We start from the raw sequence: 115,343 nt of genomic DNA on the forward strand, positions 1-115,343 counted from the left end.
GCTGAAGCGCAATGACCAGCTCGCCGTCTGACGCCGCAGGAGCCGCCGCCATGAGCACCACGACCCTCGTCGAGAAGTCCGGGAACAGCACGCCCGCCGCCGTCCCGGCCGCCCGCGCGGTCCGCCGGCGCGGCGAGCGCGGCCCCCTCGGCAGCGCCCTGCTGCACGCCGGCCTGATCCTCGCGAGCCTGATCGCGCTCGCCCCGGTGGCCTGGCTGTTCTTCCTGTCCCTCGGCCCGGACAAGGACGCCTATCTCCACCCCCGCAAGATCCTGAGCACCGCGGACTTCTCCAACTACGCCTACGTGCTCCAGCACAGCGGCTTCTTCGACTGGTTCCGCTCGACGCTCATCGTGGCGCTCGGCACCACCGTCATCGGCGTCTTCGTCGCCGCCACCACCGGCTACGCCGTCTCCCGGATGCGCTTTCCCGGCTACAAGCAGCTGATGTGGGTCCTGCTGCTCACCCAGGCGTTCCCGATCGCCATCCTGATCGTGCCGATGTACGACATCTTCGGCGAGCTGGGCCTCATCGACACCTACTGGGCGCTGATCCTCATCAACTGCACCACCGCGGTGCCGTACAGCGCCTGGCTGCTCAAGGGGTACTTCGACACCATCCCCTTCGAGATCGACGAGGCGGGCCGGGTGGACGGGCTCACCCCGTTCGGCACCTTCTTCCGGCTGATCCTGCCGCTGGCCCGGCCCGGGCTCGCCGTCGCCGCCTTCTACAACTTCATCACGGCGGTCAGCGAGGTCGCCTTCGCGACGACCTTCATGCTGGACGACTCCAAGTACACCTTCGCGGTGGGCCTCCAGACCTTCGTCAGCGAGCACGACGCGCAGTGGAACTACATGGCCGCCACCGCCGTGCTGATCGCGATACCCGTGTCCGTGTTCTTCTACCTCGTGCAGAAGAACCTGGTCACCGGCCTCACCGCGGGCGGCACCAAGGGCTGACGCCCGCCCCCCATGCTCTCGAACCAACTTCGTCACGCACCAAGGACGCCATGAGCCAGCAGCATCTCGCAGCCCCGGCCGACGAAACCGCCGTCGCCACCGTCGCCCAGCACCGCGACTGGTGGCGCGGCGCGGTGATCTACCAGGTCTATCCGCGCAGCTTCGCCGACAGCAACGGCGACGGCATGGGCGACCTGGAAGGCGTACGCTCCCGACTCCCGTATCTGCGCGACCTCGGCGTGGACGCCGTCTGGCTCAGCCCGTTCTACGCCTCCCCGCAGGCCGACGCGGGCTACGACGTGGCCGACTACCGCGCCGTCGACCCGATGTTCGGCAACCTGCTGGACGCCGACGCGCTGATCCGGGACGCGCACGGGCTGGGCCTGCGCATCATCGTGGACCTCGTGCCCAACCACTCCTCCGACCAGCACGAGTGGTTCAAGCGGGCGCTCGCGGAGGGCCCCGGCTCGCCGCTGCGCGAGCGCTACCACTTCCGCCCCGGCAAGGGGAAGGACGGCGAACTCCCGCCCAACGACTGGGAGTCCATCTTCGGCGGCCCCGCCTGGACCCGGGTCACCGAGCCCGACGGCACGCCCGGCGAGTGGTATCTGCACCTCTTCGCGCCCGAGCAGCCCGACTTCAACTGGGAACACCCCGCCGTCGGCGACGAGTTCCGCTCCATCCTGCGCTTCTGGCTGGACATGGGCGTGGACGGCTTCCGTATCGACGTGGCCCACGGCCTGGTGAAGGCGGAGGGCCTGCCGGACCTCGGCGACCACGACCAGCTCAAGCTGCTCGGCAACGACGTGATGCCGTTCTTCGACCAGGACGGCGTGCACGAGGTCTACCGCGAGTGGCGCAGGGTCCTCGACGAATACTCCCCCAAGCACTTCGTGCAGGGGGCGCCCCCAGACCGCATCTTCGTCGCGGAGGCGTGGACCCCGACCGTCGAGCGCACCGCGCACTACGTGCGCCCCGACGAGCTGCACCAGGCGTTCAACTTCCAGTATCTGAGCACCGACTGGGACGCCGACGAGCTGCGCGTGGTCATCGACCGCACCCTGGACGCGATGCGCCCGGTCGGCGCCCCGGCCACCTGGGTGCTCTCCAACCACGACGTGACCCGGCACGCCACCCGCTTCGCCAACGAGCCCGGACTCGGCACCCAGATCCGCACCGAGGGCGACCGCGCCCTGGGCCTGCGCCGCGCCCGCGCCGCCACCCTGCTGATGCTGGCCCTGCCCGGCTCGGCCTACCTCTACCAGGGCGAGGAACTGGGCCTGCCCGACGTGGTGGACCTGCCCGACGAGGTGCGCCAGGACCCGGCCTACTTCCGGGGTGCGGGCCAGGACGGCTTCCGCGACGGCTGCCGGGTGCCGATCCCGTGGACCCGCACGGGCTCCTCGTACGGCTTCGGCAGCGGCGGCAGCTGGCTGCCCCAGCCGGGCACCTGGGGCGCGCTGAGCGTGGAGGCGCAGACCGGCGACCCGGACTCGACGCTGGAGCTGTACCGCGCCGCCCTCGCCGCCCGCCGCGAGCAGCCCTCGCTCGGCGCGGGCGACTCGGTCGACTGGCTGACCGCCCCGGAGGGCGTCCTCGCCTTCCGACGCGGCGAGGTCGTCTGCGTCGCCAACACCACCGCCACCCCGGTCACCGTCCCCTCCCACGGCCGCGTGCTGCTGGCCAGCGGCGAACTCACGGTGAACGGCCCCGAGACCACCCTCCCGGCCGACACGACGGTGTGGTGGACGACCGCCTGACACCCCGCCGACCGAAGCGTCGACCACGAGGGCCCGCCTCCCCCGGTTCGGGGAGGGGGGCCCTCGTTCGTGTGCGGGAAAAGGTTGTACGCCCGGCCGCGTCGGTTGCGTATCCATGCGATGACAAGTCACAAACAGGTCGTAGGAATTCAGCCGAACGGCGCGAAGTGGTCTTGCTCCGCCAGTCGATCTTCATGAAGGGTTCACACGTTTGATAATTCCTTCGAAGTAGACGGGGGGGGATCCCGTGCGTTTCGTCACGGAACATGCGGCGTGCTGCCGTCCAGCGATAACACTCCGTCTCTTATGTGCTGCAAACAGGCATTCACCCGCCCATCAATAAAAAAGGGCGATATCGGCGGTAGGGGCGGCGCATTTGTGTGTGCGGTCTCTGCGGCCTTCTCGGCTCCATTCGATTTCACTCTCAGTAGGGATGCTGCATGGCTGACGAAATGGTGCTCCGGGCACAAAGATTCGTGAATGAGACGTACGGCAGTGTCATCGGCATGACGGTCGAGGAGAATGGACAGACCGGCTGGAACACGATGTATGCCCTCACCCGGGCACTCCAGTACGAGCTGGGGATATCCGCCCTGTCGAACAGCTTCGGGCCGACCACTCTGTCGACGCTCGGGTCGAAGTACCCGTCGATCACCGCCTCGACGGCCCTCTCCGAGAACTTCTGCCGGATCATCCAAGCTGGTCTGTACTGCAAGGGCTACGACGGCGGCGGCATCGACGGTGCCTTCAGTTCCCGGGTCGAGGCTTCCTTGACCCAGCTCAAAGCCGACATGGGCGTGGACCAGGCGTACCCGGGCAGCGCCCTGACGCCGAAGGTGTTCAAGGGCCTGCTCAACATGGACGCCTATGTCACCGTGAACGGCGGCTCCGGCACGGTCCGCGGTGTGCAGCAGTGGCTCAACGGCCGGTTCGTCGACCGGCAGGACTTCTACATCATCCCCTGCGACGGACACCACTCGCGTGATGTCGCGAAGTCCATGCTCTTCGCCATCCAGTACTCGCTGGGCATGGCCGACGGCGTCGCCAACGGCGTCTTCGGCCCCGGTACCCAGTCGGGCCTCAGGGATCACACAGTGTCCACCGGCTCCACCGGCGTATGGGTGCAGCTCTTCTCCGCGGGCATGGTGCTCAACCAGCGCCCGGTCTCCTTCACCAGCACCTTCACCTCGGCGCTCGCGTCGGCCGTCAGCGATTTCCAGTCCTTCGCCAAGCTCCCGGTCACAGGCAGCGGCAACTTCTCCACCTGGGCCTCCCTCCTCGTCTCCTACGGCGACCAGGACCGCAACGGCGAGGCGTGCGACGGCGTCACCAGGATCACCGCCGCCCGCGCACAGTCGCTCAAGGCAGCGGGCATCAAATATGTGGGCCGCTATCTCACCAACCCCAGCACGACGAGCCTGCCCGAGAAGGCGATCCAGCCCGGCGAGCTGCAGACCATCGCCGACAACGGGCTGCGCTGCTTCCCCATCTACCAGACCTATGGACGGGACGCCGACGGCTTCACCTACCCGTCCGGCCGGGCCGCCGGGCAGGCCGCAGTGAACGCGGCACTGGACCACGGCTTCAAGCGGGGCACCCGCATTTTCTTCGCGGTCGACTTCGACGCCCTCGACTACCAGGTCACCGACAACGTCCTCCCGTACTTCAAGGGAATCGTGGACGCGATTGCCAACAACGGGAGCGTCTACGAGGTCGGCGTCTACGGGCCGCGCAACGTGTGCACCCGGGTCGGAGAGGCCGGGCACGCCACCGCCTCGTTCGTGTCCGACATGTCCTCGGGTTTCTCCGGCAACTTCGGCTACCCGCTGCCCGCGAACTGGGCCTACGACCAGATCGTCACCCGGACCATCGGCTCCGGCACCGGTTCCATCAACATCGACGTCAACATCGCCTCGGGCCGCGACACCGGCCAGGGCTCGTTCGACCCGCCGGCTTCGCAGGCCCCGGACGTCCTGTTCGACACGGCCTACTGGCCCGGCCTGCTCGCGGACGTCCAGAACTACATGGAGTCCATCGGCTTCGCCGAGTCCGACGGACGCATCTACACCACCACCCAGTGCCTGGAGACGATCATCGCTTGCGATCTCGCGGTGACCAACACGGCGCGGGCGTACGGCATGCGCAAGGCGCTGATCCAGGCCACGTCGTTCTGGGAATTCCGGCACTACGGCAACGAGGACCTCGGCAAGGACGCCGGGGTGTGGCTCTACCACAACGGCTACATCCCCGACTGGGCCAAGGACCTGCCCGAGGTCGACAAGCTGCGGGACAGCAGCACCGGCGTGGCCCAGATGTTCGGCTTCACCGGCATCTGTGCCTGGAACAACTCGATCCGCAGGGGACTGGTCACCGGCACTCCCAAGGACACGGCCAAGGACGCCGACATCTTCAGCGTCTGGGACAAGCTGCGCACCGACAACGACTTCGCCCTCACCAGCGTCGGGCACGCCCACATGTGGGCGGCCGACGGCAAGCCCGGCGGTGACGAGGAGGAGCCGATGAGCCGTCTCCCGACGCTCGACTACACCGACTCCGAGATCTACGAAGTTCTGCGCCGCTACCAGGGACCGGCTGAGCCGGCTTTCACCGACGCACGCAAGAGGATGCCGCTCTACTACATTTTCGAGAAGTACAACAGGATGATGCGATGACCCACGGCACGCCCATCGTCACCCGGGGATCCACAGCGGGCGTCGGCATCGGGGGGATCGCCTTCCTCTTCGTCCTGATGATCGGGCTGGTGCTCGTCATCTCCCTGATCGGCTACTTGTGTTCCTCCGTCGTACGCCGCGACCAACTGCCGTCCGGCAGGCTGCCGTTCCGGGCCGGGGTGGTCCTGAGCGTCTGCGCGGCCGTCTGCGTGTACCTGTGGGGCCTGTTCTACATGCCGTCCGACGACGTCCACTACCTGCGCCAGTCGTGTGCGGAGGCGGGTGGGGAGGAACGGGCGGCCAGGGTCGTCGGCTATGAGACGAGCTTCGTCCCCCTGCGCTTCGTCTGCCGCGTCGACGGGGGTGGCGGTATCTCCACCATCCCGTCGTGGATCAACCCGACCGTGGGCGTGCTGGTCTTGCTGGCCCTGATCACCGCGGCGGTCGCGCTGCTCACTCGTGACGCGACCGGCCGCCGCACCATGCAGACCACTCCGAAAGGGAACTCGAACCCATGACCGACTCCAATCTGACCCGTCGCGGTCTGCTCGCCCGGTCGGGAGCGGTGGCCGCCGCGGCACTTCTGGCCTCCGTGGCCGGATCGGTGGTGCTCTCCACACCTGCCCGCGCCGACTCCTCCGCGACCACACCCACCGGTGAGGACATCCGCAAGGCGCTGCGCCGCTACGAGCGCAACCGCGATCGGGTGCGCAGTGGCAAGCCCAGCCCCAACGGCTGGGAGATGGAGAAGACGACCGACGGCGGCGGCAGCGTGTGGACCCGGCCGGTCCCGGGCACCCCGCTCGACGGGGTCGCCGTCCGCATCGGTGAGGTGGAAACCGTCCTGGTGCACGTGATCCGGCGCTTCCACTACGAGATCGACCAGCTGCGCAAGGGAGAGGTGACCGGCTGGCGCAGCCCGGGCAAGGTGCGCAAGGGCCTGCCCGAGGGCAATCTGGCGTCCGGCACGGCGGTGCGGATCCGTCCGGAGTTCTACCCCGCGGGAACGACCGGCGGTTTCTTCCCGGCGCAGCTCCTGGTGATCCGTGACATCCTCGCCGAACTCGACGGTGTGGTCCGCTGGGGCGGGGACGACGGCAAGGCGGACGAGTCTCTCTTCTACATCGATGTCAAGCCGGGGGATGCCCGCCTGGCCGCGCTGGTGGAGAAGCTGCGGACCTGGCAGGACACACCGAGCGAGGGTGCCGGGACGCCGGTCGACGTACTGGCCGACGACCGGCGCAGAGCCGCCAAGGCACTTCAGCGCAACCAGAGATCGTAAAAATCTGAAGCAACTTGCCCCGGCCCGCTGCCTTTTCAGGCGGCGGGCCTTTAACATCTGCGTCACCGCAAGTTTGCTGAAATGTTTCAGCAAGCGCCTTCAAGCCTTCAACGACGAAGGAACCCCCACATGGCACGCAGAACCCTCCCCATGGCGTCCGCCCTCGCGGCAGCGGTGTCGCTCGGCATGTCGGTTGGCATGTACCCGACTGCAGCGCAGGCGTCCCCGCCCGGCACCAAGGACGTCACCGCCGTCCTCTTCGAGTGGAACTACGCCTCGGTCGCCCGCGAGTGCACCACCACCCTCGGTCCCGCCGGATACGGCTACGTCCAGGTCTCCCCGCCCGCCGAGCACATACAGGGCGCGCAGTGGTGGACCTCCTACCAGCCCGTCTCCTACAAGATCGCGGGGCGCCTCGGCGACCGCACCGCCTTCAAGAACATGGTCGACACGTGTCACTCGGCCGGCCTCAAGGTCGTCACCGACACCGTCATCAACCACATGTCGGCGGGCAGCGGCACCGGCACCGGCGGCTCGTCGTACACGAAGTACAACTACCCCGGCCTGTACTCGGCGCCGGACTTCGACGACTGCACCTCCGAGGTCAGCAACTACCAGGACCGCTGGAACGTCCAGCACTGCGAACTCGTGGGCCTGGCCGACCTGGACACCGGGGAGGAGTACGTCCGCAAGGCCATCGCCGGGTACATGAACGACCTGCTCTCCCTCGGCGTCGACGGCTTCCGCATCGACGCGGCCAAGCACATCGACGCGGCCGACCTGGCCAACATCAAGTCCCGGCTGACCAACCCCTCCGTGTACTGGAAGCAGGAGGTCATCTACGGCGCGGGCGAGGCCGTCCAGCCCACCGAGTACACCGGCAATGGCGACGTCCAGGAGTTCCGCTACGCCTACGACCTCAAGCGGGTCTTCAACAACGAGAACCTCGCCTATCTGAAGAACTTCGGTGAGGGCTGGGGGTACATGAGCAGCTCGGTCGCCGGTGTCTTCGTCGACAACCACGACACCGAGCGCAACGGCAGCACCCTCAACTACAAGGACGGCGCCAACTACACGCTGGCCAACGTCTTCATGCTGGCCTACCCGTATGGCGCGCCGGACATCAACTCCGGTTACGAGTGGTCCGACGTGGACGCCGGGCCGCCCAACAACGGCAAGGTCAACGCCTGTTGGCAGGACGGCTGGAAGTGCCAGCACGCCTGGCCGGAGATCAAGTCCATGGTCGCCTTCCGCAATGCCACCCGCGGCCAGGCCGTCTCCAACTGGTGGGACAACGGCAACGACGCCATCGCCTTCGGGCGCGGCACCAAGGGGTATGTGGCCATCAACCACGAGACCTCGTCGCTGACCCGCACCTACCAGACCTCGCTCGCGGCGGGCACGTACTGCAACGTGCAGAACAACACGAGCGTGACGGTGAATTCGAGCGGCCAGTTCACGGCCACGCTCGGGGCCAACACCGCGCTCGCGCTGTACGTGGGCAAGTCCAGCTGCTGAACGCGGGCCCTCGCGAAGGCCCGTTGACCGCTTCACCGGTGAACCGCCCGTCGTATACGGGCGGTTCGTCCTTCGTTCAGCGATGAAATTTCTTTCTTCGGGTTTCAAGAGTCTTGCAGCAAGGCTTGCGGCGGCGGTACGGTCGCGCGGCGTCCGGCAACGAAGCCGTGTCCAGGGGCCGGACCCGAACGAGCCGTGAGCGCAAGGAGTCTGTGCCCGTGAGACCGAGTTGGCAGGCGCGCCCATCGCGCCGCACCCCCGTCCGGAGGAGAGCCGCGGCCGTCGTCGCCGTGGCCCTCGCCGCCGCCCTCGTACCGCCGCTGGCGGCGCACGCGGACGCCCCGCCCGCGCCCCCGTCGGACGCGGCCCTGGCCGCCCAGCCGGCCCGGCACGACGACACCCGCGAACAGTTCTACTTCGTCATGCCGGATCGTTTCGCCAACGGCGACAAGGGCAACGACCGCGGTGGCCTGACCGGTTCGCGCATGAGCACCGGCTACGACCCCACTGACAAGGGCTTCTACCAGGGCGGGGACCTCAAGGGTCTGACCCAGCGGCTCGACTACATCAAGGGCCTCGGGACGACGGCCATCTGGCTCGCCCCCATCTTCAAGAACCGCCCCGTGCAGGGCACCGGCGCCGACGCCTCGGCGGGCTACCACGGCTACTGGATCACCGACTTCACCCAGGTCGACCCGCACTTCGGCACCAACGGCGACCTCAAGAGCCTCATATCCAAGGCCCACGCCAAGGGCATGAAGGTCTTCTTCGACGTCATCACCAACCACACCGCCGACGTCGTGGACTACAAGGAGAAGTCCCAGGACTACCTCTCCAAGGGCGCCTTCCCCTATCTGACCAAGGACGGCCGCCCCTTCGACGACTCCGACTACGCGGACGGCCGCAAGAAGTTCCCGGCCGTGGACACCTCCTCCTTCCCGCGCACCCCCGTCGTCACCAGTAAGAGCAAGGTCCCGGCCTGGCTCAACGACCCGACGATGTACCACAACCGGGGCGACTCCACCTTCGCGGGCGAGTCCGCCGAGTACGGCGACTTCGGCGGCCTGGACGACCTGTGGACCGAGCGTCCCGAGGTCGTCACCGGCATGGAGAAGATCTACCAGCGCTGGGTGAAGGACTTCGCCGTCGACGGCTTCCGCATCGACACCGTCAAGCACGTCGACATGCCGTTCTGGACCCAGTGGGCCACCGCGCTCGACCAGTACGCCGCCGCGCACGGCCGGAAGAACTTCTTCATGTTCGGCGAGGTCTACTCCGCCGACACCTCGGTGACCTCCCCGTACGTCACCCAGGGCCGCCTGGACGCCACGCTCGACTTCCCCTTCCAGGACGCGGCCCGCGCCTACGCCTCCCAGGGCGCGAGCGCCAAGAAGCTGGCGGCCGTCTTCGGGGACGACTACAAGTACACGACCGACAAGGCCAACGCCTACGAGCAGGTCACCTTCCTCGGCAACCACGACATGGGCCGCATCGGGTACTTCCTCAAGCAGGACAACCCGAAGGCGTCCGATGCCGAGATCCTGCGCAAGGACCGGCTCGCCAACGAGCTGATGTTCCTCAGCCGGGGCAACCCGGTCGTCTACTACGGCGACGAACAGGGCTTCACCGGCTCGGGCGGCGACAAGGACGCCCGCCAGACCATGTTCGCCTCCAAGGTCGCGGACTACCTGGACGACGACGAGATCGGCACCGCCCGCACCCACGCGAGCGACGCCTACGACACCAAGGCCCCGCTGTACAAGGACATCGCGGCCCTGGCGAAGCTCCGCAAGGCCAACCCGGCCCTCACCGACGGCGTGCAGACCGAGCGCTACGCGGCCGACGGCGCCGGAATCTACGCCTTCACCCGCACGGACGCCCGCACCGGAGCCGAGTACGTCGTCGCCGTCAACAACGCCGGTGAGGCGAAGTCCGCGTCCTTCGCGACCGGTTCGGCCCGTATGACGTACCGGGGCCTCTACGGCGCCCACGGCACGGTGAAGACGGACGCCGACCGCAAGCTGACCGTCACCGTCCCGGCCGAGTCCGCCGTGGTCTACCAGGCCACCGGCCGCCTCGCCGCGCCCGCTGCCAAGCCCACGCTCACCCTGACCGCCCCGGCTGCCGGAGCCACCGGCACGGTCGAGATCGGCGCCGATGTGGACGGGGGACAGCTCAACCGGGTGGTGTTCGCCGCCCAGGTCGGCAACGGCCCCTGGAAGACGCTGGGTTCGGCCGACCACGCGCCGTACAAGGTCACCCAGAACATCGGCAAGGACGTGGCGCCCGGCACCGCCCTGCGCTACAAGGCCGTCGTCGTCGACTCCGCGGGCCGCACCGCGAGCGCTCAGGCCGCCTCCACCACCGGCACCCCGGCCGCGCCCGAGACGCCCTCGGCCTCCTCGCGCGACTATGTGGTCGTCCACTACAAGCGTGCCGACGGCGACTACGCCGACTGGGGTCTCTACGCCTGGGGCGACCTCGCCGACGGCGAGTCCACCACCTGGCCCGCAGGGCACCCCTTCACCGGCCGGGACGCCTACGGCGCCTTCGCCTGGGTCAAGCTGAAGCCGGGCGCCTCGAACGTGGGCTTCCTGGTCGTCGACAAGGACGGCAACAAGGACGTCTCCGCCGACCGGTCCATCGACGTCACCCAGACGGGTGAGGTCTGGCTGGAGCAGGGCAAGTCCGACGTGCTCACCGAGCGCCCCGACTACCCGGCCCAGGACAAGGACAAGGCGGTCCTGCACTACCACCGCGCCGACGGGAACTACGACGGCTGGGGCCTGCACGTCTGGACGGGTGCCGCGAACCCCACCGACTGGTCGAAGCCCCTGCAGCCGGTGAAGACTGACGCCTATGGCGCGGTCTACGAGGTGCCGCTCACCGAGGGTGCCACCAGCCTCAGCTACATCCTCCACAAGGGCGACGACAAGGATCTGCCCACCGACCAGTCCCTGGACCTCACCGCCAACGGCCACGAGGTGTGGCTGGTGAACGGCCAGGAGACCTATCTGCTCCCGCAGCCGAAGGGCAGCGCGGCGGCGCTCGACCTGACCACCTCCAAGGCGGTCTGGATCGACCGGGACACCGTCGCCTGGAACGGCGTGGACGGCGCCGCCTCCACCCAGCTGCTCGCCTCCCACGACGGCACCATAGCCGTCAAGGACGGCGCCCTGACCAGCGACGACGAGCGCTGGCTGCGGCTGACCAAGACGAGCCTCACCGACGCCCAGAAGGCGAAGTTCCCCTACCTCAAGGACTCCACCGCCTGGTCCGTCGACCCGCGCGACCGCGGCCGGGTGCGCGAGGCGCTGACCGGCCAGCTCGTGGCTTCCCAGCGGGCGGCCAACGGTGCCGTGCTCGCCGCGACCGGGGTGCAGATCGCCGGGGCGCTGGACGACCTGTACCCGGGCGCCACCAAGGCGAAGCTCGGCCCGGTCTTCCACGATGGGAAGCCCACCCTCTCCGTGTGGGCGCCGACGGCCCAGAGCGTCGCGCTGGAGCTGGACGGCTCGCTCAAGGCCATGCACCGCGACGCGGCCACCGGCGTGTGGTCCGTCAGCGGCCCGGCGTCCTGGAAGGGCAAGTCCTACCGCTACGTGGTCAAGGTGTGGGCGCCCAGCGTCCGCAAGCTCGTGACCAACAAGGTCACCGACCCCTACTCGGTCGCGCTGACCGCCAACTCCGAGCGCAGCCTCGTCGTCGACCTCGCCGACCGCTCACTCGCCCCCAAGGGCTGGACCGGGCTCCAGAAGCCCAAGGCCGTGCCGCTGCGGGACGCGCAGATCCAGGAGCTGCACATCCGGGACTTCTCGGTGGCCGACAAGACCGTCCCGGCCGGGGACCGGGGCACCTACCTCGCCTTCACCGACAAGAACAGCGACGGCTCCAAGCACCTGCGCGCGCTGGCGGAGGCGGGCACGTCCTACGTGCACCTGCTGCCCGCGTTCGACATCGCCACCATCCCCGAGAAGAAGGCCGACCAGGCCGTCCCCGACTGCGACCTGGCCGCCTACCCGGCCGACTCCGACAAGCAGCAGGAGTGCGTGGCGAAGACGGCCGCCAAGGACGCCTACAACTGGGGCTACGACCCGTACCACTACACGGTCCCCGAGGGCTCGTACGCCACCGACCCCGACGGCACCGGGCGCACCGTGCAGTTCCGCAAGATGGTGCAGGGGCTCAACCAGGACGGTCTGCGCGTCGTCATGGACGTCGTCTACAACCACACCGCCGCCAGCGGCCAGGCCGACACCTCGGTGCTCGACAAGGTCGTGCCCGGCTACTACCAGCGGCTCCTCGCGGACGGCAGCGTGGCCAACTCCACCTGCTGCGCCAACACCGCGACCGAGAACGCCATGATGGGCAAGCTCGTCGTGGACTCGATCGTCACCTGGGCCAAGGAGTACAAGGTCGACGGCTTCCGCTTCGACCTCATGGGCCACCACCCGAAGGCCAACATCCTCGCCGTGCGCAAGGCGCTGGACGGGCTGACCCTCGCCAAGGACGGGGTCGACGGCAAGAAGATCATCCTCTACGGCGAGGGCTGGAACTTCGGGGAGGTCGCGGACGACGCGCGCTTCGTCCAGGCCACGCAGAAGAACATGGCCGGGACCGGTATCGCCACCTTCTCCGACCGTGCCCGTGACGCGGTGCGCGGCGGCGGCCCCTTCGACGACGACCCGGGCGTCCAGGGCTTCGCCTCCGGCCTCTACACCGACCCCAACTCCTCGAAGGAGAACGGGACTCCGGCCGAGCAGAAGGCCCGGCTGCTGCACTACCAGGACCTCATCAAGGTGGGCCTGAGCGGCAACCTCGCCAAGTACCGCTTCACCGACACCGACGGCAAGGCGGTCACCGGCGCCGAGGTCGACTACAACGGCGCTCCCGCCGGGTACGCGGACGCCCCGGGTGACGCCCTCGCCTATGTGGACGCCCACGACAACGAGTCGCTGTTCGACGCCCTCGCCTACAAGCTGCCCGTCGGCACCAGCGCGTCGGACCGGGCCAGGATGCAGGTGCTCGCGATGGCCACGGCCGCCCTCTCGCAGGGCCCGGCGCTCTCGCAGGCGGGCACCGATCTGCTGCGCTCGAAGTCGCTCGACCGCAACTCCTTCGACAGCGGTGACTGGTTCAACGCCATCCACTGGAACTGCGCCGACGGCAACGGCTTCGGGCGGGGGCTGCCCCCGGCCGCCGACAACAAGCCCAAGTGGCCTTACGCCACCCCGCTGTTGACCAAGGTGAAGGTCGGCTGCCCGCAGATCACCGGCACGTCGGCCGCGTACCGCGATCTGCTGCGCATCCGCACCACCGAGCCCGCGTTCTCGCTCGCCACGGCGGACCAGGTGCAGCAGCGGCTCGCCTTCCCGCTCTCCGGCAAGGACGAGACCCCCGGCGTGATCACCATGGAACTCGGTGACCTGGTCGTGGTGTTCAACGCCACGCCCGAGCGCCAGGAGCAGAAGGTGAGCGCCCTCGCGGGCCGGCACTACCGGCTGCACCCGGTGCAGGCGTCCGGGTCGGACCAGGTGGTCAAGTCGGCCGGTTATCAGGCCGGTTCGGGCACCTTCAGCGTCCCGGCCCGGACGGTGGCCGTCTTCACCCGGTAACCGGGCGGGCGTTCAGGACGCCAGGGCGATGAGCCGGCCGGCAAGTTCCGCGAAGGGACCGTCGGCCGGTTCGTCCTTGACCAGGGACCGCACCAGCGCGGCCATCTCCTCGTCCCGCGCCGCGCTCACGGCGGCCAGCGCCCCGAAGTCGTCCACGAGCTGGACCTCCAGCTCGGCGCGCGGCACCCGCCTGCCGTCCAGCCAGATCAGCGCGGTCGACTCGGCCAGCGAGATCCACGAACGCACCACCAGCTCCAGACGCGGAGGAGCCGCCTGGACGTCCTCGATGCCGAGGTGCGTGAGGATCTGCTCGTAGGCGGCCTGCCGCACCGAGTCGATCAGGGCGTTGGTCGCGGAGGAGCCGACCGCCGGGCCGCCGCGCATCAACGCGGAGAAACCGGGGCCGTGTTCGTCCACGAAGTCGAAGAAGCGGCGCATCACCCGCAGCAGCCGCAGCCCCAGCGGGCCTTCGAGGGGCTCCACGAACCGCCCGGCCAGATCCTCCGAAGCCCGCTTCAACGCGGCCTCGTACAGGCTGAGTTTGCCGGGGAAGTAGTGGTAGACCAGCGGGCGGGAGATGCCCGCCGCCGACGCTATCTCGTCGATGGAGACCTCGTCGGGCGAACGGCGGCTGAACAGATCGAGTGCGACCTTGATCAGCTGTTGCCGTCGCTCCTCGACGCCCATCCTGCGGCGAACCCCGGTGCTCATGCACCCACCTTACCGATCGGAACCGGCAGTTGGATGATCCGGTTCCGCATCGGGGTGCGCACTTCCGTCACATGTCGAGCACCAGACGTTCACCCGTGGACCGGGACACACAGATCAGCATCGAGTCCCCGCGCTCCGCGTCGGTCAGCAGCTCGTCGCGGTGGTCCACCTCGCCCTCCAGCACCCGCTGCTGGCAGGTCCCGCAGAACCCCTGCTCGCAGGAGAACACGGTGTCCGGCAGCTCACGCCGTACGGCCGCCAGCACACTGGAGTCGGCCGGGACGGTCACCGTCCGTCCGCTGCGCCGCAGTTCGACCTCGAAGGCGCTGTCGCCCCCGGCCGTCGTACGCGGCGCGAACCGCTCCAGATGCAGCGTGGCACCCTCGGGCAGCCGCTCCGCCACCGCGTCCATCAGCCCCTCAGGGCCACAGCAGTAGACCGCCGTACCGGGCGCCGTGTCCGCGAACAGCGCGGCCAGGTCGGGCCGTCCGTCCTCGTCCTCCGCGACCAGGGTCAGCCGGTCGCCCGCCAGCTTCTCCACCTCCGCGAGGAACGGCATCGACTCCCGCGACCGCCCGCAGTACAGCAGCCGCCACGCGGCGTTCTCCGGCAGCGCCCGCAGCATCGGCAGGACGGGGGTGATGCCGATCCCGCCCGCCACGAAGACGTACGCGGGCGCCTCGACCAGCGGGAAGCGGTTGCGCGGCCCGCGCACCTCGAGTTCCATCCCCTCCGCCAGCTGCTCGTGCACCTCGCGCGAGCCGCCCCGCCCGTCCGCGACCAGCCGCGTGGCCACCGCGTACGAGGCCCGGTCCGCCGGATCGCCGCACAGCGAGTACTGCCGGACCAGGCCCGAGGGCAGCACCAGGTCCAGATGCGCGCCCGGCTCCCACGGCGGCAGCCCGTCCCCCTCCAGACACAGCCGCACCACGCCCTCGGCGACCTCCTCGCGCGCGGTCAGCAGCAGCCGCAGCGCCCCCGTGCGCGGACGGCCCGAGATCGGCGGGTCGAGCGCGGGCAGCGGCCACAGCGGGGAGTTCTTCACCCGGCGGCGCAGCGCCCGCCGGGTCAGCAGGGCGGCGGCACCGCCCGCCAGCAGCAGGAGCGTGCGGGGCCTCGGCGTCACGACGCCTCCTTCTCGTGCTGCTCGGCCGCCAGGGCGGCCGGGGAGGTGGCCAGATAGGCGACCGCCTGCGCGGTCGAGGCTTCCTGGGAGGGGTGGTAGGCGCGGCTGAGATAGCGCGGGATGGACTTCAGCAGGGCGCCCGTCGCGGGCAGCGTGCCCCGGCGTCCGCTGCGGTAGAACTCCGCGAACGACGCCTTGCCGTCCACCAGCGTCGGGTCGTTCTCCATGAAGAACCGCGCCCCGCGCTGCCACAGGAACAGCAGCGCCGAGAACGCCAGCGCCCAGGTCCGCACCCGGCGCCGGTAGTCGCCGTCCACGTGCACGAAGAGGTCGAAGGCGACCGAGCGGTGCTCGACCTCCTCCGCGCCGTGCCAGCGCAGCAGGTCCAGCATGGTCGGATCGGCGCCCCGCCGGTCCAGCTCGGCCGCGTTCAGCACCCAGTCGCCCAGGAACGCGGTGTAGTGCTCGATGGCCGCGATCAGCGCGATCCGCTCCAGGAGCCACCAGCGCCGGGCCCGGCCCGGCGGCAGGGTGCGGTCCCCGAGCAGCTTCTCGAAGAACCAGTCGACCTGCGCGGTGTACGGCGTCGGGTCGAGCCCCTGCTCGCGCAGATGCGGCAGCACCTCGTCATGGGCCTGGGAGTGCATCGCCTCCTGCCCGATGAACCCGATGACGTCCTCGCGCAGTTGGTCGTCCTTGATCAGCGGCAGCGCCTGCTTGTAGACGTGCACGAACCAGCGCTCGCCCGCGGGCAGCAGCAGATGCAGCACATTGATGGTGTGCGTGGTGAACGGGTCGCCGGGCACCCAGTGCAGCGGGGTGTCCGCCCAGGAGAAGGACACGTTGCGGGCCTTGAGCGCGATGCGCTCGGACTCCACCGGCCCGGCCTGCTTGTTAGACATGGCGTCAATGTACTGAGGTGCGGGCCGCGTGAGAACCCCTGGGACAGAGCTTGTTGACTCCTCCGTCAGCAAGCCGCTAGCCCAGTCCGCTGATCTCCCGCCCGCTCGCCAGCGTGCCCTTGAGGTCGGCCTGCGCGCCGCGTTCGGCGGGTGCCGCCAGCAGACGCCCCGTCCCCTCGGCCTTGACGCCTCCGGTCGAGCGGACCGACGCCACGTCCTCGCTGCCCGCCGCGAGCAGATACCAGGAGCCCGTACCGGACTTCCACAGCACCCCGGCCAGCACCCGCGGATCACGCGGACCGCACGCCGTGGTGTCCGTCGCCTTGGCCACGACCGCCCCGGCCGCGCCGCCCGGCGTACGGAACTGGGCCAGCGCCGCGGTGCCGTCACCGCGCCAGGTCTCCGCCCGGGTGCACACCCAGGTGCCGGTGCCGCCCGCGTCCGGCAGCGCCTGCTCGGCGTACGCCCACGCGTTCACCTCGCGGATACCGGCCGAGCGCTCGGCGGCCAGCGAGCAGGCGAACGGGGCCCAGTCACGCAGCCCTTCGGCGCCGGACGCCTCCTGGGGCGAGCCCGGGCGTCCCGCCGTGAGGTGCGCCGGGACCAGTTCACCGAGGTCGGTGGCGAGCCGGGTGCCGGTGCCGTCGGTCAGCTGGAGCACCGCCCACGAGGTGCACTTCCCGGTGCGCAGCGCGGGGCTGGCCAGCGGGGAGGTCACGCCGTCGGTGAGGGTGAGCGCGTGGGGCGCCGACTCCGGCTTGGTCAGGTCGCGTTCGGTGGCCTTCTTCACCCAAGGGGCCGTCAGATAGCGGACGTTGCCGTCCGCGCGGCCGAGCACCAGCGCGCTCGCCTCGGCCCGGCCCGCGCCGTCCACCCGGGCGAAGTCGAGCGCCGCGCCCTCGGTGCCGTCCACGGGCTCGGCGTAGCGGGCGATGCGCAGGCCGTCGTAGAGGATCACCACGCGGGCCGCGTCCACCTGTCCCGCGTACAGCAGTTGGGGCGGTCCTGCGGGGCCGCCGGTCTGGGTGCCGGGGGTCGCCGAGACGCGCACGGTGGCGCCGGGGCGGGCCCAGACCGCAAGGGCGCGGCGCAGCAGGTCCTTGTCGCCGGTGAGCGGGCCGCGCGCGGGCCACACCGAGAAGTCGGTGCGCGCCGAGGTCTTCCAGGCGGCCGGGGTCACCCGCGTGAGCTTGGCCGGGTCCAGGGCGGCCTCGGCGGCCGGGTTGGCCGCGTACGACGGCGCGGCGGCACCCTCGGGGCCCCAGCCGCCGCCGGGCATCGCCACCAGCGCGCAGCACACCAGGAGCGCGGCGCCCGCCGCGAGCGCCGCCTTGGTGTGCTGGCGGCGGCGCATCAGATCGGTGGGCCGCGCCTGGAGCGAGCAGGCGTCGAACTCCGGTGAGGACAGCAGCGCGTACTGCGCGGGGACGCCGGTCGCCTCGGACAGCGCCGACTCCACCCGGGTCACCCCGGCGGACTTGAGGATCTTGCGTACGTCGCCGTCGTCCAGCCCCTCCAGACCGCGCAGCACATAGGCGGCGCGGGCCGGGGCGGACAGCGCCGACAGCCTTTGTTCCAGGGCGAGTTCATGGGCGCCGCCGGAGCGAGGGAAGAGCCTGAGGCCCCACGCCCGGGGCAGCAGCGCGGGCAACTGGGAGCGCTTGGGCAGCCCCTTGCGCGGTCGGCACGCCTCCAGCGCGGAGCGCAGCACCCGGTCCCGGACGAAGCCGTACGCCGGGTCGCCGTCCCGCCCGGTCGCCTGTGCCGGGATGAGGGAGCGCTGTTTGCGCCCGGTGGGCAGGGCCCGCTGGGCCAGCGCGTGGGCGGTCAGTACCCGTCGGCCCCGGCCGAGTTCGGGCGGCAGCACCAGATAGGCGAGCCGGACCAGCCGCGGATAGTGCTCGACGAGCGCGGCCTCGGCCTGCTCGACATCGGCGGCGGGGCCCCGGCCCCCGTGCGTGGCTGCGTGACGCTGGGCTACATCCTGTGACTGCACATCGGGGAGAACGAGCGAAACGCCGGGGGGTTACCGCCGGGCGGGTGACTCGGGCACCAGCGCCCGCGCGTAGTTCGCCATCGACCGCTGGTAGCGCGGCAGATGAGGGGCGAGCGCGCCGAGCACGAGCGAGAGCCCTTCGCGGTCGCGGCCCAGGCTGGACAGGCACAGCGCGAGACAGGCCCGGATGGCGTCGTCCAACTCGTCGGACGGGGCGTCGAGTTCGGGCGTGAGCAGCAGGACGCCCTCCTCCGCGTGCCCGGTGTTGCGCAGCGAGCTGGCGAGCTGGATCGCGGTCCTGCGGGCCCGGTACGGGCTCACCTCGCGCAACCCCCGCTCCAGCGCCTCCCGGTACAGCGGCACGGCCTTGTCGGAGTGCCCGGTGGAGTCCCAGGCGCACGCCTCCTCGAAGGGGGCGAGCGGGCTGCCCTCGGGCAACTCGGCGGTCAGCGCGGCGATCTCGGCACGGAAGGCGGGCGCCTCCTCCTCGGGGCGGTCCGCGAAGCCGGCCCACAGGGTGTTCACGCGCTTTTCCCAGTCCTGGTCCATCGCGCCACACTCGCACAAGTGATCCGCATACGCACCGGGTTTGAGTGGTCGGGCGCCCGCAGCCGTATCCGTCGGTGCGGGCCCCGCGCCGGGGCCCCGTGCGGCATGTGGCCGGACCGGACCGGAGGAGCAGAGCAGATGAAGGTGACGAAGGCGGCGCTCGCCGTGACGGGTGCCGCGGTGGCCGTACTGGCGCTGGCGGGCTGCGGTTCCGGTCAGCAGGAGAAGAAGGTGCCGCCGACGGCGACCGGCAGCCTGGAGAGCCTGGCCGCCGAGGTCAAGTGCACCCCGGACATGCAGACCGACGCCGACGAGATCCGCCAGGCGCTGTGCAAGAACAAGGACGGCAAGTTCGTCCTCGCCACCTTCGCGACCGACCGCGGCCAGCGCGAGTGGATCAACGACGCGAAGGACTACGGCGGTTACTACCTCGTCGGCCGCAAGTGGGTGGCCGTGGGCGAGAACGGCACGGTCAAGGCGCTGCGCGGGACGCTCGGCGGCGACGTCGAGGTGGGCACCGACCACCACGCGCACACCGGCTGAGACGGCCGCCGCAGTCGGCGGACACGGCGAAGGCCGGTGACGGGGTGGGGCCCGTCACCGGCCTCTACTCGCGTTCCCCGGTGGGGGGATCAGGGGATCACGAGCAGTTCTGACCGCGGTTGACGCAGTTGGCGATCTTGTTGGCGAGATTGCCCTGGGTGATGCTGATGAAGTCGTCGTGGTCCGTCGCGGCCTTGTGCAGCTGCTCCGGGAAACCGTCGACCGCGTACGCGTTCTTCACCTGGCCGTTCTCCAGGGTGGGCGGCGTGATGTTGTACACGAGCCGCATCGTCAGCTGCGGGATCGCCTTGAAGCCGTTCTGGCAGTTGCCGTTGGCGTCGGCGAAGGCCACGTGGGTGCGGTGGTTGGCGCTGTCGGTGTTCTGGCCGTCCCAGCAGCTCTGGAAGGCGAACGTGCGCACGACCTTGCTGCCCTGCGGGCAGATCGGGTACTGCTCGGTGAGCTGGACCTTGTTCTCGAACCCGGTGCAGCTCCAGTGGGCGTTGGCGTTGGCCAGACCGTTGGTGGTGGTCTTGGCGTCACCGGTGATGATCCGCAGGAACTGCGGCATCGCGACGACCTTGCCGGTGGGGCTGCCGACGTACTTGATCTGCGCCTGGACGGGCGTCAGGATCTTGCCGACGTTGCCCTCCTTGCCGCCGCCGTCGTTGTTCTGGTCGAAGTCCTGGGAACCGTCCTGGACCCGGACGACCGGCCAGTAGTACGACGACAGGTCGTTCTTGTTCTGGCAGCTGCTGCCGCCCTGCAGGAACGTGTCGTTGCTGGCGAAGGCGTCGATCTTCTGGTTGCCGACGTAGTCGTGCAGGTGGTGCGCGCCGTTCTTCACGCCGGGCGCCACGATGACGTTGTCGGTGTTGTGGTTCTTGTTGGCGTTGACACCGCAGCGCGTGGTGAAGGTGCCCCGCGAGGCGTTGCGGTTGTTGCGCGGCTTGGCCTTGACGTTCGGCTGGACCTTGGTGATGTCCACGAAGTCGGCCGCGACGGGGCCGTTGCCGGCCTGGCCGCCGATGTTGCCCTGCTGGCCGTCGCCGCCCTGCTGCTGGCCGCCGTTCTGGTCCTGGCCGCCCTGCTGATCGCCCTGCTGGCCGTTCTGGTCCTGGCCGCCGCCCTGCTGCTGGCCGCCGTTGTCCTGGCCGCCCTGCTGGCCGTCGCCCTGCTGACCGCCCGGGGTGGTCTGGCTGGCGGGCGTGCCGGTGCAGTTGGCGAGCGTGTCCAGGTCACCGGGGGCGGTGCCGCCCACACGGGTGATCTCCAGCTTGATCCGGTCCAGGATGTTCTGGCGGCGCTCCTTGAGCGGCTGCAGGATCGTGTTCTGGACGAAGCTCGCGTCGCGGGTCTGGGCGTCGCGGGTGGTCGCCAGGCGCTGGTACGCCTCGGTGATCTGGCGGTCCAGGTTGGCCAGTTCGCCGTCCACGTCCTTGCGGGCCTGGTTCGGCACGTTGGTCAGCTTCTGGCCGACATCGGGGCAGGAGATGGTCGCCACCTGGGCGGCGGCGGCCTTGGTCGAGTTGCCTCCCCACTTGCCCCCGTTGTTCGCCTCGTGTGCGGAGGCGTAGAAGTTCGCCCAGATCAGCCCGCCCCCACCGAGCGCTAGGGCCGCCGATGCTGCGGTGACCTTCACAGCCAGCGGCGTACGGCGTTTACGTGTGTTGCTTCCCATGGAACTCCTCTGACTTCCTTGCGGGGCAGCATCGAGGCGCCCGACAGGAGTGAAGCGGCGCCCATCCATACGGGCGCCGCCTCAGAGGTGTTCAGCCTTCTCACAAATAATTCAGAGGACTACCCGGACCGGGGTGGTGAAATGCCCTCTGAGCAGCGGGAGTTGATTTTTTCTCCGCTCAGCTCCCGGTCGGCTGCCGCTCAGCTCCCGGTCGGCGGAATGTACTTGTAGCCGACGCGGCGCACCGTCTGGATGGTGTGCCGGTGAATGCCCAGCTTGCGGCGGACCCGGGCGATGTGCACGTCGACGGTGCGGCCGTCGCCGACATGGCCGTACCCCCACACGGTGGTGACCAGCTGGTCGCGGGTGTGCACCCGGTGCGGGTGTGCCACCAGATGGGCCAGCAGCTCGAACTCCAGGTAGGTCAGGTCGAGTTCGCGGCCCTCCACGGAGGCGGTACGGCGCCCGGAGTCGATCCGCACCAGCGGGCCGCCCTCGGCGGGGGCGGGCCGGTCGGGGACGGTGACCGGGGCGAACGGCGGGCGCTGGTCGGCCGGTACGAGGACCAGGTAGCCGATCATCGGCGGGCGGCCGGGGAGGTCGGGCAGGGTGTGCGGCGGCGCGGGCAGCCAGGTGGCCCCCGGCGGCAGCAGGTCCGCGACGGTGGTCCCGGGGTGCTCGGCGTCGGCCGGCCGGGCCGGGGCCCACGCCTCGTCCCGGTCGACGGCCCGCAGCCGGTGCCGGGCGCCGCTCGCGGGGAGCGGGGCGGAACGGGGCGTCGTCGGGGCGGGGGCGAGGGGAGTGGCGGTGGACTGAGGACGGTGGGTCGCCATGAGAGGTCAGCTCTTTCGCGCGAGGAATGCGTCGGACAGGGCGACGGCCGCGATTCGTGGTCGGGCGCGCCTCGGGACGTTCGTCGTATCGCGCGGGTGCCTGGAGGCCGGGGTTACGGCTTCAGAAGGCCCGCGCGCTGCTCGCGCGGCAACACACCCGGTCGAAGTCGTCATGCTGACGGGACGGCCAGAACGGCTCCAGGTCATGGCGACCCGTCGCGGTGTTCTGCTGGAAGCTGGCCATGACCCCATTGAAGCAGAATCGGACGCCGGGCAGGAGGCGTCTCTCACTGGTCGGACGGCTTGGCGGCCGGTTGTCGGCCGGAATCGGCCACCGTTCACCTGGGGCGGGGTGGTGGTGCGCGGGGTGGGGCGTACGGGCGCACCCCGGAGCGCGTCTCAGTCCGTGGACGGTGGGGCGGCGCATGGTGGGGCGGGGCTCTGGGTGCCCCGGAACGCGCGAACGGGCGCCCGCCGTGACAGCGGGCGCCCGTCCGGGACGGTGATGCGGTCGGATCAGACCTGGCCGGCCTTCTCCAGGGCGGAGCAGCAGGTGTCGACCAGGAGGCGGGTCACCACGTACGGGTCGACGTTGGCGTTGGGGCGGCGGTCCTCGATGTAGCCCTTGCCGTCCTTCTCGACCTGCCAGGGGATGCGGACCGAGGCGCCGCGGTCGGAGACGCCGTAGCTGTACTCGTTCCACGGGGCGGTCTCGTGCAGGCCGGTCAGGCGGTCGTCGATGCCCGCGCCGTAGTTCTTGACGTGGTCCAGCGGCTTGGAGCCCTCGCCGAGCGACTCGCACGCGGTGATGATCGCGTCGTAGCCCTCGCGCATGGCCTTGGTGGAGAAGTTGGTGTGCGCGCCCGCGCCGTTCCAGTCGCCCTTGACCGGCTTGGGGTCCAGGGTGGCGGAGACGCCGAAGTCCTCGGCGGTGCGGTAGAGCAGCCAGCGGGCGACCCACAGCTGGTCGGAGACCTCCAGCGGGGCGAGCGGGCCGACCTGGAACTCCCACTGGCCGGGCATGACCTCCGCGTTGATGCCGGAGATGCCGAGACCGGCCTTCAGGCAGTTCTCCAGGTGGGCCTCGACGATCTCGCGGCCGAAGATCTCGTCGGCGCCGACACCGCAGTAGTAGCCGCCCTGGGGGGCCGGGAAGCCGTTCTCCGGGAAGCCGAGCGGACGGGCGCCGTCGAAGAAGGTGTACTCCTGCTCGATGCCGAAGATCGGCTCCTGGGCACCGAAGCGCGCCTCGGTCTCGGCCAGCGCGGCACGGGTGTTGGACACGTGCGGCGTCATGTCGATGTCCAGGACCTCGCACAGCACCAGGATGTCGTCGCCGCCGCGGATCGGGTCCGGGCAGGTGAAGACCGGCTTGAGCACGCGGTCGGAGGCGTGGCCCTCGGCCTGGTTGGTGGAGGAGCCGTCGAAGCCCCAGATCGGCAGCGCGTCGAGACCGGCCGGAGCACCCGCGATGATCTTCGTCTTGGAACGCAGCTTGGCCGTCGGCTCGGTGCCGTCGATCCAGATGTACTCAGCCTTGAAGGTCACGGGGCCACTTCCTCCGGGGGTGGGTCGGTCTGCGGGCAGACTGTCAACAGGCGATTTCCCGTCCGTTGCCCTTGTGTGAACCCCGTGTTACCTGGCGCCTTTTGTGGCGTGGCTCACCTTGTGGGGGGAGTTGGGTGGGATGGACGGGCCCGGTAGGTCACGTCCGCTCTGCGGCTGCCGTGTCCCGGACCCGTGCGAGGAAGCCCCGGCTCGCGTCCCGCTGCCCCTCGTCGCACCCGCGCGGCGGACGCGTGCGTACGACGGTGACGGCCACGCCCCGCGCGGTCCGGAGCGGGTGCGCCGCCTGTTCCTCCTGGACCCGACGGGGTGTTTCGCCGGGTACAAGGCGGCGTACCTGCTCGATGCCCCGCCGATGCTGCTGCGGCCCACGTGGCCCACGCCGCGCCGGGACCGCGCCCGACGGCGGCCGAACCGCGACCCCTGGACAAGCCGGTCCTGCCGCTCGTGGCCGCGAACAGCAGGACCCATGACGCGGAGGCGGTGGCCGCGCGGGAAGACGGCCGTACTGGCGGACGTCTCGCACCACGCGCTGCCGCACACGGGACCGGCCGGGACGACGACCCGCCGCCTCACCGCGTTTCTGCCGGTCGGGTGAGGGCCGCTATCCCACCTTCTCGATCACGGCGCGGCGGATGAGGAACTTGCCCGGCTCCCGCACCTGTTCGAACGCCTCGTTGTTGAGCAGCACGCAACTTCCGGACACCGAGGTGACCTTGACGGTCGTCGACTTGTTGTTGTCCAGGTTGGTGACCTTCAGGGTCGTACCCGCCGGGAACTGGTTGCTGGACGCGGCCGGGGCGCCGCCCTCGCCCGAGAGCGTGACGGTGGAGCCGTTGCAGACCTGCTGGCCGGAGGCCGCGGCGCCGCCGGCGTTGCCGCCGCCGTTCTGCGCGGGCGGGGTGCTCTGCTGCGCCCCGCCGCCCGCCTGCTGACCGCCACCGGCCTGCTCGTTGCCCTGCTGAGCATTGCCCTGCTGGTCACCCTGCGCCGCCTGGGAGCCCTGAGCCGACTCCCCAACGGTGCATCCGGCAGCCTTCTGCTGGACCTTGATCTGCTCGATGACCGCCTCACGGTTGGCGATCCGGGCGTCGGACTGCGCGTCCGGGTTCGCCTTCTGGTCGGCGATGAACTTCTGGTTGTTGCCGAGCGCCGTGGCGAAGCCCTGGCAGGCGGTCGAATCCGCCGCCGACGACAGCGTCTTGGCGTCCTTGGGGGTCTGCGCGGCGTTGGAGGTGGTGGCCAGCGCGAAGGCACCACCACCCGCCACCGCCGCCGCGCCGACGAGCAGCGCGATCTTCTTCTTGGTGTCGAGTCTCCTGCGCGACATCCGCGCCTCCTGCGAGGTAGGGGAGCGTACGCCGCTATGTACGGGCCCCCGGGCGCCGTTACTCAGCGGTTACCGAGGCATCCCAAGTAACGTACGTCACACGGAAGTTGAGGATGCTCTCGCGGAGGTCACCCCCGACTCCGCCGTACGGCCTCCCGCACGGCCTCCTCAGTCCGCCCCACCACCGCCGTCCCGTCGTCCGCGGTGATGATCGGCCGCTGAATCAGCCGGGGATGCGCCGCGAGCGCCGCCACCCACCGCTCCCGCGCCCCCGCGTCCCGCGCCCACCCCCCGACCCCGAGTTCCTTCGCCTCCGCCTCCTGAGTCCGCGTGATGTCCCACGGCTCCAGCCCCAACCGCCCCAACACCTCCCGAATCTCCTCCTCACCGGGCGCATCCTCGAGATACCGCCGCACGGTGTACCCGGCCTCCTCGGCATCCAACAGATCGAGAGCACTACGGCACTTGGAACAGCTCGGATTGATCCAGATCTCCATGGGAGAACGGTACGCGGGCGTGTCCGCGCCTTCTCAGCGTGCGTTCAGCCTCTGCCGGGCCGCGCTGACGAGGCTCTGCGCGGCCGTGCCGTACACGGCGGACTCCCGGAGCGTGTTCCAGGTCCGCAGGTAGGTGTCCACGCTGTCGGCGTCGTCGATCCAGAACTCCGCGTGCCAGTTCTCGACGATCACCTGGCGGTCGTCGTAGACCCAGAAGGCGGTGGCCGGAGGGATCTTGAGGGGAGCGGACAGCGGGACGATGCCCAGCTCCACCGTGTCCAGGCCGATGACCCCCGTCAGCCGGTCGAGTTGGGCGGCGAGGACCGACGGCGGGCAGATCAGGGCGTGCAGGGCGGGTTCCCACAGGAGGAGGTGGAAGCGCTTCGAGGAGTCGTAGAGGGCTTCCTGCCGTTTCATGCGGGACCGGACCGCCTCCTCGGTGTCGCGCGGCGACCGCTGCAGTTCCGCGTACCGCGTGAAGACGGAGCGGGCGTAGTCCGGCGTCTGGAGGATCCCGAAGACCATGGCGGTCTCCCAGCCCCGGAGCACGGAGGCGTCGGTGTGAGCGGTGAGGTGGGTGTCCTGTACGGCCTTGTGTCCGGCGGCCAACTGGCGCCGCCACGACCGGATATGAGACTCGAACCCCCTCAGCCGTGCCACCAGTTCGTCGTACGCCTCGGGGTGCCCGGTCGCCTCCGTCCACTTGCGCAGATCGTCGGAGGTCGGGGTCTGCCTGCCGTTCTCCAGCCTGCTGACCCTGGACTTGTTCCACCCGTACCGCCCGGCAAGCTCCGCCCCGGTGAGCCGGCCCCCAGCGGCGGAGAGCCGCAGCTCACGCAGCCGTATCCCGAGCGCTTCGCGCGCCTGCTGGTAGTCCGTGCTCACGGGGGTGTTCCTGTCTCAGTGCTCCTGCGCGGTCAGTTGCGCCGCGAACTCCTTGTACGGGAGGGCGTGATGCAGTGCCGCGTCACGTGCCCTGACGTAGCGCAGCACGGCCGCCGGTTCAGTGATCAGTTCGACGTCGACCAGGTTGTCGGTGTCGTCGAAGTCGAGCAGGGCGACCAGCCGGGAGTCGAAGATCCAGAAGTCTTCGGCGGGCAGGCCCACGCGGTCGGCGTCATCCCGCCACAGGTTGCGGATCTCCTCGCCGACGGCGCTGTTGCGGCGCGCGTTGTCGAGCAGATAGAGCTGGCCGGTCGTGGGCGGCCTGTCGACGACACGGACCCGCTCGAACCGCTTGCCGAGCGCGACCTGCTCGCGGCGCTCGGCGCACCAGTCCGCGTCGACACCCGTCCAGTCGACGGGCTCGCCCCTGGTGAACTGGGCGTACGTATCGGTGAGTTCGTCCGAGGCATAGCGGCGCCGTGTCTCCAAGCGCCATGCGGTGTGCTCGAACCGTGTGAAGAGCCCGTCGAACTCGTCCAGGCCGATGATGTCCGGCACGCGGGTGACCTCCTTGGGGCCGAAGTCGACCAGTAGCTCACGCGGTACGACGATGGGCACCTCGCCGTCCTGCAAGTGGCGGAGCTGGGCGATGTCGTCAGGGTCGGTGAGAGCGGGGCCGTGCACGAGAACCGCAGTCGCCGGGTCATGATCGCGTCCTTCCCTGGGGGACTGATCTCTCAAGCTTCCACGAGGTCAACGCCCCACGCCCCCCATTCGGCTCGCCCGAATCGACAACCTTACGCAACTCCGCGGTGAGGGTTCGCAACTTCGCGCAACTTCCATGGCGCGTCACAAGTACCTCTCCCTACCGTCCCGTTCATGGCTGGAGTACAGCAGGCGCACGGCGCCGATCCCCACGTGGCCACCGAGGTTCTGAGGTCGGCCCTGTCCCAGGCAGGCATCGTGCTGCCGTCGCTCGGACCCGACCCCGCCTCGCCCGCTCTCGGACTCGTCGAACTGGGGCGCGTACGCGCCGACGTGGCCCTGCGGCTGGCGGAGGCGCTACGGCGGGACGACACCGCATGAGCGCCCTGAGAACCCCCGGCGACGAGGACGGCCTCCCACCTCGGATGACGCTGCGGGTCTACACCGTGAACCGCGCGGGTCGCATCACGAGCGACTCGGGAACGCGCGGGATCGAGGACGCGGAAACCTGGGCGGTGACAGATCTGGGCCAGGAGTTCCCGCCCTGCGGGTGTCCGCGCCATCGGGTGATGAGACCAGCGCGATGACCTCTGCAAGAGCCGAAGGAGCGTCCTCGGTAGTGCCGTCGTGTACACCATCGTCCGCATGGAACACCGGACGCAAGCCTCGGAGTTGGCAAGCTCGTCGACATCGGTACCCATGGGCTTCCATGCCGACAAGGAACCGTGGGCGATCGACGGCACGGACTGCTCCCCGTGTGGCAACAAGGTGCCGACAGCCACTGAACCGCCTTCTCGAAGGGAGCCCCCGTGCCCGCCCGACACGACATCGCGGCCGAGACCGAACTCTGGGACGCGTACGCCTCCTCCGTCTTCAAGGGCGACGTCGAGCCCGGCTTCCGCTGGACCCAGTACGCCGGGCATGGCCCGGGGGCAGAACTGCTCGGTGACGTGCGCTCCGTGCTGGAGATCGGCTGCGGTACGGGCCGCGCTCTCGCGTACCTGGCTCGGCGTGGTGTCGTCGCCCGGGGGGTCGATCTGTCGCCCGTCATGGTGGAGAAGGCCACCGTCAAGTGGGCCGGTACGGGCGCGGAGTTCGCGTGTGCGGAGGTGCTGGAGTATCTGGGCGGGCACGAGGAGTCGTACGACGCCGTCTACTCCGTCTTCGGGGCCGCCTGGTTCACCGACCCGGGTCGGCTGCTCCCGCTCGTGCGCCGACGGCTCAACCCCGGCGGTGTCTTCGTCTTCTCCCAGCCGCTCGCGATCCCCGGCGCCTACGGCCCGCAGGGGATGTACAAGGGCGGCTTCGCGGGCAAGGCGATGTTCGTCTACCGCTACAGCTACCGCCCGGCTGTGTGGGAACGCCTGCTCACCCGGGCCGGGTTCGCCATGGCGGAGGCGCGGGTGCTGGAGGCGCCGGAGCCCGGGTATGTCGGGACACTTCTTGTCCGGGCCGGTACGTGACTGCGGTGGGCGGCGTGTTCGAATTTCTGGTGCCTCTGGGGCGCCTCGTGGAGCTGGGGTGAAGGCATCTCAATTTCCGCTGCCACCTGGGGATTTGCTCCGCTGGGAACCCCCTGGATGTCAGTGCCCGGCAGTAGAATTGAAGCAGTGTTCGAGAGTGCTTCCGGGGTGTCCGGCAGGTGCTCTGATCGCGACAGGAGGATGCCCGTGCCCGCTGCCGCTGTTTTGAAGAACAAGCCGTCGCCCACCCAGTCCACCGCCAGGCGTGCCGTGCCGCAGGACTCGCCGTATGTGCCGGTGGCGAAGAGTCCGCTGCCGGCCGGGCAGCCGCGCGAGTGGTACGTCACGCACAACCGGCGGCTGAAAGCCATGCGTCTGGCCATAGCCCTGCTCGACTCCGGGATCTACCGGCCGACGCAGGCACGTGACGTGACCATCCGCCGCACGGCCGAGAAGCTGGGCGTCCACCCGCCGTCCGCGACGACGTGCCGGATGGTGCGGGCGTTGATGCGATAGGTGAGTGGGGGGGGAGGGGGACGGACCCTGGGGCTTCGGCCCCGCCCCCCTCTTCACCCGTTCAGGACCTCCGCGTTGGGACGAAGCGCGTCCTGTCCTCGGGGGTGACGATGTCGTCCACGTCGGTGAAGTAGTACGAGGGGGTCGTCCCGGCCAGCACCTCCAGCAGGAACGCGCTGCACGACACCGGGTGGAACTCCCACAGGGGTCCGCGCCCCTCGTTGAGGGCGACGGTCCAGTCGTCCGGGGCGGTGCCGGGGCGGACCAGCCAGTAGAGGAAGTGGCCCGCGCCCTCCGCGTAGCCCCACGGCACCAGCCGGGCACCGTCCTCGTCCAGCTCCGTCGGCCGCTCCTCGCCCGCCGCCCACAGCCCGGCGAGGATCTTCTCGCGGTCCGGGGTCTGGGCGATCAGGTCGTACAGCGGTTCCGGGCAGCCGGGTTCCAGGAGCCAGATGAGGTCTCCGAAGAGTCCGCCGCCGTAGGTGTGGACGAGCTGCTTGTAATCGGCGGGGAGGCGGACGTCCAACGTCCGTTCCACGTCGGCCCATTCGCACCCCGCCCGCCGCCGGGCTGGGGCGAGCAGAGGGCTGTGAGCGGAGCGATGTGACGCAGGGGCTGGGGCGCAGGGGCGTGGGGCATGGTGCCCAGCCTGCCCCATGCCCCACGCCGATGCCCCCCCTCAGCTCGGCAGCCCCTCCAGCAGCAGCCTCGCCAACTCCCCGCAGTCCTCCGGGTGATCCCGGAACCACAGTCCCAACCTGTGCTCGGCGTCCGGGAGTTCGAAGCGCATGTACTGCGCCCGCGCCGCCAGTGCGTCCTGCACCGCCTCCGTCACGGCCCCCGGGATCACCGTGTCCGTCCCGGGCACCACCAGCACCGCCCGCCCCTCGTACGACCGCAGCACCCCGAGGGCGGGGGAGGCGCGCCAGCTGTCCGGTGTGCGGATGATCTCGGTGAACCGGCCGTCCCCTGTACCGAAGGGCACGTCCCAGGCGTCGGGGGCGTACACCGCCGGAGCGCCCAGGCCGAGCGCGGCGACCCGGGAGCCGTAGTGCCGTACGAGATCCGCCACCGTCTGGCCGCTCATGCTGAAGCCGACGAGGATCAGCGGCGCGTCCGCCGGGGCGTGGGCGTCGATCACCGCGACCGCCTGCTCGTACCGGCGCCGCAGGCTCAACTCCGCGAGTGCACCCGTGCTTTCGCCGTGCCCGGAGAAGTCGAAGGCCAGCGCGTGACAGCCCTGCGTAGCGAACTCCTCGGTCAGCGGCAGGAGTCGGGCCTTGCTGCCGGTGCCCGCGCCGTGCAGCAGGACGACGGTGGCCCGTCCCGGCACCGCGCCGGTCCGTACGACACTCAGCCGCTCGCCGTCGCAGGCGTAGACGGATTCCCCTTGATCAAGAGAGAGTTCGCGCATGCGGGCCATTCACTCACACGACTCACGCACCTGAGACGAGCCACGAGCCACGAGCCACGCCTCCGCGCCCCCGGCCGCGCACCTTCACCCGCGTACCCTCACCCATTCATCCCCGGCGCGTCCCACAACGGGAACCACCGCGACGTGTCCGCCTCCACCCGCAGATCGTTCTCCAGCGCCGACGCCAGCTGGAGTTCCATCGCGTTGTCGCGGGACTGGCGCCCGGCGTGGGTGCACAGCGGGTAGAAGCTGCCGCGTTTGTAGAGGTAGACGAGGGCGAGGGAGCGGTCGTCGGCGGGGTTGTCGCGGGTGAAGGTGATCAGGGAGCACAGCAGCTGGGGGCCGAAGCCGTTGGCCTCCATGGAGCTGTTGACCGCGTGCAGGTCGTTGACCAGTTCGGGGAGCTGATCGGGGGCGCGGCGGGAGACCAGCCAGGAGTAGCCGTAGGAGTCCTGGACCAGCTCCACCCGGGGCCCGGTGCGGTCGCTGTCCGCGTCGAGAAGCGCCCGCACCTCGCGGTGGGTCTGCTCGAAGGCCGCGCCCTCGACCGTCGCGAAGCACACCGCGCCGGTGCCGGTCGGCGTGAACCCGGAGACCACCTCCAGCGTCACCGCCGCCGACGGCAGCCCGAACAGCCGGTCCAGATCCGGCGGCACCGGCTTCGTACGCCCCAGGAGAATGTCCAGCAGCCCCATGCTCAGCCCGCCGACTCGGGGGCCGCCGCCTCGCCCAGCTCCGCCGAGATCCGGCCCAGCTGCCGCAGCCGCTGCTCCAGCGTCGGGTGGGTGGAGAAGAACCGCTCGATGCCGGGCTCCTTGCCGGTCGCCGGGGTGAAGTAGAACGCGTTGAACGCCTGCGCCGTCCGCAGATCCTTCGTCGGGATCCGGGCGATGTCCCCGGAGACCTTGGTGAGCGCCGACGCCAGCGCCGAGGGGCGGCCGGTCAGCTGCGCGGCAGCGCGGTCGGCGGCCAGCTCGCGGTAGCGGGACAGCGCGCGGATCAGCAGGAAACTGATCGCGTACACCGCGACCGAGACCCCGATCACCGCCGCGAACACCGCCGCCGTGTTCTGATCCCGGCGCCCCGAGCTGAACAGCGACGAGTAGAACGCGAACCGGACGATCAGCCCCGCGAGCACCCCGAGGAACGACGCCACCGTGATCACGGCGACGTCCTTGTGCGCCACGTGCGACAGCTCGTGCGCGAGCACGCCCTCCAGCTCGGCGGGCTCCAGGCGCCGTAGCAGCCCCGTGGTCACACAGACCACCGCGTGATCCGGGTTCCGCCCGGTCGCGAACGCGTTCGGCATGTCCATGGACGACACGGCCACCACGGGCTTCGGCATGTCGGCCATCGCGCACAGCCGGTCCACCACCGCGTGCAGCTCGGGATACTCCTCCGGCTCCACGACCTTCCCGCGCATCGCGAACATCGCGATCTTGTCGGAGAACCAGAACTGCGCCACGAACAGCGCACCCACCAGCACGACGACCAGCAGCCACGACTTCAGCAGCACGATCAGCGCGGCCACGAACCCCACGTACAGCAGCCCGAGCAGAAACAGCGTGACCGTCATCCGCACGGTCAGCCGCCGATCACTCCGAAAGCGGCTCCGCATCTCGCATCACCCCGCACTCAGCGCCCTGTGCTGTCCAGTGTGCACCCGCGGTGGCCGATGCGGGAGCCGCGATATGACCCGGAACCGGCAAAATCATCACCGGAACCGGCAAAACCATCACCGGAACCGGCAAAACCGTCAAGCGTGAGTGTCCTGCCGCCGGCCCAGAGCGCCCAGGAGCAGTCGGCCCCGCTCCAGCAGCCCGGCGACCTCCGGCTCCGACCGGGCATACGTCCCGGGCCAGTACGTCCCCCACCCCGTCGCCCGCCGTACGACCTGCTCGGCCCGCGCCCGCAGCCGTACATCCCCGTCCTCCAGCAGCGCCACCGCCGCCCGCAGCCGGGCCACCTTGCCGTGCGCGTCCAGCAGCCGCCACGCCGAGACCCGCTCCCACCGGGGCCGCTCCGCGTCCAGCCGCCGCAGCAGCCACTCCGCGCTCAGTGCACCGGCCGACGGCAGCAGCGCGCGCGTGGCCGCGCCGACCACGCCGGGTGCCGGATCGTCCAGGAGCCGTCGCATCCGCGGTACGTCCGTCACGCCCAGCACACGCAGCCCCGCCACGGCCCGCGCGCGTACCCCCGCCTCCGGATGGTCCAGCAACGGCCACAACAGCTCGGCGTCCGCCCGCTCCCCGCACTCCGCGAGCCCCACGGCGGCGCCGGGCGGGGGTGTCGGCTCGGCGCAACGCGCCCGGTACCAGGGGAGAGGGTCGCCCCCGAGCTGCCGTACGACGTACCGCGCACAGGCCCGCACCAGCCCCGACCGGTCCGCGAGGAACTCCTCGGCCCGCTCCCTTCGGCCCAGCCGCCGCAGCGCGGTGACTCCGGCCGCCCGGACCCGGGGAGCGCGGGCGCCGAGCAGCACGTCCACCACCTCCGCGTCCGTGGTGGCGGCCAGCGCCGCATCGGCACACAGCCCCTGTACGACGGCGTCGTCGTCGAGGGCAGCGGCCCAGGCCAGCCCGGCAGGCGGGAGAAGCCCCTCCTCGACGGCCAGCCGGTACGCGAACCGGCGCGCCGGACGGTCACCGGACTCCAGCAGCGGCCCCGGCCCCTCCCGGCGCAGCACCTGGTCGAGCAGCCCGAGGGCGAAGTCCCCGCGCTGCCGGTCGGCCAGCCGCAGGACCAACGGCGCGAGCCGCACCGCGGCCTCCGCGTCCAGCGCCTCCACGAGCAGCTCCCGCGCCCGCTCCCGCACCGGCTCGGCCCAGTCCGCACACCGCACGGCCACCAGCGGAAGCAGCGCCGCCCGCCCTACGACCCGCTCCAGCGCCCGCCGCCGGACCCGCCCGTCCCGATGACAGAGCGCGACCGCCAGCTCTTCGTCACCCAGCGCCTCACCCGAGCCCGACTCCAACACGGCCAGCACCCGGAACCCGGCCCCGTAGTCACCCGGCCGGTACCACCCCTCGACCCGAACCCGCCGATCCCACTCCACCCAGTCCATCGGCCCCCCACCCTCGAGCAGCCACCGGGCCTCCGCGATCCCCACCTGCATGCGTTCCCTCGTTACTCCACACTGTCCTGCCTGGACTTCTGCGGTGCAGTCTGCCGTCAGCTTCGGTCGTCCTCGTCGGTGGCCTCCTCCGCACGACCCGCCAACTCCTGGCGCACCCGTCGCCAAGCCCGGATGATCCGCGGCAACCTGCCGAGTACGTCGTCGATCTGCGTCAGCAACACGGTGACGCACCCGAACGCGGCGAGGATGGCCAGCGTGATGTCGTCCCACCCCATCGCGCGGCCTGCCCTCACAGCCCGAGCAACGCGTGGTCGGCGAGCCAGTCGAGTGCGGCCACGCCCAGCCGGTCCGGCGCCTCCCGCAACGCGGATTCCACGGCCGGCAGTTCGGCCAGGGCGTCGGGGGCGTCCGACCGGTCCGACTCGGCGAGTCGCTGCATGACGGCGGCCACGACTTCGCTCCAGCCCGGCATACCGAACTGGTCGGGGTCTATCAGCGCGGCTGCGGCAGCTCTGTGCAGGACGCCTGCTCGCCAGCCCTGTTCGCGCATGACCTGCGAGGTGAACCAGACGCGGTTGTCGACGTTCCGCACGAACTCCTCTGTGGGCTGCCCGCAGCCTTGCAAAGTGAAGCTGGAACCACCTGCCCAAGGGAGAACGATGTCCGAAGCGACGGCCTGGAAGGCGAGCAACGCCTCGGGACCGCCCTCCTGGGCGGCGAGCAGCGCTTTCCGAGCCCGACGATAGAGGTCGACGCTCTGCGCGATCATCTCGCCGTCGCTCGGGCCGCTGTCGGCCTCACGGATCGTTTCCAACGGCCCGTCCCGCCAGGCGACGGCGACGAGCCCGACCGCTGCCGCGCTGACGAGCAGTTCGGTGTCGTCGGCATCCATGCCACAGTGCGTCAGCACGGCGATCATTTCCTCATCGTTGACCGTGCACGTCGGCTCCTCTGCCGTTGTCGGGCTGCCATGAATCCGGTCTTCCGCGCGGCGCTCGATCTCGATCCCGTGCTTGGCGAGGTCCTCGAAGACAGCGTCGGGTCCGCAGTCGATGTGCTCGGTCTCGTGCCGCCCGGAGCAGTCTTCGGGACAATCGAGTTCCCAGCAGAGTTCCGGTTGTGCGGGGGTGGCCTCGTTGATGAGGTGATAGGCCAGCCGGTCGGCGATCGCCTCTCGTGCGCCGATCATCTCCAGGTGGAGCCGGAAGTCCGCGTCGCGCAAGGGGTCGTCCTCGGCGTCGACGGACGCCGGAGGCTTGGGGATGTCCTCCGCGACCCAGGCGTATGCCGACTCCAATGACACAAGGAGCAAAGCGGCCTGAAGGGGTTCCACCGTGCCTTCCTCCGTGAGCCGGGTGACGGCTTCAGCCGCCTCGCGGACGCTGGCGAGATCGGCCAGGTACCGCTCGCATTGTGCGTCCCACAGGGCTGCTTCGGTTCTGGCCCGCTCGGCGTCCCGGACCAGCCGGGCATCGCGGGACCGGCGCGCAGTCCTTATCAGCCGACTCAGGCAGGGGCGACAGCCGAACAGCCCGGACGTCGGGGTCGGGCCGAGGGGCACGGGACCGAGGTCCTTGCCGAACGGCGCGGAGCACAGACAGCACTCCAAGGCCCCCACCTGGCGCGACGTGGGCACGGTGGGCAGGGCGGCTCGTATGGTGGCGTAGGCGTACGCAGGGATGTGCATGTGCGGCAACTCCTTGGACGAAGGCGCTCCGACAGCGCCTTCTCCATGCTGACCTGGCCGGTTGACCGCGAGTCACGGTTTGGCGGGTGGCGCTGCCAACTTGACGAAAGCTGACTCGGCTCTCGCCAGGGCCCCTCTGCTGCCGACGAAACTTGACACCTTGGATCAGGAGGAACACACGTGGCTGTGCCCATCTCGCCCCAGCCGACCGGCGCGCACAAGGAATTGGTCGATGCCCTGGGTGAGTTGTACCGCGCGGCGGGGCGCGTGAGCTTTCGCAAGGTGAGCACACTCATCCGCAGCCATGACGACCGGCTGTCGGATGCCAGTCACGAGAGTGTGCGCTCCGCCCTCAACGGGATACGCGTGCCACGTTGGGAAACCGTCCGTGACATCGTCGTCGTTCTGGCCGGATTGTGCAGCCCACCTCGGGACGCGGACTCCGAGGTGGCCCGCTTCCTCCCCTTGTGGCGGGCGATAAGCGAAGGTGAAGCCGGTTCGTTGAAGTCGTTCCGGGAAATCCTCCACAGCGGCTGGGGAGGTGAGGATGGCAAGTGGACCCCGGAGCTGGTCATGGGGATGCTGGTCAACCCCTTCACCGCCATCGAGATCGATCCGTCGCTCGCGGTTCCTCACGAGCCGGTGGTGTCCGAGGACGACTGGGTCCACGTGATGATGAGGTTGATCGAGGAACAGGGCGCCGAACACGCCTTGCGTGTCCTCCTGCACACGCTGAAGGGCGACTACGTAGGGGCCGAGGCGGGAGCGCCGTACGGCTATCAGAACCCCGACCGGGAAGTGATGGAGGCCATCGCGGTATTCCGGTACGGCTGTCAGGAGATCCGTCGTCGCCTCAGCCGCGAACCCAACCTCCTCGCGGAGTCGATTCGAGCGATGCATGCCGACGAGACGATGAGCCGGGACGAACGTGCCGAGATGCTTGAGTTCGAGGCGGACATGAGCCTCATGCGTGAGGTGATGATCGTGACTCCCGACACCTGGGACGAGGTCTCCGAAGACGCGCAGCACATGGTCTTCGGGTACTTGATCAAGCAGATCACCCCCGTGGGCTCCCACCGCCGGACCGACGCCGAGCGGTTCCAGATCACCTGGCGGATACCGGAGCCGTCGGCCGACTGAGCGCCGCGGCCTCCCAGTGCCATCGCCGCGCCCGGTAACGGCAACGCGTTGCCCCGAAGACTGCATGGTTCAGGCAATGATCTTCGCCGTCACCCCTGGCATCATCACCCCGCTGTGTCAGATCGCGACTACGACTCGAGGTGGTTGATCCCGTGAGGCTGACCCGTGTGACGCTCGCTGTGGCTGCCGGGGCGATGGCTCCGGCGTTGCTGTTCGCCACGCCCTCCTTCGCGGCCGGTGGCGCGGCCCCCGTGGCGGCCGTCGCCGTCGCGGCCGATGCCGGGTCGCCGTACGACGACATGGACATCGACGATCTGCGGATCGCGATCCTCCGCATCCTGGCCGACCCTGACAGCGGCAAGCGCGTGAAGGAGGAGGCAGGCGCGCTGCTCGACAACGGGACCGCGGACGAGATGCGGGCCTGGCTGGAGACCGGGTACGCGCTGGCCCAGGGCGAGGACGACCGGGTGACGCTCGTCCGGCTGCTCGGTGACCCCGACAGCGGGAAGCGGGTGAAGCGGGAGGTCAACGAGCTGCTCGACCGTGACGACTCCGCCGAGATCCGCACCTGGCTGGAGTCCGGCTACCGGCTCGCCCAGGCCGAGGACGACAGCGTCGCCATCGTCAGGATCCTCGCCGACCCCACCATCAGCGACGCCCTGCGCGCCGCCGCGAACGCGGCCCTGGACGACGGCTCCCCGGAGGCCCTGCGCCACTTCCTGGAAGTCGGCCGGTACGAGGTCTGACAGGGGAGTGCCCCCGGCTCCGTACGCGGATACGGGGGCACTCCCGTGTCGTCGGCGTACTCCCGCTCTCCGCTGAGACAGCGGGGTCAAGAGCGGCACACGAGGACGCCCCCCAGGCAGGTGATCCGAAAAGAGCCGTGCCGCGCCAAGTGGTCGACGAGGATGGCGCGAGCCCTCTCGATGGTGTCCTGGAACGGGACGTCGTGCTGGTCCGCCCAGGCCTGGTAGGAGGACATGTGCGCGATGACCGGCTCGGGATCGTGAACGGTGATGGTGCCGGGCAGCTCGATCGTCTCGATGCGACCGAACGCTTGCCCAAGGAAAACAGGTGCCTTCTCCAGGGAGAAGCGCGCGCTCAGAGAGATGCGCGCCGGACCCCGTTTCGTGCCGAGGACATCACCGGCGGCCCGCTGCCACAGGTCGTCCAGCTCGGACTTGTCCCGGTCGCTGTTGGTCGAAGCGATGACGAGTCCATCGTCGACGACGACACGGGACAACTCCCGCACCGCCTGCGGGATGTCGGCGACGTGGTACAGCATGTGCATCGCCAGCGCAGCATCAACACTGTCCGCCGCCAGGGGCAACGCGGTCGCATCCGCCACGGCGACCGGGCCCGGAATACCGGAGACGATGCCGGGTGCGATATCGAGGCCCAGCAGCGCCAGGTCCGGCCTTTCCTCACGGAGCCGCCGGATGAACTTCCCGTTGCCACAACCGACATCGACCACCCGGCCACGCACACCGCGCAGCTCCTCGGCCACGATGCCGGGCAGGTCGTAGCGAGGCGTCTGCCACCGGTAGAGAGACTGGCGGGCCGCGAGATCCCGGTCACTGCTGTAGGCACTCCGCGCGAGACGGTCCCGGTCGGTGACGGCGGCGGTGTGTGCGGCGGACTGGTCGGTCACGGCGGCAGCTCCGGTCAGGGGGGCGGTGGTCGAGGCCGCGAGGGCGGCCGTGTGCTGGAGTCGTTCCCGCAAGTGGGCGGCCTGCACCGTCCCAACGTACTGCGGGCCCTTCAGCTCGCGGCCCAGGTCCGTGATCCGGCGCACGATGCTCGCCGACATGCGCTCGGGGGCGGAGCCGAGGACGTACTCCAGCATCACCTCCGTGCCCTCCAGGTCACCCAGGAGCAGGTGGCCACGGGCCAGATCGAGATGAGCGGCGTACAGGTCGCCGACCGACTGGTCGTCCTCCTCGGCACAGCAGTAGAGCTGGATCGCGGCCTTGGCGCTGGTGATTGCGCGCTGAACCTGCTCCCGCCCGCCCATCGCCAGTTGAGTCGTCCCGGCGTACGTGAACTGTTTCGCGCCCGGAAAAGCGAAGACACCAGGCATCTCGTCGTGGCCGGACATGGCATCACGGTGCCGCTCGGCATCGGCCAGGGCCGCGCAGGCGCCCGCGCAATCGCCTTGGAGGGCGAGCGCCCTCGCCTCAAGACTGGCCAGCCGGGCTCCGATGCTGCCACCGGCCCGGTGGTGAAGGCCGGCCCGGGCCAGCCGGGCCGCCTGATCGTACCGGCCGTTCCAGTAGGCGATCAGGGACTCGATCGCCCGCACCCACGCCACCATGCCCTCGTGCCCGGCCGCTTCTGCGCATGCCCGAGCGGTGCGCGCATGGGTGGCGGCGGAGTCGTAGGCTCCCATGTCGAGGCAGACGTGAGCCGACAGCCCACTCAATCTCGATGCCGCGACGTAGAGATCAGCAGTCTGGCGAGGACGTTGGCGTCCCCGCAGCAGCTCGTACACGCCGTCCCGCAGCTGCTTGATCTGCGAGTGCAGCTCCACCAGCGGATGGCTGACGTATGACCGGGCGAGCCACGCCACATCGGCTTCCAGTTGCTCGACGACGATCTCGTCGGCATTGCGCGCGGTGGCGAACCGCGCGAAGTCGGCGGACACTGCCGCATCGTCCGAGACGGCTCGGACGGTGAGCGAGTACGACCCTTGCCGAGAAGGCCGGTCCCGACGCTCCAAAGCCGCATCGGGCTCGCCCCTGCGGCTCTTGCTGACAGCGACAGCGCGGTCGAGCACCGTGACGTCGATGGAGAACACCCGTGCCAGATACCTTCGGGTGTACGGAACAGGGATACGAGCCTCGCGCTCGTAACGCCCGATCTCCTTGCCGGTCTTGGAGGCGCTGCCCTCTACGGCGTTGTACTCGTCTGCCACCCGCTGCTGGGTCCAGCCACGTTCAGTGCGTAACTGGGCGAGCAGTACGCCAATTCCTGATTCGCGCATCCCCTCTCCCCGGAGCCGCAGGTTGTGGCCCCCATAGTGGCCCCCGACATGGCCCCCGCGCTGGCTCCCGACCCAAATGAGTCCAGCCGCTTTCCTGTTGACCATGGCAAGCAAACTCACCGACGAGGTCCTCGACGCCTCGCAGGATCTCCCTCCGACCACGGAACTGCACCGCACTGCGCGCTTCCCCCGCCGCCGGACCACGCCACGCAAGGCGCGCACCTTCGTCGTCGCCACGCTCACCGAATGGGGCGAGACCAGCCGACTCGACGACATGCGGTTGTGCGCCTCGGAACTCGTCACCAATGCCGTGCTCCACGGAACGCCTGCGGGGCGCCTCGTCCTCGTGCGCGTCGACTCCTTCGCCGACCATCTGGTCATCGAGGTCCATGACGCCGGCGACGAGGTCCCGGCACAACGCGCGCCCGAGGAGTCCGACGTCGACGGGCGGGGCCTGCTGATCGTGTCGAACACGGCTGACAGGTGGGGTGTGAAGGAGCGGAAGGGCCCTGGAAAGTGCGTGTGGGCCGAGTTCGACCGTGCGGGGAGCAGAGTTGCGCCCGAGTCCCGCGATAACGGATGCGAGATTGGCACGGCATGATCACGTACCCGGGCCCACGGCTGACCCCTTCACCAACCTGTCTCGGCAGCGGGATGAGCTGACGTGGCCGTTCTCGTCTCAGCCCCGTGGCCGACGGGTGCGTCGTGTGGTTGTTCCCCTCCAACCCCTCTGTGTCTTCTTCCCGAAGCGAAGCGGCGAGGATTCGGCAGACCTCGAGTCGTTGCTTCTGGTCACAGCCCTGTAAAAGACGCTCCAGACCACGGAGTACGGCAACGTCTCGTCCACATCGCACGATGGCACGCAGCGCTCCACAAAATCCCAGCCCGAGAACCAGCACGACCAGGGTCATGATTCGTAACGCTTCTGGATTGCCTCGGTGACCTTTGCGGCGTTGCTGCCGTACAGACATGAACTGTGGCGCCTGAGAATCACAGTTCCATCGCCGAAGCCGATGGAGTTCTGGGAGAACAGTTCGATGGCCTTCTCCGGGGGTAATCCTTCGGCGAAACCCTGTGCCAGCAGATTCGCGCACACTACTTCTGCCGAGTCGCCGCAGCACCATTCGATCACGAGGTCACCCGGGTGGTGCACGTAGCAGTTCGCGAAACCGTGGGGCTCCGCAGCCCTGTTCACCAGTTCCGGGTGGCGAAGGATTCGACTCATCAGCGCATCGCGGACCTCAAGATCACCGATTCCCCTTGCATCCAGCCACTCGTCCGCTTCCTTCCGCTCATCGCTGGACATGCCTCGGGGGACTCGCTTCCAGAGAAGAACTTCGCCGTCACGGGCCGACGGAAGGCACATGGCGCCGTCGTCCATTCGCGTCACGGTCACCTGTGCAGAGGAGACCGCGTCGTGAAGCACCAGCCGCCTGCCGTCTCCGCGTACACGCAACCCTGGAACACCGCGTACACCGCCATAGTGGTGGTCGAACCGTGGGAGGAGTGCCCGGAGTACCGCATCAGCCATCTGAGGATCCAGGGCCAGGTGCAATCCCTGGTTACTTGAGTGGGCTTCTCGCACCCCGAGGAGAGCGCCGTTGAGTTGGCCATCTCTGAACCCGGCGGCGAGTACGTGAGCCATGTGCGCTTCAAGCCGACGCTGCTGGGGTTCGAGAGCGTCCGCGACCGGGGCAGCGGAGTAATAACTCACCTGCCGCGCGATTCTGTACGCTGTGGCGAGCTTGAGAGACGTCTGCCTGCGGATTTTCTTGGCAAGACGGTCGACATTCCCTGACCTGGACATACGCAGCCCCTTCCGTTTGCCGCCCGGCAACGGCAGGAGAGAGCGATCGCGTGTCCTGGAATGGTGCAACTACTTCAACTACGGGTCACTCTCAAGAGCCCACTGCTCGCCCCGGTGCCGGACCGGTTGAGGCGAGACGCACTGCCGTATCAGCGCCCCACCACGATACTCAACGCCGTACGTTCCGTCAGGAGAACCTTCACGCAGTGCCAATCACACGTGGTAGACGTGATGGCCTCTCTCGGCCACCTCGGCGGACTGACGGCGCTGCTGCTCGCTGGCGGTTCGATATTCGGGCGACGCCCGCATGGTGTGGATCTCAGGCCGGAGTGAGGGCCGGAAGCTGCACGTCCTGAGGGACATCACCCAGCACTGCCATGCGCTGTTCTTCGACAGCCCCCTGTATCTCCCCCAGCGGGCTCAGTCTTGGCAGGAGCTGGAACGGCTGCTGGACGAGCTTGAGACGCCTGAAGCTCAGAGATGAAGTGAGGGCGCGCGCCCTCAAAAGACCGTCGGCCGGCCCTCCCGTGCGGGGAGAGCCGGCCGACGGCCCACAGATGGCTCAGGGGAGCGGTTACCCGCTCTGGCCTGGGGCCGACATCACACGTCGTAGTAAAGCTCGAACTCGTGCGGGTGAGGCCGCAGCGCCAGCGGAGCGATCTCGTTCGTGCGCTTGTAGTCGATCCACGTCTCGATGAGGTCCGGGGTGAAGACGTCGCCCTGGAGGAGGAAGTCGTGGTCGGCTTCGAGGCGGTCGAGGACGGCGCCGAGGGAGGTGGGGACCTGGGCGACGCCCGCGTGCTCCTCGGGGGCCAGCTCGTAGAGGTCCTTGTCGATCGGCTCGGCGGGCTCGATCTTGTTCTTGATGCCGTCCAGGCCCGCGAGGAGCAGGGCGGAGAAGGCGAGGTACGGGTTGCCGGAGGAGTCGGGCGCGCGGAACTCGACGCGCTTGGCCTTCGGGTTGGAGCCCGTGATCGGGATACGCATCGCCGCGGAGCGGTTGCGCTGCGAGTACACCAGGTTGATCGGCGCCTCGAAGCCCGGCACCAGGCGGTGGTACGAGTTCACCGTCGGGTTGGTGAAGGCCAGCAGCGACGGGGCGTGCTTGAGGATGCCGCCGATGTAGTAGCGGGCGGTGTCCGACAGGCCCGCGTACCCGGCCTCGTCGTAGAAGAGCGGGTCGCCGCCGGACCACAGGGACTGGTGGACGTGCATGCCCGAGCCGTTGTCACCGAAGATCGGCTTCGGCATGAAGGTCGCGGTCTTGCCGTTGCGCCAGGCGACGTTCTTCACGATGTACTTGAAGAGCTGGAGGTCGTCGGCCGCGGCGAGCAGCGTGTTGAACTTGTAGTTGATCTCCGCCTGGCCCGCCGTGCCCACCTCGTGGTGCTGGCGCTCGACCTTGAGGCCCGCCTTGTCCAGCTCCAGGGAGATCTCCGCGCGCAGGTCGGCGAAGTGGTCCACCGGGGCCACCGGGAAGTAGCCGCCCTTGTAGCGGACCTTGTAGCCGCGGTTGTTCTCGACCGCGCCGGTGTTCCAGGCGCCGGCCTCGGAGTCGATGTGGTAGAACGCCTCGTTCGCGCTGGTGGCGAAGCGCACCGAGTCGAAGACGTAGAACTCCGCCTCGGGGCCGAAGTACGCGGTGTCCGCGATGCCGGTGGAGGCGAGATACGCCTCGGCCTTCTTCGCCACGTTGCGCGGGTCACGGGAGTACTGCTCGCCCGTGATCGGGTCGTGGATGAAGAAGTTGATGTTCAGCGTCTTGTCGCGGCGGAACGGGTCCACGCGGGCCGTCGACAGGTCGGCGCGCAGCGCCATGTCGGACTCGTGGATGGCCTGGAAGCCGCGGATCGACGAGCCGTCGAAGGCCAGCTCCTCGTCCGGGTCGAACGCCTCGACGGGCACCGTGAAGTGCTGCATGACGCCCGGCAGGTCGCAGAAACGTACGTCTACGAACTTGACGTCCTCGTCCGCGATGAACTTCTTGGCCTCGTCGGCGTTCTGGAACATCCAGCTCCTCCTACTCCCGGCCGTCCGGTCGGGGTGGCAGATCGGGTTCGTGCGGCCAGTGCGGTGGCACACGCTGGTTCCGACACTAGGGACGCGCGGTTTCTCGGGCGTGACTCGTTTGTTTCGCAGAAGTTAACCGGCCGCCCCTCCACCGTAGCCCCGGAACCCCCCTCCGCGCGGTGATCAAAACCCGGCACAGTACCGTGGACGGGTGGACAACAGGCAGGCAATGGGATCGTGGCTCTCCGGGCCCCGCGCGGCCATGGAAGAGGCGGGCGCGGACTTCGGGTACCGGGGCGAGCAGCTCGGGCTCCCGGAGGACGGTCCGAACTCCGTCGCCCGGCCCGGCAGGCGGCTCGGCGCGCTCGCCGTGGACTGGGGACTGTGCGTCTTGATCGCATACGGCCTGATCACCCACGGCAACACCCCCGCCACCAGCAACTGGGCGCTGCTCGTCTTCTTCGCGATGAGCGCGCTCCTGGTCGGCACCCTCGGCTTCACCCCGGGCAAGCGGCTCTTCGGGCTGCGCGTGGTGTCCCTGGAGACCGGCGTGGTCAACCCGCTGCGCGCCCTGCTCCGTACCGTCCTGCTCTGCCTCGCCGTCCCCGCCCTGGTCTGGGACCGCGACGGCCGCGGTCTGCACGACCGCCTCGCGAAGACCGTCGAGGTCCGCATCTAGTCCAGAAGCGGATACGAGAGTGGGGCCCGGCCGGGAGGACTTCCTCCGGCCGGGCCCCACTCTCGTACGACTACGAAAACCCCGTCAGCGGGACTTCGGGCCGCCGCCGCCCTTCGGCAGGCGCATCCCCTTGGGCATAGGCCCCTTCGGAAGCGGCATGTTGCTCATCAGGTCGCCGAGCGCGCGCAGCCGGTCGTTGGTGGCGGTCACCTGCGGGCCGGTCAGGACGCGCGGGTACTTCAGCATCGTCGTACGCAGCTTCTTGAGGTCGACCTGACCCTCGCCGGTGCCGACGATCACGTCGTGCACGGGCACGTCCGCGACGATGCGGTTCATCTTCTTCTTCTCGGCCGCGAGCAGGCTCTTCACCCGGTTCGGGTTGCCCTCCGCGACGAGCACGATGCCGGCCTTGCCGACCGCGCGGTGCACGACGTCCTGGCTGCGGTTCATCGCGACGGCGGGGGTGGTGGTCCAGCCCCGGCCGACGTTGTCCAGCACCGCCGCGGCGGCGCCCGGCTTGCCCTCCATCTGCCCGAAGGCGGCCCGCTCGGCCCGGCGGCCGAACACGACGGCAGCGGACAGCAGGCCGATCAGCAGGCCCGCGAAGCCGAAGTAGAACGGATGCCCGACCAGGAAGCCGATCACGAGGAGGACACCGAAGATACCGAGTGCGACGGCAGCCAGTACCAGGCCGATCGTCTTGTCGGCCTTCTGGGTCATCTTGTACGTGAGAGCGATCTGCTTGAGTCGCCCTGCGTTCGCGGCGTCCGCCGCGGTTTCCTTCCTCGCCATGCCACGAAGTCTACGTGGCCGCCGGGGCACTCTCGACGGCGGTGTCGGGAGGGTCACACCGGGGTCGGGAAGGGGTCAGAGACGGGCGGCGGCGCGGTCGAGAACCTGCTGGGCCTCGACGCGGTCCTTGGCCCGGCGGCGGTCCTCCAGGACCGACGTCCAGGCGTTGCGGCGGGCGGTGCGCTGACCGCCGTTCAGCAGCAGGGACTCGACGGCGCGTAGGGCGCCGCTGAGGGTGGGGATGGCGTTGGCGCGGACGGGTGCGGCCTGCATGATCGAGGTCCCCCCTCGGAGCGGGTGGAGTACGGGGCGTGATTCCAGGGTCACTGATTGGTGTTACCAGGGCGTGACCGACCGGTCAAACGCCAGTGAAGCCCTGGTGCGGACCCCGGGTACGACGGCGCGGCCCCGGCGGGTGCCCTCATCAGCGAGGACGGCCGGGACCGCGTCGACTCGGCCATTACTGGCCAGTAGGAACTTGTGCGTGAATTCACACGGCTTGCTCACACCGCTCGGGCGCCGCAGGCGCGCGTCCCGGGCGCGCGACCGGATGCGCCGGGTGCGTCAGACCGCCTGGCTGGCGACGAACGCGCCCCGCTTCTCGATCGCCATCTGGTACAGGCGACCGGCGCGGTACGACGAGCGGACCAGCGGGCCGGACATCACCCCGGAGAAGCCGATCTGCTCGGCCTCCTCCTTCAGCTCCACGAACTCCTGCGGCTTGACCCAGCGCTCGACCGGGTGGTGGCGCAGCGAGGGGCGCAGGTACTGGGTGATGGTGACCAGCTCGCACCCGGCGTCGTGCAGCTGGCGCAGCGCCTCGCTGATCTCCTCGCGGGTCTCGCCCATGCCGAGGATCAGGTTGGACTTGGTGACCAGGCCGAAGTCGCGGGCCTCGGTGATGACCTTCAGCGAGCGCTCGTAGCGGAAGCCGGGGCGGATGCGCTTGAAGATGCGCGGGACCGTCTCCACGTTGTGCGCGAAGACCTCGGGGCGGGAGGCGAAGACCTCGGCCAGCTGCTCGGGCACCGCGTTGAAGTCGGGGGCCAGCAGCTCGACCTTGGTGCGGCCGGCCGCGCGGTCCGCGGTCTGGGCGTGGATCTGGCGCACGGTCTCGGCGTACAGCCAGGCGCCGCCGTCCTCCAGGTCGTCGCGGGCGACGCCGGTGATCGTGGCGTAGTTGAGGTCCATGGTGACCACGGACTCGCCCACGCGGCGTGGCTCGTCGCGGTCCAGGGCCTCGGGCTTGCCGGTGTCGATCTGGCAGAAGTCACAGCGCCGGGTGCACTGGTCGCCGCCGATGAGGAAGGTGGCCTCGCGGTCCTCCCAGCATTCGTAGATGTTGGGGCAGCCGGCCTCCTGGCACACCGTGTGCAGGCCCTCGCTCTTCACGAGGTTCTGCATCTTGGTGTACTCGGGGCCCATTTTCGCCCGGGTCTTGATCCACTCGGGCTTGCGCTCGATGGGGGTCTGGCTGTTGCGGACCTCCAGGCGCAGCATCTTGCGTCCGTCGGGTGCGACTGCGGACACGACCGGCTCCCTGCTTGTTGCGAAGTAGTCTTCGATTCTTCGGCGTACACAGAGTACGCCCGTGTGCATTGGGCCCTACGGGTGAGGAAAACCTCGCGGACGCAGGCCGCATTCCCGGTCAGACCGCGGCGGTCTTCTCGATCACCCGGGGCTTGAGGTCCGCGTTCTCCATGACCTCGCGCAGATGCCGCTCGACCACCGGTACGACCTCGGCGATCGTGACGTCCCGGCCCAGCTCGTTCGCGAGCGAGGCCACTCCGGCGTCACGGATGCCGCAGGGGATGATCCGGTCGAACCAGCGGTTGTCCGGGTTCACGTTGAGGGCGAAGCCGTGCATCGTGACGCCCTTGGCGACACGGATGCCGATCGCCGCGATCTTGCGGTCCTCGCGGCGCTGGCCCGCGTTGGAGGGGGCGTACTCCGGACCGTTCATCCGGGGGTCGAACTCCTCGTCGTTCAGCCGGGGGTCGAAGTCCAGGGAGAGGCCGCCGAGCGCGGGGCGCTGCTCGACCGGGTCGCCGAGCACCCAGACCCCGCTGCGGCCCTCGACGCGGGTGGTCTCCAGCCCGAACTCCGCACAGGCGCGGATCAGGGCCTCCTCCAGGCGGCGTACGTGGGCGATCACGTCGACCGGGCGGGGCAGCTTCTGGATCGGGTAGCCCACCAGCTGGCCGGGACCGTGCCAGGTGATCTTGCCGCCCCGGTCCACGTCCACGACCGGGGTGCCGTCGAGCGGGCGCTCGCTGTCCTCGGTGCGGCGGCCCGCCGTGTACACCGGGGGGTGTTCGAGGAGCAGCACGGTGTCGGGGATCTCGTCGGCGAACCGGGCCGCGTGCACCCGGCGCTGCTCGTCCCAGGCCACCTGGTACTCGACGGCGTCCGCGCCGAACCCCATGTGGACGAACCGCAACTCACTCACGGCAAGCGCCTCCCTCAGGCTGCCCCTCGTTTCAGGCCGCCCCTCGTCGGGTCTGTCAGGCGCGTCGGGCGCCCACGCCACTGTACGTCCGGCTCGCACACGTCAGTCCCGCGGGTGATCCTCACACGATCGGATGAATACGCGGCGGAATGTGCGACTACTTGCTCACTCTCCGCTACATTCGCGCCGTTCGTGCGGCCGAAAGGGCTGCTCACAGGCGATCCCGGCACCTCAGGGAGCTGGAAGGCAGGAGACCGCACCACAGATGACGGACCGACCCGCGCAGCGCACCCCCAACCGCCAGCTCGCCGCGCTCATCGCAGAGGCGGGGTTCTCCAACGCGGGTCTGGCCCGGCGCGTCGACCAGCTCGGCCTGGAGCACGGACTCGACCTCAGATACGACAAGACCTCCGTCACCCGCTGGCTGCGCGGACAGCAGCCCCGGGGCACCACGCCCGCGCTCATCGCCGAGGTCTTCACGCGCCGTCTCGGGCGCCGGCTCACCGCGCAGGATCTCGGCCTGGACGCGTGTGCGCCGGTGTACGCCGGGCTCGAGTTCGCGTCCACGCCGGAGGAGGCCGTGGACATCGTCGGCGGACTGTGGCGCAAGGACTCCGGCAGCCATGCCGAGCTGCGCCGGATCGCCTTCACCCCGGCCGGGCTCGTGGTGCCCAGCCGGGACTGGCTGATCGGCAGGCCCGACGACCAGGTGGCCCGCGAACCGGCACCCCGGGTGCCCGCGCAGGGCCGCCACGGCAGCACGCCCGAGCGCATCGAGCCCATGCCCGGCGCACTGCGCCCGCCCGGCCACCCCGACCGCTCCTCCGGGCACCGGGTCACCTCGGGCGACATCGCCGCGCTGCGCTCGGTCGGCGAGCTGTTCCGCACCCTGGACGACCAGTACGGCGGCGGCCACGCCCGCCAGGCCCTGGTGCGCTATCTGGAGCACGAGTGCGAGCCGATGCTGCGCGGGGTCTACTCCGAGCGGACCGGCCGCAGGCTCTTCGGCGCCGCCGCGGACCTCACCCGGCTCGCGGGCTGGACGTCGTACGACATCGCCGCGCACGGGCTCGCCCAGCGCTACTTCGTGCAGGCGCTGCGGCTCGCGCAGGCCGCCGGGGACCGGGCCTACGGCTCGTACGTGCTGGTCACCATGAGCCGTCAGGCCGTCTACCTCGGGCACGGCAGGGAGGCGCTGCAGCTCGCCCGGGTCGCCCAGCAGGGGGTCGGCACCGCGGCGCCCCCGGTCGTCCAGGCGCTGCTGCACGCGGCGGAGGCGCGGGCGCACGCGATGCTCGGGGAGGCGCGGGCGTGCACCACCGCGCTGCTGCGCGCCGAACGCGCCCTGGAGGCCGCCCGGCCCGGCGACGAGGTGCCGTACTGGGCGCGGTTCTTCGACGAGGGCCAGCTCGCGGACGAGCTGGGCCACTGCCACCGGGACCTCCAGCAGTTCCGCGCCGCCGCCCAGCACGCGGAGCGGGCGCTGCGGCTGCGCGGCCCGGCGCACGCCCGCAGCCGTCTGTTCTGCCGGGTGGTGCTCGCCACCGCCCGGCTCGGCCTCGGCGAACTCGACCAGGCGTGCGCGCTGGCCGCCGAGGCGGCGGCCCAGGCGGCGGAGATGCGCTCGGTGCGCGCGCTCGAGTACGTCAAGGACTTCGAGCGCCGCCTGGAGCCGTACCGCGACGCGGCCCCGGCGCGCGGGTACCGGGAGCGGACCGCCGCCCTGGGGTGAGCGGGGCCCCTCGCCGGTCCTGCGCCGCTTGTTGGCTCTACGCCGATTGCCGGTCCTACGCCGCGTGCGGCACCGTCGCCGCCGGGTCGGCCCGGTGCATCGAGCCTTCCGCGCCGAGGTCGGCCAGGAGGGCCGCGGCGGCGCGGTGGGCGGAGTGCAGGGCGCCCTGGACGGTGCCGGAGTCGCGGTGGTCGCCGCACACGTACAGGCCCGCCATCAGGCGCACCGGGCGGCGCGCGTCGTACGGCGGGCGCAGCGCGGGGACGGCCTCGGGGGTGTGGTGCACGGCCAGGGTCTCCCAGCGGTGCGTGGAGGTGCCGTAGAGGCGGCCCAGCTGGATGCGGACCGCGCCGTCCAGCTCGCCGGGGCCCCCGGGCGGGGTGCCGAGCACGGTGGAGGAGATCAGCACGCGTCCGGCGGGCGCCCGGCCCGGGTCCACGGCGCTGAGCACCGCCGTGTGCGCGACCGGGCCGCTCCGGTCGGCGTCGAGCAGCAGCGCGGAGCCGGTGGCGAGCACGGGGGCCGGGTCGTCGGTGGTGTGGTGGACCACGGTCACCGGGTGGAACCCGGGCACGCGCAGACCGGGCAGCAGCTCGGCCGCGGCGCGGGCGCCGGTCGCGAGGAGCACCGCGCGGCAGCGGATCACGCCGTGCTCGGCGGTGGTGACCGAGGTGGTGGACACCGAGGTGACGCGGACGCCGGTGCGTACGGTGCCGGGCGGCAGCGAGCGGGCCAGCCGGTCGGGCAGCGCCTGCGCGCCGCCCTCCGGGAGGCACAGCCGTCCGCTCGCGAAGGCGTGCAGTGCGAGGTCGGCGGCCCGGCTGGAGGTGGTCAGCTCCGGGTCGCACAGCAGGGCGGCGAGCAGCGGGCGCAGGAAGCCCTCGACGGTGCGCGGGGGCAGACCGCGCGCCTGGAGGGCCTGGGCGGCGGGCAGTTCGGGGCGGGCCAGCAGCCGGTCGACGGGCGTGGCGGCGAGCCGGTTCAGCGCGCTGCCGAGCCGCGCCCGGTCCATGGCGCCCCCGGCCGCCCCGCCGGTACGGCTCTCACGGGCGCTGCCCGCACCCCGGGGGGCGCTCGCGAGGGCGCGCGCGATGTGAAGTGCGCCCCGTGCGCCCCCGGTGACCGCCGGAGCGCCCGCCCGGTGCCGGTGCCCGTCGCGGTGCAGCAGGACCCCGGGCGCGAAGCGGCGCAGCGGCAGCGCTTCGAGGCCGGGGGTGGTGCGCAGTTCGGCCCAGGACGTGAACAGCGGCTGGCCGAGCCGGTCGAGCCGGAAGCCGTCGACCTTCTCGGTCGCCATACGGCCGCCGACACACGGCTCTGCCTCCAGGACCGCGGTCGACACTCCAGCACTGGCGAGCCGACGGGCCGCCGCGAGTCCGGCGACCCCGGCTCCCACGACGACGACGTCCACCTGGTACGCGGGCTCAAGCACGAGGCCCCTCCTGTGGTTGCGCGGCCGGTGGAGACGTGATGCCCCCAACAGGCCCCGGGGATACCCGAGTTCGGACCGAGGTTAGGGCTCCGGACGGTCAGGGGCAGTCGCGCATCGACAGGGCACGGTCGCATGGAGGTCGCATACGGTCACTCCGCCGCGCGGATCGCGTCCTCGATCCCGGGGAACGCGAAAGCGAACCCCGACTCCAACAGCCGCGCGGGCACCACCCGTTGACTGCCCAGCACATCCCCGGCCATCTCCCCGAGCACCGTGCGCAGCACCGCCGCCGGGACCGGGAACAGGGTGGGCCGGTGCAGCACGCGCCCCATCGCCTCGGTGATCTCCTGGTTGGTCAGCGGCTCGGGCGCGGTCAGATTGAACGGCCCCGACAGATCCGCACGGTCGATCAGATGCCGGATCGCGGCCACCTCGTCGTGCAGCGCGATGTACGACCAGTACTGCCGCCCGTCCCCGAGCCGCCCGCCGAGCCCCGCCTTGAACAGCGGGAACAGCCGCCCCCACGCCCCGCCTCCGGACGCCACCACCAGACCGGTGCGCACGAACACCGTCCGCACGCCCGCCTCCCGCACCGGCGCCGCGGCCTCCTCCCACTCCTCGCACACCGAGGGCAGAAAGCCGTCACCGGGCGGGGCGCTCTCGTCCGTGATCCGGTCGCCGGTGTCGCCGTAGTAGCCGATCGCGCTGCCGTTCACGAACACCCGGGGCGGCTCCGGCAGCGAGGCGGCGGCCTCCGCGAGCGCCGCCGTGCCAAGCACCCGGCTGTCCCGGATCAGCCGCTTGTACTCCGGCGTCCAGCGCTTGTCCCCGACCCCGGCCCCGGCCAGGTTCACCACCACGTCGCAGCCGCTCAGCCCGGCCGCGTCCACGGTCTGCCGCTCCGGATCCCAGCGCACCTCGTCCGCGCCCCGGGGCTCGTGCCGCACCAGCCGGACCACCTCGTGCCCGTCGGCCCGCAGGGACCGCACCAGGGCACCACCGATCAGACCGGACGCACCGGCCACCGCGATTCGCGCATGCTCCATGCCCCCAGCATGGCCGCCCACCCCCAGGAAACCGGGCAGCACACCTCACCGAACCCACAAGTCGCCGCCGAACGCCCACAGAGGGCCGCTCGACCCGAGGGCCCTTCAGGCGCCCTACGACGTGATCAGGCGGCCGGTGTCCACCGGTACCGTCGCGTTCGCCGCTCGGGTCGCGTCGGCCGAGACCTCCGCCGCCGTGAGGACGTAGCCCGTCTCGGAGTCCGAGGTGGAGCGGGCGAACACCACGCCGTACACCCGCCCGGAGGTGGTCAGCAGCGGGCCGCCGGAGTTGCCCGGGCGGACCGTCGAGCGGATCGAGTAGACCTCGCGGGTGACCGTCCGGTCGTTGTAGATGTTCTGGCCGGTCGCCCGCACCCGGTTCGCCACCGTCGCCGCCTGGAGGTTCAGACCGCCGTCCTGCGGATAGCCCGCGACCACCGCGGAGTCGCCGCGCCGGGCGCCGTCGTCGAAGCGCAGCACCGGCGCGCTCAGCCGGGGCACATAGAGCACCGCCACGTCCTTGTCCGGGTCGAAGAGCACCACCCGCGCCGCGTACGCCGGGCCGACCCCGCCCACCCGCACGGTCGGCTCGTCGATCCCGGCCACCACGTGCGCGTTCGTCATCACCCGGTGCGGCGCGTACACGAACCCGCTGCCCTCGCGGCCCTCGGCGCCCACCGAGCCCTCGATCTTCACCGTGCTCGTCCGGGCCGCCTCCGTCGCCTCCGCCGTCACACTGTCCCCGGTGGGCCTCGCGACCCGCGCCGTGGACTCGTTCTCGAACGGGTTGAAGACCTGCGGGAAACCCGCCTCCGTCAGCGCCGAGGTGGCCCGCGCGAACCACACCGGCGTCGTCTCCGGCATCGTCTCCTGCACCGCGCCGAGCAGCGCCGAGTTCCGGATCGCCGTCGTCAGCGTCTGCGAGGGCGTCGCCGCCAGCACGCTCGCCGCCACCCACGCCACGATCAGCACCGCCACCGAGTTGGCCGCCGCGCCGCCCATCCCGTCCGCGACCCGCAGCGCGCCCCCGCCCGTGCGGTCCATCCGGCTGCGCAGCCGCAGCCCCAGCTGCCCCGCCAGCTCATGCCCCACCACACCCGGCACCAGCACCGTCAGCACCGCGAGCACGGTCGCCGCGGCCGACCCGCGCGTCACCAGACCCGTCACCCAGGGCAGCGCCCAGACACCGACGGCCGCGCCGCCCACGAACCCGGCCAGCGACAGACACCCGGCCACCAGACCGCGCCGGTACCCGGCCGCCGCGTAGACGAGGACCACCAGCACGAGCAGCACGTCGAGCAGGTCCACGAAGCCGCCTTTCTCTCGGACCCCCCAGTACGGTCGGGACACGCCCGCTGATCAGCCGTGCGCGAGCGCCCCCGGCGGGGAAACGGCGCACGTGTGCGTGTACCTCCGGAAACGTCCCGGACGGGGACGATGGTTCCACCGGGTGGCACAGCACACATCGCGGACCGGGCCGGGCGATCCGACGATGGGATCATGCGTGCCACGCGAGGACCGGACGGACAGAGGCGGCGCGTCCGGGTGCCGGGCGCGGTCCTGCTGGTGGTCGGCTGTCTGCCCGCCCTCACCGCCCTGATCGCGGTCCTCGTCCTCGCACGGGGCAGCGAGAGCATCGTCACCCACCACTCCGCCCACCCCCTCACGACCGCCCCCCACGCCCCGGCGCCCCACAACGCGCCCCGCCCGGTGATCGTGCCCCGTTCCGCCTGGCTGGACGCCACCGCCCGGCACGAGCAGCCCGCCCCGCGCTACGACGACAAGGTGATCGCCGTCTTCGTCCACCACACCGACTCGCCCAACGGCTACGACTGCGCGGAGGCCCCGCGCATCATCCGCGACCTGTACGCGGGCCAGACCGGCAGCCGCCACTGGGACGACATCGGCTACAACTTCCTCGTGGACCGCTGCGGCACCGTCTACGAGGGCCGCGCCGGGGGAGAGGACCGCCCCGTCACCGGCGCCCACACCCAGGGCTTCAACCACCGCACCGCAGGGATCGCCGCGCTCGGCACCTTCACCGCAGGAGTCCCCGTCCCGCGCGCCATGACCGACGCCATCGCCGCCGTGGCCGCCTGGAAACTGGGCCTGGCCGACATCGACCCGCGCTCCCGGGTCCGCCTGGTCTCCACCAGCGGACTGAGCCGCTACCAGGCGGGCACGACCGCCACCCTCCCGGCCCTCGCGGGCCACAACGACGGCTACCAGACCACCTGCCCCGGCGCCGCCCTGAGCGCCCGCCTCCCCGAGATCAGGAACACGGCGGCCCGGCTGCAGGGCCGGTGAGCCGGAGACGGGAGGGCCGGAGACCGGAGGGGCGGAGACCGGAGGGGCGGGCACGCCTCACTCCCTGAAGCGTTCCCACAGGACCGGATAGCGCTCCGCCAGCATGCCGTCGTTCTCGAAGTCGAAGGCCGTGCCCGCGGGCTCCGCGGGCGCCGGGGCGAGGCCGAGGTCGGGGGCGACCACGCCGGTCAGCCGCTCGTACGCCTCGTCCGCCGCGTACCCCAGCTCCTCGCCGTCCCCGTCCATCTCCTCGTCGAAGTCCTCAAGGAGTCCCGCCAGCGCGTCCGGATCGTGCAGCGCGCCCTCGAACACCTCCCGGCCCTGGCCGATCAGCCAGCACCGGAAGTAGTCGAAGGCGTCGTCGCTCGCGCCGTCCAGCAGAATCCAGGCCGCGCCCCACAGATCCCAGCGATACGCGCGGTTGTAGCGGGCCTCGAAGTGACGGGCGAAGTCCAGGACCATGTCCGGGTCCAGCTGGAGCAGCCGGTCCACCAGCAGGTCGGCCTGCTCCTCGGGGTCGCCCTCGGCGGCCTCGCGGGTGGCGTCGATCAGCTCCCAGAACTCCGTCTCGTCCATCACGGCACCAGCATCGGGCCTCACACCGCGCCCCGCACGCGGAACGGCACGGTGAACGGGCGGGAAACGGAGAAGGGGCACGGCGTGCTGCCGTACCCCTTCAGCGGACCTCAGAAGGTCACAGCCCGTACTTCTCGCGGGCTTCCTTCACCGCCGTCGCCTTGACCGCACCGCGCTTGGCGAGCTGCGCCAGCGCCGCGACCACGATCGACTCGGCGTCGACACCGAAGTGCCGGCGGGCCGCCGCGCGGGTGTCGGACAGGCCGAAGCCGTCCGCGCCCAGCGAGGACCAGTCCTGGTCGACCCACTGCGCGATCTGGTCCGGGACCTGGCGCATGTAGTCGGAGACCGCGAGGACCGGGCCCTCGGCGCCCTGGAGCGCCCGGCGCACGAACGGCACCCGCTCCTCGCCGCGCAGCAGGGCCGCGTCGGCGTCCATCGCGTCACGGCGCAGCTCGGACCAGGAGGTCGCGGACCACACGTCGGCGGCCACGCCCCACTCCTCGGCGAGCATCCGCTGCGCGTCCAGCGCCCAGTGGATCGCCGTACCCGAGCCGAGCAACTGCATGCGCGGGGCGTTGGCCGGGACGGTCAGGCCCGCGGTCTCCGCCGTGTTGAAGCGGTACAGCCCCTTGACGATGCCCTCGTCGATGCCGGGGACGGACGGCTTGGCGGGCTGCGGCAGCGGCTCGTTGTAGACCGTCAGGTAGTAGAAGACGTCCTGGTCCTCGCCCTCGGCGGCCTCGCCGTACATCCGGCGCAGACCCTCCTTGACGATGGCGGCGACCTCGTAGGCGAACGCCGGGTCGTACGTCAGCGCGGCCGGGTTGGTCGCGGCGATGACCGGGGAGTGGCCGTCGGCGTGCTGCAGGCCCTCGCCCGTCAGGGTCGTACGGCCCGCGGTCGCGCCGACGAGGAAGCCGCGGCCGAGCTGGTCGCCGAGCTGCCACATCTGGTCGGCCGTGCGCTGCCAGCCGAACATCGAGTAGAAGATGTAGAACGGGATCATCGCCTCGCCGTGCGTCGAGTACGCGCTGGACGCGGCGATGAAGTCGGCCATCGAACCGGCCTCGGTGATCCCCTCGTTGAGGATCTGGCCGTTCTTGGCCTCCTTGTAGTACATCAGCTGGTCGCGGTCGACCGGCTCGTACGTCTGGCCCTTGGGCGAGTAGATGCCGAGCGAGGGGAACAGCGACTCCATGCCGAAGGTGCGCGCCTCGTCGGGGACGATCGGCACCCAGCGCTTGCCGGTCTCCTTGTCGCGGACCAGGTCCTTGACCAGGCGGACGAACGCCATGGTGGTCGCCACGTTCTGCGAGCCGGAGCCCTTGTCGAAGGAGGCGAACGCCTTGTCGGCCGGGGCGGGCAGCGCGGGCAGCGGCTGGGTGCGGCGGGCCGGGGCCGGGCCGCCGAGGGCCGCGCGGCGCTCCTGGAGGTAGCGGACCTCGGGGGAGTCGGCGCCCGGGTGGCCGTAGGGCACCTGGCCGTCGGCGAAGGCGCTGTCCGGGATCGGCAGCTCAAGGAGGTCGCGCATCGCCTTGAACTCGTCCACCGAGAGCTTCTTCATCTGGTGGTTGGCGTTCTTGGAGGCGAAGCCCGGGCCGAGGGTGTGGCCCTTGACCGTCTGGGCCAGGATCACGGTCGGCGCGCCCTTGTGCTCGACGGCCGCCTTGTACGCGGCGTAGACCTTGCGGGCCTCGTGGCCGCCGCGCGAGAGGTGGAAGCACTCGAGGATCTTGTCGTCGCTCAGCAGCTTCGCCATCTCCACCAGCGCCGGGTCGGCGCCGAAGAAGTCCTGGCGGATATAGGCCGCGTCACGCGTCTGGTACGTCTGGATCTGGGCGTCCGGCACCTGGCGCAGACGGCGGACCAGCGCGCCCGTGGTGTCCAGCTGGAACAGCTCGTCCCAGGCGGTGCCCCACAGCGTCTTGATGACGTTCCAGCCCGCGCCCCGGAACTGGGCCTCCAGCTCCTGCACGATCTTGAAGTTCGCGCGGACCGGGCCGTCCAGGCGCTGCAGGTTGCAGTTGATGACGAAGGTGAGGTTGTCCAGCTCCTCACGGGCGGCGAGCGCGAGGGCCGCCGTCGACTCCGGCTCGTCCATCTCGCCGTCACCGAGGAACGCCCACACGTGCGAGGCGGAGACGTCCTTGATGCCGCGGTTGGTCAGGTAGCGGTTGAACCGCGCCTGGTAGATCGCGGAGAGCGGGCCGAGGCCCATCGAGACCGTCGGGAACTCCCACAGCCAGGGCAGCCGACGCGGGTGCGGGTAGGAGGGCAGACCGTTGCCGCCCGCCTCCTGGCGGAAGTGGTCGAGCTGGGTCTCGGTGAGACGGCCGTCGAGGAAGGCGCGGGCGTAGATGCCGGGGGAGGCGTGGCCCTGGATGTAGAGCTGGTCGCCGGAGCCGTCCCCCTCCTTGCCCTTGAAGAAGTGGTTGAAGCCGGTCTCGTACAGCCACGCGGCGGAGGCGAAGGTGGCGATGTGGCCGCCGACGCCGTATTTGCTGCCCCGGGTGACCATCGCCGCCGCGTTCCAGCGGTTCCAGGCGGTGATCCGGGCCTCCAGCGCGGCGTCACCGGGGATGCCCGGCTCGGCGGCGGTGGGGATGGTGTTGAGGTAGTCGGTCTCGACGAGCTTCGGCAGCCCGATGCCGTCCGCCTCGGCGCGCTCCAGCGTGCGCCGCATCAGGTACGCGGCGCGATGCGGGCCCGCTTCCCTGGCGACGGCGTCCAGGGAGGCCCGCCACTCGGCGGTCTCCTCGGCGTCGCGGTCCGGGAGCTGGTCGAGCGCGCTCTGCTGGATGGCGTTGGGGTCGGTCATGTCGCCGCCTTCCTCAGTCGAAGGGGGTGCTCTCATGGTGGAGAGCTCGGGGGTGCCCTTGGTCTTTGGCAGGACAGGGCCGTCGAGGACTGTAACTCCCTGATCGATGATCGATCAAAGGTTTGGGGGTGAAAACCCCGCCATTGCACGAAAGTAGGCACCCGGTGTCTTTTGGACAGGCACCCGGTGCCGTGTTTTTGCGGGTTTTCGTGCCCGTTTCCGCAGGTGAGCGGAGTACGGCTCAAGCGCGGGGCGCGCAGCCCAGCACGTGCGCCTTCACCAGCTCGGCGATCCGGGGGTCGCGACGCTTGAACGCCTCCACCAGCTCCTCGTGCTCCTCCGCGTACGACTGCTGGACGGTGCCCAGCCAGCGGATCGACAGCGCGGTGAAGACCTCGATGCCCAGGCCCTCCCAGGTGTGCAGCAGCACGGAGTTGCCCGCGGCGCGGACCAGCTCGCGGTGGAAGCCGACGGTATGGCGGACCTGGCCGGTGCCGTCTGCGGCCTGGTCGGCCTCGTACAGGGCGGCTACGTGGGGCTCCAGGGCTGAACAGTCCGTTGCCAGGGTCTCGGCTGCCAGCTCCGCCGCGATGGCCTCCAGGCCCGCCCTGACGGGGTAGCTCTCCTCCAGGTCGGCTGCCGTCAGGTTGCGTACGCGGACGCCCTTGTTCGGGGCGGATTCGATCAGGCGCAGGGTCTCCAGTTCGCGGAGTGCTTCGCGGACCGGGGTCTGGCTGACCTCCAGTTCCGTGGCGATACGGCGTTCCACGATGCGCTCGCCCGGTTGCCAGCGGCCGCTGACGATGCCCTCCACGATGTGCTCGCGGATCTGTTCGCGCAGCGAGTGGATTACGGGCGCGGTCATTCTGGGCTCCTTCGCGAGGCGGCTCTACGACGATAAGGGGGCGTCCCTTGGCTGTGGCGGGTATAGGGGTGCTTTTGCCCAGGTGAGACGAGTTGCACAGGGTGTTTTCGACGCGGGAGGGCTCGGGGGGTTCTGGATTTGGGCGGATGCGGGCGCGTTGTGGTTGATCGCGCAGTTCCCCGCGCCCCTTCAGGGAGTTGCCATGGCCCGGCGCCGACAAGCTCAGGCTTCTCCAGGAACGGCGAAGCCCCCCTGTCTTTCGACAGAGGGGCTTCGCCACAGGCCAGGGAGTTACAGGCCGAGTTCTACCTCGAACTCGCCCGCTTCCAGGATCTGCTTGACCGTCGTCAGGTAGCGGGCCGCGTCGGCGCCGTCGACCAGGCGGTGGTCGTAGGAGAGGGTCAGGTAGGTCATGTCGCGGACGGCGATGACCGTGCCCTCCTCCGTCTCCAGGACGGCCGGGCGCTTGACCGTGGCGCCGATGCCGAGGATCGCGACCTGGCCCGGCGGCACGATGATCGTGTCGAACAGGGCACCGCGCGAACCGGTGTTGGAGATGGTGAAGGTCGCGCCGGACAGCTCGTCCGGAGTGATCTTGTTGGCGCGGACCTTGCCCGCCAGCTCGGCCGTCGCCTTGGCGATGCCCGCGATGTTGAGGTCACCGGCGTGCTTGATGACCGGGGTCATCAGGCCCTTCTCCGAGTCCACCGCGATACCGACGTTCTCGGTGTCGAAGTAGGTGATCGTGCCCTCGGCCTCGTTGATCTTGGCGTTGATGACCGGGTGGGCCTTCAGCGCCTGCGCGGCGGCCTTGACGAAGAACGGCATCGGCGAGAGCTTGACGCCCTCGCGGGCGGCGAAGGAGTCCTTCGCCTTGCCGCGCAGCTTCATCAGACGCGTGACGTCGACCTCGACGACCGAGGAGAGCTGGGCCTGCTCCTGGAGCGCCTTGACCATGTTGTCGCCGATGACCTTGCGGATGCGGGTCATCTTGACGGTCTGGCCGCGCAGCGGGGAGACCTCGAGCGCCGGGGCCTTCTTCGCGGCGGCCGGAGCGGCGGCAGCGGCCGGAGCCGGAGCGGCGGCGGCCTTCGCGGCCTCGGCGGCGGCGAGGACGTCCTGCTTGCGGATACGGCCGCCGACACCGGTGCCCTTGACACCGGCCAGGTCGACGCCGTTCTCCGCGGCGAGCTTGCGCACCAGCGGGGTCACGTAGGCGCCCTCGTCGGTCGCCTGGGTGGCGGTCGGGGAGGTGGGCGCGGTGGCCGGGGTCACCGGAGCCGGGGCGGCCGGAGCGGCCGGGGCCACCGGGGCCGGGGCGGCAGCGGCGGGCGCGGCCGGAGCGGCGGGGGCAGCGGCGGCGGGCGCGGCGGGAGCCGGAGCCGGAGCGGCCGGAGCCGCGGGGGCGGCCGGGGCCGGAGCGGCGGCAGCCGGGGCGGCGGGCGCGGCGGGGGCAGCGGCGGCCGGAGCCGGAGCGGCGGCCGGGGCGGCACCGGCGACGCCGATGACGGCGAGCTTGGCGCCGACCTCGGCGGTCTCGTCCTCGCCGACCACGATCTCCAGCAGGGTGCCCGAGACGGGCGCCGGGATCTCGGTGTCGACCTTGTCGGTGGAGACCTCGAGCAGCGGCTCGTCGGCCTCGACCGAGTCGCCGACCGACTTCAGCCAGCGGGTGACGGTGCCCTCGGTGACGGACTCACCGAGCGCGGGCAGCACCACGTCGGTGCCCTGGGCTCCACCGGACTGCGCGGCGGGCGCCTCGGCGGCCGGAGCGGGGGCGGGGGCGGCCGGGGCCTCGGCGACGGGCGCCGGGGCGGGCTCGGCGGCCGGGGCCGGAGCCTCGGCGGCGGCGGGGGCCGGGGCAGCGGCGGGGGCGCCGGAGCCGTCGTCGATCAGGGCCAGCTCGGCACCGACCTCGACGGTCTCGTCCTCGGCGACCTTGATCGAGGCCAGCACACCGGAGACGGGCGAGGGGATCTCGGTGTCGACCTTGTCGGTCGACACCTCGAGCAGCGGCTCGTCGGCCTCGACGCGCTCGCCCTCGGCCTTCAGCCAGCGGGTGACAGTGCCCTCGGTGACGCTCTCACCGAGCGCCGGAAGGGTTACGGAAACCGCCATGGTTTCGGTTGCTCCTTAAGGAATTGCGGAAGTCTGTGTCGTCGCGCCCGAGGGCCGATGGCTCAGTCGTGGGCGTGCAGCGGCTTGCCGGCCAGCGCCAGGTGCGCCTCGCCGAGCGCCTCGTTCTGCGTCGGGTGGGCGTGGATGAGCTGGGCGACCTCGGCCGGCAGCGCCTCCCAGTTGTAGATCAGCTGGGCCTCGCCGACCTGCTCGCCCATGCGGTCGCCGACCATGTGGACGCCGACCACGGCACCGTCCTTGACCTGGACGAGCTTGATCTCGCCCGCGGTCTTGAGGATCTTGCTCTTGCCGTTGCCCGCCAGGCTGTACTTCAGAGCGACGACCTTGTCCGCGCCGTAGATCTCCTTGGCCTTGGCCTCGGTGATGCCCACGGAGGCGACCTCCGGGTGGCAGTACGTCACACGGGGGACACCGTCGTAGTCGATCGGGACGGTCTTCAGACCGGCCAGGCGCTCCGCCACCAGGATGCCCTCGGCGAAGCCGACGTGCGCGAGCTGGAGGGTCGGGACGAGGTCACCGACGGCCGAGATGGTCGGCACGTTGGTGCGCATGTACTCGTCGACCAGGACGTAGCCGCGGTCCATCGCGACGCCCTGCTCCTCGTAGCCCAGGCCCTGCGACACCGGGCCGCGGCCGACGGCGACCAGCAGGACCTCGGCCTCGAACTCCTTGCCGTCGGCGAGGGTGACCTTGACGCCGTCCTGGGTGTACTCGGCCTTCTCGAAGAAGGTGCCGAGGTTGAACTTGATGCCGCGCTTGCGGAAGGCGCGCTCAAGGAGCTTGGAGGAGTTCTCGTCCTCGACCGGCACCAGGTGCTTCAGACCCTCGATGACGGTCACGTCGGCGCCGAAGGACTTCCAGGCCGAGGCGAACTCGACGCCGATGACACCGCCGCCGAGGATGATCGCGGACTTGGGCACGCGGTCCAGGACGAGGGCGTGGTCGGAGGAGATGATCCGGTCGCCGTCGATCTCCAGGCCCGGCAGCGACTTCGGCACGGAGCCGGTCGCGAGCAGGACGTGACGGCCCTGGATCCGCTGGCCGTTGACGTCCACGGAGGTGGGGGAGGACAGGCGGCCCTCGCCCTCGATGTACGTCACCTTGCGGGAGGCGATCAGACCCTGGAGGCCCTTGTAGAGGCCCGAGATCACGTCGTCCTTGTACTTGTGGACGGCCGGGACGTCGATGCCCTCGAAGGTGGCCTTCACACCGAACTGCTCGCTCTCGCGGGCCTGGTCGGCGATCTCACCCGCGTGCAGCAGGGCCTTGGTGGGGATGCAGCCCCGGTGCAGGCAGGTGCCGCCGACCTTGTCCTTCTCGATCAGGGCGACGTCCAGGCCCAGCTGCGCTCCGCGCAGGGCCGCGGCGTACCCACCGCTGCCACCGCCGAGGATCACTAGGTCGAAAACGGTGCTGGCGTCGTTCGCCACGTCACGTCCTCCATGCATGTGCGCCGTACGCCGGTCGTCGGTGACCGGCAGGCGGCTGGTGTCCGGCCGCTTGATGCTTCGGCCCTCGGGTGGGGCCCTGTCCTGCCGGGCTCCATCTTTGCACTTGTCCGGGGTGGTCCATACGCCGGGCCGGGGTGTGAGACGTCCCACGTCCGCTCCGGCACCACCGCGGGCAAAAGGGGCGCGTGGCCGCGTCGATGCGCGGCCACGCGCCCCTCGGGTCCATCGACACCGCCCTCACCTGGGGCGGAGCGGTGTCAGAGGTGGTGCGAGGGGCGCGATACGGAACCGCGCCCCCTGCTCCGGCGGGCGATGTCAGCCCAGGTCGCCGTCGGCGGTCAGCTCAGCGAGCCGAACCAGCGTGCGGACCGCGGAACCGGTGCCGCCCTTCGGGGTGTAGCCGAAGGGGCCGCTCTCGTTGAAGGCCGGGCCCGCGATGTCCAGGTGCGCCCAGGTGATGCCCTCGCCGACGAACTCGCGCAGGAACAGACCGGCGACCAGGCCGCCGCCCATCCGCTCACCCATGTTGGCGATGTCCGCGACGGGGGAGTCCATGCCCTTGCGCAGGTGCTCGGGGAGCGGCATCTGCCAGGCCGGCTCGCCGACCTCCTCGGCCACGTCGTGCAGCGAGGCGCGGAAGGCGTCGTCGTTCGCCATGATGCCGAAGGTGCGGTTGCCGAGCGCCAGCACCATGGCGCCGGTCAGCGTGGCCACGTCCACGATCGCGTCCGGCTCCTCGGCCGAGGCGGCCCACAGCGCGTCCGCGAGGACCAGACGGCCCTCGGCGTCGGTGTTGAGCACCTCGACGGTCTTGCCGCTGTACATGCGCAGCACGTCGCCCGGGCGGACGGCGGAGCCCGACGGCATGTTCTCGGCGAGCGCCAGCCAGCCGGTCACGTTGACCTTCAGGCCGAGGCGGGCGGCGGAGACGACCGCGGCGAACACGGCGGCGGCACCGGCCATGTCGCACTTCATCGTCTCGTTGTGCCCGGCGGGCTTGAGCGAGATGCCGCCCGAGTCGTAGGTGATGCCCTTGCCGACGAAGGCGAGGTGCTTGTCGGCCTCGGGGTGGGTGTAGGCCAGCTTGACCAGGCGCGGGGTGGCGGCGGAGCCCCCGCCGACGCCCATGATGCCGCCGTAGCCGCCCTCGACCAGGGCCGCGTCGTCGAGTACTTCGATCTGGAGGCCGTGCTCGTCGGCGGCGGCGCGCGCGAGGGCCGCGAAGGCGGCGGGGTCGAGGTCGTTCGGCGGGGTGTTGACCAGGTCGCGGGCGCGGTTCAGCTCCTCGCTCACCGCGACGGCGCGGGCGAGCGCCGCGTCGTGGTCGTCGCCACCGGCGGTCAGGACGACGGCCTCGGCCAGCGGGGCGTTCTTCGCCTCGCCGTCCTCGGTCTTCTCCTTGTACGCGTCGAAGGCGTAGGCGCCGAGCAGCGCGCCCTCGGCGATCGCGGCGACGGCACCGGGGCCGTCCACGGGCAGCGCGAACGCGGCCTTCCCGGTCCCGGCGAGGCCGCGCGCGGCCACACCGGCGGCGCGGCGCAGGGTCTCGGCGTCGAACCCGTCCTCCGCCTCGGGCTCGGCGCCCAGGCCCACCGCCACCAGGAGGGGGGCCTCGAAGCCCGCCGGGGCGGGCAGCTTGGTCAGCTCGCCCTCGGCGCCCGAGGCACCAAGGGTCTCCAGGACGCCGGACAGCGCGCCGTCGTACGCCTCGACGACGGACTCGGCGCCGGGCGCCACGACGGGGCCCGCGCCGGCCTTGGCGACACCGATCACGATCGCGTCGGCGCTCAGGCCGGGCGCCGCTTCGGTGCTGAGAGTCAGAGCAGTCACGGTGGTGAAATCTCGCTTCCGATGTGAAGTTGCAGTGGCCGTTTGCGTTCCTCGGCCGCCCGGTGGGGCGGCCTCACACAAGGGGTGGGTCGACCGGGCCCGAGAACCGACCCTAGGTCCAGCGCTGGACCGTTTCGGCAACCGGGGTCTCCACCCCGTCGGCGAGCACCCGCCACGAGACTACGCGCGTGCACGCGTTCGCTCATTCCTTCGAGTGGTCGCCCGAACGTGGTCCTCTCGTGGTCTGCGGACAACTCCGCGCGTGTACAGGGGGGTTACCCCGCACCGCCCAGCGCGAGGACGATCAGGGCCGTCGTCGCCGCCGTCTCCGCGAGGGCGCCGAAGACGTCCCCGGTGACGCCGCCGAAGCGCCGCAGGCAGTGGCGCAGCAGGAGTTCGGCGGCGCCGAGGGCGAACAGGACGGCCAGCGCCGCGTGGACGGCACCCCCCGCGCCGAGGACCGCGCCGCAAGCCGCCGCGAGCAGCGCCCACCCCGCCACGGCCACCGCCGCGACCGGCACCGGGACCACCCCGGCGACCGCCGCCCCCAGCCCCTCCGGGCGGGCGCCCTGTACCCCGGCGCGGGCGGCCAGGGTGAGCGCGAGGCGGGCCGCGAGCGCCGAGACGAGCGCGGCCACCGCGCCCCGGGTCCAGGACGTGCCGTAGAGCTGGGCCAGGACGGCCACCTGGGCGAGCAGCACCAGGAGCAGGGTGAGCACGCCGAACGGCCCGATGTCCGACCGCTTCATGATCCGCAGCGCGTCCTCGGCGGGCCTGCCGCTGCCGAGCCCGTCGGCCGTGTCGGCGAGCCCGTCCAGGTGCAGACCCCGCGTCAGCACGGCCGGTACGGCCACCGAGGCGACGGCGGCGAGCAGCGGACCGGCGCCGAGCGCCAGGAGCAGCAGCCCGAGCGCCGCCGCGCCGACCCCGACGGCCAGCCCGGCCACGGGGGCGCACACCATGCCCGCGCGCGCCGCCTCGCGGTCCCAGCGGCGGACCCGTACGGGCAGCACGGTGAGGGTGCCGAAGGCGAAGCGGAGTCCGTCGAGCGGGGCGGGGGCGGCGGGGGTCTCGGGCATCGGCGCAGGGTACCGGGCGGGCGCGGGGCCGGTCACCGGGGCCGTCGCCGGGCGGGCGCGAGGGTGGTCGCGGGGCCGGTCACGGGGCAGTCGCCGGGCGGTCGCCGAGGTGGTCGCAAGGGCCGTACCCCCGGGCGCCCGGCCCGGGCCGCCACCCCCGGACAACGGGGATAAAGTGCGCGCATGGGGCACTGGTGGGAGCGGAACATCCTGGAACCGGGCAAGCTTCCGCTGCTGCTGGCCCTCGCCGCCTTCGTGCTCACCTTCCTCGTCACCCGGATCGTCACCCGCCTGATCCGCGCCGGGAAGGGGCCGTTCGGCAACGTCAGCGCGGGCGGGCTGCACATCCATCACGTGGTGCCCGGGGTCGTCCTCACCGTCATCGGCGGATTCGGCGCCGTCGCCAGTGACCGGCACGGCTTCGGAGGTGCGATCGCGGCCGTGATCTTCGGGATCGGCGCGGGGCTGGTGCTCGACGAGTTCGCGCTGATCCTGCATCTGGACGACGTCTACTGGAGCGCCGAGGGCCGCAAGAGCGTCGAGGTCGTCGTGCTCACCGCCGCCCTGGTCGGACTGCTGCTCGCCGGGTTCTCCCCGTTCGGCGTCAACGACCTCACCCAGGACGAACTCCAGGACCGGGGCGGGGTCATCGCCACCATCGCGGTCAACTTCCTCTTCTCGCTGGTCGCGCTCAGCAAGGGCAAGGCCCGCGTCGCGATCTTCGGCGCCATCGTGCCCCTGCTCGCGCTCGCGGGCGCGCTCCGGCTGGCCCGGCCCACCTCCCCGTGGGCCCGCCGGTTCTACGTCCACCGCCCCCGCGCCCGCGCCCGTGCCCTGCTGCGCGCCTACCGCCACGACCGCCGCTGGGCCGGACCCCGACGAGCGGTCCAGGACTGGATCGGCGGCAGACCCGACCCCCTCCCGGCCCGCCTCCCCGGGCGCGACTGACACGGCGTCCGGCCCCCGCACCGGCCGCGCACCGCCGACACCGCGCACAGCGCGCCCGTCGCCAGCAGTGCGGCCAGGTGCTCCTTGCCCGCCAGGTTGTCCTTGGCCAGCACCTCGGCCACTATCGCCACCGGCACCAGGACCGCCGTCGTACGGGCGCCGTAGCGGGCCGCCACGAACACCGCGAGGCCGACCACGGCCGCCGACGGGCCGGTGTCCACCACCAGGGCGTCGGAGGCGGGCAGGCCGAGCGGGGAGTGCGGGCCGAGGGCGATGCCGAGGCGGGCGTAGAGCGTCCCGGCGAGGGTGGCGGCGTAGGCCACGGTGAGGGTCCGCAGACGGCCGAGGCAGATCTCCGCGATGCCGAACACGCACAGGATCTGCGCCAGCGCGCCCCACACCGGCAGGTCGAGCGCGGGCACGAAGAGGGAGAGCGGGGTGCGCAGCAGGGCCAGCCACCAGGGGTCCTGGGCGCGCACCGCGCCCGCCGCCTCCACCGCGCGGAAGCCCCAGGGCTGGTTCTGGACGTACTGGAGCAGTGCGGTCAGGGACACCGCCGCGAGCGTCATCGGGATCGCGGGCGGCCCGCCCCGCGCGCGCAGGGCGCCGTACAGCGGCCCCCACTCGGCGCGGGCCCACCGCACCGCCCGGCTCACCTGCGGGCCCTCACCGGTGGGTCTCCAGGTGTCTGCGGTGCAGCCACTTGGGCAGCCCCGGCGCCTCCAGGAAGCCCTCCGCGCGGGCCGAGGCGAGCGCGATACGGGGCAGGTCCGCGCTCTTCTCGAAGAGCAGGAAGCGCGGCTCCCAGATCGGGCGGTACTTGGCGTTGGCCCGGTACAGCGACTCGATCTGCCACCAGCGCGAGAAGAAGCTCAGCAGCGACCGCCACAGCCGCAGCACCGGGCCCGCGCCGAGCCGTGATCCTCGCTCGAACACCGAGCGGAACATGGCGAAGTTGAGGGAGACCTGCGTGACCCCGAACTCCCGGGCCCCGTGCAGCAGATCGATGACCATGAACTCCATCAGCCCGTTGTCGGAGTCCCGGTCACGGCGCATCAGGTCCAGCGAGAGCCCGCCCGGACCCCACGGCACGAAGGACAGCAGCGCCCGCAGCCGCCCCTCGGCGTCCACGCACTCCAGCATCACGCACCGGCCGTCCCCGGGGTCGCCGAGCCGCCCGAGCGCCATGCTGAAGCCGCGCTCGGTGGCGCCGTCGCGCCAGTCGTCGGCCCGCTTCACGAGGTACGCCATCTCGTCGGCCGGGATGTCCTCGTGGCGCCGTACCCGCACCCGGTACCCGGCCCGCCGCACCCGGTTGTACGCCTGGCGGACCGTGCGCATCGCGCGGCCCTCCAGGGTGAAGTCGGCGACCTCCACGATCGCCTCGTCGCCCAGTTCCAGCGCGTCCAGGCCGTGCCGGGCGTAGACCGTCCCGGCCTCCTCGCCCGCGCCCATCACCGCCGGGATCCAGCCGTGCGCCCGTGCCTCGGCCAGCCAGGGCGCGATGGCCCCGGGCCACGCCTCCGGGTCGCCCAGCGGATCGCCCGAGGCGAGACTGACCCCGCCCACCACGCGGTAGGCGACGGCCGCCTTGCCGGTCGGGGACCACACCACGCTCTTCTCCCGGCGCAGCGCGAAGTAGCCGAGCGAGTCGCGCTCACCGTGCCGGCCGAGGAGTTCCCGCAGCCGCTTCTCGTCGCCCTCGGTGAGCGGGTCGACCGCGCGCCGGGAGCGGAACGCGGCGTAGAGGACGGCCAGCAGCAGGGCGGTGCTGAGCACGTTGATGCTGACGTTCGCCCAGTTGGGCGGGTCGATGCCGGGGAAGCTGGACTCCTCGGCGGCGACCGAGATCAGCCGCAGGGTGCCGTACTGCCAGCGCTCCAGGAAGGTCGAACTCGCCGCGTCCGGCGCCTCGTTGGTGACCGTCACCAGCAGCCCGGCGAGCAGCGAGGCGGCCAGTCCGCCCCCGCCGGCCACGGTCGCGGCGAGGCGGGGGTTGGAGCGGTCGCCCTTGGCGTAGAACTCCCGGCGCCCGACGAGCAGCGCGGCGACGAAGGCGGCCGTGAGGACCAGCGAGACCCAGTTCTGCACGGAGCCGTGGATCTCCGGGAACACCATGGCGAAGGCGAACAGCGCGAGGAACGCCCCGCTGAGCACCAGGTTCAGGATCCACGCCGCCCGCTTGCGCCGCCGCATGGTGATCGCGAGGAACGCGGTGAACACCCCGGAGGCGAAGCCCGCCGTCAGCAGGTACGGCGTGAACAGGTTCTCCTGGTTGTGGCGGCGTACGTCCTGGCCCAGCGACACCCACACCGCGCTGAGGAAGTTGACGAAGGCGACGGCCCGCAGATACCAGACCGCGCACGCGGCGGCCCGGCGGGACCGCCCACCGGAGTGCCGCCCGGCTTCGGACTGCCGCCCGTCCTCGGACCGCTGCCCGGTCTCGGACCGCCGCCCGGCCTCGGCCTGCGGCTCCACGGCGATTCGGGCATCTCCCATGACGGGTGATCATATGGGCGCCCATGCCGCGAAACGCGCTCATCGGCGGGTGGCAGCCGACGGCGGCCCGGGGTTCACTCCTCGGGCCGCGCGCTCTCCTGAGCCGCGCTCTCCTCGGCCCCGGCCTCGTCGGTCCCGGCTTCTTCAGCCCCGGCCTCCTCGGCCTTGGCCTCCGGCAGCTCGGCCGCGAGCGCGGCGGCGGCCCGCACCAGCGGCAGCGCGAGCAGCGCGCCCACGCCCTCCCCGACCCGTACGCCCTGGTCGAGCAGCGGCTCCAGGGCCATCCGGTCCAGCGCCTTGGCCTGGCCCGGCTCACCGCTGACGTGGCCCGCGAGCCACCAGTCCGGCGCGCGGAAGGCGACGCGCTGGGCGACCAGCGCGCACGCGGTGGCCACCACGCCGTCCAGGATCACCGGCAGCTTGCGCACCGCGCTCTGGAGCAGGAACCCGGTCATCGCGGCCAGGTCCGCGCCGCCCACCGTCGCGAGCAGCTGGAGCTGGTCCCCGAGCACCGGCCGGGCCCGGCGCAGCGCGTCGCGGATCGCCGCGCACTTGCGCATCCACGCCAGGTCGTCGATCGCGAGGCCGCCGCGCCCGGTCACCACCGAGGCGTCGGTGCCGCACAGCGCCGCGATGAGCACCGCCGCGGCCGTCGTACCGCCCACGCTCAGATCCCCGAGCACCACCAGATCCGTGCCCGAGTCCGCCTCCTCGTCGGCGACGGCCACGCCCGCCCGGAAGGCCGCCTCGGCCTCGTCCAGGGTCAGCGCGTCCTCGATGTCGATCCGGCCGCTGCCGCGCCGCACCCGGTGCCGTACGACCTCCGCCGGGAAGGCGTCCGGCTCGCAGTCCACGGAGAGGTCCACGACGCGGACCGGTACGTCGAGACGGCGGGCCAGCACCGCCACCGGGCTCGCCCCCTCCAGCACGCCCCGCACCAGCTCCTGGGCGCTGCCCGCCGGGCGGCCCGAGACATCAAGCTGGGCGACACCGTGGTCACCGGCGAAGAGCACCACGCGCGGTCGCTCGATCTGCCGCACCGGCACGGTGCCCCGCGCCGCCGCCAGCCACTCGCCCAGCTCGTCCAGGCGCCCGAGCGAACCGGGCCGCACGGCCAGCCGCTCCCGGCGGGCCTCGGCCGCACGGCGTACGGCGCCGTCCGGGCGCTCGATCAGATCGGAGAACTCGTCCAGATCAATCCTGCTCATTCGCGGAACAGTACCGTCCACGCCCCGCCGTCTCCGCGCCACACCGCAAGCCCGTCACCGGCACGTCGTTGCGCCCAAGATCGGTATCCCATACGTTCCGGTTTACCGCGAATTGCCGTACAGGGAGCCGCCCATGCAGCCCTCGTCATCCGCCCCGCAGTCCACCGACGGGTTCTCCGGACCGCTGCGCGCGGACTGCCCCTGGTGCGGCTCCCCGAGGCTGCGCACCCGGCTGCGCGCCCCCGACCCGCTGCGGGAGCGCCCCGGCGTCTTCGGGCTCGACGAGTGCGCCGACTGCGCCCACACCTTCCAGAACCCCCGGCTCGCCGCCGCCGACCTCGCCGCCTGCGAGAAGGACGCCTGCGAGCGGCATCTGGACCAGATCGCCGCCCGGGTGCTGTCCCCGCGTGCGGTCCACCGCCGTCACCGTGCCACCGCCCGCGCCCTGACCGGCCTCGGCGACCCCGAGAGCTGGCTCGACGTGGGCACCGGACACGGCCGCTTCCCCGAGGCCGCCCAGGAGTTCTTCCCCTACACCAGCTTCGACGGCCTCGACCCCACCGCCCGCGTCGAGAAGGCCCGCGCCGCCGGGCGCATCGAGGAGGCCCACCGGGGCTTCCTCACCACCCCGGGCGTCACGGACCGGCTGCGCGCCCGCTACGACGTGGTCAGCATGTTCCACCACCTGGAACACGTCCCCGACCCGCGCGCCGAACTGCGCGCCGCCCTCACGGTGTTGCGCCCCGGCGGCCATCTCGTCCTCGAAGTCCCGGACCCGGCCAGCGCGTTCGCCGCGCTGCTCGGCAAGTGGTGGCTCCCGCACGGCCAGCCGCGCCACCTCCATCTGCCCCCGCTCGCCAACCTCCGCGCCGAACTGGCCGAACGGGGCTGCGCGATCGTCAGCACCGACCGGGCCGCCGCCCATCTGCCGTACGACCTCACGGCCGCGCTCTCCCTGGCGCTCGCCCACGTCCCGCCGCCCCTGCGCAGAGCCACGGCCCCGGCGCTGACGGCCGCCGCCGGGGCCGAGCTGCTGCTCTCCCCGCTGACCCGGCGCACCCGCTTCGCCAACGCCTGCCGGGTGGTGGCCCGCAAGGAGGGCACCTCGGGCTGACCCCGGCCGCCTCCTGGCTGACTCCCGGCCGACTTCCGGCCGACCCCGGGGGCTATCCCCGCAGGACCAGCGCCTGCCCCGCCACCACAAGGAGCACCTGCTCGCACTCGGCCGCGAACGCCGCGTTCAGACGGCCGAGTTCGTCGCGGTAGCGGCGCCCGGAGGCGGTGGCCGGGACGATGCCCGAGCCCACCTCGTTCGACACCGCCACCACCGTGCGCCGCGCGTCCCGCACCGCCGCCACCAGCTCCCGCACCCGTTCCCGCAGCGCCTTCTCGCCGCCGTCCGCCCACTCCGCGTCGTCCCACGCCCCGACCGCGTCCATCGCGTCCGTCAGCCACAGCGACAGACAGTCGATCAGCACCGGCGGCCCCTCCTCGGCCAGCACCGGCACCAGGTCCGTCGTCTCCGTCGTACGCCACGACCCCGGCCGCCGCTCGCGGTGCGCCACGACCCGCTGGGCCCACTCGGAGTCGCCGCCGCGCGTGCCGCCGGTGGCGACGTACAGCACGTCAGGGAACGCCTCCAGGCGGCGCTCCGCCTCCACCGACTTGCCCGAGCGGGCGCCGCCGAGCACCAGCGTCCGGCGGGGCACGTCCGGCACCTCCTCGTACGCCCCCACGACCAGCGTCGTCCCGTCCGGCACCGCACGCGCCCCGGCCGCCGCGAGCCGCCGCGCGACCTCCGCGCCCTGCGGCACGTCGTGGTCGAGATGGACGGCCACCACGTCCGTCGTCGGTCCGACCGCCCCGGCCGCGCGCAGCCGGGCCAGCGCGTCCGGGCGGCCCATCACGTCGGCAAGGACCAGGTGGTACGCCCGGGTGGGGGCTTCGAGCCCCGCCGGGAACCCGCCCGGCGGCAGATACAGCAGCCGCTGCCCGTCAGGGCCCGTCACCGCGTACCCGGTGCCGCCCGCGTCCATCGCGAGGGCCCGCACCCGGTGCCCGGTCAGCAGGGTCAGCTCACGGCCGTCCGGCACCCGCACCGGCTGCGGCAGCCCGGCGGGCACCTCCACGGCGGGTCCGTCGTGCGGATGGGAGAGCAGCACCTGGCGCACCCCGCCCAGGGAGTGTCCCGCGCGCGCCGCCGCGAAGGCCGCGCCGGGGGTGAGGTCGAGCAGCAGCGCGCCGTCCACGAGCAGCGCGGTCGCCGCCCGCGCGTCGGGGCCGAGGGCCAGCGCGCACACGGCACAGGGGCAGTCGGGCCGGGGCAGCCCCGGCGGGGCACCGGTGCCGAGCAGAGTCACGTCCACGGACCGATTTTCACCCGGCCCCGCGGCTCCCGCGCCCCGGTGCCCCCGAAGGCGCGGTGGCGCGGGGGGTGTCGGCGTGGGGCGTGCCGGTGTCCTGGCCGGGTGGCGCCCCCGCCGGGTGCCCTGGCCGGGTGATGATCCACGATCTCCTGTGACCGGCGCCGCCGAGCGCATACGCTGCCCGCAGCGTCGGATCGAAGGAGGCCCGCATGGCGGCATGGACGTGGCGGTTCGAGAAGGCCGACGGGACGGAGGTCCCGCCCGCGGTCGAACCGGAGGAGTTCACCACGCAGGGGGACGCCGAGTCCTGGATCGGCGAGCACTGGAAGGCGCTCCTGGAGGGCGGCGCGGACCAGGTGCGGCTGTTCGAGGAGAGCACCGAGATCTACGGCCCGATGAGCCTGAACGCGGATCAGACCGCGTAACCGGCCGCCCGTCAGGTCCCGGCGCGTCCGGGACCTGACCCCCTCCCGGCGCTGACCGGATCGTTCCGCACCCGGCCCCGATCGTGTCTGCCGAATCCATATGTCCCCAGGTCAGACTGGGTGACATGAAGCGAGCACTCATCGTCATCGATGTCCAGGAATCCTTCCGCGCCCGTCCGCTGTGGAAGGAGATCGGCAACCCCGAGATCGCCGAACCCGTCAACCGGCTCGTCCGGCTCGCCCGCGACCACGGCGACCTCGTCGTCTGGGTGCTGCACACCGAGCCCGGCAGCGGCGACGTCTTCGACCCCGACCTCGGCCACGTACGGCTCCTGGAAGAGCTGGAGCAGTCGCTGCCCGGGGAGCCGGTGCTGCGCAAGACCGCGCACAACGCGTTCACCACCACCAACCTCCAGCAGCTGCTGACCGAGGCGGGCGTGGGCGAGCTGTGGGTGTGCGGCATCCGCGCCGAACAGTGCGTCGAGACCACCGCCCGGCTCGGCAGCGACCTCGGCTACGAGGTCGTCTTCGTGGCCGACGCGACCACCACCAACCCCATCGGCGACCTCGACGTGGACGCCATCATGGAGCGCACCCAGGCCGTCCTGCGCGACCGCTTCGCCCGCATCGCCACCGTCGCGGAGCTGGCAGCATCGCCCGTATGACCCGCGTCGTCTTCGTCCTGCTGCCCGACGTCCACCTCCTCGACCTCGCCGGCCCTGCCCAGGTCTTCTCCACGGCGGCGGGCTTCGGGCAGCCGTACACCCTCGTCTACGTCGCCGAGTCCCCGCAGGTCACCAGCGCGCAGGGGCTCCCGCTCACGGCGCGGACGCAGTGGCCGCCCCTGGACCCCGGGGACCTGGTCGTCGTACCGGGCTGGCGCGCCCCCGCCCTGTGCGGCGGTCCCGCGCCCGGCGCCGCCCTGGTCGAGCGGCTGCGCGCGCACCACGCGGCGGGCGGCACCGTCGCCAGCGTCTGCGCCGGGGCGGAGGCGCTGGGCCGCGCGGGGCTGCTCGACGGGCGCCGCTGTACGACCCATCACGCGCTCCAGGACGAACTCGCCGCCCGCCACCCCCGGGCCACCGTCGTGCGGGACGTGCTCTTCACCACCGACGACCGCGTGGTCACCTCGGCGGGCATCGCCAGCGGGATCGATCTCGCGCTGCATCTGCTGGCGGTACGGCACGGGGCCGCGCTGGCCGCGCGGGTCGCTCGCGAGATGGTCATCTACGCGCGGCGTAACGGGGACGAGCCGCAGGCCAGCGCGATGCTGCGGCACCGGGGGCATCTGGACGACACGGCGCATCGGGTGCAGGACCTGATCGACGCGCGGTTCGCTGAGCGGTTGCCGTTGGAGCGGCTGGCCGCGCAGGTCGGCGTCAGCCCGCGGACGCTCACGCGGGTGTTCGGCCGGGCCACGGGGCTTACGCCGCTGCGGTATCAGCAGGCGCTTCGGGTCGAGCGGGCCGAGCATCTGATTGGGCATGGGGCGACTGTGGAGGCGGCGGCGCGGGAGGTCGGTTTCGACGATGCGCGGATGCTGCGCAGGCTTCGGCGGGGGGCCTAGGCGCCGTTGTCGCTTCCGTCGTCTTGCGGCTGGCCCGGCGTCGTGGCTTGTCGCGCAGTTCCCCGCGCCCCTTAAAAGCCTCGTGGCTCGGCCTGTTTGAAAGGGCTCACTGTTCGCCCAGGGTTACCTCTGTCGTTCGGTCCTTGCCGGACCTCAGGTAGGTCAGTTTTACCTGTTGGCCTGGTTTGTCGGCTGCCAGGGCTTCTGCCAGGGCTGTGACCGAGGTGATCGTGGTGTCGTCCAGGCGGGTGATGACGTCTCCGGTGCGCAGGCCCGCTCGGGCTGCGGGGCCGCCGGGGGTGACCGTGACCACGGCGGCGCCTACGGGGCGGTAGCTGTCGTCGACGACCGTGCGGGCGCTGATGCCGAGGGCGGCGCGGCCGGAGTCGGTGACCTTGCCGTGCTGGACGATCTGACCGGCGACCGTGCGGACCATGGAGGACGGGATGGCGAAGCCGATGCCGGGGGCCGAGCCGCCGCCCATGCCGGGGTCGGCGGCGGCGAGCGTCGGGATGCCGATGACCTGGCCGTCCAGGTCGACCAGCGCGCCCCCACTGTTGCCGGGGTTGATCGCGGCCGAGGTCTGCACCATGTTGGCGATGGTCGCGCCGGTGCCGCCGCCCTCGTCGCTCTCGCTGACCGTCCGCCCGGTCGCGGAGACGATGCCCTGGGTCACGCTGGAGGACAGCCCCAGCGGTGAGCCCATGGCCAGCACGATCTGGCCGACCTGCACCTTGTCGGAGTCCGCGAACTGAGCCGGTTTCAGCCCGGACGGCACCCGGTCCAGCTTGATCACCGCGAGATCCTGGTCGGGGTAGGAGTAGACCAGGCTCGCGGTCAGCTGGGCCTCACTGCTGGCCGTCGTCACCTTGAAGGTCTTCTCCGCGCCCACCACGTGCGCGTTGGTGACGATGTGCCCCTGGGAGTCGAAGACGATCCCCGAGCCCAGATCCCGGCTCGCCTGGATCTGGACGACCGAGGGCAGCGCTTCCTTGATCACCCGCTGGTACTGGTCCTGGAGCTGGTTCGCCACCTCGGGCAGCGCGGCCCGCGCGGCCGACGGCTCCACCGGAGCGGCGGCCGGTGCCGAACAGCCGGAACCGAGGACGGCGGAGCACACCAGCACGGCGGCCGGGGCCACCCGGCCGAGAGCGCGGGTACGGGAAGCGTCCATGACCCGAGTCTGAGCGCCCGGAGGCCGCACCGGCCCGCCGGATACGCCCGAACGGGCTCAGCCCCGAACCCCGCACAGGTGCAGCAGCGCCGCGACCCCCCGGTACGGATCCGTACGTCCCGCCCGCTCCTCCACGTCGAGCAGTCCGGGCACGTCCGCGGCCGGGTACGAGGACGGCGGGGCCGCCCCCGGGTCGTCCGCGTCGGCGAGGTCGGCGAACACGCCCACGCCGTACCAGGCGTGCAGCGGGGCGGCGATGCCGTCCAGGGTCGCGGTCAGCACCGCGAGGCGGTCGGCGCGGGGGCGGGGAGCGGGCTGCTCGGCCGGGCCCTCCCCGTCGGCCTCGGAGCGCGAGCGCGGCAGCAGGGCGGTGGCGTCGAGCGCGGCCAGGGCGCCCGTCCAGTCACCGGCCAGACCCGGCCGCATGGCGAGCGCGTCGCCGTTGCGCACGAGGAGCGAGAGCAGACCGCCGGGCGCGAGCATCCTGGCCAGACCCGCCACCAGCGGATCGGGCTCCTCCACCCGCATCAGCAGCCCGTGGCAGAGCACCACGTCGAAGCTGCCCGGCAGGAAGTGCACGCCGGTGTCCCGCCCGTCGCCGTGCACCAGCCGGACCCGCTCGCGCACGCCCTCCGGCTCGGCGGCCAGGTTCGCGCGCGCGGCGGCGATCACCACCGGGTCGTTCTCCACGCCGGTGACGTGATGGCCGATCCGGGCCAGCCTGAGCGCCCCCGCGCCCCGGCCCGTGCCCACGTCGAGCACCCGCAGCCGCCGCCCCAGGGCGAAGCGCGCCCCCAGCTGCTCGTCGAGCTGCCGGGTCACCAGTTCATGGCGTACGAGGTCACGCGGAACACCCGGTCCGCCCGGCCTGAGCCCGGCGGCGGGCCGGGGAGCTGCGTCTGCGCTCAGGGTCGCTCTCCGCGCTTGACCTGCGGCTTGGGCAGCCGGAGCCGGCGCATCTGGAGCGAGCGCATCAGGCCGTAGGCCACCGCGCCCCTGCGGTTGTCGTTCGGGAACCGCTGACCCAGCGCCTTGCGCAGCCGGACGCCGCTCCAGACCGAGTCGACCACGATGAGCACGATCACGATCAGCCACAGGATCAGCGCGATGCTCTGCAGCGCGGGAATCCGCACCACGCTCAGCACGAGGATCACGATGGCCGCGGGCAGGAAGTACTCCGCGACGTTGATCCGCGAGTCCACCCAGTCACGGGCGAACTTCCGGATCGGGCCCTTGTCGCGGGCGGGCAGGTACCGCTCGTCGCCGCCGGCCAGGGCCTTGCGCTGCCGCTCGAGAGCGGACCGGCGCTCCTCGCGCTGGCGCTTGGCCGCGTCCTTGCGGTTCGTCGGCGTACTGGCCACACTGCGCCGCTGGGACTGGGCCTCGCTCCGCTTGGGAGTGGGCCTGCCCTTCGGGGCCTGCGGGTCACGGGTCTGCTTGGAGTCGGTCACCTGCGCCTTGTCGGCGGGGGCCTTCTCTTCCTTGGCACGGCTACGGAACACAAAACCCAAGGGTACGGGCTTCCCGGCATGGACCCCAGCCCTCTGGGGAACGATCCGGCAACACCCGGCGTCTGTAGCAGGGACCGCACCGGGGGAACGACCGGGGGAAACAGGGGACGAACGGGACGTCACCCGGGGATCACCTACTCCTCACGCCGGAGCGGGGGCGTCCGCCCTCGTCCCTGGGGAGGAGAGCATGAGCGCCCGAACGGTGCGGTAATGGAGGCAGGGCCCGTACTGTGGGTTCTGTCGCAGGATCGGTGAGCTGGAGTCCGTCAGAAGGGGGCGCGCGAAGCCCATGAGCGGTGTCATGAAGCGTATGGGGATGATCTTCCGCGCGAAGGCGAACAAGGCCCTTGACCGGGCCGAGGACCCGCGCGAGACCCTTGACTACTCGTACCAGAAGCAGCTGGAGCTGCTGCAGAAGGTGCGCCGGGGCGTGGCCGACGTGGCGACCTCCCGCAAGCGCCTGGAGCTCCAGCTCAACCAGTTGCAGCAGCAGTCCGGGAAGCTGGAGGACCAGGGCCGCAAGGCGCTCGCGCTCGGCCGCGAGGACCTGGCCCGCGAGGCGCTGTCCCGGCGTGCCGCCCTCCAGCAGCAGGTCACCGACCTGGAGACGCAGCACGCGACCCTCCAGGGCGAGGAGGAGAAGCTGACGCTGGCCGCCCAGCGCCTGCAGGCCAAGGTGGACGCCTTCCGCACCAAGAAGGAGACCATCAAGGCCACCTACACCGCCGCCCAGGCGCAGACCCGCATCGGCGAGGCGTTCTCCGGCATCTCCGAGGAGATGGGCGACGTCGGCCTCGCGATCCAGCGTGCCGAGGACAAGACCGCCCAGCTCCAGGCCCGCGCCGGTGCCATCGACGAGCTGCTGGCCTCCGGTGCCCTGGACGACCAGTCCGGCATGGCCAAGGACGACATCCAGGCCGAGCTGGACCGGCTCTCCGGCGGTTCGGACGTGGAGCTGGAACTCCAGCGGATGAAGGCCGAGCTGGCCGGGGGCTCCCCGCAGCAGGCCATCGAGGGTGGCACCGGTCAGGGCCAGGCCCAGCAGCCGCAGGACACCCCGCGCTTCGACAAGCAGTAGCCCGCCGCCGGGACCGAGCCGAGGAGGCCGACGTGATCGTACGGATCATGGGCGAGGGGCAGGTGCGCGTCGACGACGCGCACTTCACCGAGCTGAACAAGCTGGACGACGAGCTGCTGGCCGAGATGGAGAGCGGTGACGAGGCGGGTTTCCGCCGTACGCTCACCGCCCTCCTGGACGCCGTCCGGGGCTTCGGCACCCCGCTGCCGGACGACGCCCTGGAGCCCTCCGAGCTGATCCTGCCCGCCCCGGACGCCACCCTGGAGGAGGTCCGGGAACTCCTCGGCGACGACGGACTGATCCCGGGCTGACCGGCAGGGCGGCCCGGGACCTGAGGGTCCTCAGTTCAGCGTGAACCATGTGGTGCGGGACTTCTGCCACTCCGGGTGGGAGAGGTCCTTCGCCTCGGTGCCGTCGCCGTAGAGGTCGGCGCTGCCGTCGTCGGTGATCAGCTGCACCCGGGCGCCGGGCGCCGACAGATCGGGCGTGGTCACGATGGACTCCCAGCCGCCCGCGTCGGCCGTCGGCAGGTCCAGCGCCTTCACCGGCTGGTGCGAGGGCACGCCGTCCCACCGGTACAGGGCGTAGGGCGCGCTGTTGTCCTCCGCCGCCCAGGACCCGGCCAGGATCAGATACTGCCCCTGGTCGTTACGGCGCAGATCGCGCACCGACAGACCGCCGAGGTCCAGTTCGACCGGGGTGCCGAAAGCCGCCTTCGTGCCGCGCGCCACCTGGTCCATGTTCGTCACCGGCACCAGCAGCGCCTTCCCGCCCTCCTGCGGCGGGACCAGCGGGGCACGGAAGCCCAGGTAGGCGGTGGTGGTGGAGCCGGGCGCGAACTCCAGGCCCTCCACGTTGAGGCCGTCCACCTGCTTCGGGGTCTGCCCGTCGGCGGTCGCGTGGGCGAAGCCGTACCGGTTGCCGTTGGCCTGGTCCCAGGCCACCAGGTCGTCGCGCAGCCGGTGGCCCGCGCTGCCCACGGTCACCGAGGTCGACGCGCCGGAGCCGGAGAGCGTGGTGGTGAAGACGGTGTTGCGGTCGGGCTTGTACTTGCCGTCCTTGTTGTTGCCGAGCGAGCCGGTCCAGTAGACGGTGTTCCCGACCCGGGTGCCGCCCTCGATGTCCACCTCCTTGTCGGCGCCCAGCGCGTCGCTCACGTCCCAGCTCTTCACCGGCGCCCCGGAGGCCGAACCGTCGTACAGGCGCAGGGTGTTGTCCTCGTCGTTGGCGACCAGGAGATAGCCGTTCCCGGCGTCCACGGCGGCCGAGGCGTCCGACGCGCCGGTCAGATAGCGCGCGTCGGCCGAGCGCTGGACGGACGGGGAGGCCGCGTAGTGCAGGGTCGCGGTGGCCGTCTTGCCGCCGAGCCCGGTCACCTTCAGGGTGAGGTCGGTGTACCCCTGCGCGCGGGCCGTCACCGCGACCGTACGGGTGCCGCCCGCGCCCGTGACCTGGACATCCCCGGTGCCCGCCACCGAGGACCTGCTCGTCTTGCTCGCGGCCACCGTGAGGTCGGCGGCGTCGGCGCCGCTCTGCGCGACCGTCGCCGTGACGACCGGGTCGCCGCTCGCGCCGACCGCGCCCGACAGATACCCGGCCGACAGCTTGATCGTCGGCGTCCCGTAGCTCGCGGCTGCCGCCGGGGCGGCCGGCAGCAGCGGGCCCGCCGCCGAGACCAGCGCGAGCGCGGCGGCCGTCCAGACGGTGCGGAGGGACGAGGGGTGAGGGCGCACGGAGGCCGCCTTTCGTCGACTGGACGCGTCCGGCCGCCTGGGCACGGACGCCGAGCAGAAGGCTGGGCCGGTACGGCCAACGCCAGGCGTCCGTCATGGATACCCAGGGCGAACACCGACCGACACCTGACGGTCCGTGGCGGGGTGTGGCGGTGCGTGGCGGGCGGGTCGGCGGGCGGTCGGCGTCCTGGGGGGAGGCCGGGACCGATTCCCGTATGCCCCCCGGCGCCCGTACTGTTCACCGGTGAGCACTCTCCAACGCGCCCGGTACGGAGCGCAGGCCCACCCCCTCGCACTGGACGGGGTCCTCGCCGGTCTGGTGCTGGTGTGCATGATCGGCGGTTCCTTCGCCTCGCCCCACGGTGAGCACGGGGTCGCCTGGGGCGAGCGCGCCCCGGACCCGCTCAGCCTGGTCCTCATGGTCGTCGGCGCCGTCGCGCTCGTGCTGCGCCGCCGCGCGCCCATGGCCGTCCTCGCCGTCACCGGCGTCTGCTCGCTGGTCGAGTGCGTCACCGGCGACCCGCGCGCCCCCGTCGTGATGTGCGCCGTCGTCGCCCTCTACACGGTGGCCTCCACCACCGGGCGGGCCACCACCTGGCGCGTCGCGCTGCTGGTGATGGCCGTGCTGACCGCCGCCGCGATGCTCGCCGGGCCACTGCCCTGGTACGCGCAGGAGAACCTCGCGATCATCGCCTGGACCGGCATCGGCGCCACCGCGGGCGACGCCGTACGCAGCCACCGCGCGTTCGTGCAGGCCATACGGGAGCGCGCCGAACGCGCCGAGCGCACCCGAGAGGAGGAGGCCCGCCGCCGGGTCGCCGAGGAACGGCTGCGCATCGCCCGCGAACTGCACGACGTGGTCGCCCACCACATCGCCCTGGTCAACGTGCAGGCCGGAGTCGCCGCCCACGTCATGGACAAGCGCCCCGACCAGGCCAAGGAAGCCCTCGCGCACGTCCGCTCGGCCAGCCGCTCCGCGCTCGGCGAGCTGCGCGCCACCGTCGGCCTGCTGCGCCAGTCCGGCGACCCGGCCGCCCCCACCGAACCCGCCCCCGGCCTGAGCCGCCTGGACGAGCTGGCGGGCACCTTCCGCAGCGCCGGGCTCCCGGTGGAGGTCGCCCGCGCCGACCAGGGCACCGAACTGCCCGCCGCCGTGGACCTCGCCGCCTACCGGATCGTCCAGGAGGCCCTGACCAACGCCCAGAAACACGCCGGGACCGGCGCCAAGGCCGAGGTCAGCGTCGTACGGGTCGGGCCGAACATCGAGGTCAGCGTGCTGGACAACGGGCCGGGCGTCACGAGCGCGCCGAGCGCGGGCGGCGGCCACGGGCTGCTCGGGATGCGCGAGCGGGTCACCGCGCTCGGCGGCACCCTGACCACCGGACCCCGCTTCGGCGGCGGCTTCCGCGTCCATGCCATCCTGCCGGTCAAGACCCGTACGACCGACCGGGAGGAGTCCGCGTGACGATCCGCGTCCTGCTGGCCGACGACCAGGCCCTGCTGCGCAGCGCGTTCCGGGTGCTGGTGGAGTCCGAGCCCGGCATGGCCGTCGTCGGGGAGGCGTCCGACGGCGCCGAGGCGGTACGGCTGGCCAAGGAGCGCGCCGCCGACGTGGTCCTCATGGACATCCGGATGCCCGGCACCGACGGACTCGCCGCCACCCGCATGATCGGCGCCGACCCCGACCTCGCCCGGGTCCGCGTGGTCATCCTGACCACCTTCGAGGCGGACGACTACGTGGTGGAGGCGCTGCGCGCGGGCGCCTCGGGATTCCTCGGCAAGGGCAGCGAGCCCGAGGAACTGCTCGCCGCGATCCGGCTGGCCGCCGACGGCGAGGCACTGCTCTCCCCGGCCGCCACCAAGGGCCTGATCGCCCGCTTCCTCGCCCAGGCCGACACCGCCGCCCCCGACCCGGTCCGCCTCGCCCGCCTGGACGCGCTCACCGGGCGTGAGCGCGAGGTGCTGGTCCAGGTGGCCGGGGGGCTCAGCAACGACGAGATCGCCGAGCGCCTGGAAGTCAGCCCGCTGACCGTGAAGACGCACGTCAACCGGGCCATGGCCAAGCTCGGCGCCCGCGACCGGGCCCAGCTGGTGGTCATCGCCTACGAGTCCGGGCTGGTACGTCCCCGGACGGAGTGACCTCCACCCGCGTGTACTGCGCGTGGAGTAGGAGGCGGGTAAGAGACGGGACCTGGGGCCTACGGAGCCGGGTCCGGCCATGGGCGAGGGTATGAGGTGGGCGCTTTTCCGTGCCCTTTTCCTTGCCCTTTCCGTGCCCGCACCGCTTCCGCGCCCGTCCCAGCAGCTTCTGCCGCTCACAGAAGAGAGACCCTGTCCCATGTCCTGGCTGTCCCGGTTCAGCCTGAAACAACGGGCCCTCGTCGGCCTGGTGTCCCTCGTCGCCCTGCTCTTCGGAGCCATCGCGATCCCCCAGATCAAACAGCAGCTCCTGCCCACCATCGACCTGCCCATGGTGTCGGTGATCGCGCCGTACCAGGGCGCCTCGCCCGACGTGGTCGAGAAGCAGGTCGTCGAGCCCATCGAGAACAACCTCCAGGGCGTCGACGGCATCACCGGTGTCACCTCCACCGCCTCCGAGGGCAACGCCGTGATCATGGCGTCCTTCGACTACGGCAACGACACCAAGCGGCTCGTCACCGACGTGCAGCAGGCCGTGAACCGGGCCCGGGGCCAGCTCCCGGACACCGTCGACCCGCAGGTCATCTCCGGCTCCACCGACGACATGCCCACCGTCGTCCTGGCCGCGTCCTCCGGCCAGGACCAGCAGGCGCTCGCCGACAAGCTGGACCGCACGGTCGTGCCCGCGCTGAAGGACATCGACGGCGTCGGCCGCGTCCAGGTCACCGGCGTCCGTGACGTCCAGGTGACGGTCACGCCGGACGACGCCAAGCTCGCCAAGGCCGGTCTGACCCCCGCCGCGCTGGTCCCCGCGCTGCAGGCGGGCGGCGCGACCGTCCCGGCCGGTTCCTTCGACGAGCAGGGCGCCAACCGCACCGTCCAGGTCGGCGGCGGCTACACCTCGCTGACCCAGCTCAAGGACCTGAGGATCACCGGCGAGCCGGGCGCCAAGCCCGTACGCCTCGGTGACGTGGCCAAGGTCGAGGAGCGTCCGGCGCCCGCGGACTCCCTCACCCGCACCGACGGGCGGCCCAGCCTCGCCGTCAACGTCACCATGGACCACGACGGCAGCGCCGTCGCCATCTCCCAGGCCGTCAAGGACAAGCTGCCGAAGCTGCGCACCGACCTCGGTTCGGACGCCAAGCTCACCGTCGTCAGCGACCAGGGCCCGGCGGTCTCCAAGGCCATCGACGGCCTGACCACCGAGGGCGCCCTCGGTCTGCTCTTCGCGGTCCTGATCATCCTGGTCTTCCTGGCCTCGGTCCGCTCCACCCTGGTCACCGCGGTCTCCATCCCGCTGTCCGTGGTCCTCGCGCTGATCGTGCTGTGGACGCGCGGCCTGTCCCTGAACATGCTCACCCTGGGCGCGCTGACCATCGCCATCGGCCGGGTCGTCGACGACTCGATCGTGGTCCTGGAGAACATCAAGCGTCACCTCGGCTACGGCGAGGAGCGCGGCCAGGCCATCATCGGCGCGGTGCGCGAGGTGGCCGGAGCGGTCACCTCCTCCACCCTCACCACGGTCGCCGTCTTCCTGCCGATCGGCCTGGTCGGCGGCATGGTGGGCGCCCTGTTCGGCTCCTTCAGCATCACCGTGACGGCGGCCCTGCTGGCCTCCCTGCTGGTGTCGCTGACGGTCGTGCCGGTGCTGTCGTACTGGTTCCTGCGCGCCCCCAAGGGCACCCCCGAGGACGCCGAGGAGGCGCGCCGCCGGGCCGAGGCGAAGGAGTCGAACAGCCGTCTCCAGCGGGCCTACGTCCCGGTCCTGCGGTTCGCGACCCGGCGCCGTCTCACCAGTGTGCTGATCGCGGTGGTCGTGCTGCTCGGCACCTTCGGGATGTCCGGGCTGCTGAAGACGAACTTCTTCGACCAGGGCGAGCAGCAGGTCCTCACGGTCAAGCAGACCCTGAAGCCCGGCACCAGCCTGGAGGCCACCGACGCGCAGGCCAAGCGGGTGGAGAAGCTGCTCGGCTCGCTGAAGGGCGTCAAGGACTACCAGGTCACCATCGGCTCCTCCGGCTTCATGGCGGCCTTCGGCGGCGGCACCGACACCAACCAGGCGTCGTACCAGGTCATGCTGAAGGACGGGGCGTCCTTCAGCGACGTGCAGAAGCACCTGACGGACGGGCTCGCCAAGCTCGACGGCATCGGCACGACCACCGTGTCCGGCGGCGGCGGCTTCGGCAACCAGGACCTCAGCGTCGTCGTCAAGGCGGCCGACCCGGCCACCCTGAAGACCGCCGCCGAGAAGGTCCGCTCCACCGTGGCGGGCCTGGCCGACGTCACCGACGTGACCAGCGACCTCTCGCAGAGCGTGCCGCGCATCTCGGTCAAGGCCAACGACAAGGCCGCCGCGGCCGGGTTCGACCAGCAGAAGCTGGGCGGCGCCGTCGCGCAGGCCGTCCGCGGCACCCCCGCGGGCAAGGCGATCCTGGACGACACCGAGCGCGACATCGTGGTGCGCTCGGCCAAGCCCGCGACCACGCTGGCCCAGCTGAAGAACCTGAACCTGGGCCGGGTCAAGCTCGGTGACGTCGCGACGGTCAAGCTGGTCGACGGCCCCGTGTCGATGACCCGTATCGACGGCCAGCGCGCCGCGACGATCAAGGGCCGCCCGACCGGGGACAACACCGGCGCGGTCAGCACCCAGCTCCAGTCCAAGCTGAAGACGCTGAAGCTCCCCGCGGGCGCCACGGCCGAGATCGGCGGTGTCTCCTCCGACCAGGACGACGCGTTCAAGAACCTGGGCCTGGCCATGCTGGCGGCCATCGCGATCGTGTTCATGCTGCTGGTGGCGACGTTCCGCTCGCTGGCCCAGCCGCTGATCCTGCTGGTCTCCATCCCGTTCGCGGCGACCGGCGCGCTCGGCCTCCTCATCGTCACCGGCACCCCGATGGGCGTCCCGGCGATGATCGGCATGCTGATGCTCATCGGCATCGTGGTCACCAACGCGATCGTGCTGATCGACCTGATCAACCAGTACCGGTCCCAGGGCTACGGCGTCGTCGAGGCCGTGATCGAGGGCGGACGCCACCGGCTGCGCCCGATCCTCATGACGGCCCTGGCGACGATCTTCGCCCTGCTCCCGATGGCCCTCGGCGTCACCGGCCAGGGCGGCTTCATCGCCCAGCCGCTCGCCGTCGTCGTCATCGGCGGCCTGATCACCTCCACCCTCCTCACCCTCCTCCTCGTCCCGACGCTCTACGCGATGCTCGAACTCCGCAAGGAACGCCGCGCGGCAAAGAAGGCGGCAAAGAAGGCGACCCCGACAGAGCCGGAGACTTCGGCGGACGAGCCGGAGCCGGTGAAGGTGTAGCCGACTGGTCCGGATGTGACGTCCGGACGCGGAAAAGGCCCGGCCCGCACGATCGTGCGGGCCGGGCCTCTCTGTCTGCCGCCGTCAGAGCCTCAGAGGAAGTCCGTCGTGTCCAGCTCGAAGCCGAAGGGGTCCGGGAGCGCGAGGGACGTGCCGAACGGGACGGTGCAGAGCTGGCGATAGTCATCGCTCCCCGGATCGCTGAACAGCGTGATCGAGGAGGCGTCCCGGTCCACCAGCAGGTACAGGGGGATCCCGGCACGCGCGTAACCGTGACGCTTGGCCTCGCGGTCCGTCCGGGGCTTGCTGGACGTCACTTCGAGCACCAAGACGACGCCGTCGCAGGGCATCCAGGACTCGGCGCCGCGGTAGAGCCGCAGCGCGGTGGGCGCGAAGGTGCCGTCCGGGATCACATGGTCCTTCGGGTCGCGCTCCGCGCTTTTCAGCAGCAGGCCCTTGTTTCCGGAGAACTGCATATCGGTCCGGGACCGCCTGATCACCTGGCTCACGATCAGTCCGATGTAGTCCTCGTGGTCCCCGTCGGGCGGCGGTGTCACAACGATCTCCCCCTCGATCAGCTCGGCACGGAAGCCCTCGGGGGTGTCCAGGGACAGGAAGATGTCCAGCAGTCCCTCAGCCGGCGTGGTCGGCTCATGCGCGACGGCAGTCATGTCACGCCCCTCCTTCGGTCGTTCGCCAGACTGGGACACCGGAAGATCACCTGTCCATGAGATCGGGAACCGTTCCCCCGATCGTGGCACGAAAGGGGCGCTTCCCGACACCGGGAAGCGCCCCTGACCCACGTACAGATGAAGGTTCTTACGGCAGCGCCAGCATCCGCTCAAGCGCCAGCTTCGCGAACGCCTCCGTTTCGCGGTCCACCTCGATGCGGTTGACCAGGGTGCCCTCGGCCAGGGACTCCAGGGTCCAGACCAGGTGGGGGAGGTCGATGCGGTTCATGGTGGAGCAGAAGCAGACCGTGCGGTCGAGGAAGACGATCTCCTTGTCCTCGGCCGCGAAACGATTCGCCAGGCGGCGGACGAGGTTCAGCTCGGTGCCGATCGCCCACTTGGAACCGGCCGGAGCCGCCTCCAGGGTCTTGATGATGTGCTCCGTCGAGCCGACGTGGTCGGCCGCGGCCACGACCTCGTACCGGCACTCGGGGTGGACCAGCACATTGATCCCGGGCACCCGCGCGCGGACGTCCTCGACCGACTCCAGGGTGAAGCGGCCGTGCACGGAGCAGTGGCCGCGCCACAGGATCATCTTGGCGTCGCGCAGCTGCTGGGCGGTCAGGCCGCCGTTCGGCTTGTGCGGGTTGTAGACGACGCAGTCCTCCAGGGACATGCCCATCTCCCGCACGGCGGTGTTGCGCCCGAGGTGCTGGTCGGGCAGGAACAGCACCTTCTCGCCCTGCTCGAAGGCCCAGTCCAGGGCCCGCTTCGCGTTGGACGACGTGCAGATCGTGCCGCCGTGCTTGCCGGTGAACGCCTTGATGTCGGCCGAAGAGTTCATGTACGACACCGGCACGACCTGCTCGGCCACGCCCGCCTCGGTCAGCACGTCCCAGCACTCGGCGACCTGCTCGGCCGTCGCCATGTCGGCCATGGAGCAGCCCGCGGCGAGGTCGGGCAGGACGACCTTCTGGTCGTCGGAGGTGAGGATGTCGGCCGACTCGGCCATGAAGTGCACACCGCAGAAGACGATGTACTCGGCCTCCGGACGCGCGGCGGCGTCCCGGGCCAGCTTGAAGGAGTCGCCCGTGACGTCCGCGAACTGGATGACCTCGTCACGCTGGTAGTGGTGGCCGAGGACGAAGACCTTGCTTCCGAGCTTCGCCTTCGCGGCGCGGGCGCGCTCGACGAGGTCCGGGTCGGAGGGCGCGGGCAGATCGCCGGGGCATTCGACGCCCCGCTCGCTCTTCGGGTCGGCGCCGCGGCCGAGCAGCAGCAGGGCGAGCGGGGACGGCTGGACATCGAGCTGCGGGGTCTGGGCGGTGGTCACGACACCTACCCTTTCTAGTTTTCGTCTAACTGACGTTATCTATGATAACCGCTTCACGTCACTTTGACGATGGCGATAGCGTCCATGTGACGTGAATCCCGGTCCCGTTCGCAGCCGGGCCGCTGTCCCCCCTCCCCGCCGTGTGCGAGCATGAAGAGAGAAGCGAAAACGCGGCAACGCGCCCGCCCGGCCCGGAATGAATCGGCCGACGCGCCGGTTGCACTGCTCGAAAAGCAGTCTCCGTACGACTTGGGAGAGATGTAGATGTCCGTATCGGACGAGACCAGCACCGTCACCGACGGCATCATCCTGACCGACGCCGCCGCGTCGAAGGTCAAGGCCCTGCTCGACCAGGAAGGCCGCGACGACCTCGCGCTGCGCGTCGCCGTCCAGCCCGGCGGCTGCTCCGGCCTGCGCTACCAGCTCTTCTTCGACGAGCGCTCGCTCGACGGCGACGTCGTGAAGGACTTCGGCGGCGTCAAGGTCGTCACCGACCGCATGAGCGCGCCCTACCTGATCGGCGCCACCGTCGACTTCGTGGACACGATCGAGAAGCAGGGCTTCACGATCGACAACCCGAACGCGACCGGCTCCTGCGCCTGCGGCGACTCCTTCAGCTGACCGGGCCCGGCCCGACACGACGAGGCGGCGGCCCCCGACCGGGGGTCCGCCGCCTCGCGCGTTCGCGCGCCGCGGTCGCCTCGCGGATTCCCGCCTCGCGGTGACTACTTCGCGGGGCCGCCCAGCGACTCCGCCTCCGGCACGCGCCCGCCGTCCTCCGCGACGACCGTCCGCCCGGCGAGCGGCGCGTCCAGCCGTACGGTCTCGGCGAACTCCTTCGCCATCAGCACGCACACCTTGCCCGGCCGGGGATGCTCGGTGACCGACACCGTCACGCGCCCCGCGCTCTCCCGTACGGCCGCGCGGTGCTCGGCGCAGACACCGCCCAGGAACCGGACGGTCAGCTCACGGCCGTGCGCGCTGTAGGCCCCCACCTTCACGGACCGCGCGCCCGACACCGAGGACGAGGACAGGGACGGCCGCGGTGAGGGCGCGGCCAGATACTTCGGGTCCACCGCCGGGTACGTCACGGTGAACGTGCCGCGCGCCGCCGCACCCCGCACCTGGTACAGCCACGACGGCACCAGCGCCTCCCGGCCGTCCACCGCGTGCGCGGCGAGCCCGAACACCGCCTTCTCCACGGTCAGCCGGTCACCCTTCGGCGCCCCCGGGGACGCGTCCGCGCCGCACGGCTGCTCCAGCCGGTCCTTCAGCGGCTCCGGCGTCGCGCAGCCCCCGATGCCCATCCGATGCCCCTCCGGCTGCGCCGAGTTGAGCAGCGCGAGGGTCTTGTCCGCGCTCAGTACGGGATATTCGGCGCCCTTGTCGGGTACGGCCAGCATTCCGTGCCCGCCGACGATCTCGCCCCGCTCGTCCACGGTCAGCCCGGTCGTCCAGCCGTAGGTCGGCAGCCCGCCCACGACCGGCTCGGCGTTCACCACCCGCCGGGCGCCCATGACCTGGCTCGCGTCGGTCTTCGCATCGTCCTGCCCGAGCGCCTTCAGCACCGGCGCGACCACCTGCCGCGCCTTCGCCACGCTCACCGCGTCGGCGGCCGGGGCGACGGGGTCCTGTGCGCACACGTCCGCCTTGGGGCAGTTGTCGGTCCCGGGCGTGTACCGGCTGAACGACCATCCGCCCGTCGCACCCCCCGCCACCCGCAGCACCGGCTCACCCGCGTGCCCGCCGACCCGCCATCCGTCCCCGTCCGCCACCGGCGCCCCGTCGACCTCCAGCGCCCGCGCCAGCCGCACCACGGCGTCCTTCCCGACGGCACCCTCCGGGACGTGCACGGCCGCCGACCCGGGCCCCTCGGGCAGCTTTCCCTCGGCCACGTACCGCACCCCGTACGGATTCGCTTCCCCGGGCGCGATCCCCGCCGGGCTCTCCGTGGCCCCCGCACTCCACCCGTCCAGCACGAGCGGCGGGGGAGTGCCCCCGGCCCCGGCCGACCCGGGCTCACTGTCACCCCCCAGCCCGGACGCGAGCCAGGCCCCTCCGCCGCCCAGCGCCAGTACGGCGGCGGCCACGGACGCGACGACGAGGGCGGTACGGGGGCGGCGTTCATCCGAGTGGGGCGCGGCCGGGTGGGTGGATTCTCCGGGGTGCGGGATCTCGGCGCCCCGGGCGGATTCCGGCTCCGGTACCTGAGCGGGCCGCGCGGCCACGCCCTTGAGCGCCGCCTCCGGCTCCGCAGCCGCGCCCGCTGCCTCGGGCTTCGCGTCTGCCTCTACGTCGGCGCCCGCGCCCGCCGATCCCGGCTCCGCTGCAGCGCCAGCGCCCGCGTCCGTCGCCTCCGGCTCCGCAGCAGCGCCTGTTCCCGCTGTGTCCTGGTTCGCGGCTGCCTTCGACTCCGCGCTCGCAGCCACGCCCGGCTCCGCGTCCGCGCCCGCCGCGCCGGTGGCTGCGGCCTCCGGGTCCGCGTCCGCGTCTGTCGCGTCGGCCTTCGCCGTGTCTGCCGACTCAGCCGTCGCCCTCGCGTCCGCTGCCCTCGGTGGCGCCGACGCGACCGCGCCCTTCGCCTCCGCAGGCCCGCCCGCCGCGTCCGCGGTTCCCGGCTTCGCCTCCGCACGGGTGGCTGCTGCCTCCGGCCTCGCTGCCGCGCCAGCGTCCGTCGGCCCCGCGCTCACGCCCGCGTCCGTCGTATCCGACAGCGTCGTACCCGACCCTGCGGCGCCCGCCGACTCCGCCGCTGTGCCCGCGCCTGCGCCCGCCGCACGCCGATCCACCTCCGCCCGCTCCGGGGCCGGGACGGGGGTGTCCTCGGGGGTCTCGGGGTGTTCGGGTCGCTCGGGGTTCACCGCATCGCTCCTCGCCGGTCCGTGTCCCGTGTCGCGGGACGGCGGTGGGACGGGGGAGGGGGGCGCGCGGTTCCCTTTCGTGCGCCCCGGCTCAGTCGCCGTAGTCCGGCATGGCGTCCACGAGGCGGGCCGAGCGGGGCGGGACGCGTACGCCGTGGATCGAGGACGGCGGGACCGGACGGGCGGAGAGGTCCGCCGACGGCGGCCAGTGCGGGGCCATCCGGGCGCAGTCGCCGCGCAGGGCGGCGAGACCGCCGTCGAGGTCGGCCGGGGTGGGGGAGTCGCCCCTGAGGTTCGTCATGCCCGCACCGTAGGCACGCGGGCGGCGGTGAAGAAAGATCTACTATCGGGTAGTTTTCACTGCTTCAGCGGCTGCCCGGAACCGGGTAGCGTGAACTGTCACCTCCCCTTCCGCCAGGAGAACGCCCGTCGTGCGCATCGCAGTCACCGGCTCCATCGCCACCGACCACCTCATGACCTTCCCCGGCCGCTTCGCCGACCAGTTCGTCGCGGACCAGCTGCACACGGTCTCGCTCTCCTTCCTGGTCGACAACCTGGACGTCCGCCGGGGCGGCGTCGGCGCGAACATCGCCTTCGGCATGGGCCAGCTCGGCACCCGCCCGATCCTGGTCGGCGCCGCGGGCTTCGACTTCGACGAGTACCGCGCCTGGCTGGAGCGCCACGGCGTGGACACCGAGTCCGTCCGCATCTCCGAGACCCTGCACACCGCCCGCTTCGTGTGCACCACGGACGCCGACCACAACCAGATCGGCTCCTTCTACACCGGCGCCATGAGCGAGGCCCGCCTCATCGAGCTGAAGACGGTCGCGGACCGCGTCGGCGGCCTGGACCTCGTCCTGATCGGCGCCGACGACCCCGAGGCGATGCTCCGCCACACCGAGGAGTGCCGCTCCCGCGCCATCCCCTTCGCCGCCGACTTCTCCCAGCAGATCGCCCGCATGGAGGGCGAGGAGATCCGGATACTGCTGGACGGCGCCACGTACCTGTTCTCCAACGAGTACGAGAAGGGCCTGATCGAGGCCAAGACCGGCTGGACCGACGAGCAGATCCTCGCCAAGGTCGGCCACCGCGTCACCACCCTCGGCTCGCGCGGCGTCCGCATCGAGCGGGTCGGCGAGGACCCGATCGAGGTCGGCTGCCCCGACGAGGAGCGCAAGTCCGACCCCACCGGCGTGGGCGACGCCTTCCGCGCCGGCTTCCTCTCCGGCCTCGCCTGGGGCGTCTCCCTGGAGCGTGCGGCGCAGGTCGGCTGCATGCTGGCGACGCTGGTCATCGAGACGGTCGGCACGCAGGAGTACCAGTTGCGCCGTGCGCACTTCATGGACCGGTTCACCAAGGCGTACGGGGACGAGGCGGCGGCCGAGGTTCGCGAGCACCTGGGCTGAGTTTGCGTGTGCGTGTGCGTGTGCCTCGACGGGTCCGTGGTTGGCTGCGGGTCCGTCGGGGCTGGTCGCGCAGTTCCCCGCGCCCCTAGAGGTTGGCTGCCCTGCCGTTCCTTGTCAGCTCACCCGGCGCACGATGTACGCCGTTCCCCTGGCCGCCGCCTTCTCGCCCACGTACTCCTGCCCCCGCATCGCGCACCACGCCGGGATGTCCAGCCGGGCCGCCTCGTCGTCCGAGAGGACCCGTACTGTGCCGCCCACCGGTACGTCCCCGATGACCTTGGCCAGCTCGATGACGGGGATCGGGCACCGCTTGCCCAGGGAGTCCACCACCAGCTCCGCCGCGCGCACCGACGTCTCCGGGGCGGGCGCCCCCAGTTGCTCCCGGACCCGGGCCACCACGCCGGGCAGCACGTCGAGGAACCGCTCCACGTCCGCCTCCGCCACGCCCGGCGGCAGCGACACGCGGACGTTGCCCTCGCTCAGCACTCCCATCGCCTTGAGCACATGGCTGGGCTCCAGCGTGCCGCTCGTGCACGAGGACCCCGAGGAGACCGCGAAGCCCTCCCGGTCCAGCTCGTGCAGCAGCGCCTCGCCGTCCACGTAGAGACAGGAGAAGGTGACGATCCCGGGCAGTCGCCGTACCGGATCGCCCACCACCTCCACGTCCGGCACCAGCTGGGGCACCCGCGCCCGCACCCGCTCGGTCAGCTCGCGCAGCCGTACCGCCTCCGCGTCCGCCTCGGCCTGTACGGCGCGCAGCGCGGCCACCGCCGCGACGATCGCCGGGATGTTCCCGAAGTCCGCCGCGCGCCCCGACCGCCCCTCCTCGCGCGGCCCTTGGGGCTGGAAGCGCACCCCCTTGCGCACCACGAGCAGCCCCACCCCGGCGGGCCCGCCCCACTTGCGCGCACTGGCCGTCAGCAGCGACCAGTCACCCTCGACTTCCCCCCACCCCAGCGACTGCGCGGCATCCACCAGCAACGGCACCCCCGCGGCCCGGCACACCTCGGCCACCTCGGCCACCGGCTGCACGGTCCCCACCTCGTGATTGGCGGACTGCAGACACGCCAGCGCGGTGTCCGCCCGCAGCGCGTCCCCGTACCCACCCACCGAGACGGCACCCCCACGGTCGACGGAGACCCGACTCACCGACCCCCCGTCGGCCTCCCACGCTTCCGCCGAATGGAGTACAGAGGAATGTTCGACCCCTGACACGATGAGGTGACGCCCCGTCCGCCGCCGCCCCGCCAACGCCCCCGCGATCCCGTGTCGTACGGCCTCGGTCCCGGACGAGGTGAACACCACCTCATCAGCCCGGCACCCCACCACCTCCGCAGCCGCCTCCCGAGCCGCATCCACGAGCACCCGAGCCCGCCGCCCCTCCCGGTAAACCCGCCCAGGATCAGCCCACCCCTCCTCAAGAGAGGCCACCAGAGCCTGCCGGGCAACAGGATGAAGCGGAGCAACGGAAGCAGCGTCGAAGTAACTCACACAGCAACGTTAAAACGAGGGATGAGCACCGAAGGGGCGCGGGGAACTGCGCGAACGACCCCCCAGCCACCCGCACACGCCCCCAAACACCAACAACCCACGGCGATTAGGCGCACCCGAACACTCCCCGAAACGACCCGACGACGCGTATGCCCCCCTCCCCGCGAACCGCCGGAGGCCGTCGGCTAGGGTTTGGTCCGCATAAACATCCAAACCCCTGCCCGACGCAGGGCGGCGACCGACCAGCGAGAAGGCCGCAGCCGACCGCGCGGGCGAGACTCTCGGGAAGGCGCTACGTGAGTCCCAACGGCTCCGACCGCTCGCCGCGGCGCCCGATGCGGCGGAAGCTGCTGCAGGCACTGACCGCGGGCCTGGTCCTGGCGACCGCCACCGGTTGCACATACAAGGACTTCCCCCGCCTTGGTATGCCCACCCCGACCACGGAAGAGGCTCCCCGCATCCTCTCCCTGTGGCAGGGCTCCTGGGCCGCCGCGCTCGCTACCGGCGTGCTGGTGTGGGGCCTGATCCTGTGGAGCGTCATGTTCCACCGGCGCAGCCGCACCAAGGTCGAGGTTCCGCCGCAGACGCGGTACAACATGCCCATCGAGGCGCTGTACACGGTGGTCCCGATCATCATCGTCTCCGTGCTGTTCTACTTCACGGCACGTGACGAGTCGAAGCTCCTCAGCCTGGAGAAGAAGCCCGACGTCACGGTCAACGTGGTCGGCTTCCAGTGGAGCTGGGGCTTCAACTACATCGAGAACGTCCCGGGCTCCACCGGGAACCCCAAGACCGACCCGAACCTGGCCGCCATCCCGGACCGGTTCACGAAGGCATTCCCGGCGGACGCCGGCGGTGTCTACGACGTCGGCACCCCGGGTACGCGGAACCCGCAGACCAACAACCCCGGTCCGACGCTCTGGCTCCCGAAGGGCAAGACGGTCCGCTTCATCCTCACCTCGCGTGACGTCATCCACTCTTTCTGGGTGGTGCCGTTCCTGATGAAGCAGGACGTCATCCCGGGCCACACCAACGCCTTCCAGGTGACTCCCAACCACGAGGGCACCTTCCTCGGCAAGTGTGCCGAGCTGTGCGGCGTCGACCACTCCCGGATGCTGTTCAACGTGAAGGTCGTCTCCCCCGAGCGGTACGAGCAGCACCTCAAGGACCTCGCCAAGAAGGGGCAGACCGGTTACATTCCCGCCGGCATCGCGCAGACGAGCCACGAGAAGAACCGGGAGACGAACAACCTGTGAGCATCCTCAACGAACCCCAGGGTGCCGCCGCAGCCGACGCGTCCGATAGCGAGCTGCTGGTCAGGCGCAAGGAGCCCGGCAATGTCGTGGTGAAGTGGCTGACGACCACCGACCACAAGACGATCGGCACGCTCTACCTCGCGACGTCGTTCGCGTTCTTCCTCATCGGTGGTGTGCTGGCGCTGCTCATGCGCGCCGAGCTGGCCCGTCCGGGTCTGCAGATCGTCTCCAATGAGCAGTTCAACCAGGCGTTCACGATGCACGGCACCGTGATGCTGCTGATGTTCGCGACGCCGCTGTTCGCCGGTTTCGCGAACTGGATCATGCCGCTGCAGATCGGCGCGCCCGACGTGGCGTTCCCGCGGCTGAACATGTTCGCCTACTGGCTCTACCTGTTCGGCTCGCTCATCGCGGTGGGCGGCTTCCTCACCCCGCAGGGTGCGGCCGACTTCGGCTGGTTCGCCTACTCCCCGCTGTCGGACGCGGTCCGGTCGCCGGGTGTCGGCGCCGACATGTGGATCATGGGTCTGGCCTTCTCCGGCTTCGGCACGATCCTCGGTTCGGTCAACTTCATCACCACGATCATCTGCATGCGCGCTCCGGGCATGACGATGTTCCGCATGCCGATCTTCGTGTGGAACGTGCTGCTGACCGGTGTCCTGGTCCTGCTGGCCTTCCCGGTGCTGGCCGCCGCGCTGTTCGCCCTGGAGGCGGACCGCAAGTTCGGTGCCCATGTCTTCGACGCCGCCAACGGCGGGGCATTGCTATGGCAACACCTCTTCTGGTTCTTCGGCCATCCAGAGGTGTACATCATCGCCCTACCGTTCTTCGGCATCATCTCCGAGATCATCCCGGTGTTCTCGCGCAAGCCGATGTTCGGCTACATGGGCCTGATCGCCGCCACGATCGGCATCGCCGGTCTGTCCGTGACCGTGTGGGCGCACCACATGTACGTCACCGGCGGTGTGCTGCTGCCGTTCTTCTCCTTCATGACCTTCCTGATCGCGGTCCCGACCGGTGTGAAGTTCTTCAACTGGATCGGCACCATGTGGAAGGGCTCACTGTCCTTCGAGACACCGATGCTCTGGACGACCGGCTTCCTGATCACCTTCGTGTTCGGTGGTCTGACCGGTGTCATCCTGGCCTCGCCCCCGATGGACTTCCACGTCTCCGACTCGTACTTCGTGGTGGCGCACTTCCACTACGTGGTCTTCGGTACGGTCGTCTTCGCGATGTTCGCGGGCTTCCACTTCTGGTGGCCCAAGTTCACCGGCAAGATGCTGGACGAGCGCCTGGGCAAGATCACCTTCTGGACGCTGTTCATCGGCTTCCACGGCACCTTCCTGGTCCAGCACTGGCTGGGCGCCGAGGGCATGCCGCGCCGGTACGCCGACTATCTGGCGGCCGACGGCTTCACCGCCCTGAACACCGTCTCGACCATCGCCTCGTTCCTGCTGGGCCTGTCGATCCTGCCGTTCCTCTACAACGTGTGGAAGACGGCCAAGTACGGCAAGCCGGTCGGCGTGGACGACCCGTGGGGCTACGGCCGTTCGCTGGAGTGGGCGACCTCCTGCCCGCCGCCGCGGCACAACTTCCTCACCCTGCCGCGGATTCGCAGCGAATCCCCGGCGTTCGACCTGCACCACCCCGAGATCGCCGCGCTGGAGCAGCTTGAGCACGCCGGTCACGGCGCCGCCATCGCGGGCAGCAAGGAGGCCGGCAAGTGAAGATCCAGGGCCGGATGTTCATCTGGCTGAGCTTCTTCGTCCTGATCATGGCCGTCGTGTACGGCGTGTGGTCGAAGGAGCCGGCCGGCACCACGGCGCTCTTCCTGGCCTTCGGCCTGTGCATCATGATCGGCTTCTACCTGGGCTTCACCGCCCGGCGGGTCGACGCGGGTGCGCAGGACGACAAGGAGGCCGACGTCTCGGACGGCGCGGGCGAGCTGGGCTTCTTCAGCCCGCACAGCTGGCAGCCGCTCTCCCTGGCGGTCGGCGGCGCCCTGGCCTTCCTCGGTATCGCGGTCGGCTGGTGGCTGGTCTACTTCGCGGCGCCGATCATCCTGGTCGGCCTGTTCGGCTGGGTCTTCGAGTACTACCGCGGTGAGAACCGCACCCAGTAGGACCGCCCCGTAACACAGCGCTGAGCGCACCGGGAGCCCGGACACTCCGTCAGGAGGGTCCGGGCTCCTCCGTTTGCCGCAGTGTCCGTCCCTCGTCCGAGGTACGCGCCGCGCATCCGGACTTTTCGCCTCATAACGTAATCATATGAATCACACTGCGCGGACCCGCACTGTCGTCAGCTGCACCCTGCTGGTGGCCGCCCTCGGCGCGGGCGTCACCGGCTGCGGCTCGGACGGCAACGCAGCCCTGGCGACCAAGCCGTACGACGCGGCGGGCCAGATCTCCTTCACCGGCCCCACCGAGGCGGGCAAGCGGGTCGACCCGGACAAGCCCCTGGAAGTCACCCTGAAGAGCGGCGAGGGCCGGATCACGGACGTCACCGCCCGGGACGCCGCGGGGCGCTATGTGACGGGCGAACTCGCCGCCGACGGTGGTCGCTGGCACAGCACCTCCCCGCTGGCCGCCGACGCCCATTACACGGTCCAGGTCAGCACCGAGGACGACGACGGCGCCCCCGGCCGCAAGGTGCTCACCTTCGACACCACCAAGACCACGGGCAAGAAGACCCTGGGCGTCACCTTCGGGCCCGAGGCGGGCGAGTACGGCGTCGGACAGCCCATCACCGCCCAGCTCGACCAGGAGGTCAAGGACAAGGCGCAGCGGGCCATCGTGGAGCGGGGCCTCAGGGTCGAGTCGGTGCCCGCCGTGCAGGGCTCCTGGTACTGGGTCAGCGACAAGGAACTCCACTACCGGCCCAAGGAGTACTGGCCCGCCCACGCCACCGTCCAGGTGCACAGCAACCTGGACGGCATCAAGGTCAACGACAAGCTCTCCGGCGGCAAGAGCAAGGACCTGAAGATCACCACCGGCGACCGCATCGAGGCCATCACGGACGCCGCCACCCACCAGCTGACGTTCTACAAGAACGGCCAGGAGCTCAACACCATCCCGGTCACCACCGGGAAGCCCGGCTTCGAGACCCGCAACGGCGTCAAGGTGGTCCTGGAGAAGCAGTACTTCGTACGGATGCGCGGCACCACCGTCGGCATCGCCGAGGGCACCTCCGACTCCTACGACCTGCCGGTCTACTACGCCACCCGGGTGACCTGGTCCGGCGAGTACGTGCACGCCGCGCCCTGGTCCGTGGGCTCCCAGGGCTACGCCAACGTCAGCCACGGCTGCGTCGGCATGAGCACCTCGAACGCCGAGTGGTTCTTCGACCACGTACGCCCCGGCGACATCGTCAAGGTCATCAACTCGGGCGGCCACGGCATGGAGTCGTTCGGCAACGGCTTCGGCGACTGGAACCTGGACTGGAAGAAGTGGAGCGCGGGCAGCGCCCTGACCGGCGGCGCCAGCGCCCCCGTCAACCCGCAGGACGCGGTGCGGCTGCGCCCCGCGGCGGCCTGAGTGGCACCGCGGGAGCCGTACGGGCCCGCCCGGCGGCTCCCGCGCCCCCAGGGCGCCTCAGGCGCTCTGCAGGCGCCGTCCGCGCAGCAGGGAGGCCAGGGCCTCGGCGAACTCCATCGGGTCGACCGGCAGCGTCACCGCCGCGTCGGCCCGGCTCCAGGTGGCCAGCCAGGCGTCCTGCGGGCGCCCCATCAGCAGCAGCACCGGCGGGCAGTCGAAGACCTCGTCCTTGAGCTGACGGCACAGCCCCATGCCGCCCATCGGCACCGCCTCGCCGTCCAGCACACAGACGTCGATGCCGCCCGCGTCCACCGCGCGCACCGCGGCCTCGGGCGTCGCGCACTCCACGAACTCGACCCGGGGCACGTCCGGAGCGGGCCTGCGGCCGGTGGCCAGCCGCACCTGTTCCCGGGTGGTGGAGTCGTCGCTGTACACCAGCACAGTGGCGGTCGGCTGCATGGTTCCTCCGAGACGTCGGCGTCGTACGGACGGGCCTTTCCGGGGCGGATGTTACTCCGCCGAACACCACGTCAACACCGGTACGACAAGCACGGACACTCCGAACGGCACCCCCGGAGTGAGGGCGAGATAAGCGACCGACATAATGTCGGTCGTGGCGACAGCAACGACAGTAGAAACCGGGCACGCGCACCCGTCGGTCAATCGACCGAACCTCACCAGCGTCGGAACCATCATCTGGCTGAGTTCCGAGCTGATGTTCTTCGCGGCCCTCTTCGCGATGTACTTCACCGCTCGATCGGTGACCGGATTGGATCACTGGAAGGAGATGGCGCACGCGCTCAATGTGCCCTTCTCCGCGACCAACACCACGATCCTGGTGCTCTCCTCCCTGACCTGCCAGCTCGGCGTGTTCGCCGCCGAGCGCGGGGACGTGAAGAAGCTCCGCGCCTGGTTCATCATCACCTTCATCATGGGTGCGATCTTCATCGGCGGGCAGATCTTCGAGTACACGGAACTGGTGAAGAAGGACGGCATCTCGCTGTCCTCCGACGTCTACGGCTCCGTGTTCTACCTGACCACCGGCTTCCACGGCCTGCACGTGACGGGCGGTCTCATCGCCTTCCTGCTGGTACTGGGCCGTACCTACGCGGCGAAGCGGTTCACCCATGAGCAGGCGACCGCCGCCATCGTCGTGTCCTACTACTGGCACTTCGTCGACGTGGTCTGGATCGGCCTCTTCGCCACGATCTACTTGATCAAGTAGCGGGGACCGTTCCCGCACATCCAGAAGCACCGACGCAGAAGATCCTGACACCGGGGTAATCCGTGAAAAAGCTCTCCGCACGACGACGCCATCCGCTGGCGGCGGTCGTCGTCCTACTCCTCGCGCTGGCGGCAACTGGGGGGCTGTACGCCGCGTTCGCACCCGCGAGCAAGGCCCAGGCCGATGAAACCTCCCAGTCCCTGACCATCAAGGAGGGCAAGAAGCTCTACGAGGTCGGCTGCGCCAGCTGCCACGGCACCGGTGGCCAGGGCTCCTCCGACGGGCCGAGCCTGGTCGGCGTCGGCGCCGCCGCGGTCGACTTCCAGGTCGGCACCGGCCGTATGCCGGCCTCGACCTCCCAGATGGCTCAGCTCCCGCGCAAGAAGACCATCTACACCCAGGCCGAGATCGACCAGCTCGCCGCGTACGTCGCGTCGCTGGGCGCCGGCCCGAGCGTGCCCACGAAGGAGCAGTACGGCCCGGAAGGCGCGGACATCGCCGCGGGTGGCGAGCTGTTCCGCACCAACTGCGCGCAGTGCCACAACTTCACCGGCAAGGGTGGTGCCCTCACCAAGGGCAAGTACGCCCCCAGCCTTGAGGGCGTCGACCCCAAGCACATCTACGAGGCCATGCAGACCGGCCCGCAGAACATGCCGTCCTTCCCCGACACCACGATGACGGAGAAGAACAAGAAGGACATCATCGCGTACCTGCACGCGGTCAACGGCAGCGAGACCGAGAACCCGGGCGGTCTGGAGCTGGGCGGCCTCGGGCCGGTCAGTGAGGGTCTGTTCGCCTGGATCTTCGGCCTCGGCGCGCTGATCGCGGTAGCCGTCTGGGTCGCCGCTCGGACCGCAAAGGCCAAGAAGTCATGAGTAGCCAAGACAATTCTGAAGAGAACCTGCCCGCTGAGCAGGACCACGCGCACGGCGCGGTAAGCGTCGCGGACGAGAAGAACCCGTTCGCCGACCCGGGGCTGCCGCCCCACGAGCACCGGATCCAGGACATCGACGAGCGGGCCGCCGACCGGTCCGAGCGCACGGTCGCCCTGCTGTTCACGATCTCGATGCTGGCGACCCTCGGCTTCATCGCCTCGTACGTCACCGTCCCGCGCGACAAGTCGATCTTCGTCTTCCCGATCGGTCACGTCAGCGCGCTGAACTTCGCGCTGGGTCTGACCCTCGGTACGGCGCTGTTCTGCATCGGTGCGGGCGCCGTCCACTGGGCGCGCACCCTGATGTCGGACGTCGAGATGGTGGCCGAGCGTCACCCGATCGCGGCGGAGCCCACGGTCCGCGCCCAGGTCTTCGACGACTTCCGCCAGGGAGCCGCCGAGTCGGGGATCGGCCGCCGCAAGCTGATCCGCAACACCATGTTCGGCGCGCTGGCCCTGGTGCCGCTCTCCGGCGTCATGCTGCTGCGCGACCTCGGCCCGCTGCCGGGGACCTCGCTGCGGCACACGCTGTGGGCGAAGGGCAAGCTCCTCGTCAACGTGAACACCAACGAGCCGCTGCGTCCCGAGGACGTGGCCGTGGGCTCGCTGACCTTCGCCAAGCCCGAGGGCCTGGAGGAGACCGACGAGGACTTCCAGAACCAGATCGCCAAGGCGGCCCTGATGATCGTCCGGCTCCAGCCGGAGAACATCAAGGACAAGCAGGAACTGGCCTGGTCCCACGAGGGCATCGTCGCCTTCTCGAAGATCTGCACCCACGTGGGCTGCCCGATCTCCCTGTACGAGCAGCAGACGCACCACGTGCTGTGCCCGTGCCACCAGTCCACCTTCGACCTCTCCGACGGCGCCCGGGTGATCTTCGGTCCTGCCGGTCACGCCCTGCCCCAGCTGCACATCGGCGTGAACGACGAGGGTTACCTCGAAGCGCTCGGCGACTTCGCGGAGCCCGTCGGTCCTGCATTCTGGGAGCGCGGATGAGTACTGCGAACAACGACGCTTCCCGCTCGGGCGGGAAGGCTCCGGCCGGCGAGCGCATCGCCGACTGGGCGGACGGCCGACTGGGGATCTTCTCCCTGGCCAAGGCCAACATGCGCAAGGTCTTCCCGGACCACTGGTCGTTCATGCTCGGCGAAGTGTGCATGTACAGCTTCCTGATCATCATCCTCACGGGTGTGTATCTGACGCTGTTCTTCCACCCGTCGATGAACGAGGTGGAGTACCACGGCAGTTACGTCCCGCTCCAGGGACAGCTCATGTCGGAGGCGTTCAGCTCCACGCTGCACATCTCCTTCGACGTGCGCGGTGGTCTGCTCATCCGGCAGATCCACCACTGGGCCGCGCTGATCTTCCTCGCGGGCATGTTCGTGCACATGATGCGCGTGTTCTTCACCGGCGCGTTCCGCAAGCCGCGTGAGGTCAACTGGCTGTTCGGCTTCCTGCTGTTCGTCCTCGGCATGTTCACCGGTTTCACCGGTTACTCGCTCCCGGACGACCTGCTCTCCGGCACCGGTGTGCGCTTCACCGAGGGTGCGATCCTGTCCATGCCGATCGTCGGCACGTACATCTCGTACTTCCTCTTCGGCGGCGAGTTCCCGGGCCACGACTTCGTGGCGCGGTTCTACTCGATCCACATCCTGCTGCTGCCGGGCATCATGCTCGGTCTGATGGTGGCTCACCTGATCCTGGTCTTCTACCACAAGCACACGCAGTTCGCGGGTCCGGGGAAGAAGGAGACCAACGTCGTCGGCATGCCGCTGCTGCCGGTGTACATGGCCAAGGCCGGAGGCTTCTTCTTCCTGGTCTTCGGTGTCATCGCCGTCATCGCGGCGATCGCGCAGATCAACCCGATCTGGGCGATGGGCCCCTACCGGCCCGACCAGGTCTCCACCGGCGCCCAGCCCGACTGGTACATGGGCTTCGCCGAGGGTCTGGTCCGCTACATGCCGGGCTGGGAGATCAACTTCTGGGGCCACACGCTGGTCCTGGGCGTCTTCATCCCGCTGGTGCTGTTCGGCCTGGTCCTCGCGGCCATCGCGGTCTACCCGTTCATCGAGTCCTGGGTCACCGGCGACAAGAGCGAGCACCACATCCTGGACCGCCCGCGCAACGCCCCGACGCGTACCGCGTTCGGTGTCGCCTGGATCACGGTCTACATGATCGGTCTGGTCGGCGGTGGCAACGACCTGTGGGCCACCCACTTCCACCTGTCGATCAACGCCGTGACCTGGTTCGTCCGCATCGGCTTCTTCGCGGGCCCGGTGATCGCGTTCATCATCACCAAGCGGATCTGCCTCGGCCTCCAGCGCCGCGACAAGGAGAAGGTGCTGCACGGCCGCGAGACCGGCATCATCAAGCGCCTGCCGCACGGTGAGTTCATCGAGGTGCACGAGCCGCTCAGCCAGGATCAGCTCCACACCCTGACGGCGCACCACCAGTACGAGCCGGCCGAGATCGGCGCGACGGTGGACGAGAACGGTGTCGAGCGCAAGGTGCCGGCGTCGGAGAAGCTGCGCGTCAAGCTCTCCAACGCCTACTACGGCGAGGACAACCAGATCCCGAAGCCGACCGTCGAGGAGTACAAGGAGATCACGAGCGGCCACGGCCACCACTGATCCCCGCGTCGCCACACGCGGCGAAGGGCCCCGTCCGGAATCCGGGCGGGGCCCTTCGCCCTGTTCGGGCTGGATAGGGTGGGGGTGGGCACCGGCGTGCCCCCCGGTACGAAGACTTTTCACACAGGAGCGGCTGATGAGCGCTGTGACCCCCGCTGGAGGCGACACCGCGGCGGGCCGTTCCTGGCCCGCCGTACTGAACTCCCTGCTGGAGGGCGAGGACCAGAGCGCCGACGCGACCGCCTGGGCGATGGACCGGCTCCTGCGCGGCGAGGCGACCGACGCCCAGATCGCCGGGTTCCTGGTCGCGCTGCGCGCCAAGGGCGAGACGGTCGAGGAGATCACCGGCATCGTCCGGGCGATGTACGACCACGCGAACGTCATCGAGGTGCCGGGCCGCACCGTCGACATCGTCGGCACCGGCGGCGACGGCGCGAAGACCGTGAACATCTCCACGATGTCCTCGATCGTGGTCGCGGGCACCGGTGCGAAGGTCATCAAGCACGGCAACCGCGCCGCGTCCTCCGCCTCCGGCTCCTCCGACGTGCTGGAGAAGCTGGGCGTCAATCTGGAGCTGACCCCGCGGCGGGTGGCCGAGGTCGCGGAGGAGGCGGGGATCACCTTCTGCTTCGCGATCAAGTTCCATCCGGCGCTGCGGCACGTGGGCGCGGCGCGCGGCCAGCTCGGCATCCGTACGGTCTTCAACGTCATCGGCCCGCTGACCAACCCGGCCCGGGTGCGGTCGCAGGCGGTCGGCGTCGCCAACCTCGCCATGGCGCCCATCGTGGCGGGCGTCTTCGCCGAGCGGGGCAACTCCTCGCTGGTCTTCCGGGGCGAGGACGGCCTGGACGAGCTGACGACGACCTCGCCCTCGCGGGTGTGGATCGTGCGGGACGGCAAGGTCACCGAGGAGGTCTTCGACCCGCGTGACGTCGGCATCGAGCTGGTCCCGGTGGACGCCCTGCGCGGTGGCGACCCGGCGTACAACGCGGAGGTCGCCCGCAGGGTCCTCGACGGCGAGACGGGGCCCGTACGGGACGCGGTGCTGCTGAACTCGGCGGCGGCCCTGGTGGCCCTGGACCCGACCGGGGCGCCGCTGGCGGACCAGCTGCGTGCGGGCATGGCGCGGGCGGCGGAGTCCATCGACTCGGGCGCGGCCCGGCGGACGCTGGAGCGGTGGGTGGCGGCGACGAACCGCTGAGGCGGCGACGTGACCGGCGTCCCGCGATGACGTGACCGGCGTCCCGCGATACGGACGCCGGTTGCGGGAACCGTCCGGTCCCCGCTAATTTCTCGATCAGGTCATGAGTGACAGCCAACAGGCCCCGGCCGGCTGTCCGGCAACCCTCCGTCCGTGGCGGGGTGCCCCGGGTGAGGACCAGGCCGTAGGCAGCGAGGTCTGCGGCAAGCGCGGTCGAGGGAGCCTTCCTTGAGCAAGCGAATGTCCTAGGGCCGCTGAGCCCCGCCTCCGCACGCCCCTTTCTCTTCTTCTTTCCGAGTCGTCGCGTGCCGGGACTTGTCGTACCCGCGTGCCGACTCCGGGCTTTCTCACGGGAGTTGACCCCTCATGTCCGTGCTCATCGCTGCCCCCGCCGTTTCCGCTCCGCTGCCCGTGCTCGGGTGCGGGGTCACCGTGCCGCTCGTCACCGGGGGCGAGGTGGAGTGCGCCGCGCTGGACTACGCGGCGAGCGCCCCCGCCCTGCGGCGCGTCTGGGACGACGTGGCCGCCTACGCGCCGTACTACGGCAGTGTCCACCGGGGCGCGGGGCAGCTGTCCCGGCTCTCCACCGAGCTGTTCGAGAACGCCCGCCGGACGGTGGCGCGGTTCCTGGACTGCCGCCTTGACGACCAGGTGGTGTTCACCCGGTCGACCACCGACTCGCTGAACCTGCTGGCCCGCGCGCTGCCCGCCGGGTGCGAGGTGTTCGTCTTCGAGACCGAGCACCACGCGGCGCTGCTGCCCTGGCCGCAGGAGGGGGTCACCGTCCTCGCCGCGCCGCGCAGCCCCGAGGCGGCCGTGGCCACGCTGGAGCGGGCGCTCGCCGCGCGGGACACGGCCGCTCCGGCGCTGGTCTGCGTCACCGGTGCCTCCAATGTCACCGGGGAGCTGTGGCCGGTGCGTGAGCTGGCGGCGGTCGCCCATGCCCACGGCGCCCGGATCGTCCTGGACGCGGCCCAGCTGGCCCCGCACCACCCGGTGAGCGTGCGCGAGCTGGACGTGGACTGGGTGGCCTTCTCCGGGCACAAGCTGTACGCGCCCTTCGGCTCGGGGGTGCTGGCCGGGCGTTCCGACTGGCTCACGGCGGCCGAGCCGTACCTCGCGGGCGGCGGGGCGAGCCGCCGGGTCGTACGGGGTGCGGACGGCCGCATCGAGGTGGAGTGGCACGAGGGCGCCGCCCGGCACGAGGCGGGCTCCCCGAACGTCATCGGCGCCTACGCCATCGCCTCCGCGTGCGCGGCGCTGGAGGAGGCGGGCCTGGACCGCCTGGCCGAGCGGGAGGCGCTGCTGATCCGCCGGGTGCGCGAGGGTCTTGCGGAGGTGCCCGGCGTCCGCGTCCTGTCCCTCTTCGGGGACGACGCCCCGCGCGTCGGCGTGCTCTCCTTCGTGGTCGCGGGCTGGAACAGCTCCCACCTCGCCGCCGCCCTCTCCGCCGAGTACGGCATCGGCGTCCGCGACGGCCTCTTCTGCGCCCACCCCCTGGTCCGCACCCTCCTGGACGGCACCCCCGACACCGACACCGACTGCGGCACGCCGGACGCCCCCCTGAACGCGGTCCGAGTCAGCTTCGGCGCGGGCACCCCGGCGGAACACGTCGACCGCTTCGTGACAGCCGTACGGGAACTGGTCACCCACGGCGCGAAGTGGCGCTACCGCACGGAGAACGGGCACTGCGTTCCGGAGTCCTGACCACCGGCCTCCGATGCGGGTCCGCAGAAACGGGGCCGACGCCCGATGCGAGGGCCCGATCACCCCGAGGCGACCGGGGCCCGCGCCGCGCGGGCCATAAGGATGCGGCCAGACCGATCCCGCTCACGCGGACGCCCGAGCCAGAGAAGGCTGGGCACCCCCCTGGGCGGCCGACGGCCCGTACGGGACGGGCCCCGGCCCCGGTCCGGCAGGTGGGGCGGCGGATCGCGCCCCCGCGCGGGTCGGGCGGGAGATGCTGGACGGCCTCAGGTGGGCGGTCCTGTGCGGGATGGGTATCCGGTTCGGGTCTGGTGGGTGGGGCGGCGGTCGATCGTGCTTCCGCGCGGGTCCGGCGGGAGGGGCTGGACGGCCCAGATGGGCGGCCACGTGCCGGACGGCCCTCCGGGGCCCGGCCGCGAGGCGCACCGCCGGAGGTGAACCGCTGAGCCGCCGGAGGCTCTAGTTGTCGAGGCCGATCGCGAACGCCGCTTCCAGGTCGTGCTGGGAGTAGGTGCGGAAGGCGACGTGGGTGTCGGTGGCCTCTACGCCGGGGATCTTGCTGATGCGGGCCGGGATGACCTCGGCGAGGTCTTCGTGGCGGGCGACGCGGACCATGGCGATGAGGTCGTAGGTGCCGGTGACGGAGAAGACCTCGCTGACGCTGTCCAGGGCGGCGATCTGCTCGGCGATCTCCGGAATCCGGTCCACGCTGGTCTTGATCAGGACGATCGCGGTGATCACGGCTGCTTTTCTCCCTCGGACGCCGGGGCCGGAACGACCTTCACTTTAGCCCGCCGCCCGTACCGCACCCACGCGTAGCCGAAGCCCAGGCAGAAGCCGACCACGTGGGCGAGGTAGGCCACCCCGGGGCCCTCGGGGGCGTGGGAGGCCGCGAACCACTGGAGGGCGGCCCAGAACGGGAGGACCACCCAGGCGGGGAAGCGCAGCGGGAGGAAGAAGAGGAAGGGGAGCAGACTGGTGACACGGGCACGCGGGAAGAGGTGCAGAAAGGCGCCGAGCACCGCCGAGATCGCCCCGGAGGCCCCCACCAGGGACTGCTCGGAGCTCGCGTTGGCGATCGCGTAGCCCAGCAGGGCGAGATAGCCGCAGCCGAGGTAGAACAGCGTGAACTCGACCCGGCCCATCCGCTCCTCGGTCATCACCCCGAAGACGAGGAGGAAGAGCATGTTGCCGAGCAGATGCACCCAGCTGCCGTGCACGAACAGCGCCGTGGCCGGGGTCAGCGCCTCCCGCACCGGCGCGGCGAACAGCTCGGCCGGGATCACGCCCCAGTGCCGGAAGTACGCCCGCTGCGCCACCAGCAGCGCGTCCCCGGTGCCGTACGTCCGGGTGAACCCCGAGGCCGGGCCCAGCACGAAGAGCAGACAGCACAGGGCGATGAGGCCGTACGTCATCGGGGCCGGGGCGTCCCGGGCCGCTCGGAAGGTCCGCCCCGCACCCGCACTCCACTCTCTGATCATGAATACAGAGCATGACGTAACCGGACGCACTGGTACACACCGCCTCGCCGCCATGGGCGGACGGGCGACGGATGCCCCGCAGGCCGTAGGGTTACGTGCCACACGTGTCGGTGAACGGCGCGCACCCGACCCGAGAAGGAAGCGAACAGCCACGATGACGGTTCCCCTGCCGACCGCCACGACGCGATGGCGCTGCACTCTCTGCGGCAACCTCACCCGCTTCGACGTGACCCGCTCCTCCAAGGTCGTCGAGTACGTCCACCTCGACCTCGCCGGGGAACCCGCCGTCGAGGAGCGTGAGGTGGTCAGTGAGACCATCGAGTCGGTCCGCTGCCGCTGGTGCAACGCGGTGGATCAGGTGGAACTCGTGGACAGGCCGGGCGCCGGCTCCTGAGCGGAGCGGGCCGCGACGACAGCAGAGGCATTGGGGTGTGACGGATGGTGGAGACCGGGGGCGGGGGGCCGGACGACGGCACCGCCGAGGTGCTTGACCGTCCGCTGCCCGACGGCGTGCGCCGACGGGTCGTCCAGATCGTCTCGGACGCCTTCGGCTCGCTGACCATGGCCGAACTGCCCGCCCAGCTGCGGCAGTACGCCCGCTTCGCCCCGAACCGGCGGGCCAAGTTCGCCGGGAACGCGATGGCCGCCGCCCTGGAGACGGACCGGCTGTTCCGCCAGCGGGTCGGGGAACGCTACAGAGAGGCGCAGCCGGAGCTGTCCGGTGCCCTCGACTCCGGCTCGCCGCCCCCGGCCGCGGACCCGCTCGACGTGGCGGCTGCGGCCTATGTGCTGCGCCCGGTGGGCTGGGTCAAGCTGGTCACGGCGGCCGGTGAGGAGGCCCAGCGCGCGGACGCGGAGCGGGCCGACGAGGAGAGCCGGGCCGAACTGGAGCGGCTGCGCGAGGAGTTGGCGCACGCCCGCGAACACACCCGCACCGAGACCGAACGGCTGCGCGCCGAGCTGGACTCGGCCCGCAAGGACGCCGAGTCGGCGCACCGCAAGCTGCGTTCGGCGCTCAGCGACATCAAGCGCGGGGAGGCCGCGCTGCGCAAGGCGCGGGCCGAGACCGACGCGGCGCGCGCCGAGGCGCAGACCCGGGTGTCGGCCGCCGAGAGCGAGTCCCGGCGCCTGAAGGCCCGGCTCGGTGAGGCGGAGGCGGCCCTGGAGGCCACCCGCCGGGCTGCTCGCGAGGGCCGCAGCGTGGAGGACATGCGGGTACGGCTGCTCCTGGACACCGTGCTGGAGTCGGCCCAGGGGCTGCGCCGGGAGCTGGCGCTGCCGCCGGTCTCCGTGCGCCCGGCCGAGACCGTGGACGCGGTGGAGCCGGGCCGGATGACCCCGAAGGACATCGCGGCCCGCGCCCTGTCCGAGCACGACCCGGCGATCCTGGACCAGCTGCTCGCGCTGCCGCAGGCACATCTGGTGGTCGACGGCTACAACGTCACCAAGACCGGCTATCCCCAGATGCCCCTGGAGAAGCAGCGCCTCAGGCTCCTCGGCCAGCTCTCCGCGCTCGCCGCGCAGACCGGCGCGGAGGTCACCTGCGTCTTCGACGGCGCCGAACTGGCCGCGCCGGTGCTGCTGGCGCCGCCGCGCGGGGTGCGGGTGCTGTTCTCCAAGCCGGGCGTCACCGCCGACGAGCTGATCCGTCAGTTGGTCCGGGCCGAACCGCCGGGCCGCCCGGTGATCGTGGCCTCCACCGATCGCGAGGTCGCCGACGGAGTCGCGCGTTCCGGTGCCCGCCCCGTGGCCTCTGCGGTACTTCTCAAGCGACTGTCCTGAAAGGCGCCTTAAGGGTAACGAGCGCACTGCTTGTCCGAATTGAGGGCAAAGCTGCACGACGTACGGTCAAACATGCGTCACTTCTTGTGAGTTGAGTGCAAAAAATGCATGGCAGGTTTGGATTTTTTGCTGTGAGGATTTGAACTGATCACGACGAGGTCACTAGGGTCAGGGCTCGAACCTCCTAGCGGGTGATCACTCACAAGAAGGAGTTCCAACTCCGTGGCGTCCCACCGTCGACCCAAGCAGCCGAACCGCACGCGTGTCACCGTGCTGACCGCAGCAGCCGCCGCCGCTGTCGCGCTGAGCGCGAACGCGGCCAACGCGGCCCCGACCGAGAAGCTCGGCAAGAGCGAGGTCAAGGCGAAGGTCGACAAGCTCTACGAGGAGGCCGAGCAGGCCACCGAGAAGTACAACGGTGCCAAGGAGAAGCAGGAGAAGCTCCAGAAGGAGATCTCCACCATCCAGGACAACGTCGCGCGCGGTCAGCAGGACCTCAACAAGCTGCGCGACGGCCTGGGTTCGATGGCCACCGCCCAGTACCGCTCGGGCGGCCTCGACCCCTCCGTCCAGCTCTTCCTCTCCTCGGACCCGGACGACTATCTCGACAAGGCGTCCACGATGGACCAGTTGAGCGCCCAGCAGGTCGAGGGTCTGAAGAAGATCCAGGACAAGCAGCGCGAACTCGCCCAGGAACGCGCCGAGGCCAGCGAGAAGCTCAAGGACCTCGCCTCCACCCGCACTGAGCTGGGCAAGAAGAAGCAGGAAGTCCAGGGCAAGCTCGCCGAGGCCCAGAAGCTGCTCAACACGCTGACGGCCAAGGAGAAGCAGGAACTCGCCGAGAAGCAGGCGCGCGCCGACCGCTCCTCCGCCGAGCGCGTCCAGCTGGGCGGCAACGTCAAGGGCTCCGGCTTCGCGGGCGCCGCGTTCTCCGCCGCCCAGAGCCAGATAGGCAAGCCGTACGTCTACGGCGCCACCGGCCCCTCCTCCTTCGACTGCTCGGGTCTGACCTCGTGGGCCTACGCCCAGGCCGGTGTCACCATCCCGCGCACCTCCGAGCAGCAGGCCAACATCGGCACCCGCATCACCTCGGTGAACGACCTCCAGGTCGGTGACCTGGTGTTCTTCTTCAACGACATCCACCACGTCGGTCTCTACGCGGGCAACGGCCAGGTCCTGCACGCCCCGCGCACCGGCACGGTCGTGCGCTACGAGTCGATGAGCACCATCGGCGGCCCGTTCATGTTCGGCGTCCGCGTCTGACGAGCCCTCCGAACGGGCGAATCACCCCGCCGCCCGGCGACCCCGCGCCCCGCCCCTGACCTGCGTCGGTGGCGGGGCGTCACCGTGCGTGTCCCCCGAGGTCTTTGGCCGCCGCCCCGCCGGGCGGTTATGGTCTGGCGCGTTTCCCCGGCGTCGCGGGCCTCTTCGTCCCCGGTGCCCGGGAAACGGTCATGTCCGCCAGCGGAAGGACTGCCGTGGGGGCCCATCGCCGCCTCGCCACCACCGGATGCGACCGGGGCACCGCCGCCCTGTGCGTGCTGTCGGCCACGGCCGCCGCGCTCGGCGCCGTACCGGCCCACGCGAGCCCGCACCCGAGCCCCCGGGCCGAACTGGACCGGCTCTACGCGGAGGCCGAGCGGGCCACCGAGGACTACGACCGGGCCGACGAGCGCGCCGACGCCCTGCGCCGCGAGGTCCACCACGCCCAGGACCGCCTCGCACGCGACCAGCAGAAGATCAACGACCTGCGGGAGCAGCTGGGTTCGCTCGCCGGGGCCGAGTACCGCTCCGGCGGTCTCGACCCGTCCGTCGCCCTGTTCCTCTCCGCCCGCCCCGAGCACTATCTCGACCAGGCATCCGTCCTGGACCGGGTCGGCACCCGCCAGGCCGGACAGCTGCGCGAACTGCGCACCACCCTGCGCGAGGTCGCCCAGGAGCGCGCCGAGGCCGCCGGGAAACTCGCCGACCTCGAACGCGGTCGCGCGGCCGTCGCCCGGCACAAGCGCATCGTGCGCGCCAAACTCGCCGCCGCCCGGCGCCTGTTCGACTCCCTGCCCGCCTCCGAACGCGCCGCCTACGACCGCGCGGGCCGCTCCGGACGCCCCGGGCTCGACGCCCTCCTGGGGACGGGCGCCCCCGGCACCCGGGCCGCCGCCGCGCTCGCCGCCGCCCGCTCCGCCCTCGGCCGCCCCTACGTGTGGGGCGCCACCGGACCCTCCTCCTTCGACTGCTCGGGCCTCATGCAGTGGGCCTACGCCCACGCGGGCATCCAGCTCCCGCGCACCTCCCAGGAACAGCGCTTCGCGGGCCGCCGCGTCTCCCTCGCCGAGGCCCGCCCCGGCGACCTGGTCTTCTACCGCGCCGACGCCAGCCATGTCGCGATGTACGTCGGCCACGGCCAGGTCGTCCACGCCCCGCACCCCGGCGCCGCCGTGCGCTTCGACCCGGTCGGCATGATGCCCGTCTCCTGGGTGACCCGGCCCTGAGCCCCCGGTGCTCCCCACCCTCTACGATCGGACGATGGCCGGCCGGGCACGGGTGTGGAGCGTCATGGCGGCGGCGCTCGCTCTGCCGCTCGCCGGCTGCGTCGCGCCCGCCCCCGGCGACACCGCCAAGGCCCAGGTGCAGCGCCTCCTGGACCGCCGCGCCACCGCCCTGCTCGGCCACGACGAACACGGCTGGGCCGCGACCGGCACCCGCACCGCCTACCCCCGGCTGCGCGCCCTCCCGCTCGCCTCCTGGGCCTACCAGGTCACCGCCGTCCACCCCACCGGCACCGGGGCCGCCGCGGACGCCGAACTGCGCTACCGCATCGCGGGCTACGACACCGCCCCCGCCGTCGCCCGCCGCACCCTCACCCTGGACCGCACCGCCGACGGCGGCTGGTACGTCACCGCCGACGCCCCCGCCCGCTCCGCCGGACGCCAGCTGTGGGACGAGGGCACCGTCACCGCCGTCCAGGGCACCCACAGCCTGGTACTCGGCACCGGACGCTCCGCCGCCGAGCTGCGCGAGTACGCCCGCCTCGCCGACCGCGCCGTACCGGCCGTCACCGGGGCCTGGGGGAGCGGCTGGGCGCGCCGGGTCGTGGTGGTCGTCCCGCACACCCTGGACGACATGGCGGCGCTGCTCGGCTCGCCCGCCGCCGAGTACCAGGGGATCGCCGCCGTCACCACCGCCGAGACCGGCGGCGCCAAGGACACCCCGGCGGACCGGGTGATCGTCAACCCGGAGGCGTACGGCGCGCTCGGGGACCTCGGCAAGCAGGTCGTGCTCACCCACGAGACCACTCATGTCGCCACCCGCGCCGCCACCACGGCGGCCACCCCGCTGTGGCTCTCCGAGGGCTGCGCCGACTGGACCGGCTACCTCGGCACCGGCCGCACCCCCACCGAGATCGCCCCCGAACTCGCCCGCGCCGTGCGCGCGGGCCACCCCCCGGACGCGCTCCCCGCCGACCGCGACTTCGGCTTCACCAGCGACCCCACCCGGCTCGCCCAGTCCTACGAGGCGGGCTGGCTGGCCTGCCGGATGATCGCCGACCGCTGGGGCGAGCCCCGGCTGCGCGCCTTCTACCGCGCCGTCGGCGCCCACGGACGGCGCACCGGCGCGGTCGAGAACGCGCTCAAGCGGGTGCTCGGCACCACGCCCGCCGAGTTCACCGCCCAGTGGCGGCGCTACACCCGCGACCAGCTGACCTGAGCCCGCCGCGAGCTCGCGGTCAGGAGCTGACCGGCGTCTCGTCGGCCCGGGCGGCCTGCGGCGGGACCGACGCGGCGGGCGCCGGAGGCACCGTGGAGCGCCACAGCCGACGGCCCGCCGAGAAGGTGGCGGCGACCAGCAGCCCGTTGCGCACGAACATCAGCGTGACGCCGTACCAGTCGCTGGTCACCACGTGCACGAAGCCGAGCGGGAACTCCAGGACCGTCACCAGCGAGGCCGCGAGCACCAGCACGGCCGGGAGACCCATGCGGGAGGAACGGTACGTCAGACAGACGGCGGCCAGGCCGATCAGCCACACCAGGTACTGCGGGCTGATCACCCGGCTGGTGACCGTGAACAGCAGCACCGCGGTGAACGCGGCCTCCGCGAGCGTGGCCGGGCCCCGGCGGGTCACCCGCAACCGCCAGATCACCAGCCAGCCGAACGCGGCCCCGGTCAGCACGAGCGCGGCCGTGCTCACCACGTCCACGTACGGGCCCAGGAACTCGATCGAGCCGTAGTTCAGCAGCACCTGGCCCTCCCAGCCGAAGTGCCGGGCCACATGGAAGACCAGCGCGCCCAGCGACTCCACCTCGGTGCCCCGGTCCCGCTGGAAGGTCAGGAACGCGAACGCGCCCGGCATCGACACCGCGAACACCGCCGCGAGCCCGGCCGCGGTGACCGCCGCCGCACCCCAGGCACGGCGCCGGAAGGAGCCCACGAGCAGCAGCGCGGGCCACACCTTCACCAGCGCGCCGAGGGCGGTCAGCGCGCCCATCACCCGGGGATGCCGGGCGGCCGTGAGCAGCGCGGCCACGGCGACGGCGGTCACCATCAGGTCGTAGCGGGCGTAGACCGTGGGGCCGAGCAGCGGGACACCGGCGGTCCAGGCCCACAGGCCGCGCCGGGAGCGCCCAGGACGCCCGCCCGTGCGCCACAGCAGGACGAGCACCACCAGGTCGGCGGCGCAGGCCAGGACGTAGAAGGCGGTCGGGTAGTCCAGGAAGGGCAGCAGCGCGGGGGAGAGGATCGCGAGCGCGGCGGCGGGCGGGTACTGCCAGGTCACGTCGTCCAGGGGAAACGTTCCTTGACGCAGGACCTCGTACCAGCCCCGGTAGATCACGGACACGTCCGAGGTGACGTCCGGGCCCGGGAAGACGTACACCTTGAACACGCACAGCAGCAGCACGGCGCGGGTCACCGCCCACAGGGCCGCCGGTGCCGCCGGGAAGCGCCGGGCGCCCTTGGTGTCCACGTGATCCCCTGCCGGTCGGTTGCGGGCCGTACGCATGGCGCGCGTGCCGCGCGTCGGAAGACTCATGATGTCCTTTACGGCTGTACCCCGGCCACCGACTCCGCCGGGGCCGGAACCCGGCCGGGCGAACGGGTCCGGGCGGCCCGGTAATGTCGGCGGCGATGCACAAGACCCTGATCGTGACCAACGACTTTCCGCCCCGCCCCGGCGGCATCCAGGCGTTCCTGCACAACATGGCGCTGCGCCTGGACCCCGACCGCATTGTCGTCTACGCCTCCACCTGGAAGCGCGGCCGGGAGGGTGCCGAGGCGACCGCCGCCTTCGACGCCGAGCAGCCTTTCACCGTCGTACGCGACCGTACGACCATGCTGCTGCCCACCCCGGGAGCGACCCGGCGGGCCGTGGAACTGCTGCGGGAGCACGGCTGCACCTCGGTGTGGTTCGGGGCGGCGGCACCGCTCGGTCTGATGGCGCCCGCGCTGCGCCGCGCCGGTGCCGGGCGCCTGGTGGCGACCACCCACGGCCACGAGGCGGGCTGGGCCCAGCTGCCCGCCGCCCGGCAGCTGCTGCGCCGGATCGGGGACGCCACGGACACGATCACCTACCTGGGCGAGTACACCCGCTCACGGATCGCGGACGCGCTCAGCCCCGAGGCCGCCGCGCGGATGGTCCAGCTGCCACCGGGCGTGGACGAGAAGACCTTCCACCCCGGCTCCGGCGGCGACGCGGTGCGCGCCCGGCTCGGGCTCACCGACCGGCCGGTCGTGGTGTGCGTCTCCCGGCTGGTGCCGAGGAAGGGCCAGGACACCCTGATCCGGGCGCTGCCCGCCATCCTCGCCGCCGAGCCGGACGCGGTGCTGCTGATCGTCGGCGGTGGCCCCTATGAGCGTGAACTACGCCGTCTGACAAGGGAGTTGGGCGTCTCGAAGGCCGTGCGCTTCACCGGCGCCGTGCCCTGGTCCGAGCTGCCCGCGCACTACGGCGCCGGGGACGTGTTCGCCATGCCGTGCCGCACCCGGCGTGGGGGCCTGGACGTCGAAGGGCTCGGCATCGTCTACCTGGAGGCGTCCGCCACCGGCCTCCCGGTCGTCGCCGGGGACTCGGGCGGGGCGCCCGACGCCGTGCTCGACGGCGAGACCGGCTGGGTCGTGCGGGGCGGGGAGCCCGCGGAGGCCGCCGAGCGGATCACCGCCCTTCTCGCCGACGAGGGGCTGCGCCGCCGGATGGGCGAGCGCGGACGCGCCTGGGTCGAGGAGAAGTGGCGGTGGGACCTGCTGGCCCAGCGGCTGCGGGAGCTGCTGTAGAACGCGCCCGAGGGGCGGTCTACTTCGCGTAGATCGCCTCGATCTCGTCCGCGAAGTCCTTGGCCGCCACGTTCCGCTTCAGCTTCAGCGACGGGGTCAGGTGGCCCGACTCCTCGGTGAACTGGGTCGGCAGGATGCGGAACTTGCGGACCGACTCGGCCTTGGAGACGGCCGCGTTGCCGTCGTCCACGGCGCTCTGGACCGCCGCGATCAGGTCCGGGTCGTCGCGCAGGGAGGCCGCGGTGGAGCCCTCGGGCTTGCCGTGCTCGGCGGCCCAGCGGCCCAGGAACTCCTCGTCGATGGTGATCAGCGCGCCCACGAACGGGCGCCCGTCGCCCACCACCATGCACTCCGCGACCAGCGCGTGCGCCCGGATGCGGTCCTCTATCACCGCCGGGGCGACGTTCTTGCCGCCCGCCGTGACGATGATCTCCTTCTTGCGGCCGGTGATGCGGAGGTAGCCGTCCTCGTCGAGGGTGCCGATGTCACCGGTGTGGAACCAGCCGTCGGCCAGCGCCTCCTCGGTCGCGGCCGGGTTGTTCCAGTACTCCTTGAACAGGTGCTCGCCGTGCAGCAGCACCTCGCCGTCGTCCGCTATCCGCACGACCGAGCCGGGCAGCGGCTGGCCGACCGTGCCGATCTTCTGCCGGTCCCACGGGTTGAACGCCGTCGCCGCGCAGGACTCGGTCAGGCCGTAGCCCTCCAGGACCGTGAAGCCGATGCCGCGGAAGAAGTGGCCGAGCCGTTCGCCCAGCGGGGCGCCGCCCGAGATCGCGTACTCGCCCCGGCCGCCGAGCACCGCGCGCAGCTTGCCGTAGACCAGCTTGTCGAAGACCTTGTGCTTGAGTTTCAGCTTCAGCGAGGGGCCCGCCGGGGTGTCCAGCGCCTTGCTGTAGGCGATCGCGGTGTCCGCGGCCTTGTCGAAGATCGCGCCCTTGCCGTCCGCCTGCGCCTTGGCACGCGCGGAGTTGTAGACCTTCTCGAAGACGCGCGGGACGCCCAGGACCATCGTCGGACGGAACGAGGCCAGCTCGTCGGTGAGGTTCTTGATGTCCGGGACGCAGCCCAGCTTGATCGGCGCCATCATCGGCGCGACCTGCACCAGGCGCCCGAAGACATGCGCGAGCGGGAGGAACAGCAGCACCGAGCACTCGCCGGTACGGAACAGCGGGCGCAGCCG

Annotated in this window: 103 protein-coding genes and 1 riboswitch (2 of these 104 running past the window's edge); of the genes, 48 read left to right on the top strand and 55 right to left on the bottom strand. The window is 71.2% G+C overall.

Annotated features, from left to right (window positions below):
• The 8 genes from B079_RS0108985 to pulA all read left to right on the top strand — a co-directional run.
• Window positions 1–31, top strand: the end of a protein-coding gene (locus B079_RS0108985; RefSeq protein ID WP_018545451.1) for a carbohydrate ABC transporter permease. The gene continues 974 nt to the left of window position 1, outside the view; the window shows 31 of its 1,005 coding nt (coding positions 975–1,005); its start codon lies off the left edge, out of view; it ends in the stop codon at window positions 29–31.
• Window positions 32–50: 19 nt separating this feature from the next.
• Window positions 51–959, top strand: coding sequence for a sugar ABC transporter permease (locus B079_RS0108990; protein ID WP_018545452.1), 909 nt, complete (start codon window positions 51–53; stop codon window positions 957–959).
• A 50-nt stretch (window positions 960–1,009) separates the two neighbouring features.
• Entirely contained in the window at window positions 1,010–2,719 is a 1,710-nt protein-coding gene (locus tag B079_RS0108995) for a glycoside hydrolase family 13 protein (RefSeq protein ID WP_018545453.1), read from the top strand.
• A gap of 440 nt (window positions 2,720–3,159) precedes the next feature.
• On the top strand, window positions 3,160–5,391 hold the full coding sequence (locus B079_RS0109000) for a glycoside hydrolase domain-containing protein (RefSeq protein ID WP_026248497.1): 2,232 nt from the start codon (window positions 3,160–3,162) through the stop codon (window positions 5,389–5,391).
• Window positions 5,388–5,909, top strand: a complete 522-nt coding sequence (locus B079_RS31600; protein ID WP_018545455.1) for a hypothetical protein — start codon at window positions 5,388–5,390, stop codon at window positions 5,907–5,909. Before B079_RS0109000 ends, B079_RS31600 begins: the two co-directional genes overlap by 4 nt.
• A complete protein-coding gene (locus B079_RS0109010; protein ID WP_018545456.1) occupies window positions 5,906–6,673 on the top strand; it encodes a hypothetical protein in 768 nt (255 codons plus the stop codon). Before B079_RS31600 ends, B079_RS0109010 begins: the two co-directional genes overlap by 4 nt.
• Window positions 6,674–6,802: 129 nt before the next feature.
• The gene (locus tag B079_RS0109015) at window positions 6,803–8,191 is read left to right on the top strand and encodes an alpha-amylase (protein WP_026248498.1); all 1,389 of its coding nucleotides are present in this window, start codon (window positions 6,803–6,805) and stop codon (window positions 8,189–8,191) included.
• A gap of 218 nt (window positions 8,192–8,409) precedes the next feature.
• Window positions 8,410–13,806 (top strand): pullulanase-type alpha-1,6-glucosidase, encoded by a 5,397-nt coding sequence (gene pulA, locus B079_RS0109020; protein ID WP_026248499.1) that lies wholly within the window; start codon window positions 8,410–8,412, stop codon window positions 13,804–13,806.
• A gap of 12 nt (window positions 13,807–13,818) precedes the next feature.
• Here the strand turns inward: pulA and B079_RS0109025 are convergent, their stop codons facing one another.
• The 5 genes from B079_RS0109025 to B079_RS0109045 form a co-directional block, all read right to left on the bottom strand.
• Window positions 13,819–14,517 (bottom strand): TetR/AcrR family transcriptional regulator, encoded by a 699-nt coding sequence (locus tag B079_RS0109025; RefSeq protein ID WP_078495883.1) that lies wholly within the window; start codon window positions 14,515–14,517, stop codon window positions 13,819–13,821.
• Window positions 14,518–14,584: 67 nt separating this feature from the next.
• The gene (locus B079_RS0109030; RefSeq protein WP_018545460.1) at window positions 14,585–15,643 is read right to left on the bottom strand and encodes a PDR/VanB family oxidoreductase; all 1,059 of its coding nucleotides are present in this window, start codon (window positions 15,641–15,643) and stop codon (window positions 14,585–14,587) included.
• The gene (locus B079_RS0109035) at window positions 15,640–16,545 is read right to left on the bottom strand and encodes a metal-dependent hydrolase (RefSeq protein ID WP_026248500.1); all 906 of its coding nucleotides are present in this window, start codon (window positions 16,543–16,545) and stop codon (window positions 15,640–15,642) included. Before B079_RS0109035 ends, B079_RS0109030 begins: the two co-directional genes overlap by 4 nt.
• A 76-nt stretch (window positions 16,546–16,621) precedes the next feature.
• Window positions 16,622–18,541, bottom strand: coding sequence for a hypothetical protein (locus B079_RS0109040; protein ID WP_018545462.1), 1,920 nt, complete (start codon window positions 18,539–18,541; stop codon window positions 16,622–16,624).
• Between the two features lie 30 nt (window positions 18,542–18,571).
• A complete protein-coding gene (locus B079_RS0109045) occupies window positions 18,572–19,090 on the bottom strand; it encodes a tetratricopeptide repeat protein (protein WP_018545463.1) in 519 nt (172 codons plus the stop codon).
• Between the two features lie 138 nt (window positions 19,091–19,228).
• Here B079_RS0109045 and B079_RS0109050 point away from each other — a divergent pair, with 138 nt between their 5' ends.
• A complete protein-coding gene (locus tag B079_RS0109050) occupies window positions 19,229–19,633 on the top strand; it encodes a hypothetical protein (RefSeq protein ID WP_018545464.1) in 405 nt (134 codons plus the stop codon).
• Window positions 19,634–19,730: 97 nt separating this feature from the next.
• Here B079_RS0109050 and B079_RS0109055 read toward each other — a convergent pair whose 3' ends face one another.
• From B079_RS0109055 to glnII, 4 genes are all read right to left on the bottom strand, one after another.
• Entirely contained in the window at window positions 19,731–21,314 is a 1,584-nt protein-coding gene (locus B079_RS0109055) for a DUF1996 domain-containing protein (protein ID WP_026248501.1), read from the bottom strand.
• Window positions 21,315–21,514: 200 nt separating this feature from the next.
• Window positions 21,515–22,147, bottom strand: a complete 633-nt coding sequence (locus B079_RS0109060) for a winged helix-turn-helix domain-containing protein (RefSeq protein WP_018545466.1) — start codon at window positions 22,145–22,147, stop codon at window positions 21,515–21,517.
• A 121-nt stretch (window positions 22,148–22,268) separates the two neighbouring features.
• Window positions 22,269–22,391 carry a hypothetical protein gene (locus B079_RS36285; RefSeq protein WP_267880469.1) on the bottom strand — a complete coding sequence of 41 codons (123 nt, stop codon included), beginning with the start codon at window positions 22,389–22,391 and terminating at the stop codon, window positions 22,269–22,271.
• A gap of 272 nt (window positions 22,392–22,663) precedes the next feature.
• Window positions 22,664–23,695 carry a glutamine synthetase gene (gene glnII / locus B079_RS0109065; RefSeq protein ID WP_018545467.1) on the bottom strand — a complete coding sequence of 344 codons (1,032 nt, stop codon included), beginning with the start codon at window positions 23,693–23,695 and terminating at the stop codon, window positions 22,664–22,666.
• A gap of 487 nt (window positions 23,696–24,182) precedes the next feature.
• Between glnII and B079_RS36520 the strand changes: the two genes are divergently transcribed.
• Entirely contained in the window at window positions 24,183–24,311 is a 129-nt protein-coding gene (locus tag B079_RS36520) for a hypothetical protein (protein WP_420705760.1), read from the top strand.
• Between the two features lie 6 nt (window positions 24,312–24,317).
• Here B079_RS36520 and B079_RS0109070 read toward each other — a convergent pair whose 3' ends face one another.
• The 4 genes from B079_RS0109070 to B079_RS0109085 all read right to left on the bottom strand — a co-directional run bounded on the left by B079_RS0109070 (window position 24,318) and on the right by B079_RS0109085 (window position 27,166).
• The gene (locus B079_RS0109070) at window positions 24,318–25,043 is read right to left on the bottom strand and encodes a hypothetical protein (protein ID WP_018545468.1); all 726 of its coding nucleotides are present in this window, start codon (window positions 25,041–25,043) and stop codon (window positions 24,318–24,320) included.
• Between the two features lie 128 nt (window positions 25,044–25,171).
• Complete coding sequence (locus B079_RS0109075) at window positions 25,172–25,540, bottom strand: ArsC/Spx/MgsR family protein (protein WP_018545469.1); 369 nt, start codon at window positions 25,538–25,540, stop codon at window positions 25,172–25,174.
• Window positions 25,541–25,573: 33 nt separating this feature from the next.
• Entirely contained in the window at window positions 25,574–26,425 is an 852-nt protein-coding gene (locus B079_RS0109080; protein WP_018545470.1) for a helix-turn-helix domain-containing protein, read from the bottom strand.
• Between the two features lie 15 nt (window positions 26,426–26,440).
• Window positions 26,441–27,166: a DUF6879 family protein gene (locus B079_RS0109085; RefSeq protein ID WP_051095021.1), complete on the bottom strand. Its 726-nt coding sequence runs from the start codon at window positions 27,164–27,166 to the stop codon at window positions 26,441–26,443.
• A gap of 138 nt (window positions 27,167–27,304) precedes the next feature.
• On the opposite strand from B079_RS0109085, the gene B079_RS0109090 reads away from it, so the two are divergent.
• From B079_RS0109090 to B079_RS0109100, 3 genes are all read left to right on the top strand, one after another.
• Window positions 27,305–27,511: a hypothetical protein gene (locus tag B079_RS0109090; protein WP_026248502.1), complete on the top strand. Its 207-nt coding sequence runs from the start codon at window positions 27,305–27,307 to the stop codon at window positions 27,509–27,511.
• 428 nt (window positions 27,512–27,939) lie between these two features.
• Window positions 27,940–28,593, top strand: coding sequence for a class I SAM-dependent methyltransferase (locus B079_RS0109095; protein WP_018545473.1), 654 nt, complete (start codon window positions 27,940–27,942; stop codon window positions 28,591–28,593).
• A gap of 201 nt (window positions 28,594–28,794) precedes the next feature.
• Window positions 28,795–29,109: a hypothetical protein gene (locus tag B079_RS0109100; protein WP_199779890.1), complete on the top strand. Its 315-nt coding sequence runs from the start codon at window positions 28,795–28,797 to the stop codon at window positions 29,107–29,109.
• 61 nt (window positions 29,110–29,170) lie between these two features.
• On the opposite strand, the gene B079_RS0109105 is transcribed toward B079_RS0109100, so the two are convergent.
• The 7 genes from B079_RS0109105 to B079_RS0109135 all read right to left on the bottom strand — a co-directional run bounded on the left by B079_RS0109105 (window position 29,171) and on the right by B079_RS0109135 (window position 35,286).
• Entirely contained in the window at window positions 29,171–29,647 is a 477-nt protein-coding gene (locus B079_RS0109105) for a hypothetical protein (RefSeq protein WP_158684956.1), read from the bottom strand.
• 141 nt (window positions 29,648–29,788) lie between these two features.
• Entirely contained in the window at window positions 29,789–30,523 is a 735-nt protein-coding gene (locus B079_RS0109110; protein ID WP_420705761.1) for an alpha/beta hydrolase, read from the bottom strand.
• Between the two features lie 98 nt (window positions 30,524–30,621).
• Window positions 30,622–31,218, bottom strand: a complete 597-nt coding sequence (gene pspAB, locus B079_RS0109115) for a PspA-associated protein PspAB (protein WP_018545477.1) — start codon at window positions 31,216–31,218, stop codon at window positions 30,622–30,624.
• 2 nt (window positions 31,219–31,220) lie between these two features.
• A complete protein-coding gene (gene htpX / locus B079_RS0109120) occupies window positions 31,221–32,141 on the bottom strand; it encodes a zinc metalloprotease HtpX (RefSeq protein ID WP_026248504.1) in 921 nt (306 codons plus the stop codon).
• Between the two features lie 138 nt (window positions 32,142–32,279).
• A complete protein-coding gene (locus B079_RS0109125) occupies window positions 32,280–33,638 on the bottom strand; it encodes a hypothetical protein (RefSeq protein WP_018545479.1) in 1,359 nt (452 codons plus the stop codon).
• Window positions 33,639–33,694: 56 nt separating this feature from the next.
• Window positions 33,695–33,874, bottom strand: a complete 180-nt coding sequence (locus B079_RS0109130; RefSeq protein WP_018545480.1) for a hypothetical protein — start codon at window positions 33,872–33,874, stop codon at window positions 33,695–33,697.
• Between the two features lie 14 nt (window positions 33,875–33,888).
• Window positions 33,889–35,286: a hypothetical protein gene (locus tag B079_RS0109135; RefSeq protein WP_018545481.1), complete on the bottom strand. Its 1,398-nt coding sequence runs from the start codon at window positions 35,284–35,286 to the stop codon at window positions 33,889–33,891.
• A gap of 180 nt (window positions 35,287–35,466) precedes the next feature.
• Between B079_RS0109135 and B079_RS0109140 the strand changes: the two genes are divergently transcribed.
• Window positions 35,467–36,426, top strand: coding sequence for a hypothetical protein (locus B079_RS0109140; protein ID WP_018545482.1), 960 nt, complete (start codon window positions 35,467–35,469; stop codon window positions 36,424–36,426).
• Window positions 36,427–36,578: 152 nt separating this feature from the next.
• A complete protein-coding gene (locus tag B079_RS0109145) occupies window positions 36,579–37,172 on the top strand; it encodes an ALF repeat-containing protein (RefSeq protein WP_026248505.1) in 594 nt (197 codons plus the stop codon).
• 86 nt (window positions 37,173–37,258) lie between these two features.
• On the opposite strand, the gene B079_RS0109150 is transcribed toward B079_RS0109145, so the two are convergent.
• Window positions 37,259–38,077 carry a class I SAM-dependent methyltransferase gene (locus B079_RS0109150; protein ID WP_026248578.1) on the bottom strand — a complete coding sequence of 273 codons (819 nt, stop codon included), beginning with the start codon at window positions 38,075–38,077 and terminating at the stop codon, window positions 37,259–37,261.
• A 1,435-nt stretch (window positions 38,078–39,512) separates the two neighbouring features.
• Between B079_RS0109150 and B079_RS0109160 the strand changes: the two genes are divergently transcribed.
• Complete coding sequence (locus B079_RS0109160; RefSeq protein ID WP_018545485.1) at window positions 39,513–40,010, top strand: ATP-binding protein; 498 nt, start codon at window positions 39,513–39,515, stop codon at window positions 40,008–40,010.
• Window positions 40,011–40,316: 306 nt separating this feature from the next.
• Here B079_RS0109160 and B079_RS0109165 read toward each other — a convergent pair whose 3' ends face one another.
• A complete protein-coding gene (locus B079_RS0109165) occupies window positions 40,317–40,790 on the bottom strand; it encodes a hypothetical protein (RefSeq protein WP_234016768.1) in 474 nt (157 codons plus the stop codon).
• 189 nt (window positions 40,791–40,979) lie between these two features.
• On the opposite strand from B079_RS0109165, the gene B079_RS35475 reads away from it, so the two are divergent.
• Window positions 40,980–41,207, top strand: coding sequence for a hypothetical protein (locus tag B079_RS35475; RefSeq protein ID WP_018545488.1), 228 nt, complete (start codon window positions 40,980–40,982; stop codon window positions 41,205–41,207).
• A gap of 609 nt (window positions 41,208–41,816) precedes the next feature.
• Here B079_RS35475 and glnA read toward each other — a convergent pair.
• Entirely contained in the window at window positions 41,817–43,226 is a 1,410-nt protein-coding gene (gene glnA / locus B079_RS0109175) for a type I glutamate--ammonia ligase (RefSeq protein ID WP_018545490.1), read from the bottom strand.
• A gap of 211 nt (window positions 43,227–43,437) precedes the next feature.
• Between glnA and B079_RS0109180 the strand changes: the two genes are divergently transcribed.
• Window positions 43,438–43,905 carry an RDD family protein gene (locus B079_RS0109180; RefSeq protein WP_026248507.1) on the top strand — a complete coding sequence of 156 codons (468 nt, stop codon included), beginning with the start codon at window positions 43,438–43,440 and terminating at the stop codon, window positions 43,903–43,905.
• A gap of 84 nt (window positions 43,906–43,989) precedes the next feature.
• Here B079_RS0109180 and B079_RS0109185 read toward each other — a convergent pair whose 3' ends face one another.
• From B079_RS0109185 to lipB, 4 genes are all read right to left on the bottom strand, one after another.
• Entirely contained in the window at window positions 43,990–44,697 is a 708-nt protein-coding gene (locus B079_RS0109185) for a DUF4191 domain-containing protein (RefSeq protein ID WP_018545492.1), read from the bottom strand.
• 75 nt (window positions 44,698–44,772) lie between these two features.
• Window positions 44,773–44,970, bottom strand: a complete 198-nt coding sequence (locus tag B079_RS0109190) for a hypothetical protein (RefSeq protein ID WP_018545493.1) — start codon at window positions 44,968–44,970, stop codon at window positions 44,773–44,775.
• A 291-nt stretch (window positions 44,971–45,261) separates the two neighbouring features.
• The gene (gene lipA / locus B079_RS0109195) at window positions 45,262–46,227 is read right to left on the bottom strand and encodes a lipoyl synthase (protein ID WP_018545494.1); all 966 of its coding nucleotides are present in this window, start codon (window positions 46,225–46,227) and stop codon (window positions 45,262–45,264) included.
• Window positions 46,228–46,345: 118 nt separating this feature from the next.
• Window positions 46,346–47,146 (bottom strand): lipoyl(octanoyl) transferase LipB, encoded by an 801-nt coding sequence (gene lipB / locus B079_RS0109200; protein ID WP_026248508.1) that lies wholly within the window; start codon window positions 47,144–47,146, stop codon window positions 46,346–46,348.
• Between the two features lie 265 nt (window positions 47,147–47,411).
• On the opposite strand from lipB, the gene B079_RS0109205 reads away from it, so the two are divergent.
• Entirely contained in the window at window positions 47,412–48,878 is a 1,467-nt protein-coding gene (locus B079_RS0109205) for a hypothetical protein (RefSeq protein ID WP_018545496.1), read from the top strand.
• A gap of 55 nt (window positions 48,879–48,933) precedes the next feature.
• Here B079_RS0109205 and B079_RS0109210 read toward each other — a convergent pair whose 3' ends face one another.
• The 3 genes from B079_RS0109210 to B079_RS0109220 form a co-directional block, all read right to left on the bottom strand.
• The gene (locus tag B079_RS0109210) at window positions 48,934–50,310 is read right to left on the bottom strand and encodes an FAD-dependent oxidoreductase (protein ID WP_018545497.1); all 1,377 of its coding nucleotides are present in this window, start codon (window positions 50,308–50,310) and stop codon (window positions 48,934–48,936) included.
• Between the two features lie 149 nt (window positions 50,311–50,459).
• Window positions 50,460–51,356, bottom strand: coding sequence for a TIGR01777 family oxidoreductase (locus B079_RS0109215; protein WP_026248509.1), 897 nt, complete (start codon window positions 51,354–51,356; stop codon window positions 50,460–50,462).
• Between the two features lie 114 nt (window positions 51,357–51,470).
• On the bottom strand, window positions 51,471–52,664 hold the full coding sequence (locus tag B079_RS0109220; protein WP_018545499.1) for a MarP family serine protease: 1,194 nt from the start codon (window positions 52,662–52,664) through the stop codon (window positions 51,471–51,473).
• Between the two features lie 192 nt (window positions 52,665–52,856).
• On the opposite strand from B079_RS0109220, the gene B079_RS0109225 reads away from it, so the two are divergent.
• Complete coding sequence (locus B079_RS0109225) at window positions 52,857–53,663, top strand: peptidoglycan recognition protein (protein ID WP_078495886.1); 807 nt, start codon at window positions 52,857–52,859, stop codon at window positions 53,661–53,663.
• Window positions 53,664–53,720: 57 nt separating this feature from the next.
• Here the strand turns inward: B079_RS0109225 and B079_RS0109230 are convergent, their stop codons facing one another.
• From B079_RS0109230 to B079_RS0109260, 7 genes are all read right to left on the bottom strand, one after another.
• A complete protein-coding gene (locus B079_RS0109230) occupies window positions 53,721–54,239 on the bottom strand; it encodes a DUF4240 domain-containing protein (protein WP_018545501.1) in 519 nt (172 codons plus the stop codon).
• A gap of 118 nt (window positions 54,240–54,357) precedes the next feature.
• On the bottom strand, window positions 54,358–57,060 hold the full coding sequence (gene aceE, locus B079_RS0109235; protein WP_018545502.1) for a pyruvate dehydrogenase (acetyl-transferring), homodimeric type: 2,703 nt from the start codon (window positions 57,058–57,060) through the stop codon (window positions 54,358–54,360).
• 241 nt (window positions 57,061–57,301) lie between these two features.
• Complete coding sequence (locus B079_RS0109240; RefSeq protein ID WP_018545503.1) at window positions 57,302–57,925, bottom strand: GntR family transcriptional regulator; 624 nt, start codon at window positions 57,923–57,925, stop codon at window positions 57,302–57,304.
• Between the two features lie 291 nt (window positions 57,926–58,216).
• Window positions 58,217–60,043 carry a 2-oxoglutarate dehydrogenase, E2 component, dihydrolipoamide succinyltransferase gene (sucB, locus tag B079_RS0109245; protein ID WP_018545504.1) on the bottom strand — a complete coding sequence of 609 codons (1,827 nt, stop codon included), beginning with the start codon at window positions 60,041–60,043 and terminating at the stop codon, window positions 58,217–58,219.
• A 62-nt stretch (window positions 60,044–60,105) separates the two neighbouring features.
• A complete protein-coding gene (lpdA, locus tag B079_RS0109250; protein ID WP_018545505.1) occupies window positions 60,106–61,494 on the bottom strand; it encodes a dihydrolipoyl dehydrogenase in 1,389 nt (462 codons plus the stop codon).
• Between the two features lie 336 nt (window positions 61,495–61,830).
• Window positions 61,831–63,345 carry a leucyl aminopeptidase gene (locus B079_RS0109255; RefSeq protein WP_018545506.1) on the bottom strand — a complete coding sequence of 505 codons (1,515 nt, stop codon included), beginning with the start codon at window positions 63,343–63,345 and terminating at the stop codon, window positions 61,831–61,833.
• Window positions 63,346–63,620: 275 nt separating this feature from the next.
• A complete protein-coding gene (locus B079_RS0109260) occupies window positions 63,621–64,424 on the bottom strand; it encodes an adenosylcobinamide-GDP ribazoletransferase (RefSeq protein WP_018545507.1) in 804 nt (267 codons plus the stop codon).
• Window positions 64,425–64,607: 183 nt separating this feature from the next.
• Between B079_RS0109260 and B079_RS0109265 the strand changes: the two genes are divergently transcribed.
• Complete coding sequence (locus tag B079_RS0109265) at window positions 64,608–65,372, top strand: hypothetical protein (protein ID WP_018545508.1); 765 nt, start codon at window positions 64,608–64,610, stop codon at window positions 65,370–65,372.
• Here B079_RS0109265 and B079_RS35480 read toward each other — a convergent pair.
• The 3 genes from B079_RS35480 to cobT all read right to left on the bottom strand — a co-directional run bounded on the left by B079_RS35480 (window position 65,270) and on the right by cobT (window position 69,079).
• Complete coding sequence (locus B079_RS35480; protein ID WP_018545509.1) at window positions 65,270–66,016, bottom strand: hypothetical protein; 747 nt, start codon at window positions 66,014–66,016, stop codon at window positions 65,270–65,272. The two genes, B079_RS0109265 and B079_RS35480, sit on opposite strands and share 103 nt — an antisense overlap.
• A 22-nt stretch (window positions 66,017–66,038) precedes the next feature.
• The gene (locus tag B079_RS0109275) at window positions 66,039–67,871 is read right to left on the bottom strand and encodes a phosphatidylglycerol lysyltransferase domain-containing protein (RefSeq protein ID WP_078495887.1); all 1,833 of its coding nucleotides are present in this window, start codon (window positions 67,869–67,871) and stop codon (window positions 66,039–66,041) included.
• A 74-nt stretch (window positions 67,872–67,945) separates the two neighbouring features.
• A complete protein-coding gene (gene cobT / locus B079_RS0109280) occupies window positions 67,946–69,079 on the bottom strand; it encodes a nicotinate-nucleotide--dimethylbenzimidazole phosphoribosyltransferase (protein WP_018545511.1) in 1,134 nt (377 codons plus the stop codon).
• Between the two features lie 133 nt (window positions 69,080–69,212).
• Between cobT and B079_RS0109285 the strand changes: the two genes are divergently transcribed.
• The gene (locus tag B079_RS0109285) at window positions 69,213–70,193 is read left to right on the top strand and encodes a class I SAM-dependent methyltransferase (RefSeq protein WP_018545512.1); all 981 of its coding nucleotides are present in this window, start codon (window positions 69,213–69,215) and stop codon (window positions 70,191–70,193) included.
• Window positions 70,194–70,245: 52 nt separating this feature from the next.
• Here B079_RS0109285 and B079_RS0109290 read toward each other — a convergent pair whose 3' ends face one another.
• Window positions 70,246–71,445, bottom strand: coding sequence for a bifunctional adenosylcobinamide kinase/adenosylcobinamide-phosphate guanylyltransferase (locus B079_RS0109290; protein ID WP_018545513.1), 1,200 nt, complete (start codon window positions 71,443–71,445; stop codon window positions 70,246–70,248).
• A 209-nt stretch (window positions 71,446–71,654) separates the two neighbouring features.
• Between B079_RS0109290 and B079_RS0109295 the strand changes: the two genes are divergently transcribed.
• From B079_RS0109295 to B079_RS0109305, 3 genes are all read left to right on the top strand, one after another.
• Window positions 71,655–71,870 (top strand): hypothetical protein, encoded by a 216-nt coding sequence (locus tag B079_RS0109295; RefSeq protein WP_018545514.1) that lies wholly within the window; start codon window positions 71,655–71,657, stop codon window positions 71,868–71,870.
• A 125-nt stretch (window positions 71,871–71,995) separates the two neighbouring features.
• Window positions 71,996–72,535: a cysteine hydrolase family protein gene (locus tag B079_RS0109300; RefSeq protein ID WP_018545515.1), complete on the top strand. Its 540-nt coding sequence runs from the start codon at window positions 71,996–71,998 to the stop codon at window positions 72,533–72,535.
• Window positions 72,532–73,437, top strand: a complete 906-nt coding sequence (locus tag B079_RS0109305) for a GlxA family transcriptional regulator (RefSeq protein ID WP_018545516.1) — start codon at window positions 72,532–72,534, stop codon at window positions 73,435–73,437. Before B079_RS0109300 ends, B079_RS0109305 begins: the two co-directional genes overlap by 4 nt.
• Before the next feature lie 106 nt (window positions 73,438–73,543).
• On the opposite strand, the gene B079_RS0109310 is transcribed toward B079_RS0109305, so the two are convergent.
• The 3 genes from B079_RS0109310 to B079_RS0109320 form a co-directional block, all read right to left on the bottom strand.
• Window positions 73,544–74,611, bottom strand: a complete 1,068-nt coding sequence (locus tag B079_RS0109310; RefSeq protein WP_026248510.1) for a S1C family serine protease — start codon at window positions 74,609–74,611, stop codon at window positions 73,544–73,546.
• Window positions 74,612–74,668: 57 nt separating this feature from the next.
• Window positions 74,669–75,433 carry a class I SAM-dependent methyltransferase gene (locus B079_RS0109315; RefSeq protein WP_018545518.1) on the bottom strand — a complete coding sequence of 255 codons (765 nt, stop codon included), beginning with the start codon at window positions 75,431–75,433 and terminating at the stop codon, window positions 74,669–74,671.
• A gap of 83 nt (window positions 75,434–75,516) precedes the next feature.
• Window positions 75,517–76,113 carry a DUF3043 domain-containing protein gene (locus B079_RS0109320; protein WP_018545519.1) on the bottom strand — a complete coding sequence of 199 codons (597 nt, stop codon included), beginning with the start codon at window positions 76,111–76,113 and terminating at the stop codon, window positions 75,517–75,519.
• Between the two features lie 310 nt (window positions 76,114–76,423).
• On the opposite strand from B079_RS0109320, the gene B079_RS0109325 reads away from it, so the two are divergent.
• On the top strand, window positions 76,424–77,200 hold the full coding sequence (locus B079_RS0109325) for a PspA/IM30 family protein (RefSeq protein WP_078495888.1): 777 nt from the start codon (window positions 76,424–76,426) through the stop codon (window positions 77,198–77,200).
• A 32-nt stretch (window positions 77,201–77,232) separates the two neighbouring features.
• The gene (gene pspAA / locus B079_RS0109330; protein WP_018545521.1) at window positions 77,233–77,511 is read left to right on the top strand and encodes a PspA-associated protein PspAA; all 279 of its coding nucleotides are present in this window, start codon (window positions 77,233–77,235) and stop codon (window positions 77,509–77,511) included.
• 30 nt (window positions 77,512–77,541) lie between these two features.
• On the opposite strand, the gene B079_RS0109335 is transcribed toward pspAA, so the two are convergent.
• Window positions 77,542–78,933 (bottom strand): DUF3616 domain-containing protein, encoded by a 1,392-nt coding sequence (locus tag B079_RS0109335; protein ID WP_018545522.1) that lies wholly within the window; start codon window positions 78,931–78,933, stop codon window positions 77,542–77,544.
• Between the two features lie 244 nt (window positions 78,934–79,177).
• Between B079_RS0109335 and B079_RS0109340 the strand changes: the two genes are divergently transcribed.
• From B079_RS0109340 to B079_RS0109350, 3 genes are all read left to right on the top strand, one after another.
• Window positions 79,178–80,398 carry a sensor histidine kinase gene (locus tag B079_RS0109340; protein WP_018545523.1) on the top strand — a complete coding sequence of 407 codons (1,221 nt, stop codon included), beginning with the start codon at window positions 79,178–79,180 and terminating at the stop codon, window positions 80,396–80,398.
• On the top strand, window positions 80,395–81,072 hold the full coding sequence (locus B079_RS0109345) for a response regulator (protein WP_018545524.1): 678 nt from the start codon (window positions 80,395–80,397) through the stop codon (window positions 81,070–81,072). The genes B079_RS0109340 and B079_RS0109345 overlap by 4 nt, the downstream gene beginning before the upstream one ends.
• Before the next feature lie 199 nt (window positions 81,073–81,271).
• Complete coding sequence (locus B079_RS0109350; RefSeq protein ID WP_018545525.1) at window positions 81,272–84,388, top strand: efflux RND transporter permease subunit; 3,117 nt, start codon at window positions 81,272–81,274, stop codon at window positions 84,386–84,388.
• Window positions 84,389–84,480: 92 nt separating this feature from the next.
• Here B079_RS0109350 and B079_RS0109355 read toward each other — a convergent pair whose 3' ends face one another.
• Together B079_RS0109355 and nadA are read right to left on the bottom strand one after the other, a co-directional pair.
• A complete protein-coding gene (locus B079_RS0109355) occupies window positions 84,481–85,059 on the bottom strand; it encodes a Uma2 family endonuclease (RefSeq protein WP_018545526.1) in 579 nt (192 codons plus the stop codon).
• Window positions 85,060–85,207: 148 nt separating this feature from the next.
• On the bottom strand, window positions 85,208–86,392 hold the full coding sequence (gene nadA, locus B079_RS0109360; RefSeq protein ID WP_018545527.1) for a quinolinate synthase NadA: 1,185 nt from the start codon (window positions 86,390–86,392) through the stop codon (window positions 85,208–85,210).
• Between the two features lie 264 nt (window positions 86,393–86,656).
• Between nadA and erpA the strand changes: the two genes are divergently transcribed.
• Complete coding sequence (gene erpA / locus B079_RS0109365) at window positions 86,657–87,013, top strand: iron-sulfur cluster insertion protein ErpA (RefSeq protein WP_018545528.1); 357 nt, start codon at window positions 86,657–86,659, stop codon at window positions 87,011–87,013.
• A gap of 104 nt (window positions 87,014–87,117) precedes the next feature.
• On the opposite strand, the gene B079_RS35770 is transcribed toward erpA, so the two are convergent.
• A complete protein-coding gene (locus B079_RS35770; RefSeq protein ID WP_234016769.1) occupies window positions 87,118–89,253 on the bottom strand; it encodes a hypothetical protein in 2,136 nt (711 codons plus the stop codon).
• Window positions 89,254–89,344: 91 nt separating this feature from the next.
• Window positions 89,345–89,554, bottom strand: a complete 210-nt coding sequence (locus B079_RS0109375) for a hypothetical protein (protein ID WP_018545530.1) — start codon at window positions 89,552–89,554, stop codon at window positions 89,345–89,347.
• 130 nt (window positions 89,555–89,684) lie between these two features.
• On the opposite strand from B079_RS0109375, the gene B079_RS0109380 reads away from it, so the two are divergent.
• Window positions 89,685–90,659, top strand: a complete 975-nt coding sequence (locus tag B079_RS0109380) for a carbohydrate kinase family protein (RefSeq protein WP_018545531.1) — start codon at window positions 89,685–89,687, stop codon at window positions 90,657–90,659.
• Between the two features lie 114 nt (window positions 90,660–90,773).
• On the opposite strand, the gene B079_RS0109385 is transcribed toward B079_RS0109380, so the two are convergent.
• Complete coding sequence (locus B079_RS0109385) at window positions 90,774–92,150, bottom strand: cysteine desulfurase/sulfurtransferase TusA family protein (RefSeq protein ID WP_026248511.1); 1,377 nt, start codon at window positions 92,148–92,150, stop codon at window positions 90,774–90,776.
• A gap of 296 nt (window positions 92,151–92,446) precedes the next feature.
• Between B079_RS0109385 and coxB the strand changes: the two genes are divergently transcribed.
• The 4 genes from coxB (at window position 92,447) to B079_RS0109405 (ending at window position 96,939) form a co-directional block, all read left to right on the top strand.
• On the top strand, window positions 92,447–93,406 hold the full coding sequence (coxB, locus tag B079_RS0109390) for a cytochrome c oxidase subunit II (RefSeq protein WP_018545533.1): 960 nt from the start codon (window positions 92,447–92,449) through the stop codon (window positions 93,404–93,406).
• On the top strand, window positions 93,403–95,133 hold the full coding sequence (ctaD, locus tag B079_RS0109395; RefSeq protein WP_018545534.1) for a cytochrome c oxidase subunit I: 1,731 nt from the start codon (window positions 93,403–93,405) through the stop codon (window positions 95,131–95,133). The genes coxB and ctaD overlap by 4 nt, the downstream gene beginning before the upstream one ends.
• Entirely contained in the window at window positions 95,130–95,528 is a 399-nt protein-coding gene (locus B079_RS0109400; protein ID WP_018545535.1) for a cytochrome c oxidase subunit 4, read from the top strand. Before ctaD ends, B079_RS0109400 begins: the two co-directional genes overlap by 4 nt.
• Window positions 95,529–95,673: 145 nt before the next feature.
• Window positions 95,674–96,939 carry a L,D-transpeptidase gene (locus B079_RS0109405; protein WP_018545536.1) on the top strand — a complete coding sequence of 422 codons (1,266 nt, stop codon included), beginning with the start codon at window positions 95,674–95,676 and terminating at the stop codon, window positions 96,937–96,939.
• 57 nt (window positions 96,940–96,996) lie between these two features.
• Here the strand turns inward: B079_RS0109405 and B079_RS0109410 are convergent, their stop codons facing one another.
• Window positions 96,997–97,398 (bottom strand): response regulator, encoded by a 402-nt coding sequence (locus B079_RS0109410; RefSeq protein ID WP_018545537.1) that lies wholly within the window; start codon window positions 97,396–97,398, stop codon window positions 96,997–96,999.
• A gap of 145 nt (window positions 97,399–97,543) precedes the next feature.
• Between B079_RS0109410 and B079_RS0109415 the strand changes: the two genes are divergently transcribed.
• From B079_RS0109415 to B079_RS0109440, 6 genes are all read left to right on the top strand, one after another.
• Window positions 97,544–98,164, top strand: a complete 621-nt coding sequence (locus B079_RS0109415) for a cytochrome c oxidase subunit 3 (protein ID WP_026248512.1) — start codon at window positions 97,544–97,546, stop codon at window positions 98,162–98,164.
• A gap of 62 nt (window positions 98,165–98,226) precedes the next feature.
• Window positions 98,227–99,039, top strand: a complete 813-nt coding sequence (locus B079_RS0109420) for a c-type cytochrome (protein ID WP_018545540.1) — start codon at window positions 98,227–98,229, stop codon at window positions 99,037–99,039.
• Window positions 99,036–100,094 (top strand): ubiquinol-cytochrome c reductase iron-sulfur subunit, encoded by a 1,059-nt coding sequence (locus tag B079_RS0109425; RefSeq protein WP_018545541.1) that lies wholly within the window; start codon window positions 99,036–99,038, stop codon window positions 100,092–100,094. Before B079_RS0109420 ends, B079_RS0109425 begins: the two co-directional genes overlap by 4 nt.
• A complete protein-coding gene (locus tag B079_RS0109430; protein ID WP_018545542.1) occupies window positions 100,091–101,728 on the top strand; it encodes a cytochrome b in 1,638 nt (545 codons plus the stop codon). The genes B079_RS0109425 and B079_RS0109430 overlap by 4 nt, the downstream gene beginning before the upstream one ends.
• 136 nt (window positions 101,729–101,864) lie before the next feature.
• On the top strand, window positions 101,865–102,929 hold the full coding sequence (trpD, locus tag B079_RS0109435; RefSeq protein WP_018545543.1) for an anthranilate phosphoribosyltransferase: 1,065 nt from the start codon (window positions 101,865–101,867) through the stop codon (window positions 102,927–102,929).
• Window positions 102,930–103,028: 99 nt separating this feature from the next.
• A riboswitch (SAM riboswitch) is annotated at window positions 103,029–103,145 on the top strand.
• Window positions 103,146–103,295: 150 nt separating this feature from the next.
• Complete coding sequence (locus B079_RS0109440; protein ID WP_018545544.1) at window positions 103,296–104,636, top strand: aminotransferase class V-fold PLP-dependent enzyme; 1,341 nt, start codon at window positions 103,296–103,298, stop codon at window positions 104,634–104,636.
• A 459-nt stretch (window positions 104,637–105,095) separates the two neighbouring features.
• On the opposite strand, the gene B079_RS0109445 is transcribed toward B079_RS0109440, so the two are convergent.
• Window positions 105,096–105,377: an Lrp/AsnC family transcriptional regulator gene (locus tag B079_RS0109445; RefSeq protein ID WP_018545545.1), complete on the bottom strand. Its 282-nt coding sequence runs from the start codon at window positions 105,375–105,377 to the stop codon at window positions 105,096–105,098.
• Complete coding sequence (locus B079_RS0109450; RefSeq protein ID WP_026248513.1) at window positions 105,374–106,117, bottom strand: rhomboid family intramembrane serine protease; 744 nt, start codon at window positions 106,115–106,117, stop codon at window positions 105,374–105,376. Before B079_RS0109450 ends, B079_RS0109445 begins: the two co-directional genes overlap by 4 nt.
• Before the next feature lie 154 nt (window positions 106,118–106,271).
• Between B079_RS0109450 and B079_RS0109455 the strand changes: the two genes are divergently transcribed.
• The 5 genes from B079_RS0109455 to B079_RS0109475 all read left to right on the top strand — a co-directional run bounded on the left by B079_RS0109455 (window position 106,272) and on the right by B079_RS0109475 (window position 111,604).
• A complete protein-coding gene (locus B079_RS0109455) occupies window positions 106,272–106,511 on the top strand; it encodes a hypothetical protein (RefSeq protein ID WP_018545547.1) in 240 nt (79 codons plus the stop codon).
• A gap of 44 nt (window positions 106,512–106,555) precedes the next feature.
• Window positions 106,556–107,899, top strand: a complete 1,344-nt coding sequence (locus B079_RS0109460) for an NYN domain-containing protein (RefSeq protein WP_018545548.1) — start codon at window positions 106,556–106,558, stop codon at window positions 107,897–107,899.
• Window positions 107,900–108,121: 222 nt separating this feature from the next.
• A complete protein-coding gene (locus tag B079_RS0109465; RefSeq protein WP_018545549.1) occupies window positions 108,122–109,162 on the top strand; it encodes an NlpC/P60 family protein in 1,041 nt (346 codons plus the stop codon).
• Window positions 109,163–109,377: 215 nt separating this feature from the next.
• Window positions 109,378–110,388: a C40 family peptidase gene (locus B079_RS0109470; RefSeq protein ID WP_018545550.1), complete on the top strand. Its 1,011-nt coding sequence runs from the start codon at window positions 109,378–109,380 to the stop codon at window positions 110,386–110,388.
• Between the two features lie 34 nt (window positions 110,389–110,422).
• On the top strand, window positions 110,423–111,604 hold the full coding sequence (locus tag B079_RS0109475; RefSeq protein ID WP_420705762.1) for a hypothetical protein: 1,182 nt from the start codon (window positions 110,423–110,425) through the stop codon (window positions 111,602–111,604).
• 19 nt (window positions 111,605–111,623) lie between these two features.
• Here the strand turns inward: B079_RS0109475 and B079_RS0109480 are convergent, their stop codons facing one another.
• On the bottom strand, window positions 111,624–112,859 hold the full coding sequence (locus B079_RS0109480) for a glycosyltransferase family 87 protein (RefSeq protein WP_018545552.1): 1,236 nt from the start codon (window positions 112,857–112,859) through the stop codon (window positions 111,624–111,626).
• Window positions 112,860–113,020: 161 nt separating this feature from the next.
• On the opposite strand from B079_RS0109480, the gene B079_RS0109485 reads away from it, so the two are divergent.
• Window positions 113,021–114,163 carry a glycosyltransferase family 4 protein gene (locus tag B079_RS0109485; protein ID WP_026248515.1) on the top strand — a complete coding sequence of 381 codons (1,143 nt, stop codon included), beginning with the start codon at window positions 113,021–113,023 and terminating at the stop codon, window positions 114,161–114,163.
• A gap of 19 nt (window positions 114,164–114,182) precedes the next feature.
• Here the strand turns inward: B079_RS0109485 and B079_RS0109490 are convergent, their stop codons facing one another.
• Window positions 114,183–115,343 carry the 3' portion of an AMP-dependent synthetase/ligase gene (locus tag B079_RS0109490; protein WP_026248516.1) on the bottom strand. The gene runs 636 nt beyond the window's last position, so 1,161 of the gene's 1,797 nt are visible here — the last part of the coding sequence; its start codon lies beyond the right edge, outside the window; its stop codon occupies window positions 114,183–114,185.

This window comes from Streptomyces sp. LaPpAH-108 (assembly GCF_000373625.1).
In the GTDB taxonomy this organism is placed as follows: Bacteria; Actinomycetota; Actinomycetes; order Streptomycetales; family Streptomycetaceae; genus Streptomyces.

Bases quoted from the DNA above. Each gene is read 5' to 3' on its own strand.
- B079_RS0108990 (WP_018545452.1), top strand. From the start codon at position 51: ATGAGCACCACGACCCTCGTCGAGAAGTCCGGGAACAGCACGCCCGCC.
- B079_RS0108995 (WP_018545453.1), top strand. From the start codon at position 1,010: ATGAGCCAGCAGCATCTCGCAGCCCCGGCCGACGAAACCGCCGTCGCC.
- B079_RS0109000 (WP_026248497.1), top strand. From the start codon at position 3,160: ATGGCTGACGAAATGGTGCTCCGGGCACAAAGATTCGTGAATGAGACG.
- B079_RS31600 (WP_018545455.1), top strand. From the start codon at position 5,388: ATGACCCACGGCACGCCCATCGTCACCCGGGGATCCACAGCGGGCGTC.
- B079_RS0109010 (WP_018545456.1), top strand. From the start codon at position 5,906: ATGACCGACTCCAATCTGACCCGTCGCGGTCTGCTCGCCCGGTCGGGA.
- B079_RS0109015 (WP_026248498.1), top strand. From the start codon at position 6,803: ATGGCACGCAGAACCCTCCCCATGGCGTCCGCCCTCGCGGCAGCGGTG.
- B079_RS0109025 (WP_078495883.1), bottom strand. From the start codon at position 14,517: ATGAGCACCGGGGTTCGCCGCAGGATGGGCGTCGAGGAGCGACGGCAA.
- B079_RS0109035 (WP_026248500.1), bottom strand. From the start codon at position 16,545: ATGTCTAACAAGCAGGCCGGGCCGGTGGAGTCCGAGCGCATCGCGCTC.
- B079_RS0109045 (WP_018545463.1), bottom strand. From the start codon at position 19,090: ATGGACCAGGACTGGGAAAAGCGCGTGAACACCCTGTGGGCCGGCTTC.
- B079_RS0109050 (WP_018545464.1), top strand. From the start codon at position 19,229: ATGAAGGTGACGAAGGCGGCGCTCGCCGTGACGGGTGCCGCGGTGGCC.
- B079_RS0109055 (WP_026248501.1), bottom strand. From the start codon at position 21,314: ATGGGAAGCAACACACGTAAACGCCGTACGCCGCTGGCTGTGAAGGTC.
- B079_RS0109060 (WP_018545466.1), bottom strand. From the start codon at position 22,147: ATGGCGACCCACCGTCCTCAGTCCACCGCCACTCCCCTCGCCCCCGCC.
- B079_RS36285 (WP_267880469.1), bottom strand. From the start codon at position 22,391: ATGGCCAGCTTCCAGCAGAACACCGCGACGGGTCGCCATGACCTGGAG.
- B079_RS36520 (WP_420705760.1), top strand. From the start codon at position 24,183: ATGACGCGGAGGCGGTGGCCGCGCGGGAAGACGGCCGTACTGGCGGAC.
- B079_RS0109070 (WP_018545468.1), bottom strand. From the start codon at position 25,043: ATGTCGCGCAGGAGACTCGACACCAAGAAGAAGATCGCGCTGCTCGTC.
- B079_RS0109075 (WP_018545469.1), bottom strand. From the start codon at position 25,540: ATGGAGATCTGGATCAATCCGAGCTGTTCCAAGTGCCGTAGTGCTCTC.
- B079_RS0109090 (WP_026248502.1), top strand. From the start codon at position 27,305: ATGGCTGGAGTACAGCAGGCGCACGGCGCCGATCCCCACGTGGCCACC.
- B079_RS0109100 (WP_199779890.1), top strand. From the start codon at position 28,795: ATGCCCGTGCCCGCTGCCGCTGTTTTGAAGAACAAGCCGTCGCCCACC.
- B079_RS0109110 (WP_420705761.1), bottom strand. From the start codon at position 30,523: ATGCGCGAACTCTCTCTTGATCAAGGGGAATCCGTCTACGCCTGCGAC.
- pspAB (WP_018545477.1), bottom strand. From the start codon at position 31,218: ATGGGGCTGCTGGACATTCTCCTGGGGCGTACGAAGCCGGTGCCGCCG.
- htpX (WP_026248504.1), bottom strand. From the start codon at position 32,141: ATGCGGAGCCGCTTTCGGAGTGATCGGCGGCTGACCGTGCGGATGACG.
- B079_RS0109125 (WP_018545479.1), bottom strand. From the start codon at position 33,638: ATGCAGGTGGGGATCGCGGAGGCCCGGTGGCTGCTCGAGGGTGGGGGG.
- B079_RS0109130 (WP_018545480.1), bottom strand. From the start codon at position 33,874: ATGGGGTGGGACGACATCACGCTGGCCATCCTCGCCGCGTTCGGGTGC.
- B079_RS0109135 (WP_018545481.1), bottom strand. From the start codon at position 35,286: ATGCACATCCCTGCGTACGCCTACGCCACCATACGAGCCGCCCTGCCC.
- B079_RS0109160 (WP_018545485.1), top strand. From the start codon at position 39,513: ATGGCAAGCAAACTCACCGACGAGGTCCTCGACGCCTCGCAGGATCTC.
- B079_RS0109165 (WP_234016768.1), bottom strand. From the start codon at position 40,790: ATGGACGACGGCGCCATGTGCCTTCCGTCGGCCCGTGACGGCGAAGTT.
- glnA (WP_018545490.1), bottom strand. From the start codon at position 43,226: ATGTTCCAGAACGCCGACGAGGCCAAGAAGTTCATCGCGGACGAGGAC.
- B079_RS0109185 (WP_018545492.1), bottom strand. From the start codon at position 44,697: ATGGCGAGGAAGGAAACCGCGGCGGACGCCGCGAACGCAGGGCGACTC.
- B079_RS0109190 (WP_018545493.1), bottom strand. From the start codon at position 44,970: ATGCAGGCCGCACCCGTCCGCGCCAACGCCATCCCCACCCTCAGCGGC.
- B079_RS0109205 (WP_018545496.1), top strand. From the start codon at position 47,412: ATGACGGACCGACCCGCGCAGCGCACCCCCAACCGCCAGCTCGCCGCG.
- B079_RS0109215 (WP_026248509.1), bottom strand. From the start codon at position 51,356: ATGGAGCATGCGCGAATCGCGGTGGCCGGTGCGTCCGGTCTGATCGGT.
- B079_RS0109225 (WP_078495886.1), top strand. From the start codon at position 52,857: ATGCGTGCCACGCGAGGACCGGACGGACAGAGGCGGCGCGTCCGGGTG.
- B079_RS0109230 (WP_018545501.1), bottom strand. From the start codon at position 54,239: ATGGACGAGACGGAGTTCTGGGAGCTGATCGACGCCACCCGCGAGGCC.
- aceE (WP_018545502.1), bottom strand. From the start codon at position 57,060: ATGACCGACCCCAACGCCATCCAGCAGAGCGCGCTCGACCAGCTCCCG.
- B079_RS0109240 (WP_018545503.1), bottom strand. From the start codon at position 57,925: ATGACCGCGCCCGTAATCCACTCGCTGCGCGAACAGATCCGCGAGCAC.
- sucB (WP_018545504.1), bottom strand. From the start codon at position 60,043: ATGGCGGTTTCCGTAACCCTTCCGGCGCTCGGTGAGAGCGTCACCGAG.
- B079_RS0109260 (WP_018545507.1), bottom strand. From the start codon at position 64,424: ATGCCCGAGACCCCCGCCGCCCCCGCCCCGCTCGACGGACTCCGCTTC.
- B079_RS0109265 (WP_018545508.1), top strand. From the start codon at position 64,608: ATGGGGCACTGGTGGGAGCGGAACATCCTGGAACCGGGCAAGCTTCCG.
- B079_RS0109275 (WP_078495887.1), bottom strand. From the start codon at position 67,871: ATGGGAGATGCCCGAATCGCCGTGGAGCCGCAGGCCGAGGCCGGGCGG.
- cobT (WP_018545511.1), bottom strand. From the start codon at position 69,079: ATGAGCAGGATTGATCTGGACGAGTTCTCCGATCTGATCGAGCGCCCG.
- B079_RS0109285 (WP_018545512.1), top strand. From the start codon at position 69,213: ATGCAGCCCTCGTCATCCGCCCCGCAGTCCACCGACGGGTTCTCCGGA.
- B079_RS0109295 (WP_018545514.1), top strand. From the start codon at position 71,655: ATGGCGGCATGGACGTGGCGGTTCGAGAAGGCCGACGGGACGGAGGTC.
- B079_RS0109300 (WP_018545515.1), top strand. From the start codon at position 71,996: ATGAAGCGAGCACTCATCGTCATCGATGTCCAGGAATCCTTCCGCGCC.
- B079_RS0109305 (WP_018545516.1), top strand. From the start codon at position 72,532: ATGACCCGCGTCGTCTTCGTCCTGCTGCCCGACGTCCACCTCCTCGAC.
- B079_RS0109310 (WP_026248510.1), bottom strand. From the start codon at position 74,611: ATGGACGCTTCCCGTACCCGCGCTCTCGGCCGGGTGGCCCCGGCCGCC.
- B079_RS0109325 (WP_078495888.1), top strand. From the start codon at position 76,424: ATGAAGCGTATGGGGATGATCTTCCGCGCGAAGGCGAACAAGGCCCTT.
- B079_RS0109350 (WP_018545525.1), top strand. From the start codon at position 81,272: ATGTCCTGGCTGTCCCGGTTCAGCCTGAAACAACGGGCCCTCGTCGGC.
- B079_RS0109355 (WP_018545526.1), bottom strand. From the start codon at position 85,059: ATGACTGCCGTCGCGCATGAGCCGACCACGCCGGCTGAGGGACTGCTG.
- erpA (WP_018545528.1), top strand. From the start codon at position 86,657: ATGTCCGTATCGGACGAGACCAGCACCGTCACCGACGGCATCATCCTG.
- B079_RS0109375 (WP_018545530.1), bottom strand. From the start codon at position 89,554: ATGACGAACCTCAGGGGCGACTCCCCCACCCCGGCCGACCTCGACGGC.
- B079_RS0109405 (WP_018545536.1), top strand. From the start codon at position 95,674: ATGAATCACACTGCGCGGACCCGCACTGTCGTCAGCTGCACCCTGCTG.
- B079_RS0109410 (WP_018545537.1), bottom strand. From the start codon at position 97,398: ATGCAGCCGACCGCCACTGTGCTGGTGTACAGCGACGACTCCACCACC.
- B079_RS0109415 (WP_026248512.1), top strand. From the start codon at position 97,544: ATGTCGGTCGTGGCGACAGCAACGACAGTAGAAACCGGGCACGCGCAC.
- B079_RS0109425 (WP_018545541.1), top strand. From the start codon at position 99,036: ATGAGTAGCCAAGACAATTCTGAAGAGAACCTGCCCGCTGAGCAGGAC.
- B079_RS0109430 (WP_018545542.1), top strand. From the start codon at position 100,091: ATGAGTACTGCGAACAACGACGCTTCCCGCTCGGGCGGGAAGGCTCCG.
- trpD (WP_018545543.1), top strand. From the start codon at position 101,865: ATGAGCGCTGTGACCCCCGCTGGAGGCGACACCGCGGCGGGCCGTTCC.
- B079_RS0109440 (WP_018545544.1), top strand. From the start codon at position 103,296: ATGTCCGTGCTCATCGCTGCCCCCGCCGTTTCCGCTCCGCTGCCCGTG.
- B079_RS0109450 (WP_026248513.1), bottom strand. From the start codon at position 106,117: ATGATCAGAGAGTGGAGTGCGGGTGCGGGGCGGACCTTCCGAGCGGCC.
- B079_RS0109455 (WP_018545547.1), top strand. From the start codon at position 106,272: ATGACGGTTCCCCTGCCGACCGCCACGACGCGATGGCGCTGCACTCTC.
- B079_RS0109460 (WP_018545548.1), top strand. From the start codon at position 106,556: ATGGTGGAGACCGGGGGCGGGGGGCCGGACGACGGCACCGCCGAGGTG.
- B079_RS0109475 (WP_420705762.1), top strand. From the start codon at position 110,423: ATGGCCGGCCGGGCACGGGTGTGGAGCGTCATGGCGGCGGCGCTCGCT.
- B079_RS0109485 (WP_026248515.1), top strand. From the start codon at position 113,021: ATGCACAAGACCCTGATCGTGACCAACGACTTTCCGCCCCGCCCCGGC.